Below are 88,220 nucleotides of genomic sequence, written 5' to 3'. Positions count from 1 at the left end.
ATGGTGGAGACTAGGAGAGTCGAACTCCTGACCTCCTGCGTGCAAAGCAGGCGCTCTACCAACTAAGCTAAGTCCCCAGCTTATCATTTAAGTCAATGTTCTGATTTCTATTCGCTCTGCAATTGCTTGCTTGTCGTTAGTGGTGGGTCTGACAAGACTTGAACTTGTGACCCCACGCTTATCAAGCGTGTGCTCTAACCAACTGAGCTACAGACCCTCAGATACATCGTCATGAAGAACAACTTGTTGTGGATTCTTACTAATCGTCAATCTTTCGTTAAGGAGGTGATCCAGCCGCAGGTTCCCCTACGGCTACCTTGTTACGACTTCACCCCAGTCATCGGCCACACCGTGGTAAGCGTCCTCCCTAAGGTTAGACTACCTACTTCTGGTGCAACAAACTCCCATGGTGTGACGGGCGGTGTGTACAAGGCCCGGGAACGTATTCACCGCGGCATTCTGATCCGCGATTACTAGCGATTCCGACTTCATGGAGTCGAGTTGCAGACTCCAATCCGGACTACGATCGGCTTTTTGAGATTAGCATCACATCGCTGTGTAGCAACCCTTTGTACCGACCATTGTAGCACGTGTGTAGCCCTGGCCGTAAGGGCCATGATGACTTGACGTCGTCCCCGCCTTCCTCCAGTTTGTCACTGGCAGTATCCTTAAAGTTCCCATCCGAAATGCTGGCAAGTAAGGAAAAGGGTTGCGCTCGTTGCGGGACTTAACCCAACATCTCACGACACGAGCTGACGACAGCCATGCAGCACCTGTATCAGAGTTCCCGAAGGCACCAATCCATCTCTGGAAAGTTCTCTGTATGTCAAGGCCAGGTAAGGTTCTTCGCGTTGCATCGAATTAAACCACATGCTCCACCGCTTGTGCGGGCCCCCGTCAATTCATTTGAGTTTTAGTCTTGCGACCGTACTCCCCAGGCGGTCTACTTATCGCGTTAGCTGCGCCACTAAAGCCTCAAAGGCCCCAACGGCTAGTAGACATCGTTTACGGCATGGACTACCAGGGTATCTAATCCTGTTTGCTCCCCATGCTTTCGCACCTCAGTGTCAGTATTAGGCCAGATGGCTGCCTTCGCCATCGGTATTCCTCCAGATCTCTACGCATTTCACCGCTACACCTGGAATTCTACCATCCTCTCCCATACTCTAGCTAACCAGTATCGAATGCAATTCCCAAGTTAAGCTCGGGGATTTCACATTTGACTTAATTAGCCACCTACGCGCGCTTTACGCCCAGTAAATCCGATTAACGCTCGCACCCTCTGTATTACCGCGGCTGCTGGCACAGAGTTAGCCGGTGCTTATTCTGCGAGTAACGTCCACGCATCTAGGGTATTAGCCTAGAGCGCCTCCTCCTCGCTTAAAGTGCTTTACAACCAAAAGGCCTTCTTCACACACGCGGCATGGCTGGATCAGGGTTCCCCCCATTGTCCAATATTCCCCACTGCTGCCTCCCGTAGGAGTCTGGGCCGTGTCTCAGTCCCAGTGTGGCGGATCATCCTCTCAGACCCGCTACAGATCGTCGCCTTGGTAGGCCTTTACCCCACCAACTAGCTAATCCGACTTAGGCTCATCTATTAGCGCAAGGTCCGAAGATCCCCTGCTTTCCCCCGTAGGGCGTATGCGGTATTAGCATCCCTTTCGGAATGTTGTCCCCCACTAATAGGCAGATTCCTAAGCATTACTCACCCGTCCGCCGCTAGGTCAGTTACCGAAGCAACCTTCCCCGCTCGACTTGCATGTGTTAAGCCTGCCGCCAGCGTTCAATCTGAGCCATGATCAAACTCTTCAGTTAAAATCATTTCGAGTTTTATAAGTAAAACTCTTAAACTTGGCTCATCAATTTTCTGACTTAAATTTCGCTCAAATAAACTTCGAGTAATTTAAACCAATCAATTAATGAAAATATATTCGATTAATCAACCAGTAAAAATCCACACAAGTTGTTCTTCATAATCTCTTAATGATCTTTCCAACACCTCGTCAGTGCCAGAAGCTGGACTTAATAAACTTAACAACTCAGCACTTCGTGCTTCGTTCGTTTCCGTCTATCTCGTCGGTATGGGGTGCATTCTAGAGAAATTTAAAAGCTTTGCAAGCACATTTTATAAAGTTTTAAGAAAAAAGTACCTGTCTGGTTATTTTTAAACCAGATTGCTGCATATTTCATCTGTATTACTAAGTTTAGCTAAGTAATTATAAAAATAAAGTAGTCCACTTAGACTTTAAATCTATAAATAAAAAACCAGCCGAAGCTGGTTTTATAATCTTTTCATTTTATTGCGGTTTTTAATTGGCCTGTTCTGCCAGCCACGACATAAATTTTTGTCGTTCTGTTTTAGACGCTTGTTGCCACAGCTGAATCAGTTGCTGATCTGCACCGGCAACATTGCTAACAGTTGCAACGGGTTTGGTTGTCACGACTGCTTGCGGACTATACACCGCTGCTGGTTGTGTCACCGATACAGGTGCGGCCTGCGCAGATTCTGTTGAAGAAGTACTAAATAAGTTTTGTAAAATGCCACGGTTTAAATCTTTGGCTCCAGCCTGCTGCACCAGCAGCTGATTTTTCGCATCAAATAAACCGAATACCGGCTGCTTGGCAAACTCCTTGGCATCATCATGCGTTTTTGGTGGATTCACCAGCCCTAAACGGTATGTGGCTTTATCTTGTAAAACCGGAGTTTTAATATGCACGATGCCCGAACGTACAATATCGTGTGAACCAATGCCCGGATGCTCTTCAAAAAACTGTACATAACGTACGCTCAGCACATTCTCGCCAGGCTGCACGCTATAGTTATGATTACTGCTAAACAGACGGCTTTTCACTTCCTGACCATTTAAACCTTCAACCTTAATTTCTTCCGGTGCCGTAATGGTCACTGCGGAAAAAGCTGTACTACTTAAACTTAAAGCCAGTGCTGCGAAGGATAAACGTAAAGCCATGCTGTTCACTCTAGTCGATTGTTCAATTTTAGTTACACTATGCAGCGCTGAAATGACAGTTTTATGACAAAAATGGGGAAAGCCCAATTTCTCTCTTTTTAGTGTCGTTTTGCCATAAAAAAGAGCGCTGAATGCGCCCTTTCTTTGGTTTAGCTATGCAACTTAGTGAAAAGTTTTAAAACGATCTGCATCATTCATAAACTCTTTATCACCCGCTGGTGCTTCAATTGAACCGAACACCAGTTGCGCTCTTAATTTCCAGTTGGCTGGTACATCAAAGGTCGCCGCAACTTCTTCATCAATAATCGGGTTGTAATGCTGTAGCGATGCACCAATGTTGTTTTCTGCCAGCGCAATCCAGGTTGCAAACTGGGCAATCCCTGTTGAATGCTCTGACCATACCGGGAAGTTATCTGCATATAGTGCAAATTGTTCTTGCAGTGCTTTCACGACATCTTGGTCTTCATAGAATAACGCAGTACCAAAACCTGCGGCAAAGCTGCTGATTTTGCTGTCAGTTGATGCAAAGTTTTCAGCCGGCACCATTTTACGCAAGGTTTCACGTACAATTTCCCAGAATTTGGCATGTGACTCACCAAACAGAATCACCACACGTGAAGTTTGCGAGTTAAACGAAGATGGGCTTAAACGAACGGCTTCTTTAATAATTTCTTCAATTTTCGCTTCGTCTAGCGCCACATTTTTACCAATTGAGTAAATGGTACGGCGTTTAAGTAAATGATCTTTAAATGACATATCTTTTTCCTTGGTATGGTCTTGTGTTTATAACAGATGGATTTATCTTAACGGCTGCCTGGGCTGGAAAATAGCCCCAGTTTTATAACAATGTGTTGCATTTATGGAACAATAACCGCGCTTATCGTAGATTTTATGAAAACAAGTTAAATTTTAAAGCACGTCAAAGCGGATGGAGCATCATCCCTGCTCTAGGTTTATATCAGCCTTTGGGCTTAATTTCAGTTTAAAGGATATATAAAAAACTCCGCAAATCGCGGAGTTTTTTGAGCTGCTTATTTGTCTGTTTCAAACAGCGCTGCCACAAAGGACTTGGCTGAGAATGGACGCAGGTCATCAATTTTTTCACCTACCCCAATAAAGCGGATAGGCACATGGGTACGACTGGCAATATTAAACAGCACACCACCTTTGGCGGTACCATCCAGTTTGGTAATAGTTAAGCCAGTTAATCCAACCGCTTCATCAAACATTTCAACCTGGTTAATCGCGTTCTGACCGGTACCGGCATCTACCACCAGCATTACTTCGTGCGGTGCAGTGGCATCAATTTTTTGCATCACGCGTTTGACTTTGGTCAGTTCCTGCATCAAATGACCTTTGTTATGCAAACGCCCTGCAGTATCGGCAATCAAGACATCCATACCTTTGGCACGCGCACTTTCAAAGGCATCAAAAATGACCGAGGCACTGTCTGCACCATGACCTTGCGCGACCACAGCAACATCATTACGCTCGCCCCAGATTTGCAACTGTTCAGTCGCTGCGGCACGGAAGGTATCACCAGCGGCCAGCATGACTTTCTTGCCTTCACCTTGTAAACGTTTGGCCAGCTTACCAATGGTGGTGGTTTTACCCACGCCATTCACGCCCACCACCAGAATGACATATGGATTTTTATTCGAATCAATATGCAACGGTTTAACACGCGGCGCCAGTAAAGCCACCAGCTCTTCCTGCAAGGCTTTATACAACGAGTGTGAATAAATCAGATCACCACGCGCAGTACGTTCAGTCAGGTTGGCAATAATGGTTTTGGTGGCATCAACACCAATATCGGCCACCAGCAATTGCTCTTCAACTTCTTCTAAAAGTTCATCATCAATTTCTTTGCCACCAATTAAGATGTTGACCATCCCATCGGCAAAGTTTTTACGGGTTTTGGTTAACCCTTCTTTCATACGGCTAAAGAAACCGCCTTTTGATTTCTCTTCAGCTGCTTCTGTGGCTACAGGCGCAGAAACAGGTGCTTGTTCTACTTTAGGTGTTTCAACGATAGGTACATTTACCGCAGGTAAACTTGGTAAAGTGACATCGTCATCCCCGATATCAGCATCAATCAAAAATTTATTTTGCCCATTAGATTGCTGTTGCATGCCGAATCCTTGAAAAGCAGTGCGTTAAAAAGTTGGATTCTAACATAAACTGCCCGCTTTGACTTGTCATTGCCAATCATGTGTCGCAGGCTGCAAAAAGTTACAGGATTCCCTTGCTTTCACTGCCCCGTTTCTGAAGAATGAAAGCAAATACAGATGCATTGCGGATCATCTTTGTGATACTGAACAATAAAATTTTGCCTGCTGTGGTTCATCATTTAAAACAACAACGTTTCGCCCTTACCCTACTTCTGATCGGTTTCTCATCGAGCGCTTTGGCGGCCAATACTCAAAGCGAGCTGGCACGCAGTACCGTTGAAACCACGTTAAAAAACGGTTTAAAAGTCATTATTCGTGAAGATCATCGTTCGCCGATGGTGATGACTCAAATCTGGTACAAAGTTGGTAGCAGTGATGAGTCGGGAAATCTACTCGGCATTTCCCATGCACTGGAACACATGATGTTCAAAGGCACACATAAAGTGCCGAATGATGAGTTTACCCGACTCAGCCGGATTTACGGCGGCCGGGTCAATGCCTCGACCTTTACCAATTACACCAATTATTATCAGCTGTATCCAAAAACCTATTTTCCGATGGCGCTGGAGCTTGAAGCCGACCGGATGCGTAATTTATTGCTGCGCCAGCAGGATTTTGCCACCGAAATCAAAGTGGTGATGGAAGAGCGGCGCCAGCGTACCGATGACAATCCGCGTGCTTTGGCTTTTGAACGGTTTAAATGGATTGCCTACCCGACCAGTCATTATCGCCAGCCAATTATTGGGCATATGAAAGATCTGCAAAATATCCAGCTGGAGGATTTACGTCAGTGGTACAAGCAGTGGTATAGCCCGAATAATGCCATTTTAATTATTGTCGGCGATGTTAATGCTGAAGCGGCCTTGCTGCAGGCGCAAAAATACTTTGCCGATATTCCAGCGCGCAGCCTGCCAGCCCGCAATGATGTCCGCGAATTTGAACGTCTGGGCTATCGGCACATGGAACTGAATTTTCCGGTTCAGGTGCCGAATTTGTATATGGCCTGGAATGTCCGTTCGCTAACGACTGCGACCAATCCGCAAGATGCCTATGCACTCACCATTATTCAGCATTTATTAGACAGCGGCATTTCTTCTCGTCTGCAGCAGCGTCTGATTCGTGAGCAAAAACTCTTAAGCGCCTTAAGCGTCAGCTATGATCCATATAATCGTGGCGACAGCCTGTTTACCATTTCAGCTTTACCGGTGGATGGCGTGGATCTGGCCCAAGCCGAACAGGCGATTCAGGCTGAAATTGAACGCCTGAAAACCGAGCTGGTGCATGAACCGGAAGTAAAACGCGTGACAGCCAAGTTTGTGTCGAATTTGCTTTATAGTCAGGATGATCTAGCGGGACAGGCCAAGATGATGGGTAATCTGGAGGTGAATGGATTGAGTTATCGCCTGATGGATGAGCTGCCCCAGCATTTTGAAACAGTACGCCCGCAAGACATTCAACGCGTCGCCAATGTCTATTTTGTGCGTGACAATTTGACCACCTTATATTTGCGTCCACACAGCAAGTCACCCTAAAGGATACCGACATGCCCTATTTCCGTTCCTGCGTTCTGGTGGCCAGCTTATTTGCGATCAGTTCTGCGCAGGCCAATGTCAATACCACCACCGAAGTGGATGAAAATCCAAATACCTTACAATCTCTGCCACTGCTGCAAAGTCTCAGAAATATTAATCAGCAGAAATTGGATTATCGCGCGCCTTATGTGCATGACCTGAACAACCGTTATCAGGTCAGAACCCTGTTTGTGGAAACACAGGACTTGCCAATTCTGGATATACAGCTGACCTTTAATGCCGGTGCCGCACGTGATCGGGAAATTGAAAGCGGCTTATACGGCGTGGCCAATATGGCCGCCCAGCTCTTAGATGAAGGCACGCCCAAATATAACGCACAACAAGTGGCTGCCGTGTTTGAACAGGTCGGTGCGCAGTTTAGTGCGCGAGCCTATCGAGATATGTTTATTGTCAAATTACGGGTGCTGTCTGACCCGGAAAAACTGGAACCGGCTTTAGCCATGATGATGGAACTGCTCAAACATGCCACCTTTGAAAAACAGAGTATTGGCATGGTGGTCAGCAATAACCAGCTGGGGCAAAAACAGCTGAAAGAAAATCCCAGCCGGATGATGGAGATTCAACTGTATCGCAGCTTATATGGGCAACATCCTTATGCCCAGCCAATTAACGGCACCAATGGCAGTATTCAGCGGATTCAGCCCAAACATCTGCAACAGTTCCGTGAGCAGTTTCTGGTGGCGCAGAATATGAATATTGCCATTACCGGAAAAATGCAGGCCAAAGCAGCTTTAAATCTGGCAGAACGTATTGCCGGCAACTTAGCGCAAGGTCAGGCGGCTGCACCACTCCCCACACCCATCACAGCAAATGGCTTTCAGATTGTACACATGCCCTATCAGTCCAGTCAGGCGCATATTGTGCTCGGTCATATTGGCACCACACGTCATGATCCAGACCGGCTGGCTCTAGAAGTGGCCAATCGTATGCTCGGCGGTAGCGGCTTTCATTCTGTTTTGATGAAAGAACTGCGGGTAAAACGCGGCTATACCTATGGCGCATCCAGCAGCATGAGTTTTAGTCAGGCACCGGGTGTATTTCACATCAGCTACTCAACCCGGCAAGATCAACTGATGGACAGTATTCGTGTCGCGCATAAGGCACTGGTCGATTTTGTCCGTGAACCGATTGATCCGAAACAGCTGGAAGAAACCAAAAACGGCTTGTTAAGAGCCTATCCCAACCATTACAGCAGCAATGCCAGTATTAATGCCCAGCTCGGCAGTTTGGGATTTTATGGACAATCGGCACAGAGCCTGAGTGAATATTCAGTGCAGCTCAGTAAAATTAGCGCCGAAGATGTGCAAGCTGCGGTACGCCGGCATCTGCATCCGGAACATCTGACCGTGATTGTAGTCAGTGAAAGTTTAGACAAAGCGGCTTTAGAACAAGTTTTACAACACAATTTACAGACCACCGGCAGTCAATCGCTTCCTCAGGTTGAAGATATTCCGGCGATTAATATGCCTCCACATCCAGAGGAGGAAGTTGTTTTGCCTGACCCAGTTCCATCTGATGGGCCTGCATCAATTTAAGATATTGCCCATAACGCACCTGTGGCTGCTGCATTAAGCGCACAGCCATCTCCTGAGTTTCAGGATACATCGACTGCTGTGACAGATACTCAATATTCTGAAATTGTACGGACCCGACCGGGCGATAAAGTGCAATGGAAGATAACAGGAGAATAATGACAATAATGCTGACCACTACCCCATTATAAATTTGCTCTAACGTGAGTCGTGATTTTAATTGAATGAATAATTGAGAAATTTTTTGTATTGCGTCATGCATAGCCTACCTCGAATAGCCGTAGTGTAGGATGCTAGCGGTATTTGCACAAGATAGATGACCCAATTTTACCCGAACTGGCGAGTAAAATTGAGCCACTGCTGCTTAAGTCATCAGCGCGCGGAATACGGTATACAGGATAATACCCGCGACAATGGCCAGCACAATGAAGATGGCAAAGATACTGACCCCTTTTTCGGCATCAGCCGGATGCAGTTCATCATCATCGGCAATGCTGATTAGCTCACCATTATAAATACGGTAGAATTCTTCACGCTGCTGTGGATCGAGTGTACTGGTAAAGTCATGCACACGTTTACGCTGCGCCAGACAATACTCACCTAAATGAATTTCCTGATGGAACACCGCCTCATCGAGTTTTTTACGGTGATGATGGGCCAGCTCGATAATCTGCTCCGCACGTAAAGGCAGATCAAAGTTAAAACCGTCTATTGTATTTGTCATGTGGCTCTCCTTTTTATGTTACCTTTCTTATATGCATATCATAATAAAATTATAGAGTGTTCAATGTTTAATCATGTAAACTTGAAATATCACGGATCTGCCCCATCTCTTAGTTGACATTTCCACGAATGTGTAATATTAGTTTAACACAACCTCGATAAACTATTATTTAGACTGGCTATACAGTCTTTATTGCGATCATAATTAAAATAAAGGAGTTTTATATGATTCAGAGTATCTCTCACCATGATCTTGAAATTGCATATGCAAATGCGGTTAACACCATTCAATCACAGATGAACTTCCAAGATGCTGTGGCTGAACTTGAACAGGTTGCCCGCGCGGGTCATGGCAAAGCCGCTATGTTCTTAGCTGAACTGTACTATCAAGGCTTCCGCGTAGAACGCGATTCACTCAAAGCACAGTACTGGCAGAATATGGCCACCATGCAAGCATAAACAGACGTCACCTAGGTGGCGTTTTTTAATGCCTGAAATTTGTTTTTTATATTTGTTTACGATTTAACGCAAAGCTTAAACGCTTTATTCATCTGAATTTCCTACAATACAGGCACCACATTAGTGTTTATATGACATGAACCAGATTAAGTCTTTAAAACCCGCTGCCCAAGATATTCACATGAAAATCGGTATTCTAAAATCAATGATGTATTGCGGGGTACTTTGGGGGCTATATCATCAGGGTTGGGCCATGACCTCCGATCAGGATGATTTTATTTTTCCCTTTTGGTTAAACGGTGTCCAAGCCTATAAATATGCCAAGAAACACTGGCCAAACTACACTCCGCGCCAGATTAGCCCGCAGGATTTTCAGAATTCCCTGCTACCGACCTTAACCCGTTTAAAAGTTACACCGGCGCTGTGTCATTGTTCCAGCCAGCAATTCAAGCTGACCACACAGCAAATGAAACACTTTTTCTTTAATGACGCCCAGTTAAAGACCGCTTAACGTAGAGATTCATGCACCATTAAACCTCAATGAAAACAATATGACTGCTGATTATGGCCTCTAATGATAAAACTATTGGCATTTTTCAAAATTGAGGTTAAGTTAGAACCCATACCAAGAACAAAAATGGCAAGGACCAGACAGAATGACCAATGTAACACACGTATTAAAAGATAAGCATAGCCAGGAAATATACACCGTTAGTCCAGAAGCAACTGTACTCGAAGCAATTTCAATTATGGCCGATAAAGGCATCGGGGCGCTTGTAGTGACCCATGAAGGCCAAGTGGTCGGGATTTTATCCGAGCGTGACTACACCCGTAAAATTGCGTTGATGGAACGCTCTTCTTATGACACCACCGTCAATGAGATTATGACCGCAAAGGTACTGACCGTGACCCAAAGCACCAGTGTAGAAGACTGTTTGAGCCTGATGACCGATCGTCATTTACGTCATTTACCGGTAGTAGAAGATGGCAAACTGGTTGGACTGGTGTCGATTGGCGACTTGGTAAAAGCAGTGATGGATGATCAACGTAAACTGATCGACCAGCTACAACAATATATTGCCAGCTAAACAGACAATATAAAAAACAAAAAAACTCTCCTTCAAGAGAGTTTTTTTATGGCTAGCCTTTTAAAAAACGATCTTTTTTAAAACTGCTCGTTTAAAAGAGACTAAACAGGATTAATTCAAGCCCAGCTTGTGTGCCACATAGTCCGCATCTTTGTCACCGCGACCAGACAGGTTCACCACAATATTGGTGTCTTTGGACATTTTTGGTGCTTCACGCATTGCCCATGCGACCGCATGCGAGCTTTCCAGTGCCGGCACAATCCCTTCAACCCGTGATAGCTGAATAAAGGCGTCCAGACACTCCTGATCAGTAGCAGTGGTATATTCGACACGACCAGCATCTTTCAGGAAGCTGTGCTGTGGCCCTACACCCGGATAATCCAGCCCAGATGCAATCGAGTGTACCGGGAGTGGCTCACCCTGCTCATCTTCCAGCACATAACAGGCCATACCGTGTAACTGACCCGGTTTACCTAAGGTGAGGGTTGCAGAGTGCATATCGGTATTCAGGCCATGACCGGCTGGCTCAACACCAACCAGTTTTACTTCCGGATCATTCAGAAACGCGGTAAAAGCGCCCACAGCATTAGAACCACCACCGACACAAGCCACAATATAATCCGGCTGTGCACCAAAACGTTCCTGCGCCTGAACTTTAATTTCATCACCAATAATGGCCTGGAAATCACGTACCATCATCGGGAATGGATGCGGTCCCACCACCGAACCAATCGCATAAATATAGTTTTTCGGATCTTTTAAGTATTCTTCGAAGGCGCTGTCTACCGCATCTTTTAAGGTTGCAGTGCCGCGGGTCACGGAAATCAGCTTGGCGCCCAGAATTTTCATTTTTACGACATTGGGATGTTCTTTCTCAATATCGACCTGACCCATGTGAATTTCGCATGGAATACCGACCAGGGCACAGGCGGTTGCCAATGCCACGCCATGCTGACCAGCGCCAGTTTCGGCAATGACTTTGGTTTTGCCCATATATTTGGCCAGCAAGGCTTCACCTAAACAATGGTTAATTTTATGTGCACCAGTGTGATTTAAATCTTCACGTTTTAAATAGATTTGTGCCCCGCCCAACTGCTCAGATAAACGCTTGGCATGAAATAGCGGACTTGGACGACCCACATAATGTGCGAATAGCTCAGCCAGTTCCTGCTGAAATTCCGGAGTCTGACGAATTTCTTCGTAGGCCACTTTAATATCATCCATCGCCGCTTTCAGATGCGGTGGAATAAACTGCCCGCCATATTCACCAAAAAAGCCATCTTCATTGGGTAAGGCAACGCCATTCATCTGAGAGTTCATGCAGTATTCCTTCTATTTTATGAAGCTTAACGCGCCAAATAACGGGTTAAATCTTCAATCCCCTTTAACGTCATGGGATACATATGATTTTCAAAAATTTGCTGAATTAAACCGATGGTCTGGGTGTAGTGCCAATATTGCTCTTGTTCCGGGTTCAGCCAGGCGGTTTTATCAAAATGCTGGCGTAAACGGCGCAACCACACCTGCCCGGCCTCATCATTCATATATTCCACTGAACCCCCAACGGCATTCAGCTCATAAGGTGCCATACTGGCATCCCCGACCACAATCACACGATAGTCGCGTCCGTAGGTGTTGAATAAATCCCAGGTATTCATACGGGTGTGTGAACGGCGTACATTGTCTTTCCAGACATAATCGTACAGGCAGTTATGAAAATAAAAATATTCCAACGTTTTAAATTCGGTTTTGGCCGCACTAAACAGCTTTTCACACTGGGCGATGTGCGCATCCATGGAGCCGCCGACATCAAACAGCATTAACACTTTAACCCGGTTACGCCGTTCGGGTACCAGTTGCACATCCAGAATACCCTGTTTGGCGGTTTCACGAATGGTGCCATCGACATCTAATTCTTCAGCCGCGCCCTGACGGGCAAACTTGCGCAGACGGCGCAGCGCCATTTGCATTTGCCGTGAACCGAGCAGCTGGTCATCATCCAGATTACGGTATTGACGCTGTTCCCAGACTTTAACCGCTGAACGTTTACGGCCCGGCCCGCCTATACGCACCCCTTCAGGATGATCACCATAGGCACCAAACGGCGAGGTTCCACCGGTCCCAATCATGCGGTTACCGCCCTGATGCTTTTTATGCTGTTCGCGTAAACGTTCTTCCAGCATTTTCATCAGTTCTTCCAGTGAACCGGCTTTTTTCAGTTCTTCGCGCTGCTCCGGGGTTAAATGCTTTTCCAGCAGCTCCAGATCAAACCAGTCTTTCGGCAGCTTATGGACCTGATTCAGCAATTCATCCAGATCAAAGGTCGAGATACCATCAAAGTAATCTTTCATGGCCCGGTCGAACTTGTCAAAAAAGCGCTCATCCTTGACCATAATGGTTTTGGCCAGATGATAAAACTCATCCTGATTGGCAAAGACCAGACCTTCTGCCACTGCACGGTTCAGGTCAATCAGTTCGCGGGTGGTGACCGGGATGCCGTATTTTCTTAAGGTATAAAACAATCGCACAAACATGTGGCGATTACTCCCTTAACGACGAGCCATAAAGGCTAAGCGTTCCAGTAACTGAACATCCTGCTCGTTTTTAATCAGCGCACCGTACAACGGTGGAATGGCTTTGGTTTTGTCAGCATTACGCAGAATATCGTCCGGCATGTCATCCGCCATTAACAGGCTTAGCCAGTCAATCAGCTCAGAGGTTGAAGGCGGTTTTTTCAGACCTGGAATCTGGCGTAATTTAAAGAACACCTGTAGAGCTTCTGACACCAAAGTCGTGGAGATATTCGGGAAATGTACATTGATGATGTCACGCATGGTGGCTTCATCAGGGAAATCAATATAATGGAAGAAACAGCGACGCAAGAAGGCATCGGGCAGTTCTTTTTCATTATTGGAAGTGATGATCACAATCGGACGCTGCGTTGCGCTAATGGTTTCGCCAGTTTCATAAACGAAAAAGGACATTTTATCCAGCTCATGCAGCAAGTCGTTTGGAAACTCGATATCGGCCTTGTCAATCTCGTCAATCAGCAGTACACAGCGCTCTTCACTGCTAAACGCTTCCCACAGTTTGCCCGGCTTAATATAGTTTTTAATATCATAAACCCGGTCATCCCCCAGCTGGCTATCACGTAAACGCGACACAGCATCATATTCATACAGGCCTTGCTGGGCTTTGGTGGTCGATTTGATATGCCAGGTAATCAGTTTCAGTCCCAGGCTTTGCGCGACCTGCTCGGCCAGTAAGGTTTTACCGGTACCCGGTTCACCTTTAATTAACAGGGGCTTTTGTAAACGACGTGCCGCCTGCACCGCCAGCTTTAAGCTGTCAGTGGCGATGTATTGATCAGTACCAGTGAAGTGTTGTGTATCTACAGACATGAGATAACCTTATTTCAATTTAAACTTATTTTTGTAATTAAAGTGCTGTGCTGTTGTTCTTGGCAGCAAGACCTGCCTTACGCTGGCTATATTTAGACCAGAAATAACCAACCACCAGTCCTAAACCAATCACCACCAGAATGGCAGATAAATTGGACCAGACCAGCGGCATTTCCTTGGTTAATACACCAAACAGCAAACCAAAGGTGGCCGGTGCAATACCTGCATTATGCCCTTCGGAAATGGTAGGCGTCAGCAAGATAGCAAAGACCACAATCCAGCTTACGCCGCCAAGTGGATGAGGCAGACGTTTGGCAATTTCATACCAGCACCATAAAATAATCAGGCTACCCAATAGATAGACCGTAACGGCAATGGTATTTTCAGGAATTGATTCTAAAAAAGTCATTAAATTTTCCATCACTCAACTCCTGAATTTAACTTAGGCACCGCGTAAGCCTTCTGGCTCAACCGCATTCGGATTGATTAAACCTTCTGGCGGCATTTGAATAAAGAAGCCTTTGGTTTGAATCGAATCCATGACATGCAGAATATTGGCCCGCGCGAGTTTACGGTTTTCATGCAATTCTAAATCCATAACAAACGTTGCACGACCAAATGCAGTACGCAGTACTTCCGGTACCACTTCAAGCGGATCTGCCGCTTCTGCTTGATCATCTTGGCTTTCAATACGAGCGACATAAAGATACATTTCATCTTTTTTGCTCGATTTATAAATTGAACAGAACATATTCAGCACAATACTCGTTTAACTCAGGCCAAAGCATACATCAAAAAAAAGACGGATACATTAGTGATTATTAACGCATCAGTCGTGATTGTGTACAAATCATAATTCTGGCAGCAGTTTGCTGTTTTTTTAATCCATCACTATCATATGATTGGATAAATACTGCTGATCTTGATGCAGCACTTCAATCAGCGGCTTGGTCAGCAGATCATAACGCCAGCCCAATAAATAGCTTGGTAAATCCTGCTCATCATTTTTAAATACCACATGTTGATACAGGGCATTCAGCCATTTTTTCCGCATCAGCACTTCTTTAGGGATGCCGGTTTCATTGACGCCGCGTTGAATCACCTGCTCAATGTGCTGCCCGACTTCTTTGGAAGAATGGCGAATTGGACGCGCCATGCGCAGCGGCCAGTGCTCTGGATCGGGCAGGAATTTCAACAGATCTAAAATGGTTTTGCCATGTTCACGTAAAATATTTGGACGGATTTCCTTCACGTGTGACAGCTGGAAATTGTTTTTCGGATTTTTCTCAACCAGATCCAGCAAGGTGGTATTTTTCAGAATAAAGCTACGTGGCTGGTTCAAAGCCTTAACCATCTGTTCACGCCAGACCACCAGTTGCTGTAACTGCATGAGCTGACGGCGTGAATGGCGGTAATTGCCGACATCCTGATACAAACGCTCTAGCGGTGTATCTTCCCCAATTTCCTGGGTTAAATGACGGCAGTCTTCTACCACCAGATTCAGTAACGATTTTTGCTGCAAGTCCTGCTGTACTTTTTCTGCCAGTTGCATTAAATACAGCACATCATTGGCCGCATATTGCAACTGTTCCGGTGATAATGGTCGCGCCAGCCAGTCCGAACGGGTCTGATCTTTGTCAATATCGACTTCCAGCACCTGCTTTAAAGCATTCTGATAGCTGACCTGCAAACCATAGCCCAAAAAGGACATGCCAACCTGGGTATCAAATACATTTTTTAGTGATTTTTGCTGGGCATAATGATAGATCAGGTCAATATCTTCGCCGCAAGCATGGAAAATATTCTGCTGCGCCTGGAAGATTTTTTCCCAGAACGCCGAAAGATTCAGCGTTGTTCCATCCAGCAAATAAACTTTTCCTGCGACATTAATCTGGAACACCCCCAATTTGGGCCATAAGGTATCAACCTTGATGAATTCGGTATCCAGTCCATAGGTAGAGTTTTGACTCATTAATGTTAAAACATTTTCAAAGTCTTGTTGCTGTTGAATAAATTGGAACATAGCAGAGAGAGTCGTTAAAGTTTCTCAAGGGGTATTTTAACCAATAAATATAATTTAGCTATAAAAAAATAAAACTTACGGTATATTTTGCTGATTTTTTTAAAGTTTAAGCTCAAGATAAACAAAAGTTTATATTTTTTATATCTTAGTTAAAGTTTCAATATTTGATTAAGACCCAATTTAAAAAGTTGAAATCTGATGAAATAAGCACCGGAGTACTTATTTCATGCGCATACGGTTATGGACAGCCTGACTTAAAGTGTGACTGTCGATATATTCCAGTTCACCACCTTGCGGCACGCCTTGAGCAATCCGGGTCATCTGCACCGGTAAATGCTTGGTCGCTTCGACCAGATAATGCGCCGTCGCCTGACCTTCTACCGTGGCATTGGTCGCCAGAATCACTTCTTTGACCTGACCCGAGCTTAAACGGTGAATTAAAGCTGGAATCCCGATTTCTTCCGGGCCAATCCCGTCAAGCGGCGATAAATGCCCGCCCAAGACATGATATTTACCGCGGAAGCTGCCACTTTGTTCAATTGCCATGACATCGGCTGGTGATTCCACCACGCAGAGTAATTCTTCATCACGCTCCGAAGATGCGCAGATATTGCACACTTCATCTTCGGTTAAAGAATGGCAGATGGAACATTCGTGAATATGCGTGGTCGCCTCATTTAAGGCATAAGCCAGACCCAGCGCGCCTTCACGGTTTTTCATGATCAGGTGCAAGGCCATGCGCTGGGCCGATTTTGGCCCAACACTTGGCAAAATACGCAAGGCTTGTACCAGTTGATCAAAACGATCGCTGAACACAGATGCGCTACCTTAGAACATGCCTGCCAAACCTGGTGGTAAGCCCATACCAGAATTCGCTGCTTTCATACGTTCTTCAGAAATGGTTTCTGCCTGACGCGCTGCATCATTCATGGCCGCAGCAATCAGGTCTTCAATCATGTCTGGATCGTCTTGTAACAGTTCAGGATTGATTTCAATACGCTTTACCACGTTACGGCAGGTCATGGTTACTTTGACCAGACCACCGCCCGCTTCGGCATTCACTTCAGTTTGTGCCAGTTCTTCTTTGGCTTTCTTGATATTGTTTTCTACTTCTTTCTGCATGCGCTGCGCTTGCTGCATTAACATATTAATGTTCATAAAAATCTCCGAACAAAACTGACATCTTTGGCTAAGCACTCTACACGAAAATTCAGCAAAAAGATGTCAGAATTTATAAATTAAATCAGGTCTAAACCACGGCTAAGGTCGCGAATAATATCATCAATATCTTCCAGACCCACAGAAACACGAATTAAACCTTCTGAAATACCGGCTTGCTGTTTGGCTTCGGCAGACATACGGCCATGTGAGGTGGTGGCAGGATGGGTAATCGTAGATTTTACATCGCCAAGGTTACTGGTAATCGATAAGAAACGCGTGTTATCAATGACGGTCCATGCACCTTCACGCTCACCTTTCACCACGAACGATACAACACCGCCAAAACCGCTTTGTTGCTTTTTCGCTAATTCATGCCCTGGATGCTGCGGCAAGCCAGCGTAATATACGGTTTCCACTTTTGGATGAGCATCCAGCCATTCTGCCAGCTTCTGCGCACTGGCGCAGTGGGCTTTCATCCGCAGGTTCAGAGTTTCCAGACCTTTAAGGAAGACCCAGGCATTAAACGGACTCATCGAGTTACCCAGGGTACGAATCACGCCATTAATTTCTTCCAGCAGCTGGTGATTACCCACCACAGCACCACCCAAGGCACGGCCCTGACCATCAATATATTTAGTTGATGAATAAATGATTAAATCCGCACCAAATTTAATCGGCTGCTGTAAAACCGGGGTACAGAAGGTATTGTCAACGGCAAACAAGGCATTGGCTGCATGGGCAATATCAGCAATCGCTTGCAAATCACCCACTTGCGCCAATGGATTAGATGGGGTTTCAATAAACAGTAAACGTGTATTTGGGCGAATCGCCTGCTGCCAGGCCGCTAAATCTTCCAGATCAACAAAGGTTACATCTACGCCAAATTTCATGACATATTTTTCAAATAATGAAATGATCGAACCGAATACCGCGCGTGAACACACCACATGATCGCCGGCTTTTAAATAGGCCAGGGTAATTGCATGTACTGCAGCCATACCTGAACTGGTGGCCACGGCACGTTCTGCGCCATCGAGCACTGCTAAGCGTTTTTCAAAAGTATGGACAGTCGGATTGGTATAACGGGAATAGGTATTCCCTTCAATTTGCCCAGAAAATTTGGCGGCTGCATCAGCTGCACTTTCGCAAACAAAAGACGATGTTAAAAAGATGGGTTCACTATGCTCACCCTCGAAGGTACGGTCATGACCAGTACGAATTGCCAAAGTATCTAACTGATATTCGATCTCGTCTTGTTCGCTCATCTCGATTTTCGCCCTTAGACTACCGTTATAAGAATTGCCAACATTTTGAGCGCCCAAGGTGTTTAAGGTCAAGGTAAAATATGGAAATATCGCTTAGACTTCATCCAACTCAGCGTCATGACAAGCAGATAGAGGCTATGAACCCAGTACAGAAAAAATTTGCAGATCAACGCAAGAAGTTAAAAAACTTATCGACCCGGCTTTTTAACAGCAAGACTTTGGTGATCTCCCAAACCACACCGTATGAGATCATTGGCGAATACCAACACGCACAAATCCGTTATTACGCTTCACCCAATAAAGCCTATCAGGAGCCGCTGGTCTTTGTTGCGCCGCTGGCGATTAATATGGCGATTTATGATTTGTATCCCTATCGCTCTTTAATCAAGCATTTCCAGCATAGCGGTTTTGATGTCTACCTGATTGACTGGGGACGTTTAAACTATACCCATCGTCATTTAAATTTTATGTACTTTATTAATGCTGCGATTCCGCATTGTATTGAGCAGATTCGACAGCACTCCCATAGCGAGCAGATTTCCCTACATGGCTGGAGTATGGCCGGCGTCTTTGTGATGCTGTATACCGCCTATCGTCAACCTCAGATTGTGAAAAACCTGATGGTGCTGGGCAGCCCGGTAGATAGTTATGCTTCCGGTCGCATCGGCCAGCTGTTTAAATGCAGCAACCAGCTGATTTCACGTAATCACAAATTAAAACAGGCCTTACATCAGGGCTCTATTCCCCCACATTTCATTCATACACCCGGCATCATCAACGCTTTAGGTTTTAAAATTCTAGATCCTAAAGGCTGGCTGGACAGTCAGCGCCAGCTGTTTCTCAACCTGCATGATCCGCAAATACTGCATGAACATGCCACGCTGGGGAATTTCCTGAACAATATGATTGATTATCCGGGCGGGATTAATCAGGACATGGTACTGAATGTCTGGCTGCAAAATCCGCTGAAAAACGGCATTATCCGCCTAAAGGATGAACATATTGAACTGAAAAACATTCGCTGTTCTTTATTTGTTGGGGCCGGGCAAAGCGACCAGATTGTGACGGCCGCCGCTGCACAGCCTTTAAGCCAGTTGACAAGTAGTACAGATGTCACGTTTACTCTTATTCCGGGTGGTCACTTAGGCCTGATGTCCAGCCAGAAAAGTGCCAATGAATTCTGGCCCAAGCTGACCCGTTGGCTCGAGCAAAGATCAACAAAAATACACAAGGAAACCGCATGATTCAGTCCGTTGCATTTATTGGTTTGGGCGCTATGGGATACCGCATGGCCGCACATTTACCCCAGCATTTTGATACAGTCTATGTCTGGAACCGTAATTTTGCCAAAGCCGAGCAACACGCAGCGGAATATGCTACACAGGCGGTTCAGCTTGAACAGGCCGTACAGGCCGATGTGATTTTTTCCTGCCTGCCGACCAGCCAGGATGTAGAACATCTGTTAGAGGGTTTGACGCTAAAAGCCGGCTCTATCTGGGTGGACTGTACCAGCGGTGTTCCAGATTCTGCCCAAAAAGTGGCTGCGCAGCTCAAAGCACAACAGGTAGATTTTCTGGATGCACCTGTGAGTGGGCAAACCATCGGTGCAGAAAAAGGCACCTTAACCGTGATGGTGGGCGGGGATGCGCAAGCTTTTGAAAAAGCCCTACCCGCAATGCAGGCTTTTGGGCAACTGATCAAGCATGTCGGTGAACCGGGCGCCGGTTTTGCCGTTAAAGCCATTAACAACATGCTGATGGCTGTCAATTTATGCGCCGTTGCCGAAGGATTTACCACCTTAAAAGCGCATGGGGTAAACTTAAACGAAGCGCTGGACTGTATTAATGCCTCAAGCGGCAAAAGCGCGGTAACGGAAATGGTGCTACCTCAACGTATTCTTAATCGCGCATTTCCACTAACCTTTGCCCTGCCACTACTGGCCAAAGATACCGGAATTGCTTTAGACTTGGTACGCGATGCAAAACTTTCAGCACCGGTACTCGGATTGGCCCAAAGTTTGATTCAGGCTGCCAATGCTACTGCTGAACCAGATAGCGACTTCTCCAGCGCCGTTAAAATGTATGAGGCCTGGAGCAAGATTACAATTGAGTAAGATCTGGCCATTGAATAATCAGAATAAAACCTAATATTGTGAGTAGATGCTTACCCACAATGTTATTACAGAGGAAACTCGTATGAATAAGCTCACTGTTGCATTATTGACCAGTCTTGCAACATTCATTGGGGCAAATACCACTGCTTTTGCTTCAGCACAGGAATGTCAAAAGCTGAAAAATGATCATGATGTGATTTATGCATCAAAAGGCTTCTGCTTTAAAGATCCTGAAGCCAAAGCCAAGTTTGGCAATGACAACTGCTATACCACCAAGCCAAAATTTTCTGAAAGAGAGCAACAACGACTTGACGAAATCAAGGCGCGTCAGAAAGAATTGAACTGTAAATAATTCAATGCATTGATTAAAGGAAATATCATGGCTTACGATGATCAAAATATTTTTGCAAGAATCCTGCGTGGAGAACTGCCTGCAATTAAAGTCTATGAAGATGAACAGGTTCTTGCGTTTATGGACATCATGCCTCAGGCAGATGGCCATACACTGGTCATCCCGAAATCACCTGCGGTCACCCTGCTCGACTTAGATCCACAAGTCGCAGCCTACACCATTCAGGTGGTGCAGAAAGTTGCCAAAGCCATGGAAAAAGCCTTAGGACTAGATGGAATTGTATTGATGCAGCTGTCTGGCGCTGCTGCGGGACAAACTGTACCGCATGTTCATTTCCACCTCATTCCTACCTCGGTACATCAACTCGGTAAACATGCTGCGCAGATGGGTGACCAGGAAAAAATCATGCAACTGGCTGAAAAGATTAAATCAGCGCTTTAAAATATTTTCCCCGGTGAAATGTAAAAATGAATGGAGCGGCTGCTCCATTTTTTTAAGCAGAACTTCTGCTAAACCTATTTTTATGACACTAAAGTGTCAATTCGCTTGCAATTAAGTGATTCATTTTAAAAATTTTTCCCGATTTGGAAATTTATCTTTTTATAACAATGCCATTAAAAGTAAGTTTTTGATCTGATTTGTACTTTTTAATATTTTTGAAATATTTCCTTAATATTACTGTCGCATTTGTAAGGAATACTTAGCACCAATAGAGAACGGGGGTAGATCAATCCTACTTCTGAACAATGTTTAGGACTAAAAACAATAGTCTGTATTGGAGCTACACATGAAAAAAACGCTTTGCGCATTAGCAGTTGGGGCAACCTTATTTACACCAGCATTAGCTATGGCTGCTGATGTAAAAGTATATGGTCGTGCACACGTATCTTTAGACTATCTTGATGATGGTGCAGACTACAACGAAGTTGGTCTTTCTTCTAACTCATCACGTTTAGGCTTCAAAGCTGAACAAAAATTAGAAAATGGCATGACTGTTTTTGGTCAAGTTGAGCAAGAAGTTAACTTCGCTAGCGGCGAAAAAGACGATAAAAGTATTAATTTTGCAACTCGTGATACCTTTGTAGGTTTAAAAGGTGATTTTGGTCAAGCGCGTGTAGGTCGTTTTGACAGCCCGTTTAAAGTTGCTCGCGGTCCAGTGAACTTCTTTGGTGACATGGTTGGTGATATCCGTAACGTAACCCGTGCTGATATGAAGTTTGACGAACGCAATGAAAACACCATTGAATATAAATCACCAAAATTTGGTGGTGGATTCAACGTTTTAGCTGCAGTTTCAATGCATAGCAATAAAAATATTGCTAAAGATGATAACGGCGAAGGTGTTGAGGATAATAAAGCATACGATCTAGCTTTAACTTATAAAGAAGGTCCAGTTGACTTTGCTGCCGCTTATGAGCGCTACGAAGAAAACGCAGCAATTGGTGCAGGTGAGCGAGATGGTTTCCGTATCGCAGCTGCATATAAAATCACACCTGAATTAAACTTCGGTGGTTTATATCAATATTTAACGCATGATAACGATGCTGAAAACCCAGATGCTCAAGTATTTGGCGTAGCAGCAGACTATAAAGTTGCACCTAAAACTTATGTACGTGGTCAAGTCTTCCACCGTGACGTTGACACCGACGATGCAAACTCTACACTTTTAGCAGTTGGTGTTGAACATCGTTTAGATAAGGCTGTACGTGTATACGCAAACCTTGCAACTATGCTAAATGATAAGAATTCGAACCTAGTACCATGGAAAGAAGCTCGTTCAAATAGCGTAAGTGGCGTAGCTGATGAAAATGCTACTGCTCTTTCTCTAGGTTTCCGTTACGACTTCTAAGTCTAACCTCTACCTAAAAAGCAAAAAAAACACGCTTCGGCGTGTTTTTTATATCCAGATTTATGGATTTAAAAAGCCAACCTCAGGTTGGCTTCATTATATAAACAGGCTTATCTTTTCAAGAAACCTGACACCATATTCAGCACATTCTGAATATCATTATTGGCTTCAGTTTTACTGGTCTGCTCACCCTGTGGAGTTAAAGAGTCAATAATCTGTGGCAACACCTGTGAAATTGCGCCATAAATATCCTGTTTAGGGGCATGGGTTTGCTGCGCTACCTGTTCCACTTCTTCATCATCAAACAGATTCTGGACTTCCTGCGGATTCACACTGGCATTCTCGCCCGGCCCGGTCGAAACCCAGTCATCCACCTGGCTGCTTAGGCCCTGACCTTTTAATTTGTCCAGTGCACCTTGCAAACCACCCTGCTTTTGAATCCAGGCCAGCACCAAAGGCAATACCGCAACCAGAAGAGAAGTTTTAGAACTACCACCTAGCCCCTGACTGGAACCACCGAATTGGCCCAGCACAGAGCCTAAAATCCCACCCAAACCGCCTTGCTGGCTTTGCCCACTCTGCTGGTGATTATTTCCCAGTTGACCTAGAACTGAACCGAGAATACCGCCTAGCCCAGCACTTTGTTGGGATTGCTGCTGATTAGAATTTGAACCTAAGGCCTGTTTCGCCAAAATTTCCACAATATTGCTTAAGTTTGTCATGATTTTTATTTCTTCCTTTAATGACATTCACTCAGCATACGATGCTTCATTCATCTGAAACATCCGAAATTGTTATGTTTTTGCAAAAACTGCAGAAAAGCTGAGCATTACCAGCGATATTTATCCCAGTTTTCCGGGTTAGCCCAGAATTTGGAATTAAACCAGTCCGGTACATGCTTATAGGTCAAAATATTAAATTGCCACAACATTAGGTCATGCTGCGGCTGACTTTTATCCATCAGTTGGGTAAAGCCCAAGGCACGCAATAAAGGTTCATCCTGGCGTTTAGTCACCACCACCATACGTTTGGCCAGCAAATCACGCAGTTTCACCAAAAGCTGCGATTTCTGCGCGCTGCTCAAATCTGCCATTTCTTCGGTATCCAGCAGTACAAAAGCCAAATCAAAACGCTGGGTAAAAGGCAGATTTAAAAGCGTAGTTACGTTAAAATATTGCCATTGAATTGTCTGATGATGATCGTATTGTTCAAGATGTTGACCAATACACAATGCAGTAGAAACTGGCTGCTCCTGGGTTAAATCGTCTAGCATAGAAGTGATGACATTCATCTCAGCCATGACTGCATTCCTTATGATGAAAGTGAGTATTTTTTATGGAACTACAAGGCATTTGCCATAAAATGCATGCAGGTCTAAAGGACCTTAGTGTAACTGATCAACAGACACACCGGGCAAATGTTGAATATAAATTTATTCTGGATCGCTCAGAAATCGAACTGCCTTTTCGCTTGGGTCAAGAAATAGAAATTGAATGGACCGGCAATATTTACTGTGTTTCTTGCGGCAGTAAAACACCAAAATCCTATTCACAAGGTCACTGCTTTAAATGCTTTAAAACCAAAGCGTCCTGTGACATGTGTATTATGAAACCGGAAACCTGTCATTATCATTTAGGCACTTGCCGTGAAGAAGAATTTGCACGATCTGTCTGCTTCCAGCCGCATGTGGTGTACCTAGCCAACTCCAGTGGCTTAAAGGTCGGAATTACCCGTATTGGCCAAATGCCAACACGCTGGCTGGATCAGGGCGCAACTCAGGCCTTACCGATTATGAAAGTCGGCTCTCGTCGTTTATCTGGCCAGCTGGAAATCATGTTTGGCTCACAAATTGCCGATAAAACTGACTGGCGCAAACTGCTCAAAGGTGAAGCTGAACCGGTCGATTTAATTGCGACGCGTGACCAGCTGATTGAAGAATTTGCACCTAAAATCAGCACAATTCGTGAAGAATTTAACCAGAATCTTGAGTTTAATGAAACATTGGAATTGATGGAGCAGGAACGTCCACGCGAGTTTATTTATCCGGTAGAACAGTATCCTGAAAAAATTAAATCGCATAATCTGGATAAGACCCCGGTGATTCGCGGCAAACTTTTCGGGATTAAAGGTCAGTATTTAATTTTAGATACTGGCGTAATTAATATCCGTAAATATACCGGCTATGAACTGATTATCCGTACTGAATAAACTTTTCACCAAAATATAAGCACAATAAAAAAACCGGCGTTTGCGCCGGTTTTTTTATTATGCAGTCAGACTTATTCAATATCTGCTTTAGCTTTCAGATACTGGGTATAGTCATCCAGTTCTTGCTGGGCGCGCAGCTGTTGATACAACTTGGCAAGCTCCTGTAACTGTTCAGGCGTTAAAGCATTTGAAGTGGTACGGTTCACATTCGATACTGCCACGACCACCAGTTCATTTGGCAAAGCTGCCGTGGTCACAGACCACATCCCTTGCTTCGGTGGCATCAAGCTAAATGCAGCACGCTCAATTTCACGCTTTAAACGACCTTCAGCACGGGTAAATACACCAGCATCTTCAAAACGGATTTGCTGCTGAGCCAAGACTTCTGCAGCCGGTTGCGTCTTGAACTCATCCAGTGATTTCTGGATTTTGGCTTTGGCTGCATTAAAGGCTTTTTCTTCAATCAGTTTGGCACGTACACGTGGTGTTGCTTCAGCCAGGGTTTGCACACCCGCAGCATGATACTCACGTACTTTCACCCAAACCACATTACCATTGGCCATTTGAATGTTACTTGAAGCGTTACGATCGCCGTTTTTCACATCATCATTAAACAGTTTCACCTTCACACTTGGATCAGATAATACTGGATGCTGAGAGGCCAGACTAAAGCCTTTTACCGATTCAACCTTGGTGCCTTTGACTTCCTGAGATACCACATCCAGCGCATCACTACCCACCACCATCTCATTCAGGCTATTTACCGTATCCGAGAAGGCATTTTGCTGTTTGGTCTTTTTCAGTTCTGCAGTTAAACGGGCTTTTTCCGCTTCAAAAGAAGGCACCTGAACTGCATCGGTTTCAACCTGAATTAGATGATAACCATATTGGGTTTTCACCGGCTGAGAAATCTGACCTGATTTCAGACTGGTGACTGCCTGATCAAAGGCATTGCCAAAGGCACCCACGTCATAAGCCTCAAATAAGCCACCCTTGTCTTTAGATTCCGGGTCTTCTGAATATTTCTGTGCAGCAGCGGCAAAACTGGTGCCCTGCTGGATTTCAGCATACACCTGATCCGCCAGTTTTTTGGCAGCTGCATCATCACGTGCATCGGTGGTAATTAAAATATGTTTAACCTCACGCGCTGCATTTTTTTGCTGGGCTTCAACAAACTTGTCATAGGCCTGTTGCAATTCTGCATCGGTGATTGCAGCTTCAGTCGCGGAAATATGTGCTGGCGTCAGAACAATAAAGTCGACATCAACATTGGCGACCTGCTTAAACAGGGTCGAATGTTTATTGTAATAATCACTGATTTCTTGCGCTGAAACCTGAATATTTTTCTTATATTCATCCAGTTTAATGCTGGATAAATGCAAGGTACGCTGTTCGGTTTGTAAATTGGCAATCTGCTGGATATCCAGCTCGCTCACCAAGGCATGATCCATAAAGCTCGCGCTAAGCATTTTCAAGGCATGATCCTGACGCAGATTCTGGATTAAAGCCTGACTGCTCATGCCCACTGAACGCAGGTAATTGGCATACAGTGCTTCAGAAAACTGGCCATTTTCCTGAAAGCTTGGTTGCTGGGCAATCATCTGCTCAATTTGCGCATCGCTTAAGGAAATACCCAAATGTTCCGTCTGTTGTAACAGCAAGGTACGTGCAATCAGAGTATCGAGTGCTTTATTTTCAATATACGCCTGATTCAACAAGGTCTCATCGCCTTGTGTATAGCTGAGATATTGTTGTTTTAATGAGTTGGTTAAGGCTTCTAATTCCTGTTTGGAAACCTGTTGCCCATTTACTGATTTTGCCGAGTCGGCAGAATTGCCGCCACTAAAATATCCTTCAATACCTACAAGTGCTAAAGGGATCAGAAACAGAACGAGCAAAACCTTGCCCAACCAGCCCTTAATAACATTACGAAAAGATTCCATAAGTATTCCAATATTTTACTTGTGCAGGATTTTAACCGAAAACCCTCAGCGAATGAATGTATTAAAACCCGAAACTCTGATTATTAATAAAAAACGCGCCAGGAGGCGCGTTTAATACTGCTTAAAAGATCAAGCTACAGAATCTTTTAAACCTTTACCCGCTTTGAAGCTAGGTACTTTGCTTGCTTTAATCTCAAGTGTTTCACCAGTTTGTGGGTTACGGCCTGTACGAGCAGCACGTTCTTTCACATTGAAAGTACCGAAGCCCACTAAAGTCACTGTGTCGCCTGCTTTCAGCGCTTCAGTGATTGAAGCAATTGTAGCGTCTAAAGCCTTACCAGCGTCAGTCTTAGACAATCCCCCTTTCTCTGCAATTGCATCAATTAATTCTGATTTATTCATGAAGATTACGTCCTCTTAATATCGTTTATTTAAGGTCCAAAGATTTCGTTTAAGTTACCGTAATGCCTTTATAGCAATGCTTTGAGGGTAAAAGCAATACTCTCCAGACGCATTTATACAAAATAAGTTGCAAAAATCTGCCAAAAAATGCCAAAGCTGTCGAGATTTTCACTTTTTCAGGAGTTGTTCTTTTAATTGCTTATTTTCTTCAATTAAAGCATCGACTTTGCTGTGCAGTTGCAGCACCAGCTGCTCTAAATGCTGGATATCTTTCACGGTTACCAGCCCTATACGGTTCAAGGAATGATGAACACTATGGTCAATCATCCGTTCGACCTTATCTTTGGTATCGACCACCGATTCTTTGGCCTTTTCAGAAACTTTTTCTACGGTTTGATCGGCAATTTCGGTGGTTTTGGATTCCAGTTCTTCCCCCACCTTGACCAGTGAGTCAAATAATTTATTGCCTTCTTCTTCAGCACGGGAAAATGCGCCTAAGCCGGCCAGCCAGATCTGTTTGGTATATTTGCGAAAATCTAGCGCCGATTTACGCCCTGAACGTACTCTTGCTTTGTTTTTAGACGCTTTTTCATTTTCGTTTTGTGGTTCTGGCGATTCTACTGCTGCTTCATCCATTCGCATTTCTCCTGCTTATTTTGTATACCATTCAATATCATAAACCAACAAAATGCTCTTATAATAGCAAATTAAGCACTTGAACGTTTTGTTAAACTGTTCTACAAAGCAAGAATATTATGTATTACTTCCTGGTAATGCACTGCTTGGATATGCACGACTCGATCTGGTTAGGGACTAAATTGTATGAATGAATCGCAACAAAGACAAAATGAATCACATTTGTTGCTGACGATGGTGATGATTGTTCTGGAAACAATCTTTAGCTTTATCTTGAAATATGATCGTGTTGTTGCACTTCAGGCCAAAAAATTTGTAGACCAGAAAATTGCGGTCAAAATTAACAGCTATATCCCCTATTTCGACTTTTATGTGCAGTTTAGTGAACACGGTATTCTGTTTGACCAGAAAGCACCTGAAAAAGCTGTCGAGTTAGATGTACGCACCACCCTGCTGGATTTGATTAAGATTTTTGTCTTGGGGAATCGTCGCAGTATTCGAGCCATGCGCATTGAAGGCGACCCGACTTTAAAAGATGAATTCCGTGATCTGCTGACCTTATTCAGTATTCCTAAAGTGCTGTCGGACTGGCGTCAATGGCTGGCCGATCCTGAACACGAGCAGGAACTGGAAACCTCTAAACGCCGGATTGCCCCATTATTAGAGAAAATTGACCTGCAACGCTCGACCATTAATACCCTGCAGGTAGAAGTTAAACAGTATAAAAACCGCATTCGTCGCATGCAGCGCAACCAAAAGCGAATTAATCTGGCTTTTAGTCTAATTACTCTGCTATTAATTGCGTTATTAGTGTATAATTTATGGATCGTTTAAATCCTTAATTTCCCTGCGATTGAATCGAATATCCGAATAATAAAAAAACTTGACTATTTTAGTCAGGATTCATAGAATCTACACATCTAGTCCAACCATGTGTATCGAATCATGCGCTTAACCACTCGCGGTCGCTACGCAGTGACTGCTCTACTTGATCTAGCTTTGCAGCCAACTGAACAAACGATCACTCTTGCAGAAATTGCAGCTCGACAATCTATTTCTGTCGCTTACCTTGAGCAGTTATTTGCGAAATTAAAGCGTCACGGCCTGGTTTCCAGTATTCGTGGAGCCAATGGTGGTTATCACCTGGCGCGCAGTGCCGATACAATCACCGTATTAGAAATCATTGAAGCTGTAAATGAAACGGTTGATGCCACCCGTTGTGACCATAAAGGCAACTGCCAGAATGGTGCAATGTGCTTAACCCATGATTTATGGCAAGAACTCTCCCACCATATTGCCGATTATCTTGCAAAAATCACCCTTGCTGACCTTGTAGCTCGTGACAACGTTCAAGCCGTTGCAATTCGCCAAAATTCAGCATCTTTTGATTCAGCCCTTTTATCGGTTACAGGTATTTGACATGAAACGTCCGATCTATCTTGACTATGCAGCAACAACTCCTGTAGACCCTCAAGTTGCAGAACGTATGATGGAATGCTTAACTTTCGAAGGCACCTTCGGTAATGCAGCATCTCGTTCACATGCCTATGGCTGGCAAGCAGAAGAAAAAGTGGAATATGCACGTGAACAAGTTGCGAACTTGATCAAAGCTGACCCACGTGAAATTGTCTGGACTTCAGGCGCAACTGAATCTGACAACCTTGCCCTAAAAGGTGTGGCTCAATTCTATGCATCTAAAGGCAAGCACATCATTACCTCTAAAATTGAACACAAAGCAATTTTAGATACCTGCCGCGAGCTTGAGTCTGAAGGCTTCGAAATTACCTATCTTGAGCCACAACCACAAACCGGTTTAATTACCCCGGAAATGGTTCAGGCTGCAATTCGTCCAGATACCATTCTTGTTTCCCTGATGATGGTGAACAACGAAATTGGTACCGTGACTGACGTTGCTGCAATTGGTGAAATTACCCGTGCCAACAAAATCTTCTTCCACGTTGATGCTGCACAGGCTGCGGGTAAAGTCGAGATTGATCTTTCAACCTTAAAAGTTGATTTAATGAGCTTCTCTGCACACAAAATCTATGGCCCTAAAGGCATTGGTGCCTTATTTGTACGCCGTAGCCCGCGTGTGCGTCTGAAAGCGCAAATGCACGGTGGCGGTCATGAGCGCGGTATGCGTTCTGGTACGCTGGCGACCCATCAAATCGTGGGTATGGGCGAAGCATTTGAGCTGGCAGGTAAAAACCTGGAAGCTGAACAAACCCGTTTACGCGTGTTACGTGACAAACTCTGGAATGGTCTGCAAGACCTTGAACAAGTGTTCCTGAACGGTCACCCGACTCAAAACGTAGCCAACTACTTAAACGTCAGCTTCAACTTTGTTGAAGGTGAATCGTTAATGATGGCGCTTAAAGATGCAGCAGTATCTTCAGGTTCTGCATGTACGTCTGCAACGCTTGAGCCATCTTATGTACTGCGTGCGCTAGGTCTGTCTGACGAGCTTGCGCACAGTTCAATTCGCTTCAGTTTTGGCAAATACACCACTGAAGAAGATATTGATCATGTGTTATCAATTACCAAAGCTGCTGTTGAGAAATTACGTGAACTTTCTCCGCTTTGGGATATGTATAAGGAAGGTATCGACCTTTCTACAGTTGAGTGGGCGGAACACTAATTCGACACTGAGATGAAGCTTTATTCAGCTTCATCTCATTGATAAAACGAATATTGACCCCATATTAATATTAACGCTGACCCCGAGGTTTGGAGAAGCAAAATGGCATATAGCGAAAAAGTAATTGATCATTACGAAAACCCACGCAACGTTGGTGTTTTAGACAAAAATGCAGACAACGTAGGTACAGGCATGGTCGGTGCACCAGCATGTGGCGACGTAATGCGTTTACAGATTCAAGTGAATAATGACGGTGTAATTGAAGAAGCACGCTTTAAAACCTATGGCTGTGGTTCGGCAATTGCATCAAGCTCACTGGTGACTGAGTGGTTAAAAGGTAAAACCTTGGACGAAGCTCAAGCCATCAAAAACATTGATATTGCAAACGAACTGGCTTTACCACCAGTTAAAGTACACTGCTCTGTACTTGCAGAAGACGCGATTAAAGCGGCTGTTGAAGACTATCGTACCAAACAGCAAAAAGCTTAATTGTTTCTCGTTTTAAAGACAGATTAACGGAGTTTTCATGATCCATTTAACTGAAAATGCTGCAACTCATATCAGCAATTACTTAAAGAATCGCGGTAAGGGTGAAGGTATTCGCGTTGGCGTGAAAACTTCCGGCTGTTCAGGTCTGGCCTATGTGCTTGAGTTTGTTGATGACATCAATGCATACGATCAGGTATTTGAACAGCACGGTGTAAAAGTATTCGTTGACCCGAAAAGTTTAGTCTATCTTGAAGGTTTAGAGATGGACTATGTCAAAAACGGCTTGAATGAAGGCTTCGAATTCAATAACCCGAATAAAAAAGGTGAATGTGGTTGTGGTGAATCCTTCACGGTTTAATTCCCGACCCTCCCTTCTTTTGCAGATTAAAACAGTGTCTTGTACACTGTTTTAATCGCATTTATGCAGTCCTTTTTTGCAATCAATCGCGGATTATCTCTTCCATGAATCATTTTGAGCTGTTTAACCTGCCTGTAGCACTCGATATTGATTTGGCTACTTTAAAAGCAGAATTTTTAAAGTTACAGCAACAATATCACCCCGATAAAGCCGAAGATAAAGACCAGGCGCTGATTCAGTCCAGCGAAATCAACCAGGCGTATAAAGTTTTATCTCAGGTTGACAGCCGCGCAGGTTATTTACTGAGCTTAAAAAAACAGGATTATCATCTGGATCAGTCGATCAGTGATTTCGAGTTTTTACAGTCTGCCTTGGAAATTCGTGAGCAGCTGGATGATGCCCGCTCTGCCGATGAACTGGCTTCCCTGAAAACCGAAGTCCAGCAATGGATTGATGGTCTGGTTCGCGAATTTAAAATTGATTATGCAGATGAAGACTGGGGCGAAGCACGCGATACAGTACGTAAATTGCGTTTCTTCCAGAAAGTTATGACCGATATTGACAAGGCTGAAGATCGTTTCCTCGACGATGACAGCTTTGACTTAGATGACGATTTTTAATTTTATTTTTTCAAATTAACGTGCAAAGGATGTAACACAATGGCGCTCTTGCAAATTGCAGAACCAGGACAATCAAGCGCACCGCATGAACATCGCATTGCGATTGGAATTGATTTAGGCACCACACATTCACTGGTGGCCACTGTTCTTTCGGCGCAAGCCAAAGTCCTTCATGATGAACAAGGTCGTGTGTTACTTCCCTCAATTGTTCATTATGCCGAAAATGCCACGCAATATGGCAACGATGCCAAACCGTTTATCACCAGCGATCCGAAAAATACCATTGTTTCAGTAAAACGTTTTATGGGTCGCTCCAAGGCAGACATCAAATTTCAGCATCCTTACGATTTAGTGGGTGAAGCCAATGAAATGCCGGCTTTTGAAACTGCACAAGGTCGTAAAACACCGGTAGAAATCTCGGCTGAAATTTTAAAACAGCTGAAAGACCGTGCTGAAGACAGCCTGAAAAATCCGGTCAATGGCGCAGTAATTACTGTTCCGGCCTATTTTGATGAAGCTCAGCGTCAAGCCACACGTGATGCAGCTCAACTGGCTGGCCTGAATGTGCTGCGCTTACTTAATGAACCGACTGCTGCTGCAGTGGCCTATGGTCTGGATCAGGACAGCAATTTAAGCACCGATCGCAACTATGTGATTTATGACTTAGGCGGCGGTACCTTTGACGTATCAATTTTACGCTTCTCGCAAGGCGTATTTGAAGTACTGGCGACCGGTGGTCACACTGCATTAGGTGGTGATGATCTAGATCGTTTAATTGTCAAATGGGCGAAAAAACAGCTGAATATTGACACATTAAATGATACTGAATATGCCCACTTTGTAGTCGCAGCGCGTCAGGCCAAAGAAGCGCTGTCGGATGCTGAATCGGTAGAACTGCAACTGTTAGACCAAACACTAACACTGGATCGTGCGACTTTTGAAAGCATTATTCAGGTGGCGTTAGACAAGACCATTAGCGTCTGCAAACGCGTACTGCGCGATGCCAAACTGGAACTGACCGATATTCAAAACGTGGTACTGGTTGGCGGCTCTACCCGCTCCTATGCGGTGCAAAAAGCTGTCCGTGAGGTATTTAACCAGGAACCGCTATGTACTATTAACCCGGATGAAGTGGTTGCGATTGGCGCCTCTATTACGGCCAATCAGCTGATTGGTAATACCAAAGATGGTTCATTGCTTTTAGATGTTACCCCACTGTCTTTAGGTCTGGAAACCATGGGCGGTCTGGTCGAGCGTTTAATTTCACGTAATACTGCAATTCCAGTCGCGCGTCGTCAGGAATTCACCACTTATCAGGATGGACAAACCGCCATGCTGATTCATGTGGTGCAAGGTGAACGTGATCTGGTTGAGCATTGCCGTAGTTTAGGCCGTTTTGTCCTGCATGGTATTCCACCAATGACTGCCGGTCAGGCGCGTATTGAAGTGACCTTTCAGGTCGATGCCGATGGCCTGCTTAGTGTTTCTGCCAAAGAAACGACTTCTGGCGTCTCTGCGCACATCGACATTAAACCGTCTTATGGTTTATCGAGCGAAGATACCGAACGTTTACTGCTTGACGGTTTCAAATACGCAGAAGAAGACAAACACCTGCGTCATTTACAGGAAACCAAGGTCGAAGCACAGCGTGAACTGGAAGCCCTGGAACAGGCGTTAAAAGTTGATGCACAGCTATTGAGCACAGAACAACTGGACGCATTGAATGGTGCGAAAACCCATTTGTACAGCCAGCTTGAAACAACCGATATTCAGGCTATTGAACAGGCTATTGAACAGCTTAAAATACACAGTGATGCTTTTGCTGCGCTTCGCATGAACCAGCATATTGATGCTGCTCTTAAAGGCACCAAGCTCGACGACTGGTCAAACTCAAACTAATTTAAGGTAAAGACTATGCCACGTATTAAAGTACTTCCACATGCGCAATTCTGCCCAGAAGGTGCTGAGTTTGAAGTTGAACAAAATGCCAACCTGTGCGAAAGCCTGTTAAAAAACGGCATTAAAATTGAACATGCCTGCGATATGTCATGTGCCTGCACCACCTGTCACGTGGTGGTACGCCGCGGTTTTGACAGCCTGGAAGAAATGAATGATGTCGAAGCTGATCTGTTAGATCGTGCTTGGGGTCTAGAACCTGACTCACGTTTATCATGTCAGGTACAGGTGGTTGATGAAGATCTGGAAGTTGAAATTCCAAAATACACCATTAACCATGCTTCTGAAAATCACTAAGACTTAAAACAGAAAAACCACGCTCCGGCGTGGTTTTTTTGACTTGATAGAACACTCAACAATCTTCGATCAAGCAGATCATCTATCTTTATAATTTAATGAAATTCCCGATCTGGTCGATTAACCTCGACTTCTTCAATCACTTCATCTTCCAGTTTTAATTTCACAATACCCTGCGAGTTGGTCAGTTTTTGCTGGGTCTGAATCCGTTTAATCATTTTTTCCAGCACACCAATCAGTTCCGGATATTCAAAGTTTTGCACTTCATCCAGATTCAGCAACAGATGAAAACCTTTGTATTCATAGTCAAACCAGCGCTGATAATCGGATTTTCTGGCCGCATATTTTTCCATGACCTGCCAGGTTTTCACCGGACCCTGAATACCTTTCAGGAAAATTGGCGCTTTCGGCGCACACAGATAATCATTTTTCACCAGTTGATAGGTATCATCTGACAGCAGGATTTCATCAACTTCGGCTGCGCTTTGCAAACGCGCCGCCAGATTGGCATCTCGGCCGACAATGGTATAGGCCATCCGATGCGCCGCACCATAGTTACCAACGTGGCAATAACCGGTACTGATGCCCATGCGGATATGTAACGGCGGATAGCCCATTTTAATCCAGCGTTCACGCAGCAGTTTCATTTGCTGGCGCATGGCAATAGCCATTTCAACGCAGGTCTTGGCATCATTTTCCACACCCTGACTGCTTGGATCACCAAAGAAAATCAGGATAGCATCGCCCATAAACTTATCGACCGTGGCTTCATACTGCTTGGCAATTTCAGTCATATGACTCAAATAATCATTCAGCAGGTAGGCTAAATCGTCTGGAATCAGGGTTTCAGACAGTTCGGTAAAGCCCTGAATATCGGAAAAGAAGATGGTGAGTTTTTTACGTTTATATTCAATTTTGGCTTCTGACTCGCCTTTCATGATCGAGTGCCAGAGCTGAAGCGGCGCATAACGGCTCAACTGGTTGGCAAACTCCATATAGCGGTTCATTTGCTGATAATAATGTTCACGCTTATGGTTAGAGGCACGAATCCGGCGGGTCTGATAAACACTGCCCATCCCGAAATACACGATCATGCACAGGAAGGCCAGAATGGTCAGCTCATTGGTGGTGTATTCAAAATATTCACCAAAGCCAAATACGAAAATATTACACAGATAGAATACCGACGCTGCAAATAAAGCCGCCAGCGACACCAAAAAGAACGACACTTTGACGTTAATGGCGGTATACAGCAAGGCAAAAATAGCCGCAAAGGTCAGGACCAGATTTAAATGCACGGCCGACAGACAGATGGCCACAATCATAATATCTATAATAAATAAGATATTTCTTTTAATCTGATAGTTATATTTAGATTGTAGCCAGCGCGACAGTTTCGGGGTAATAAACAGCAAAAATGCCAATAAAACCGGAATATAAATTTGGTACTGGGTGTCTGGATAGGTGTAATGATAGACAATCAGGATCAGCGATAAACTGGCATAGCCCATAACCCGATGCAGGTAATCAAATTGTGTAGGATCTCGATCCATCCAATAACCTAGTGACACCGTACTCTACTCTCCTTAGCGGATCTGGTCACACCATACATCCCTGCATGATGCAAACACGAATATCAGTCCATTCGCCAGTCAAATGGCATATCGCCCTGACCGCGTAGTGCCAACATTAGCGTTTGGCGCATATGGTTCAGCACTTCATTGTTATACGGTACTGCTGGTGTTCCCCAGACCGGTTTTGGCCATGCCACATCATTTTGATAACGCACCACATGATGGAAATGCAATTGTGGCACCATGTTGCCCAGTGCAGCAACATTCATTTTATCGGCACGGAATACACGTGACAGTTGGCTAGATAACCAGCTCGATTCACGCAGGAACTGTTCCTGATCGGCCTGGCTTAATTCATAGAGTTCAGTAATGCCCGGCACACGTGGAATAAGAATGAGCCAAGGAAATTGCATATCATTCATTAAACGACATGTTGACAGGGGAAAGTCGCCTACAAAAAAAGTATCTTGAGCAAGTTGTGGATGCAAACTAAACATATCTTTATAAATGACGCAAATTAGAATGATGGCTAATACTACCACATCCCAAAGGACGTGAATATTCTATAACGGCCGTTTCACCACAAATAACACACTATTTGCAGCCAGCCAGAGCAATCCCCTATCTTCAATAAATTTCCTTAAATAATCAAGACTTCTTTGCGCAGTCAGCGATTAAATAAGCAGCAGGAATTGCATTGGGACTGAGCGTTGACTCAGGCTGGCAGTTCGCGCAGCAATTGCTCCAGCAAATCGGAAATAAACTGAATCCGTTTTTGATGTTCATCCAACAGCACCATGACTTTTAAACGCTGCCCGCCATCCATCCGGAAATAGGTCGGATGTTTCTGCATCATCTGGATAATACTGATCGCCTGCACCGGGGTATCTGGCGAAAACTCGATATTGCCACCATTGGCACCCACATCAATTTTGGTAATACCGAGCTGCTCGGCTTTCAGACGCAGCTGATGCACGGCAAATAGCTGTTTTACCGGTTGTGGTGGAATACCAAAACGGTCAATCAGTTCCATACGGATGTTGTCGAGTTTTTCCTGTGTATCGGTATTGCTGATACGTTTATAGAATAATAAACGCTGATGCACATCGCCCAGATATTCATCCGGAATCAAGGCTGGCATGTGCAGGTTGATTTCCGCTGTTAACGACAACGGCGCATCGAAATTTGGGGTTTTGCCTTTTTGAATGGCTTTAGTGGCTTTTTCCAGCATTTCCATATACAGGCTATAACCAATGGCCTGCATCGAACCGCTTTGCTGTTCCCCGAGGAGTTCACCGGCACCACGAATTTCCAGGTCTTCGGTGGCCAGCATAAAACCAGCTCCCAAGGTCGATGCACGCTGAATCGCATCCAGACGTTTTTCAGCATCACCTTTTAAGCCTTTAATCGACGGCACCAGCAAATAGGCATAGGCCTGATGGTGCGAACGTCCAACCCGGCCACGTAACTGGTGCAATTGCGCCAGGCCGAGCTTGTCGGCGCGTTCAATTAAAATGGTATTGGCATTCGGGACATCAATCCCGGTTTCAATAATGGTGGAACAGACCAGCACATTATATTCTTTATGATAGAACTGCTGCATCACCTGCTCCAGTTCACGCTCACGCATCTGGCCATGTGCGACTGCTACCCGTGCTTCCGGCACCAGCTGGCGGATATTTTCTGCTGCACGTTCAATGGTATCGACTTCATTATGCAGGAAATACACCTGACCGCCACGCAGCAATTCACGCAAAATCGCTTCTTTGACTGAATCACCAGTCTGTTCCTGCACAAAGGTTTTTACGGCTAAACGACGCGCTGGTGGTGTGGCAATGATGGATAAATCGCGCATGCCACTAAAGGCCATATTCAGGGTACGTGGAATAGGGGTTGCCGTTAAGGTCAGCATATCGACATCGGCGCGCAAGGCTTTAATCCGCTCTTTATCGCGCACACCGAAACGGTGTTCTTCATCGACAATCATCAGACCCAGCTGTTTGAACTGGACATTTTCCTGCAAAATTTTATGGGTACCAATCACAATATCGACTTTGCCTTCGGCCAAATCTTCAATGATTTTAGTATGGGTTTTGGATGAACCAAAACGCGACAGGACTTCAATACGCACCGGCCAGTCGGCAAAACGGTCTTTAAAGGATTCATAATGCTGCTGTGCCAGCAAGGTGGTCGGTACCAAGACCGCTACCTGTTTATTATTTTGCACGGCGACAAAGGCGGCACGCATGGCCACTTCGGTTTTACCAAAGCCAACATCCCCACAGACCAGACGGTCCATTGGTTTGGCCTGCTGCATATCATATAAGGTCGCTTCAATGGCATTGGCCTGATCCAGCGTTTCTTCATAGGCAAACCCGGATGCAAACTGCATATACAGTTTTTCATCCAGCTCAAAGGCATAGCCCGGCTTGGACTGACGGCGTGCCTGTATATGCAGCAATTCGGCTGCGACATCGTGAATCTGCTCCAAGGCTTTACGCTTGGCCTTGTGCCAGGCATCAGTGCCAAGTTTATGCAGCGGTGCCAAATCCGGATCGCCACCACTATAGCGGCTAATTAAATGCAAATTGGTCACTGGCACATAGACTTTGGCGCCATCGGCATAATCGAGCTGCAAGAATTCATGATCCTGCTGATCAATTTCCAGCGTCACCAGTCCGGCATAACGCCCCACACCGTGATCAATATGTACCACCGGTGCACCAATACTCAGCTCGGTCAGACTGCGAATTAAAAACTCTTCCGAGACTTCCTGCTGACGTTTACGCCGACGCTGAACCACACGATGTTCATAGAGCTGGTTTTCCGAAATGACCGAAAGCTGGCCCTGAATTACCAGACCACGATCTAAAGGAGCGTTGGTAATGGCAACGGCGTATAAAGATTTCTGGAATTCAGCAAAGTTCTCAACCGTTGGGATTTCTCCCAGACTGGAACGCAGCGCATCTTTTAAGGTTTCACGGCGACCGGCACTTTCTGCGACCAGCAACACCGGATGATTGGCCGCGTTAATATACTCTTTGACCAGACTGAACGGTTTTTCCCGTTTCGGATCGACCGGCAATTTAGGCGGTGCTTCAGTGGCCAGATTTACCACACCGGCTTTTTCAGCAAAATGATCTGCCGAGGCGATGATGCGGCCAAACTGGTTTAACTGTCCCAGCACCTGCTGAGGTGATAAAAACAGTTGCTCGGGCGGTAAAATAGGCTGGTCAATATTATGCCGGCGATCTTCATAACGGCGGTTTACTTCCTGCCAGAAGCTGTTTAAACTTTCTTCCAGCCCTTTATCTGTAATGACAATGCCATTCTCAGGTAAGTACGCCATTAAGGTACTTTCGGCAGCCATTGCCTGAGCGCTGAAGAATAACGGAAAATAGAACTCTATCCCTGGCGAGGCAATGCCATCGAGCACATCCTGATACACCGGGCTTTTCTTTGGATTTGCACTTGGGAATAATTCTGCATAACGATCGCGGAACAGCGAACGGCCTTCTTTTAGAGGAAACTCTTTGGCGGGTAGTACTGAAAATTGCTGAATGGTTTGGGTAGTCCGCTGGGTTTCCGGATCAAAAAACTTCAGGCTTTCAATTTCATCATCAAACAGGTCAATCCGGATTGGTGCTTCTTGCCCTGAAGCAAAAATATCCATAATACTGCCGCGCACCGCAAATTCACCATGGTCATAGACTGTATCGACCAGATGATAACCAGCCTGAATCAGGCGTTTCTTTTGCTGTTCCAGTTCAAACTTCTGGCCAACCTGAATATCAAAATGCTCACCTAAGACCCAAGAGGTTGGCGCCACACGCTGCGCCAGGGTTGCAGCCGACACCAGCAGTACGCCCTGCTGTGGCATATTCGATAAAATCGCCAGACGCTCAGAGACAATATCCTGATGCGGCGATAAACGGTCATAAGGTAAAATTTCCCAATCCGGGAAAATGGTCGGTTGAATACCATAAAACTCAAATTCGCTTTCCAACTGCCCCAAATGCTGGCTGTTACGCGCCACCACAATCAATAACTGTTTATGCAGGGTGCTCAGCTGCTTGATCAGCAAGGCCGCGGATGAGCCCTGCAAATTGCCCACCCAGCGTTTTTCGCCCGTTTTTAATTGTTTCAGATTGAGTTGGGAGCTTTCGTGTTGGAACATGTATATAGCTTTTAGGTCTAATCAACATGCGGCTTATACTAACACGAGCATTTCCATCCATTACGTTAATTTTTCTTAATCTTTATCTGAAAAATGAGACTGCATCTGGCTGAAAAATGGATTGAAGCTTACTTTTTCTCACGCAAGAACTGACGATAATAATCATTCAGGCGTTTCACGATACTTTTAAACTGCAACAGGTTTTCTTCTGTGTTGCCCAAACGCGTCACAAAGCTTTGCGTGGCAATTTCCAGATCAATTTTTTCATTGATCAGCATGGCGGTAAAATACAGTTCTTTCAGGTCATCAAAACGGTTCATACGCCGATTAGACAAATACTCCAGCCGCTCCGATAAAGCATCATTCAGCACAATACCATCGACGATATAGCCGTGTTGCGGATCAAACTGAATCTGATGTTCAGCCAGAAATTCTGCTTCTGGAGAGGGCTTGCTTTTAAACAGTTGCGCCACTTTATTGAACATATGGTTATATCCTGAAATTCGCTGTGCCTAGTGTATCGGCTTTAGCATGGAGATCCAGCGTTTGAACGCGGATATCTTCATAAAAACAAAAAAGCATCCGAAGATGCTTTTAACTTGAGAGTTTTAACCATACTGGCGCTGCAAATAATGCACAATATCATCCGATTCAAACATATGAGCGCCGGTATTCGGATCAACCAGATAAGGCACCTGAATATTCTCTCCCATCAGTGCCAAGACTTTCTCACGTTTACCGCCCTTTAAAGGTACATATTTACCTGGCTTTAAACGTAATTTGGCCAGCCCCTGATCCTGCCAGCGCTCTTTGGCCACATTATGGAAAATAAAAGGCAATTCCAGCTCGGTTAAGGTACTGCGCACAATGCGCGTATACGGACTGGCTTCAAAACCCCACAGCTCCAGCAGTTGCTCTGGTGCCGCACGGTTTTTAATCTTTTTCTTGACCCAGACCCCGCGTGCACCATTAAGCAGCGTACCCGCAAAGGCCACAAAGGGAATTTTTGGATAATGTGCATAGCGCCGCGGGGTTTTCCCGCTTTTGCCATAGTGTTTAAACAGATGATGAATAATCTGCTGCGATTCGTAGAGATGATCTCCAGTATTTTCATCTACCAGAAATGGAAATTGCAGTTTACCGCCCAATTCCTTGACCTGCGGACGGTATTTTTTACCACCTTTAGGACAGGGATAGACTTCATAATCCAGATTCAGCAAGGTCATGACTTCGCGGACACGTCGACAAAATGGTGAACCTTCAAACTCATACAACTTGAGCGGCTGCTCAGGTTGCTTGGGAAATGCTGTGCCATTGCTTCCGCGCCCGCCTTCGGTCAAAGCAGAAGCCAATGCCTGTACCACTTTAATTTGATGATGCAACATCATGACCTTCCTGTTCTTGTTATGTTCTAGAAGATGAATGCCGAATCGGGTTGATTACAGCTCCACCAATGCTTCTTTGGCCACCACAATACCATTATTATCGGCATAAATATAATCACCCGACTGAATATTCACACCACCAAAGCTGAGCGGAATATCGACCTCACCCACGCCTTTACGGTTACTTTTTTGTGGAATTGCTGCCAGCGCATGTACGCCTAAATCCAGTTCAGCAATGGCATCGACATCACGTACACAACCGTAAATAATCACACCATTCCAGTTGTTTTTTACTGCAGATTCGGCAATCAGGTCGCCCATAAGTGCACAGCGCATTGACGCACCACCATCCACCACCAGCACTTTGCCCCGGCCTTCAGTCGCCAGTAATTCTTTTACACGCGAATTATCTTCAAAGCATTTTACCGTCACCACCTGACCGCCAAAACTTTTACGCGCGCCATAGCTTTTGAAAAATTTGCCATCCATTGATGGGGTGACCACTTGCAGCTGTTTATCCGGGTTATCATCCAGCAAATCACAAGTAACGAAAGCGACTGTAGACACGTGTGTTTCCCTCATTTTGTATGTTGTATGCGTAAATTATCATAAATTTCAAACTTTTCAGTTTGAGTTAAGGCAGCCTCGACCATAGTATGAGCCACCTGCCCGGCTGTCACTGGCCGATGTTTAAAATTTTTAGGCAAAAAAGATGAACAGCGCTGAAACAGCTGCTGTGACAGATCTTCCAGAAAACGTGCATCCTGACGCTCGCCTAGCAATAACGATGGGCGCAGCAGTGAAACTTTGCTTAAAGATAAGTTCTGAATGTACTGTTCCAGTTCACCTTTGACCCGATTATAAAAAAATGGCGATCTGGCATTGGCCCCCAAGGCACTGACCAGCAGATAATGGGCAGAGGTTTGCTGCAACAGCTCGGCAAAATGGGCATTGATAGTAAAGTCGGTCGCATAAAAGTTATCTTTTGAGCCGGCTTTTTTCAGGGTGGTACCCAAACAGCTAAAGCCATGACTATGCTCGCTGACATCCTGATCATTCAGCATCAGTAAATCTTCCAGCACCAATGGCTGTACTTTGGCCATCTGTTCAAAGGCTGTATCCGGGCGACGCACCACCGCCGTAACCTGCTGACAGGCAGGATGATCATTTAAGGCAGAAACCAGCGCCCGGCCGACCAAACCGGTCGATCCAATGACAATGGCTTTTTTTATGATTTGAGTCATTTTTTATCCAATATTCAGGCACTCACACTAATCTAACGTTTTCTTTCATTTTTTTCTGCATCTTAAATGTTGTCAAAGCTTGTCAAGACTTGACTTCGACGCATTGTTTAATCAAAATATGGCACTTGTTTACGGGCTGGTGAAATTCTGCTGATGTGGTTTTCAGTTGAATTGCGGCCCGCCCAGACCAATCTATTTCAAGGAGTGCACGAGTGGCAAACTCTGCTCAAGCTAAAAAACGTGCTCGTCAAAACGTTAAAGCACGTAAACATAACGCAAGCTTGCGTTCTATGGTTCGTACCTATCTTAAACGTACAGTAGCTGCTATCGCTGCTGGTGACTATGCTGTTGCTTCAGAAGCTTACAAAAAAGCTGTACCTGTAATCGACCGCATGGCTGATAAAGGCATCATCCATAAAAATAAAGCTGCTCGTCATAAGAGCCGCTTGAACGCGCAAGTTAAAGCATTAGCTTCTAACTAATCGCAAAGCAGAAAGAGCCCTGATTCAGGGCTTTTTTTGTATCTGTAGATTTTATTTTGGTCCGATCTTATCCTCAATACGTTTACGTCCCGATCGATTCCATCTCAATTCCACACTAAACCGTCTAAAAAACATCTAACCATCACACGACCTACCATCACTAGAAAATAAATCTGTCCCCCTATATTTTTGATTGCCACAACATCCCCCATAAAAAAACACCTCCTAAACTACTTAGAAGGTGTTTATGTAATTCAGACTAGAATGTTGAATATGAATTGTTATTTCAGCATCAGTCTTAAGTTTTCTGGGGTTAAATAAGCCAGTTGCAGACTATTATTAGCGCTTAACTGGGTCCATTGCTGGTTAGCCCCACCGGTACAGCCATAGCGGATTAAACGGGCACGATTGTCTTTTAAATAGCCATGTTCCAGATCAAAACATTGAGCACCCTGGCGGATGGTTCCGGTTTCTGTATGCATTGTCCACACCTGACTGTCCTGTGTGGTGCTACAGCTGGCCAGTGTTACCACATTGCTGTTATTGCTTAAACACAAATCTATCTCGGCTTTACTATCAATCCGGCCCAAACCATCATAAATCCATTGCTCGGTGTCATCTCCGGTACAGGCGCTTGCACCACTGATATAGACATTTTTCTGACCTGTCGCCAGAGTTTCCACTTTCAAACAGTTATTTCTGTTTTTAAGTAGCGTTGCTTCAGCCAGAAGATCTTCATTGGCCAGTCCCAACTGCGTCACGAAGCCTTCCAGCGCTGTTTGCGCTTCAGGTTTTGCATGCTCCAGATCGGCACGGTAGACATTCATCCAGCGATTCAAACGGTAGATGTTCTGTTGCTGCTGTTCATAACGCTGCAACTGCTGCTGAGCTAGTGCACTCAATTTATGACGATTTTCTGCATAAGAATCATATAGTAATTGTGCAGCTGGCTTTAAAGCGATCACCGCCTGATTGGCCTGTGCTTCCAATTGCTGCTGGAATTCCGGCAATTCCACTTTTCTAAGCGCCGTATAACCATCCTCACGTCCAATTTTTACAGCAGCTGAAATGGCAGTGCCGTATTGAGGAATCGTAAGTGTCGATAATAATTTCTCGGCTTCATTGGCTTTTTTGCAGTACAAATTAACCTGTTGCGGCTGATCTGTAATGGCCAGGTTCACATGCAGCTTATTGGCATTACCACGCATACGATGAGGTGCCAAAGCCACGTTCTGGCTGCGATTGGTATATTGAACATCTAACCAGCAAGCCGCCTGCTCTGCGCCACGCTGTGCAGCCGGCAAATCATAGACATTGCCCCAGTTGCTGCGTGCTGCCGGATACAACACCCCTTGCTGGGTTTCCGGATCATAGCCGCCAATAATGGTAATCACCGGCACCCCAAATAAACGCGGTTTTAAATAATAGCCATCGGCGCTGTTATACCAGACCTCGCTTGAATTCGGCACTTTCGGATAGACCACTTCCATCTGGCGGCTGTCCGGATTCCAGCGTTTATAGCCGGATGGCGAGCTTTCATCCCACACATGACGATTGGTAAAATGCGGCTGGATACGCAAAAAGGTACTATAACCGGTGTAATGGGTATAACGTGAAATACTGCTATTGGTGGCACCGCCTGACATGGCATCCCAACCATACGGATACAGTTTCAGGAAATTTGGCACCCCGTTTTTGCCATCGCCCAGATTGGAGGATTGCCAGGCCAAATTACCGCGCATTTTGTTGCGATAGCCTATATAGCCCCAGCCACTATCGGCATGATGTGCCGACCAGAAATAATTGGTGGTGGTATCATCTACTTTAAAAGAGCCCGGATAATGGCCTAAACCATAATGATGGCCAATTTCATGGCTAAATTCGTTACCCACCGAGTTATACAGGGTCAACATGCCGTTACCGCCACTCAAGCCATGGGTCTGTTCACCATTGCTATATTTACCCCGCGCATGGTGAGTTACCACAGTTTGAGTCAGTTGAGGCTGTTGCTGACTGAGCATCGAAGCACTGGTCACCCCCCAGTTAGCCAAGTTAATTCCCACACTAAAGGTCGATTTCGCCGTGTTTTCACGCATATCCCCCGAATAAACACCGCCTTCGCCTGCACTTTGACTATCGTAGATGGTGCCGTTGGCCACCATCACCCGATCCAGCTGAATATCATCATATTTAGCCACCGTCATGTGCGCTGCCGGAATGGTCTGGAAATAGTCTGAGCCTGACTTTTCCGGTTCAAGCAGCATGGCATGTCCTGTTGAATGTGGCGGCGCAGTGAGCAGTCCAATCCGAATATTATTTAGTACCAGTTCACCAGGCGCAGCAAAATCAATCTGCTCTGCCAGTAAATCACCACTGCGGTTTTTGCTGTCAATGATCCGTAATTTTAAGCCCGGACGTACTTCATCCCAGTTTAAGCGCGCTGACCAGGCCCGTTTACTGTAGCGCACTTCTGCACGGCCATCACGATTGCTCTGGTCCGAGGCCGGAATTTGAGTCGGATCAGCCAGGTTGATACGGCGTAACAGCCGTTCATTCTGATACACCTCAACCTGCAGTGCATTAATCTGATCCATCTCCTGCATCGGTGTGATTAATAACAATGCCTCCCGTTCTGCGGTTAAACGTGGCATTTTTTTCTCTTCGTTACCATTCGGGTCAACCACATGGCCTTGGGCAAACTGCACCATCGCCTGTAAAGAACCTGTTAAATCATTACGCACTTCACGTGATTCAGACTGGGCATTAAAATCATAAAAACCCAAAACAGATGGACTTACCACATCTTGCGTTGGCTCAGGATAATGACTTCCATGCAGCGGAGCATCTGGTGCTGTCCCATTGTTCGGCTGTTGACTTTCTCCATCACTACCACCACCGCCACATGCCGTCAGCATAAACGACAATATACTTACACTTAACAAACTAAGCGGAAACTTGATCACACTTTTCACTATTTACTTTACCCCAATGTCAATTTATGACTAAAAATAAAAAAATAAACACATATTTTTCAATAACTTAATTAAATATATTAAAGTAGTTTAGAGTCCAAAGCAATGTGTTGTACTTTATTGAGCAGATACAGAGAAAGCTAATTTTTATTTTTTAAATGATGAACAAAAATGCAGCAGAAAATAAAATTTTGATTTAGGCGTTTTTTAGACAGACAAGACTCTTACACCCCAATAGAAATAGGCGTAACACATAGTCATTTTAGGTGAATTTTTTTGAGTGTGAGCAAGATATATTAAAGCCAGCCATAGCTCACCTTCACAAACCATCCCCAGCGCAAATTTATATTAAACTTTTTGATGAAACTGCGAGATATCCAAGGTATGTACTTTGCCGCGCCAGATCCATTTCAACTGTGATTCCAGAAAATTTTCACCTTCAAACCAGACAAACAGCCCTTCCATCATTTGTGGCCAGTCTTCCTGTGACACCTCATTACGCCCTGAAATTACCGCAATAATCGCAGCCAGAATGGTGTCATGACTGACCGCCAGACTTAGGCCGCCCGGACTGTTAGGATGAGTGTTATAAATCAGTTCCAGCACATCCACCACGCCATGAATCGGATGTTTCATGCCCGGCAAGGCATTATTGACAAAGCTGTTAATAAAGCCCAACGCACCCTGCTGACGAAAATATGGCCCGGCCTGCTTGATGTCCAGCACAAAACTGCCCGGCTCAACCAGCAAACCCTGCTCGACAATTTCAATATGATGGGTATTTGGCGCAATATGTACCGAGTCGGCGCCTTCAATCATTAAGGCGGCAGTATCGACACAGCGCTGGATCGGACTAGAGATACAATGCTGAATGGCGCGTCCGCTATGGTCAATAAGATAAGCCCCCCATTTTTGCGCCAGTTCACGCCCCGGACCGGTTAACTGCAAATCATAGCCCGCCAGCCCCTGTCCAGCCACATTTTCACGAATGGAATGCCGGGTAAACAAGGTCACGGGAGTATGTACATCGGGCAACAAATCAATTGCCTTTAACATACTCGGTGGAAGCAGCTCTAACGCCATGGATCAAGCCAAATACAAAGGTGTTAAGCCCACTATAGCATGTTGGCAAATTAGCTCAATGTTCATTCGCCATAAGTGCTAGAGCACGCAAGGCAATCTCTTTCATTTCGGCATTTTTATAGGCAATAAAATTGCCATTTAACAGCGTATCACGATGGTTATATAAAAATGGCCGTCCCTGAAAATCAATCAGGCCACCGCCAATCCGTTCAATCAGGCATTGGCCAGCACTGGTGTCCCATTCACTGGTTGGGTGAAAACGCGGATATAAATCCACTTTATCTTCCAGCATCATGCAGAACTTATAAGCACTGCCAGCACGAAAAACCGTATAGTCCTGCTCAATGGCTGCTAATGCCTGTAGATACTGCTCATAGACCGGTTTATTTTGGCTACTTTGACTTAAACCGACTTGAATCTGCGGACCACTGTCTACATATAGATAGGCGTACCATTGCTGTTGCTGGATATTAAACCGTAGCGGCAGGCCCTGTTTGGGGCAGATATACACCGTTTGCTCGCCCGGAATCGCCAGAATGGCAAAGGTGGTATGAATGCCTTCGACCAGACTCAGGTTAATGGTAAATTCCGGACGTTGATGTAAAAACTCTTTGGTGCCATCGAGTGGATCAAGCAGCCAGAACGTGTCCCACCGCGCCCGATCATAAACTGCGCCTTCTTCTGACAGTAGCGGCACATCTGGAAACTGCTGGGCCAGCTGTTCTGTAATGAAGGCATTCACCCGAAAATCGGCCTGGGTTACGGGCGATTCATCGCTTTTGTGTTCAATATCAAAATCGGCACCGGAACAATAACGCTGATATTCTTCTCGCAAGATTTCACATGCCTGTGTCACAATGGGCATCAGCTGCAAAATCAGTGGATCTTGTGGTGCTGTGGTTTTTTTAAACATAGATAGCCTTATATGTCGAATTATTCTGATCAACCCACCATCATCTTTGACATGGATGGTACGCTGCTTGACCTTGCCTATGATGATTTCATCTGGAATGAGCTGTTACCGGTGCGCTATGCCGAGCTGCATCAATGCAGTCTGGCGGAAAGCCGGGATACCCTGTTCCAGTTTTATCAGGAACACAACCATACCCTCAACTGGTATTCATCGCGCTTCTGGACCAGTAAAGTCGGGGTCGATGTACTGGCCATGCAGATTGAGCACAAACATAAGGTGGCTTTAAGACCGGGCTGTATCGAGCTGCTCGATTACCTAAAAGCCAATGGCTATCCAATCTGGCTGGCCACCAATGCCGACTGCGCCGGCCTAGCCTTTAAACTTGAGCAGACTGGTCTGACCAACTATTTTGATGTCATGATCAGCAGTGAAAGCGTTGGACATGCCAAAGAATTTGTCGAGTTCTGGCAACACCTGGCACAGCAGCATCCTTTTGATCCTGCCCGCTGTTACTTTATTGATGATACCGAAAAAGTACTCAATGGTGCAGCAAAATTCGGTATTCAACAGCTGCTGACCATTCAGCAGCCTTCATCAGGCAAAGCAGCCCGTGTAGACAGCCGTTATCCGATGCTGCATGTGCTGACCGACCTGATTCCCCTATTGCAACACGCTGAGGAAAACAAAATATATGCCTAAATCTGCTCAACACGAAGCTGTAGAAAGCATGCGTATTGACAAGTGGCTCTGGGCGGCCCGCTTTTTTAAAACCCGTTCAATTGCCAAAGCGGCCATTGAAGGCGGCAAGGTGCATCATAATGGTGAGCGCGTCAAAGTTTCCAAGGAAATCCGGGTTGGTATGGAGCTGACCATACAACAGGGCTTTGACCGCAAAACGGTCAAAGTACTGTCTTTATCGGCAGTCCGTGGTCCGGCACCGGTGGCCCAGCAACTTTATGAAGAAACTGAGGTCAGTATTGCTCGTCGGGAATTGATTGCATCACAAAGAAAGTTGCATAATCTAGCACGGCCTGATCATCGTCCAAGTAAAAAAGACCGACGACAAATCAGTAAATTTAAACAAGAAAATGATCAGTCCTATGACCAGTCCTGGTCATATCATGATGATTAATTTTGGGCGTCAGAATGTGTCGCAAGGCCACTGATTTTCATAGAAGAGAAACATAAATTCTGTCACTATACTCGGGTGGAAAGAGTTTGAAGTACATACATCCACTTGAGTATATTGTTTGGTGACATCGTATTGAGGTTGTAAGATGGATGAGAATAAAAGCAAGGCGCTAAATGCTGCCCTAAGCCAGATTGAAAAACAGTTTGGTAAAAACACAGTAATGCGTCTTGGTGACAATACCGTACAAGCTGTAGAAGCAGTATCTACCGGTTCATTAACGCTGGATATCGCGCTCGGTATTGGTGGTTTACCAAAAGGCCGTATTATTGAAATTTATGGCCCTGAATCTTCAGGTAAAACCACAATGACCCTGCAAGCCATTGCGGAATGTCAAAAAGCCGGCGGCACCTGTGCCTTTATTGATGCCGAACATGCTCTTGATCCTCAATATGCGCGCAAACTGGGTGTAGATATTGACAACCTGCTGGTCTCGCAACCGGACAACGGTGAACAGGCGCTGGAAATTGCCGACATGCTGGTACGTTCAGGCGCAATTGACCTGATCGTTGTCGACTCTGTTGCAGCCCTGACCCCACGTGCCGAAATTGAAGGCGAAATGGGTGATTCACATATGGGCTTGCAGGCTCGTCTGATGAGCCAGGCGCTACGTAAAATTACTGGTAATGCCAAACGTTCTAACTGTATGGTGATCTTCATTAACCAGATCCGTATGAAGATTGGTGTGATGTTTGGTAGCCCGGAAACCACCACTGGTGGTAACGCACTGAAATTCTATGCCTCAGTACGTTTAGATATTCGCCGTGTTGGTCAGGTTAAAGAAGGTGACGAAATTGTCGGTTCTGAAACCAAAGTAAAAGTGGTGAAGAACAAGATGGCACCTCCGTTCCGTGAAGCGCTGTTCCAGATTCTGTACGGCAAAGGTGTGAACCATTTAGGTGAACTGGTCGACCTGGCTGTGCAGCAAGAGATTGTGCAAAAAGCTGGTGCTTGGTATTCATATCAAGGTGAAAAGATTGGCCAAGGTAAAAACAATACCATTCGCCATCTGGAAGAACATCCTGAACTGGCACAGACCATTGAAAAACTGATTCGTGAACAGCTATTAACCACAGGCAACGTGGTTGAAGAAAAAGACGAAGAGGAACCTGACTTTTCATTAGATCTGTAAGACTCAACTGTTGAGACTTTAGACATTACACAATACGCCCTACGGGGCGTTTTGTTATTATGCTGATGGCCCTTTTCTGCGAGATGCTTATGTCAGATGCGAAATTCACTAAACTGTTGGACTATGAAACCTTAAAGCAGCAATTTGGCGATGCAGAAGATCAGCCAGCACCATCTGTATCTGCAACTGCCCCGCCTGAATTTGATCCTGAAGAACGTTTATTCGATCATAATAACAGTCAGGAACACAAACCCGGTTTAAGCGGTTCACGTTTGCGCTCTTATGCCTTTGCAGTCCTGACCCGTAAAGAATATTCCAAAGCTGAACTGATTGAGAAACTGGCGCTGTATGCAGAAAACCGTGAAGAAGTGGTCGTTTTGGTCGATGAACTGTCACGCGAGAATTACCAGAGTGACCAGCGTGTGGCCGAAACCCTGCTGTCCAGCCAAAAGCGCAAAGGCAAAGGCCCCAATCAGATTAAAATGAAGCTGAAAAGCAAAAAAATTGATACCGCTTTAATTTCAGAAGAACTGAAAGAAACCGACTGGGTGCAGCAAGCCTACGAATTAAAAGTTAAAAAGTTTGGTCCTGATGTCACGAAAGACCCGAAACTGAAAGCCAGACAGATCCGCTTTTTAATGTATCGTGGTTTTGAAATGGATGCGATTATGAAGGCGATTAACCGTAAAGCAGAAGATTAAAAACTGAATCTAGAGATGTAGATAAGCATCTAACTAGGATGAAACATCGACAAATATAAGAAAATAATATAGGGATTAAATCGAAAGGAAATTAAAAAGAAAAAAGCGATATTCTAAGAATTATAAAAATGGTGGCAACCCTACCAGCAAAGCTTCGGCACATCCCACGTCTGCTACCGTTGCTACCTTCCGGTCCTGGCGGGGTTCACAGGGTGAAATTGCGAAGTAACCGGCAGGGCTACCATTGCAGAAACAGAGTATAGACAATTTTATTGAACTTGCAAGTCCTGATTGCGCTTTTATATAAATCAGCCATCTATTTGATTATTAAAAAAACAGTTTGTATTTAATTGGTTATTTTGCAACAGAATTCCGAGAATTTTGACAGACGCCTAATTCATGACAACTTTGTAAAAGCTTATTGCAATTCAGGTTCGGGCCGTTTTTAATGTGCACATGATGATGATTTGGAATGAGCCCTTTCCTGCCCGCTCATTCCCAGTAAAGATAAAAGATGGATATGAAAATGATGCTAAAAAAGCATACACTCTGTGCACTCACCCTGCTCTGCTCTGCGCCAGCACTGGCCAATATTCCCATTGAATCACGCGGCTTAAGTCAGAACAGCGGCAGCGCCAGCACCCCGGCGGCCATTGGCGCCTCCAATAGCGGCGCTCCGGTCACCACCAACCTGAACTGGCAATTGATGCAAAAAAACCAGCAGCTTGAAAATGATATTCGCACCCTGCGTGGCAAAATGGAAGAACAGGAAAACGAGATTGCCCAGCTCAAGCATGAACTGACCAACCGTTATACCGATTTAGACCAGCGTCTTGAACTGCTGAACCAGAAAATTGATCCGGAAGCAGCACCTGCTGTAGAGGAGGATAATCAACAGGATAGTTCTCCCAGTACAGCCAGCAGCAGCCAACCCACCAGTAACCCCGTAAATAATACCGCTGCCCCAGCACCAGCAGCGACCACCGTGGTTAGCACACAAAGCTCGACGGAAGAACTGGAAAAAGCCGCCTATACCATCGCTTTGGATGCCTATAAACAAGGCGGTGCAAAAAAAGCCATTGCCCCGATGCAGAACTTTATTAAAAACCATCCGAATAGCGTGTATATCAGCAATGCCTATTTCTGGCTGGCCGAGTTTAATCTGGCAATTGAACCAACCAATTACAGCGAAGCCAAAAAGAATTTTGAAATTGTTGCCAGCAAATATCCAAATTCGTCTAAAGCCTCCAATGCGGTGTATCGCCTGTATAGCATTGCCAAAAATGTCGACAAGAATGATGTACTGGCCGCGCAGTATCGTAGCACCCTGCTGACCAAATACCCATCTTCCCAGGAAGCAGGCTTTGTGAAAAGCTCATAACCAAAAAGCCTCAGATGAGGCTTTTTTTATAACAGCAGGATCGTGTTTAACGATGGGTATGTACTGACATAACAATGCCCATCCCGGCCAGCAGACTGACCACAGCCGTACCGCCATAGCTCATTAACGGTAATGGATCGCCGGTTACCGGTAAAATCCCGCTGACCATGCCAGAGTTTAAAAACACAAAGAAGAAGAAGGTCAGGCCAACTGCGCCGGCATATAGGCGACCGAAATTATGAAAACAACTCAGGCTGATAATCAGGCAGCGGATAATAATTGCAGCAAACAGTGCGAACAGTAAAAACACCCCAAAGAAGCCAAATTCTTCAGCATAGGTCGACATAATAAAGTCGGTATGATGCTCCGGCAAATAACCCAAATGCGACTGAGTGCCTTCCAGATAACCCTTACCAGTCAGGCCACCCGAACCAATGGCGATTTTGGATTGAATAATATTCCAGCCAGCGCCGAGTGCATCAGATTCTGGATCAAACAGGGTTAAAATCCGTTTCTTTTGATATTCCTGTAATAAAAACATCCAGGCCAGCGGTGCAACAATGGCCATCGCCGCAAATGCCCCGCCAATTAAACGCCAGGACATACCGCTCAGAAACAATACAAAAATGCCTGGAATAATCAGGCCAATGTTCAAGTCCGGCTGTAGTGCCACCAGCACAAAAGGAATCCCGAGCAGTACCAGCGCACCGACGATTTGCAGAAATTTGGGTGGAAACGGTTTACGGGCAAAATACCAGGCCATCATCAGTGGCATGGTAAATTTCATGAATTCACTGGGCTGCATACTGCCAATACCGGGCAGACTGATCCAGCGTTTGGCACCCATACGGGTTTCACCAATCAGCAGCACCAGTACCAGCATGAGCACGGCCAGGGCATAAAAATAGGGACTGGCGGCCTGATAGACCTTGGGCGGAATCTGCGCACAGATAAACATGGCAATAAAGCCGATACCAAAGCTGATGCCCTGACGCATCACCATTCCCATATCCTGTGCGGTGGCACTATACACCACCATCAGCCCTAAAATTGCATTCAGGATCAGGAAGCATAATAGCCAAGGATCGAGGTGTAGTTTGGTCCAGCGAGAGGTATCGCTTTTAATGCTTCTTCCATCACGTAAAGAGTGACGTAAAAAACGATACTGCTGAGAAGGTATCATTGCGCCCCATTCAATCCAGATAACAAATCATCGGCAATTATAGGATGAACTATGCGCAGAGTGAATCGGAAATACACACCCGACTCATGATTTCAGCAAAGATTTTTTATGCAGTACTTCCGGCGTGCTGGGCTTGCAGAATTAAACGTGCCAGCTCCAGATCATCGGGATAGGTAATTTTAATATTGTCCGAGCGACCTTGTACCACCTGTACCGGATAGCCACCATGCTCCAGCGCACTGGCTTCATCGGTAATATTTAGCTCTTGCGCCAATGCCTGTTCAATCGCACGTTTAAGCTCACCTAAGTGCGCCATTTGCGGGGTTTGTGCCTGCCACAGCTGGGCACGGTCTACCGTGGTCTGAATCTGCTGCTGCGTTTCTACACGCTTGAGGGTGTCACGGACCGGAATGGCCAAAATAGCACTCTGGTTGCTGTGTACTGCCTGATTCACCAATGCATATAAGTTTTCAACCGCCACACAGGGACGCGCGGCATCATGCACCAGCACCCAGTCTTCATCCGATGCAATAGCAGATAAATACTGCAAGGCATTCAGCACCGAGTTGACCCGCTCTGCGCCACCCAGACAAAAATGAGCTTTATCCTGATGTGCAAACGGCAAACGCTGGGCCACATCATCCTGCGCACCAATGGCCAGCACATAACCTGCCAGCGGCAACTGATTTAAACGCGCTACCGTATGCTCCAGCACCGTGTGGTCCTGGATCATCTGATATTGCTTGAGTTCGGATTTGGAAAAGCGACTGCCCGAGCCTGCTGCCGGAATAACGGCCCAAAGTTTATGGTGTAGGGGTTGTTGCAGCTGGCTGTGGTGCTTCATTGGTACGTAAATCTACCTGGGCATTCGGATTGATATAAATCGGCTTATATTGGGTACTGATGGTACTCATCTGTACAAAAGTTTCATGTGGTTTAATTAAGCCCAGATCAAGACGGGCATGTTCTTCGATGGCTTCTACACCATTTTTTAAATCATAAACTTCCGCGGCCAAAACCCGGTTACGTTCTTTTAATTCATTATTGAGTTCGGTTTGTTGTTGTATTTTCTGGGTCAGTTCCTGATGTTCACGATAACCACCTTCACCAAACCAGTATAAATATTGAAACCCTGCGATCAGAACGATCGCAAGGCCCAACAGTACTTTACTCGATTTCGAGTCGAATACACTTAACATTGACATCTGTCGCTTAGTTTAAACCTTTAAACTCAGCTTTACCGCGATATGCAGCATTCGTCAATTCTTCAATACGAAGTAATTGGTTATATTTCGCTACACGGTCAGAACGGCATAGAGAACCGGTCTTAATTTGACCTGCTGCTGTACCTACTGCAAGATCGGCAATGGTCGAATCTTCAGTTTCACCTGAACGGTGAGAAATAACCGTTGAGTAACCATTGGCTTTTGCAAGGTAGATGGCATCTAAAGTTTCAGTCAAGGTACCAATCTGGTTGTATTTAATCAGAATCGAGTTACCCACTTTTTCGTTGATACCGCGTTGCAGGATTTTAGGGTTAGTCACGAACAGGTCATCACCGACCAACTGGATCTTGTCGCCAAGAATTGACGTCAGGTAAGACCAGCCTTCCCAGTCAGATTCATCTAAACCATCTTCAATTGAGATAATTGGATATTGGTTTACCAAGCCAGCTAAATAGTCAGCAAACTGGTTGCTGGTGAATGCTTTGTTGCCTTCGCCTTCCAATACGTATTGACCATTCTTGTAGAATTCAGAAGATGCACAGTCAAGCGCAAGCATCATGTCAGAACCTGCCTTGTAGCCAGTCTGTTCAATTGCTTCAAGAATTACGGTAATTGCTTCTTCGTTTGAACGTAAGTTCGGCGCGAAACCACCTTCATCACCTACAGCTGTGTTCAAACCTTTTTTCTTTAATACTGATTTTAACGCATGGAATACTTCAGCGCCTGAACGTAATGCTTCAGCGAATGAAGTGAAGCCTACTGGCTCAATCATGAACTCTTGGATGTCAACAGTGTTGTCTGCGTGCGCACCACCGTTCAGGATGTTCATCATTGGCACAGGCATAGTCAAAATGGTTTGACCACGTAAATCTGCGATGTATTGGAAAAGAGGAATTTTCTTTTCATCAGCAGCAGCGCGTGCAGCAGCCAACGATACGGCTAGCGTTGCGTTTGCACCTAATTTTTCTTTGTTTTCAGTACCGTCTAAAGCAATCATCGTATTGTCGATGTCTTTTTGCTCAAATACTGATTTACCCACCAGCGCATCACGGATTAGCGTGTTAACGTTGTTTACGGCAGTTTTCACACCTTTACCTAAGTAACGTGTTTTATCGCCATCACGAAGTTCTAAAGCTTCACGAGAACCAGTTGAAGCACCAGATGGTGCACATGCACGGCCAACTACGCCAGATGCTAAGATTACGTCTGCTTCGATGGTTGGGTTACCACGAGAGTCCAAAATTTCACGTGCACGAATGTCAACGATTTGGCTCATGAATAATTCCTCAGTTGATTGAATAATAGATGCTGTTGCGGGCATCAATGAGTATCTAACTTTTTGAATCCTTTAACTAAAGTATCCAATTCTTTTAATTGCGCCAAGAATGGCTCTAATTGTGACAGGCGCAGCGCACACGGGCCATCACATTTGGCCACATCCGGATCTGGATGCGCTTCCAGGAATAAACCTGCAAGCCCGGTCGCCATACCGGCACGCGCCAGTGTGGTGATTTGCGCACGGCGACCACCTGCTGAATCAGCACGGCCACCCGGCGTTTGCAGCGCATGGGTCACATCGAAGAAGACCGGCACATTCATCTCTTTCATGATGTCAAAGCCCAGCATGTCAACAACCAGATTGTTGTAACCAAAGGCTGAGCCCCGTTCACAAAGAATCAGTTTGTCATTACCAGCTTCCAGACATTTATGCAGGATATGACGCATTTCATGCGGCGCAAGGAATTGGGCTTTTTTAATGTTGATGATGGCCTGTGTTTTGGCCATAGCTTCAACTAAATCGGTCTGACGGCTTAAAAAGGCAGGAAGCTGAATAATGTCAGCAACTTCAGCCACCGGCGCAGCCTGATACGGCTCATGCACGTCGGTGATAATCGGAACATTGAAGTGTTTTTTGATGTCTGCCAGCCACTCAATCCCTTTTTCCAGGCCTGGGCCCCGGAATGAGTTCAGGCTTGAACGGTTGGCTTTATCAAAGCTGGCCTTAAAAACGTAAGGAATATTCAAACGTGTGCAGATATCAATATAGGTTTCTGCAATTTCAAAGGCCAAATCTTTGGACTCAAGTACGTTCATGCCGCCGAATAGTACAAATGGCAAGTGGTTTGCCATTTGTATATCGCCTAAACGTACAACTTCTTGTGCTTTTAATTGTGACATTTAAACTTCCTGGTTTATTCCTTTTACCGCTTAGTGCTTGTTTTGGTACTGCTTTTTGGCAGCATCAATAAAGCTTGCAAACAGCGGATGTCCATCACGTGGCGAGCTGGTAAATTCTGGGTGGAATTGTACCGCAATAAACCAAGGATGTTGAGGGATTTCAACTGTTTCCACCAAGTGCTGTACTGGTGAATAACCTGAGATTTTCATGCCTTTTTCTTCAAGAACAGGAATATAACGGTTATTCATTTCATAGCGGTGGCGGTGACGTTCAATAATTTCTGCTGAACCGTACACTTCACAGGTTTTGGTGCCTTCAACCAGTTCTGATTTTTGTGCACCTAAACGCATGGTACCGCCGAGGTCAGAATCAACTGAACGCTGCTGTACTTCACCACGCTCATCTAACCATTCGGTAATCAGACCAATTAATGGAGATTTGGTTGAACGGTTAAATTCAGTTGAAGTCGCATCTGCAATACCGGCAACGTTACGTGCGTATTCGATCACGGCAAGCTGCATACCTAAACAGATGCCCAGGAATGGTACACCGTTTTCACGTGCATAACGGATGGCCGCCATTTTACCTTCAGTACCGCGCTCACCAAAGCCACCTGGTACCAGAATTGCGTCAGCATCTTTCAGTACGGCTGCAACGTCCTGGCTTTCCAGGTCTTCTGCATTGACATAGTCAATTTGTACTTTGACACGGTTTTGAATACCGGCATGCAATAATGCTTCGTTCACCGATTTATAGGCATCTGGCAGTTCAACGTATTTACCAACCATCGCTACACGTACGGTGTATTCCGGATTCAGTAAGGCTTCAACCACGTTATCCCAGTCAGACAGGTCTGCTTCTGGCACATCAAAACCAAAACGTTCACAGATCAAATCATCAACATCCTGCTCATAGAAGGTACGTGGAATTTGATAAATGGTTTTGGCATCTTTACATACCACCACTGCACGCGCTTCAACGTTGGTGAACAGTGCAATTTTGCGGGTAGTATCTGCGTCTACATCGTGCTCAGTACGGCAGATCAGGATATCTGGCTGAATACCGATTGACAGTAATTCTTTAACCGAGTGCTGGGTTGGCTTGGTTTTTAACTCTGCTGCAGACTTGATGTATGGCAACAGGGTTAAATGCATCAGCATGGTACGTTTATGACCGAGCTCAACCATGAGCTGACGGACCGATTCCATGAATGGGAGAGATTCAATGTCACCGACCGTGCCGCCAATCTCAACAATGGCAACGTCATAACCTTCACCTGCGCGAAGGACACGCTCTTTAATATTATCTGTGATGTGTGGAATCACCTGAACGGTACCGCCCAGATAATCACCACGACGCTCTTTATTTAAGACGTCTTGGTACACGCGACCTGATGTGAAGTTGTTTAACTTCGTCATCTTCGCACGACGCAAGAAACGTTCGTAATAACCCAAGTCTAAGTCAGTTTCAGCACCATCCTCTGTGACAAAAACTTCACCATGTTGGAAAGGACTCATCGTCCCTGGATCGACATTGATGTATGGATCCATTTTGACCATGGTTACTTTCAAACCACGGGCTTCTAAAAGTGCAGCAACTGAAGCAGCTGAAATACCTTTACCTAGTGATGAAACAACACCACCAGTCACGAAAATAAAATGGGTCATTGGGTTTCTCGTACAATCGAGCCTAAACTGGCCTGCAATGTTGCGCAATTTTACTTTACTCTGCACCTATAAAGCAAAGTCATTCCGCATCAATTCATAGAACAATAAACAATTGGCTATTCTATCAGCATTTCCGATAAAAAATTAGATTTTATTCATAGGATTTTCATCTGATTTTTTGCTGTTATAATACGCGCATCTCGTTGAACCCTCCTTTTTTAGATTATGAACAAAAAATTTTTGATTTGTGGTGCAATTGCAACCAGTTTATTCCTGAGTGCCTGTGTTAAAAAAGAAGCACCTCAGGAAGAAGAACAGGTTGAAGTTGAGGTTCAGCAAACTGAGCAGATCACTGAGCCAGCCCAGTTCGAGCCACTTGAAGCAGAAACGCCAGAAGTGTCTGAAACTGAAGCGCCAGTGGAATACGAAGTTGAACGTACTGAAACTGAAAACACCACAACCGAAATTCGTCGTGAAGTGACGCCACGTGAACCTGCGCCAGCCCCTCAGCCAGCTCAGGCCGCTCCTGCTGAAGACAAACCGGTAGAAGCCCGTCCAGCCAACCCGGACCCAGACAGCCAGTCACAAGATGACGCTGTTGCCGCAGCTATTGCCGCAGCAACCCCAGCGCTTGAAAACTGATTTCAGCCTTCAAGCACTGTTGCATAAAAAAACCCAGTCCATGTACTGGGTTTTTTATTGGCCTTTTTATGAAGCTGTTCCATTCAGGAATAAGAACGTTCACCCTGTTGATGCTGGTTCTTTAAATAATCAGCCATTAAACGTGTGGCCCAGGACTGTGGCGCACCTAAACCTTCATAAAAACCGCAATGACTGCCCTTTTTGGTGGTCACCACCATAATATTCGGCATTTTCTGAATACTTTCTTTATACGGTTCCAGATTTTTAATATGACAAACCGGATCATCTTCGGCGTTTAAAATCATCAGGGGAATTTTGACATTCTGGAACACATAAATCGGGTTAATGGCTTTGCTATAACTTTCATAATCATGATAGCCAGCCATCTCAAAATAGGCCTGTTCAAATTCGGCCAGGTTTTGCGCGGTAATGACTTTGGCCAGCGATTTGGTTTTCTGCCAGCTACTCCGATAAGGATCAATAAAGGCCTGAATCACCTTTTTGGTCATGACCTTACTATAAAACGGATGAACATGGTTAAAGCCGATTTCGGTGTCATACCCCGGGCACAGTGCAAAAGCAGCTTTTAGCGGCGTTTTGTCGCCTTCTTCACCTAAATAACGCACCAGCAAACCGGTACCGGCCGATGAACCTACCCCATATAGGGCAGAAACCGGGAATTTTTTCTGAATAAACTGGATCTGTTCCCGTAAATCTTCGGTGGAACCAAACAGGCAGATTTTCGGAACCGGCATAGGCAAGTTGGCATGACCACGGCGTAAACATAAGGCAATACGCCAGCCGGTCTGCTGATGTAAATCCCGCACCAGCTCGCTCATGCTCTCGGCAGTTCCGACAATGGTGTGCATTACAATAATGGTTGGGGTGCGTGGTGGCAGATGCAGACCGTACCAGGCAATAGCCGTTACGCCACCATCGGACATGTTCAGCTGCTCAATGGCATCGTAATGCAGGCGGATGGTTTTTTTCTTGATTAAGTCAAAATAAAGCAGATGCGCATGGGTATTGGACAGCCACGGGGTTGGCCGGTATTTCTGTTTCAGTTGCGGTAAAACATCTATACAGCGCCGGATTTGACCTTCGGGATTAAAATATAAGGTCGGTTCTGCGGCGCCGGTCCATTCATCAATCAAGCGCTGGGTGAGCTGGGCCATTTTCTGGATCACAAATTTCATGTTTTGTTCCCCCCTTTTATGGTTTGGCTTATATCATGCTAGTTCTCTCATGTTATGAAGTCAGTTGAGTTCAGGGCTTAGATCAGGTGGGCATAAATTGTGCCATCCGTTGTCCCATCTCGGCAGCCAAAGCTTCGAGGCCGCTTTTAGGACGAATCATCACTTCAAAATCAATGATCTGACCTTGATCATTGAAGCGGATCATATCAATACCCTTGAGTTTTTTATCTCCCACCTGGGCAGAAAACTCAAGCACAACATTGTTACCGTCTGCAGCATAAAATTCACGGTGATAGCTAAAGTTCTCAAAGACCTGAATTACATTGGTCAGAATAAAAAACACCACCTGCTTGCCGGCATAAGGCTGATAGGCCACCGGAGAACGAAACACCACCTCATCGGCCAGCAGTTCATTCAGGATGGCCATATCACGCTGTTCAAGCATCTGGTGCCAACGGGCAATCGCGGTTTTGGTGATGTGTAAGGTCATTTTGGGGTCCTTTTTTATTTTGATATTTCATTGCTATATAAACTCCCCCTGAGCAAGTTTTAAAGCATTGCTTTAAAACGAAGTGCAAGAAAGGGGGATTTAGAAGGGTTTTTCTACAAGAATCCCTCCCAACCTCCCTTTTTCAAAGGAAGGAGTAGATTCTATTCAGTGAATTCCCTCAGCTTCCAGAAGATGAGCAACCCTGCTGCACAGGGCAGAGGCGGTTATTCACCCTGTCCCCAGCGCTCTTCCATAGGGAGAGGGTGAAGGAATTGCATTAAATTTTCGCCGCCAACTCTGCGCCCTGACGGATTGCGCGTTTGGCATCTAACTCACCGGCTTCCTTGGCACCGCCAATCAGATGCACATTTTTACCCGCAGCTTGCAGCTGATCGTACATAGCAGTATAAGATTCTTGTCCGGCACAGATCACCACATTTTCAACTTCCAACAGCATCGGCTGGTCATTGACCGTAATATGCAGCCCCTGATCATCAATTTTCTGGTAGCTTACGCCGGCCATCATTTTAACGTCACGGTTTTTTAAGCCGGTACGGTGAATCCAGCCGGTGGTTTTGCCCAGGCCCGCTCCCACCGAAGACGCTTTACGCTGTAACAGGTAGATTTCATGATTGGAGGCTTCTACCTGTGCCGGTTTCAGGCCACCGACATGCTCATATTCGGTATCAATCCCCCATTCATCATAGAATTTTTCCGGATTCAGACTGCCACTTTCACCGGCATGACTTAAGTATTCTGCGGTATCAAAACCAATTCCACCAGCACCAATAATCGCAACCCGTTTCGCCACCGGTCGACGCTCTTTCAGCACATCCAGATAGCTCAGAACTTTAGGATGATCAATTCCTTCAATCTCCAGCTGACGTGGAGTCACCCCGGTTGCCACCACAATTTCGTCAAAACTGCTTTTGCTCAGCTCATCAAAGCTGGCCGTATGGTTCAGTTTTAGCTGAATGCGTGGCTGCAACTCAATTTGACGTTTGAAATAACGCAAGGTTTCATAAAACTCTTCTTTGCCCGGAATGGTCTTGGCAATATTAAACTGCCCGCCAATCTGGTTAGAGGCTTCAAAAATCGTCACTTCATGACCACGGTCTGCCGCATAAATTGCAAAGCTTAAACCGGCTGGACCAGCCCCAATCACCGCAATGTTTTTCGGCTGGCTCGCTTCTTTAAAGATCAGCTCGGTTTCATGACAGGCACGAGGATTGACCAGACAGGAGGCAATTTTCATGGAGAAAATATGGTCCAGACAGGCCTGGTTACAGGCAATACAGGTATTAATTTCATCGCTACGGCCCTGCTCGGCTTTCACCACAAAATCAGCATCTGCCAAAAATGGACGCGCCATCGACACCATATCGGCCTGACCGGTCGCCAGTACATGCTCTGCCATTTCTGGGGTATTAATCCGGTTAGAAGTGATTAAAGGAATTTTGACTTCACTTTTGAGCTTTTCTGTGACCCAGCTAAAAGCCGCACGCGGCACTTTGGTGGCAATGGTCGGAATACGTGCTTCATGCCAGCCAATACCGGTATTAATAATGGTCGCACCCGCTTTTTCAATTTCTTTGGCCAGCTGCACCACTTCTTCAAAACTTGATCCGCCTTCGACCAGATCCAGCATCGACAGACGATAGATAATAATGAAGTTTTCGCCGACTTCAGCACGGGTACGTTTCACGATTTCAATTGGAAAGCGAATCCGGTTTTCATAGCTGCCGCCCCATTCATCATCACGATGATTGGTGCGCTTGGCAATAAACTCGTTAATCAAGTAGCCTTCCGAACCCATAATTTCAACACCGTCATAACCGGCATATTTGGCCAGCTTGGCACAGTTGGCAAAATCGGCAATAGTCTGCTGCACTTCGGCCGAGGTGAGTGCATGCGGTTTAGACGGGTTAATAGGCGCCTGAATCGCGGATGGCGCCACAATATCCGGCTGATAGGAATAACGTCCAGTATGCAAAATCTGCAAGGCGATTTTACCGCCCGCTTCATGCACGGCTTGGGTGACCACTTTATGTTTTTCAGCTTCGGCCAAGGTGTCAAGTTTATTGCCACCTGCAAAGGTTAAGCCGGCATCATTTGGAGAAATCCCGCCGGTCACAATCAGGCCCACGCCGCCTTTGGCACGCTCTGCATAGAATGCTGCCATCCGTGCATAACCATTTGGTGCTTCTTCAAGACCCACGTGCATAGAACCCATAAGTACGCGGTTTTTTAAGGTGGTAAAGCCTAAATCAAGCGGGGCTAACAGATGCGGATAATTCGACATATTCTCTCCTTGGCTGGCCAAAAGCGGGCTATTTTTATGTTAATGCAACTTGTTGCATAAATTTATATGCGAATTTTGACTTTTATGCAACATGTTGCATAATATTTTAGATTCATACTTGCATGATCTCGTCTATGTCTTTAGCCCATGTATTACTCACCAGCCTGATTGAAAAACCCAGTACGGGCATTGAACTGGCCCGGCGCTTTGATCGCTCGATGGGCTTTTTCTGGAATGCTACCCATCAGCAGATTTATCGTGAATTAAACAGCATGCTCAGCAAAGGCTGGATTTCCACTTTGGCTGAAGAAGATGCCCAAGGCCGTAAAAAAACCTATCAGGTTGAGGCCGCAGGCCGGGTCGAACTGGCCGACTGGATGGTCAAGCAAGGTCCTCCGGCGCAGCTCCGTGAAGAACTGATGGTGCGTTTACGGGCCGAAGCACAACTCGGCGGTAATGAGGTTTTGCCCGAGCTAGAGCGGCATTTACAGTTGCATCAGGAAAAATTGCAGCTGTATCAGGCCATTTATGCCAAAGACTTTGCCCAGCAGACCGACGAAAATCGTACCTTATATATTCATAAAATGATTTTACAGCTGGGTATCGAGCAGGAAATCGGCTGGATTCGCTGGCTGGAAGCGGTGATTCCGGCGCTAAAAGCTTTTGATCAACAACAATAAAATTTCAAGGAATAAAATCTCATGCCGTATTATGTCATGCCCGATGGCGAAGGTTTATTTGTGCGTGAATTTGGTCAGGGCCAGCCGGTGCTGGTGCTGTCCGGTTTGGGCATGCACAGCTGGCAATGGCTGCCGTTTTTGTGGCCGCTACGTAAACAGTTCCGTTTTATTATTCCCGACTGGCGCGGCTTTGGCGGTTCGAAGCAGTGCCGGATTCCGGAGCTGGATGCCATTTCCAGCCACTGGCAGGATGTGCAATCCTTAATTCAGCAACTACAGCTGCAACAGTTTATAATCGTTGCCTATTCGATGGGTGCGACCACCGCCATGCATGGCATGCAATATGGACAGCTGGTAACGCAGTTAAAAGCCTATCTGCATATTGATCAGACCCCAAAAATCCTGGTAGATGAACACTGGGCCTATGGCCTGTTTGGCCAGCAGCACAGCCGCTTCAAACAGATCTTATCCGAACTGTCCGCGCTATTTACGGAACACGCACATCTCCAGTGGATTCACGATTTAAATGATACGGCCAAAGATCAACTGTTTGCTTTATGGATGCAGTTTATTGAGCTGCAAAATAACAACCCTCGCCAGCGAGCCATCTTTCGTAAAATCCTGCAACAGCCACGTTTGCAACATCTGCTGTTACCCTCATCTCGACTGGACTATATGGCCTGGTATATCCGTAACTATTTGGAGCATACCGAAGATTATCGCGAGGCCTTAAGCCAGCTAAACTGCCCTACGGTGTTTTTTAGCGGGGTGCAATCGGTACTCTATCCGGTACAGGGGCAAACCCTGATTGCCCAGAGTGTGGCACAGGCACAGCAGGTGTTATTTGAAAAATCAGGGCATACTCCGCTACTGACTGAGCCGCTGAAATTTGCCCGTGAAATTAAACGCTTTTTGTTGCAGCATCAGTAAGTATCTGCATCAATATTTATAGCGCACTCAATAAAAAAGCCGAACAGTGTGAGGTTCGGCAAAAAGCAAGTGAAAATCAGCAATCAAGGCAAAGCGCTAGGCAATTTCCCCATCAATAATGCCCTGCTGTTTTAAAGCTTGCAGTTCTTCGGTAGATTTAAAGCGGGACAAAATATAGGCCGTATGTTCACCCAGTTGCGGTGGTGCCTGCCGGTATTCGACCGGTGTATCTGACAGCTTGATCGGTGATGCAATCATTTTAAATTGCGCATTTAAACTGTGCGGCAAATTGACCAGCATCTGCCGATGCTGAATTTGCGGCTCAGCCAAGGCATCTTCAATCGAGTTAATTACACCGACCGGTACTTTGACCGCATGAATCCGGCGTACCCATTCCTCTGCATCCTGACTCAGAAAAAATTCAGCCAGAGCTGGAATCAGCTCATCGCGGTATTTGACCCGGTCCTGATTACGTAAGAATTTCGGATTGTTCAATAATTCCGGATAACCAATGGCCAGACATAGGTCCTTGAACTGTTTGTCATTACCACAGGCAATAATAAATTCCTTATCTTTAGCCTTAAAGGTTTGATACGGCACAATATTCGGGTGTTTATTGCCCATGCGCTGCGGTGACTGGCCACTGCTCAGATAATTCATGCCCTGATTGGCCAGCGTTGCCACCTGAACATCCAATAAAGACAGATCAATATATTGTCCACGTCCGGTATGATGCCGCGCCAATAATGCTGCCTGAATCGCCACCCAAGGCCATGCCGGCCAGTGATGCACTGCCGAGCATTCCGGCCTGAAAGGTGGTTAAACCAAATTCTGCTTTTAAACTGGTTAAGCTGAAAGACAGCAGCATGATGTCTACGCCATCAATCACCAAAGATACAAAGGCAAAAATAAAGGCCAGTTTCCAGGTGTTTTTATTAGGGTCTGTTGACATTTCATAATGGTAGCCAAATAAAGATACAAGCTAAGGCAACAGAATTTTCATAGCTTTGCTTTAGCTTGTCATAGCGTGTGGCAATTCCTCTAAATTGCTTTAATCTAGCAAAGGCATTCTCAATTAAATGCCTGATTTTAAAAATACCAATCCACATGATCATTATTTGAAAGTGTATTGGATTTCTTGGGAATATTAGCTTGAGTTCCCGTTTTTTCTATCTGTTCTCTCAAGGATTCAGAGTCATAACCCTTATCGGCACAGAGAATTTCTGTCTCGTGCAGGTCTATATTGTTAACTAATTTCGGTGCCACTTTTACATCATGGGTCGTACCATCCTCTATCAAAAACTGAACAGGGTTCCCATGAGAATCAACTGCCAAATGAATTTTAGAACTATTTCCACCGATACTTTTTGAGATAGCCTGATCCTTGATTCCTGTAGCATGCTGATGAGCCCTCACATGGCTAGCATCAATAAATACCCACTCTAGATCAGCATCAGATGAAATTAACTTAAATATTTTTAATAACTTATTATCTTTCGACCACCGGGAAAATTTCTTGAATATGGAGTTTGGCTTTCCGAAGGCAGCAGGTAAATCCCGCCACGGGCAGCCTGTACGGATTCTATAAAGAATAGCTTCAATAAAATTTCGAAGATTTTGTTTGAGATAAATACGAAAATTACGGAAAATGTTTTCTAACTTAGACCAGTGTTGATCAGTCAACATTGTACGAGGCATAGCGAGGAGTAGATTTGGTTTGGCGATTAAATTCTACTTTTTCGCTATTTTTTTTGCACAGTAAATGTCAACAGACCCTAATTCGATGGGCGGTACCCACATTCGATGGCAGTTTTAAGCCCAGTGTTCCGGCTTCAGCGTGTATATCATTTTTCATCTTGTCGTTACCTCATTTTCCCAAATGAGTCACCGGTATTTTTTGCTGTGGGTTCTGCCTTTCCGCTTTTTATTCTTTTTTATTCAGCAGATGACAGCCAAAACCCACCCAAAGCAAGACCCGAGAGTCTGCCGATGAATCCTTTATTTACATTATGAATCAGATTTTTTAGACACAACTATCCTGAGGATGTTCATCCTGAACATCCTGGCTATTTTTCTATGACATTAATTACAGAATGCGGCGATTCCGGTCTGTGCACGGCCCAGAATTAAGGCATGTACGTCATGCGTCCCTTCATAGGTATTCACCACTTCCAGATTCACCAGATGACGCGCCACACCAAATTCATCCGAAATACCGTTACCACCCATCATGTCACGGGCCAAACGGGCAATATCCAGCGCCTTGCCACAGTTATTGCGCTTGATTAAAGATGTTCCTTCAATCGAGGCAATACCTTCATCTTTCATGCGGCCAAAACGTAATGCGGCCTGTAAACCTAAAGCGATTTCAGTTTGCATATCAGCCAGTTTTTTCTGGATTAACTGATTGGCAGCCAAAGGACGACCAAACTGTTTACGGTCCATGGTGTACTGATGTGCGGTATGCCAGCAGAACTCTGCCGCACCCATCGCACCCCAGGCAATGCCGTAACGGGCACTGTTCAGGCAGGTAAATGGACCTTTTAAGCCACGAACTTCTGGGAAAGCATTTTCTTCTGGGACAAATACGTTATCCATTACAATTTCACCGGTGATGGAAGCACGTAAACCGACCTTGCCGTGAATCGCAGGCGCAGACAGCCCTTCCCAGCCTTTTTCCAGAATAAAGCCGCGAATGTCACCGACATTGCCTTCAGGTGAAACTTCTTTGGCCCAGACCACAAATACATCGGCAATTGGGCTGTTGGTAATCCACATTTTTGCGCCTGTTAAACGATAACCGCCATCGACTTTTTTGGCACGGGTAATCATGCTGCCCGGGTCAGAACCATGATCCGGTTCGGTCAGACCAAAGCAGCCAATATATTCACCCGTAGCTAATTTTGGTAAATACTTCTGTTTTTGTTCTTCCGAGCCAAATTCATTAATTGGCACCATCACCAGCGAGCTTTGTACACTGGCCATAGAACGGTAGCCTGAATCGACACGTTCAACTTCACGGGCAATCAGACCATAGCTGACATAATTTAAACCAGCACCGCCGTATTGTTCCGGAATGGTTGGGCCTAGTAGGCCTAGCTCGCCCATTTCACGGAAAATGGTCGGATCGGTTTTTTCATGACGGAACTGTTCTAATACACGTGGCATCAGCTTGTCCTGACAATAGGCTGCAGCAGTATCACGGATCATGCGTTCTTCTGCAGTCAGCTGCTGCTCCAGCAGGAATGGGTCTTGCCAGTCAAAATGTACTTTACGGCCTGAATGTGAATTTACCATTTGATTCATAGCTTCCTCTGCCTGAATGATGTTCTCGTTGTTTGTGTTGATACTATGTGTGAAAAATAATATTTTCAAACGAGATTTTTTAATGCAGATATGCATTCTCCGTATATCTTAAATAAGCATATTCATACTGGAGCTGCGCATCGCTCTAAAACCTGTGAAGAAACAATAAAAAATAAACAAATTGGCGATCATAGTGCCTTCATCTATGCTATTTTCAAATACCTGTGCAGATAAAGGATGATCTGAAATGCGGCGTAATATTCCCTCTTTACAGGCCTTGCTCTGCTTTGAGTCGGCAGCCAAGCATTGCAGTTATACCCATGCCTCGCAAGAACTGTTTATTACCCAGAGTGCGGTTTCCCGGCAAATCCAGCAGCTGGAAGAATTTCTTGGCTTAAGCCTGTTTATCCGGACCCGGCATGGAGTCGAACTGACGCCTGCAGGACAGCATTATTATAAAAGTATCAAACCCTATTTACTGGGGCTGGAGCAAAGCACGCTCGATGTGATGTCGCATAAAGGATTAGGTGGCACCTTAAAACTGGGTGTGGTACCGACCTTTGCCACGCGCTGGCTGGTGCCGAAGCTGCATCGTTTTAACCAGCGCTATCCGGAAATTACCATCCATTTGGAAACCAGCACCAAGCCGTTTTTATTTAATGAAAATATTTTTGATGCGGCCATTTATGCGGGCACGCAGCAGCAGATTGATCATTGGCCCGGAATCCACACCCATTTTTTAATGAAGGAAGATGTGGTGCCGGTGTGCTCACCGCAGCTGATTGCCCGGCATTTTCCTGCGGCACAAAAAAGCCATCGCTATGGTTATAACCTGGCTGCTGAACAATTACAGCAACTGCCCTTATTACAGCAAACCACACGACCGACCATCTGGCAGGAATGGTTCCAGACCCAGCAGATTGAGCATGCCCATCCGTATGATGGACAGCGTCATGAACTGTTTTCGATGCTGGCTGTGGCCGCCAGTCATGGCATGGGCATGGCACTCATCCCGCAAATGCTGATTCAGCAGGAATTAACCAGCGGTGAACTGGTACTGGCCTCAGATCAGCAGCTCAGCGGCCGGCGCTCCTATTATCTGGTACATTCTAGTCAGGAAAATTCAGTTTTAATTCAGAAATTTGTAGAATGGATGCAACAGGAAGTCACGCACAGTATCGCCACACAGGAATCTGCCTATGCCTAAACTGATTGTTTTCTCCGGTGCCGGAATGAGCGCCGAAAGCGGGATTAATACCTTCCGTGATAGTGATGGATTGTGGGAACAGCATCGGGTGGAAGATGTGGCCACGCCGGAAGCCTGGGCCAAAAATCCGGCGCTGGTGCAGCGTTTTTATAATGAACGACGCAAAAATATTCTGAATGCCCAGCCCAACGCGGCACATCAACTGATTGCCGAACTGGAACAGTATTTTGATGTGGCTGTTATTACCCAGAATATTGATGATCTGCATGAACGTGCCGGTAGCCAGCAGGTATTACATTTGCATGGCAATATCCGGCTGGCCAAAACCTCCGGTCCCGATGCACAAACCACTACCCGCTTTTACCCGATTGAAGGCGCCGAGCTGGATTTGGAACGCGATGTCTGTGATGCGGGTTATCCGCTACGGCCACACGTGGTCTGGTTTGGTGAAGCGGTACCGGCCTATGTACAGGCGATTGAATGGGTGCAGGATGCCGATATTTTTATTGTGATTGGCAGCAGTCTGGCAGTCTACCCGGTGGCTGGTCTGGTTCATGAAATTCCGGCCAGCTGTCAGGCCTATTATATTGACCCGAAAGCCAATCAGCAGCGTTTACCGGCGCAATATGAATGTATTGCCGCCACTGCAACCCAAGGTTTGGCACAGTTAAAACCACGTCTGCTGGCTGGCCTGTAAGTTGAATCAAAACCATCGGCCAAACACAAAAGGCTCAAAACCAATATATGATCTTGAGCCTTTGCTGTTTTACTGAAGCAGTCAGTGTCTTAGCTGACTTGGGCAAAAACTGCTTCCGGTGGTGTTACCTCACTGACCAGATTATGCAGGGCAAAAATTTCATCCAGCTGTTCCTGAGTCAGTAATTCCTGCTCCAGTACCACCTGCTGAATGGTTTTGTTTTCAGCAATACACAGTTTCCCGATTTCATCACATTTGGCATGACCTAGAATCGGATCAAGCAAAGTGACAATACCGACGCTACGCATCACCGCATCATGGCAAGCCTGTTCATTGGCCTGAATGCCCTGAATACATTTTTCATCCAGACTTTTCATGGCTTGAGTCAATAACTGGATGGATTCATGAATCGACACGGCAATCACCGGTTCCATCACGTTTAACTGCAACTGCCCGGCTTCGGCCGCCATGGTCACGGTCAGGTCATTGCCAATCACTTTAAAAGCAATCTGGTTCACCACTTCCGGAATGACCGGATTGACCTTGGCCGGCATAATCGAAGAACCGGCCTGCAACTCCGGTAACCGGATTTCCCCCAGACCGGTACGCGGGCCAGAACTTAATAAACGCAGGTCATTACAGATTTTCGATAACTTCACCGCCAGACGTTTCAGTGTGCTGGATAAAATGATGAAAACCCCACAGTCGCTGGTGGCTTCGACATAATCTTCTGCGCCAATTAATGGCAAGCCGCTAATCTCTTTTAAAGCCTGCACCGCTTCCTGGGCATAACCTTTGGGGGTATTCACGCCCGTACCAATCGCGGTAGCACCGAGGTTAATTTCCAGCAACAGCTGACGGGTCCGGTCAATCAGTTTTAAATCTTCTTTTAACAGGGTAGCAAAAGCCCGGAACTCCTGCCCCAAGGTCATCGGCACGGCATCTTGCAGCTGGGTCCGGCCCATTTTCAGTACATACTGAAATTCAGCTACCTTCTTGTAGAAACTGTCAATCAGGTTACGCATCTGCACGAACAGATCATCCAGACTGTAATAAGTCGCTAAACGCAAGGCTGTTGGATAGACATCATTGGTCGATTGCGACTTATTAACATGATCATTTGGATGAATAGAAAAATAACTGCCTTTTTCCAGACCCAGATGTTCTAAGGCAATATTGGCAATCACCTCATTGCTGTTCATGTTAATCGACGTTCCGGCACCGCCCTGATAAACATCTAAAGGGAAATGCGCACGCCATGCGGCGGGCTGTTCAATCAACTGGTCACAGGCATACTGAATCGCCTCAGCCACCTGCGGGGAGATTTTTTCAAACTGTAAATTGGTTTGTGCAGATGCCTTTTTCACTTGCGCCAAAGCACGAATGAAATGCAGGTTTTCACCGACCTGCTGATTAGAGATCTGGAAGTTCTCCAAGGCACGCAAGGTATGAATACCATAATAACTGTCTGCCGGCACTTCTTTAGCACCTAGCAAATCATGCTCTATTCTTGTTTTCTCTGTCTGAACCGTAATCACACTGTTTACTCACTATTTCGCACCAATATTGTGCATAAGAAAATCTTAAACCTGTGCCAGCCTGAAACTACACAAGATTGATACGCTTTTTGAAATATTTAATTACACATTCTTTCTGAATGTACGGGATGTAACATAATGTAAATTTACTCCATTTTTAAGCCAGATTTAACAAATTCTCTCCATATTTGCAAAAATAAAAATATTCACCGCTTTATTCAAAATTTTGACTTAATAATTTTCCGCTCATTGCTCCCATTTTTTCAATTGTATCTAAAGCTACAAACTGCAACATAAGACCGCTATAAATCCCGTCGAAATGTTACAGAACGTAATTTTAATTCCATGCTTGAATCAGCTCCTTGAAAAAATGCGCAAAAAATCATCTCGGATGGATGAACGCTTACAGACAAAGGATGGGCATATGAGTCAACTGAATCCCACATTAATTACCTTTATATTTTATATCGTGGCCATGATCGGTATCGGGCTGTATGCCTACAAGGCCACCACAGATTTCTCGGATTATATTCTTGGGGGCCGCAGTCTGGGCAGCGTGGTGACTGCGCTTTCTGCCGGCGCATCGGATATGAGCGGCTGGCTGCTGATGGGTTTACCCGGTGCAATCTATCTGGCCGGATTATCTGAAGCCTGGATCGCCATCGGCCTGATTATTGGTGCATGGTTAAACTGGCTTCTGGTCGCCGGGCGTTTGCGGGTTCATACCGAAGTACAAAACAATGCCCTGACCCTGCCGGATTATTTCACCAGCCGTTTTGGCGACCGCAAGAAAATCCTGCGCGTCAGTTCAGCACTGGTGATTCTGGTATTTTTCGCGATTTACTGTGCATCCGGCATGGTGGCCGGTGCGCGTTTATTTGAAAGCCTGTTTGGCTGGTCCTATACCACGGCGCTGTGGATTGGCGCGATAGCCACCATCAGCTATGTCTGTATTGGCGGCTTCCTGGCGATTAGCTGGACCGATACCTTCCAGGCCGGGCTGATGATTTTTGCCCTGCTGATTACCCCCATCATGACCTATCTGGCACTGGGTGATCATAGCCAGCAGATTGGTCTGTTACTGGAAACTGCGCGCCCACATGCCACGCAGATGCTGTCCGGTTTAAGTTTTATTGCTATTTTATCTTCTTTGGCATGGGGCTTAGGCTATTTTGGACAACCGCATATTCTGGTTCGCTTTATGGCAGCCGATTCGGTCAAAACCATTCCGGCGGCGCGTAAAATTGGTATGAGCTGGATGATCCTCTGCTTGGGCGGCGCAGTTGGTGCCGGTTTCATTGCCATTGCCTATTTCCAGCAATTTCCAGAACTGGCGACTGTGGTGAATCAGAACCCGGAAACCGTGTTTATGGAGCTGACCAAAATCCTGTTTAATCCGTGGATTGCCGGGATTATTCTGGCCGCCATTTTAGCCGCGGTGATGAGTACGCTCAGCTGTCAGTTACTGGTCTGCTCCAGTACCTTAACTGAAGATTTGTACAAAGCCTTTTTACGCAAAAATGCCTCACAAAAAGAGCTGGTCTGGGTCGGCCGTTTTATGGTGCTGTTGATTGCAATGCTGGCAATCTGGCTGGCCAGCAATCCATCGAGTAAAGTCCTGGGTCTGGTGGCCTATGCCTGGGCCGGTTTTGGGGCGGCTTTTGGTCCTCTCATTATTCTGTCGCTGTTCTGGAAACGCATGACCCTGAAAGGCTCGATTGCCGGAATGCTGGTTGGCGCGATCACCGTAATTGTCTGGAAAAATGTCATGGCCGATACCGGACTCTATGAGATTATTCCCGGCTTTATTCTGGCCAGTCTGAGTATTGTAATAGTCAGTCTGCTCGACCGGGCACCAAGTACAGAGGTGATTGAACGCTTTGAACAGTCAGATGCCGAGTACAAAAAAGCCATGCAGGAAATGAACAGCTAGCACAGCAATCTACCGAATTGATTGATCATCCATAAAAAAAGGAGCTTCGGCTCCTTTTGGGTTTTAACGGAAAATACAGACAAAGATGACGGTTTATTTGGCCTTGTGCTGATATTTCAGTTTCAATTGCGAGCTTTCCTTAATCACTTCCATCACCGGATAACTGCGGGTTTCTTTCACCCCCGGCAACTGCCATAAAATTTGCCCGGAAATCTTACGGAATTCTTCCATATTGGCGCAGCGGATTTTGACTACAAAATCGAAACCACCACTAATCATGTGACATTCCACAATTTCCGGATGCTGCAAAATCGCATCTGAAAATTCCTCCAGTACATTCGGCGTGGTTTTATCCAGCAAAATTTCCACAAATACCACAAAACTGCTATTCAGCAACTCCGGATTCAGCTTGGCTTCATAGCCCAAAATAAAGCCATCTTTACTCAGTTTCTGTACCCGCGCCAGCGCAGCAGTTGGCGATAAATTGACGGCTTCTGCCAGTTTAATATTTGAAATCCGGCCATCTTTTTGCAGAATATCCAGAATTTTAATGTCAGTGCGATCCAGGCTCATCATTCCATTCATAATCCGTATTTATCTCTAAAAATAACAAAAATTATAGTGAGTTATTCGGCATATTTTCTGTGATCATAAATTATATAAGGTACACCGTTCAACTAAAATATATCGTCACAGGATGTTGGCATGAACATGATGGATAGCGAAACCCATTTCGACGACGCAAAACCGCATTTGGATTACATCACTGAATTCAAAGAAAAAAATGAGGCAGAAATTGCCATCAATACCGCATGGCGTCGCCCTGAAAGTGAATGTGTCAGCCATTTACTCGAGCACAGTGAAATTCCTGATGCACTGAACAGCCAGATTTATGAGCTGGCTTTTCAGCTGGCCCACTCCCTGCGTGAACGTAAAAATTCCAGCGGTAAAGCCGGTCTGGTGCAAGGCCTGTTGCAAGAGTTCTCCCTCTCTTCACAAGAAGGCATCGCCCTGATGTGTCTGGCCGAAGCGCTATTACGTATTCCTGATACCGCAACCCGTGATCTGCTGATCCGCGACAAGATCAACCAGGGCAACTGGAAAGAGCATTTAGGTCAAAGTAACCTGATGTTTGTGAATGCAGCGGCCTGGGGCTTAATGCTGACCGGCAAGCTGATGGAAACCCCGAAACAGAACAGCTTAAGCGGTATTCTGACTGGCCTGCTGGCGCGCAGTGGCCGTGGCATTATCCGTAAAGCGGTAGATGTGGCGATGCGGATGATGGGTGAGCAGTTCGTGACTGGTGAAACCATTAGCGAAGCCCTGCAACATGCCGAACCGTTAGAAGAAAAAGGTTTCCGTTATTCTTATGACATGCTCGGTGAAGCGGCCCTGACCGAACACGATGCAGAGCGTTATTTTGATGACTATCAAAATGCCATTCACGCCATTGGCCAGGCCTCTAAAGATAAAGATGTTTATACCGGCCCGGGGATTTCGATCAAGCTCTCTGCCCTGCATCCACGTTATCAGCGTGCTCAAATTGACCGCGTGCATACCGAACTGTATGACAAGGTGCTGCAACTGGCGGTGCTGGCCAAAGACTATAATATTGGCCTGAATATTGATGCCGAAGAATCTGAACGACTGGAAATGTCTTTAGAGTTGCTGGAGCGTCTGTGTTTTGAACCGGCACTGGATAACTGGAAAGGCATTGGCTTTGTGATTCAGGCCTACCAGAAACGCTGCTTCTATGTGGTGGATTATGTGGTTGATCTGGCCAAACGCAGCCAGAAACGCCTGATGATTCGCTTAGTGAAAGGCGCCTATTGGGACAGCGAAATCAAGAAAGCGCAAATTGATGGCATGTCAGATTATCCAGTGTTTACCCGTAAAGTGCATACCGATCTGTCCTATATTGCCTGTGCGAAAAAATTACTGGCGGCACCGGAACAGATTTATCCACAGTTTGCGACTCACAATGCCCAGACGCTGGCCACGATTTATCATCTGGCCGATCCAGCGCGTTACTACGCTGGCCAATACGAATTCCAGTGTCTGCATGGTATGGGCGAGCCATTGTATGAAAATGTGGTCGGCTCGAAACAGCAGCAGAAACTCGGTGTGCCGTGTCGTATTTATGCACCAGTCGGTAACCATGAAACCCTGCTGGCCTATCTGGTACGTCGTTTGCTGGAAAATGGTGCCAACACCTCTTTCGTCAACCGTATTGCCGATAAGACCCTAAACATTGAAGATCTGATCGAAAATCCGCATCAGACCATTTTAGCCACAGCTCAACAGGAACAGAAAGTCGGCCAGAAACATCCGGCAATTCCCTTACCGCATGAACTGTACGGCGCGCAGCGCGACAACTCTGCTGGACTGGACTTAGCCAATGATCAGGACTTGGCGGCATTAAATGCAACCGCGCAGAATCTGCATCAGCATCAATGGACTGCCCTGCCCATGGGTGAAGGCTTAACCACCCAAGACAGTGCCGATGTACACGCGATTTTAAACCCGGCTCAGCATCAGGATATTGTTGGTCATGTACAGGAAGCCACAGCAGCACAGGTCAATCAGGCCCTAGAAAATGCGGTACAGGCACAAGCCGTCTGGGCCAATATTTCCAAACATGAACGCGCACAATGTCTGGAACGTGCTGCCGATTTAATGCAGGCACGCCTGCAACCGCTCATGCTGCTCCTCTGCCGCGAAAGTGGCAAGACCTATGGCAATGCCATTGCCGAAGTGCGTGAAGCAATTGATTTCCTGCGCTACTATGCCGCGCAAATGCGTGATCTGGACATCAATACCCAGATCATTCCGCTAGGGCCGGTGCTGTGTATCAGCCCATGGAATTTCCCGCTGGCGATTTTTAGCGGCCAGATTGCCGCAGCGCTGGTGGCTGGCAATACCGTTCTGGCCAAACCGGCCGAGCAGACCCCACTGATTGCAGCACAAGCGGTGCAGATTTTATGGGATGCTGGCATTCCGCAAAATGTACTGCAACTGCTGCCGGGACGCGGTGAAACAGTCGGTGCGCAGCTGAGTCAGGATGAACGGATTCAGGGCATTATGTTTACCGGCTCGACTGAAGTCGCCAAAATCCTGAATCAGACCGTGGCCAAACGTTTAAGCCAGACTGGTGGTGCCATTCCGCTCATTGCGGAAACTGGCGGGCAAAACGCCATGATTGTTGATTCTTCAGCCCTGACTGAACAGGTGATTCTGGATGCGGTCAGCTCTGCTTACGACAGTGCCGGTCAGCGCTGCTCGGCCCTGCGAATTTTATGTGTGCAGGAAGATAATGCCGACACGGTGCTGACTATGCTCAAAGGTGCCATGCAGCAGTTACGCGTGGGTAATCCTTATGTGCTAAAAACCGACATTGGTCCGGTGATTGACCTGGAAGCGCAGAACAATATTGAGCGTCATATTGAAAAAATGCGCATTAAGGGCTATCCGGTGCATCAGTTGATGTGGAATAAGCAAAGCGATGCAAGCTTGCAACACGGCACTTTTGTACCACCAACGCTGATTGAACTGCCGCATCTGGATGATCTGGAGCGCGAAGTGTTTGGCCCGGTACTGCATGTGATTCGCTACCGTTATGGACAGCTTGATCAACTGCTGGCGCAAATCAATGCCAAAGGTTATGGCCTGACCATGGGCTTGCATACCCGTATTGATGAAACCATTCATAGCGTGATTGCCCAAGCCGAGGTCGGCAACCTGTATATCAACCGTAATATTGTCGGTGCTGTGGTCGGGGTGCAACCTTTTGGCGGCGAAGGCCTGTCGGGGACCGGACCTAAGGCCGGTGGACCACTGTATCTCTACCGCTTAATGCAATACTGCTCGCAGAAAAAACTGGCTCAACCATTTGCGGCGCAGACTCTACATGCAGCAGCAATGCCTGCCCTGTATAACCAATTGGTGGACTGGGTACAGGCCGAGTTCCCGCAGCAGCTGATTCAACTACCGGAGAAAATTGCCACGGGTCAGAGTTTTAACCTGACTGGTCCAACCGGTGAAAGTAACCAGTATACGATTTTGCCACGCCATGCCGTGCTATCCCTGGCTGAACAGGAGCTGGATCAGATTCATCAGTTACTGGCGATTTTTGCAGTCGGCAGTCAGCCGGTGGTTCTGGCAGAAAACCGCTTCATGCTGAAATATCTGCCGAAAATGCCGCCAGAGATTGCCCAGCGGATTCGCGTGATCCCAGACTTGCTGCATGGCGATTATGATGCAGTGCTGCATCATGGCAGCTCGGTGCAATTGCTGGAGTTACAGCAAACGGTAGCGCAGCGTGCCGGAGCGATTGTCGGCATCAGCCATCTCAAACTGAATGATCCGAAAATTCCGCTGGAACGTCTGGTGATTGAACGGGCCATCAGCATTAATACTGCTGCAGCTGGAGGGAACGCCAGCCTGATGACGCTGGATTAAAGCCACCCCTTTTCATGGTGTTATCCCTCTTTGCCAAACCAACTCTCCCTGGTCTCTGTTGGTTTGGCTTTTTTTATCTTTGCTCTCGCAAGTGATCTATTTCCCGGCTTTAATCTACCGATCTGTTGAGCCGAAGCTCGATTTCTCCCGTCACGCTACCGCAATTTAAGGTTTGCACAGAATATCTTTAGGCATCTGCCTGAAACTTTGTTACCATCCCCTGTTTCAATGGGTTTGTGATTTTTACTGCATATGACTTCATCTTATCAGCAACAACTTGATGCCAAAGTTGCACGTATTTCTGCACAGTTTGCCGAATTTAATCCTCCAGCGCTGGAGGTGTTTGCCTCGCCTGAACAGCATTTCCGTATGCGTGCAGAATTCCGGATTTGGCATACCGAAGATGACCTGTTTTATGCCATGTTTGAACGCGATGAGCAGCAGAACAAAAAAGTCATTCGAATTGATGAATTTCCAATTGCTGATGCTAGCATCAACCAGTTAATGCCGGTACTGCTGAATGCCTTAAAAGCAGAACCGCTGTTATCCAATCGCCTGTTTGAAGTGCATTTTCTGGCAACCTTAAAAGGTGAAATGCTAGTTTCACTGATTTATCGCTGTCCATTAACTGCAGAGTGGGAAGCGCTGGCCAAACAGCTGGCCGAGCAACTGCAGATTAAAATTATTGGCCGGAGCCGTGGCCAGAAACTGGTACTGAGCGATGAGTTTGTGGTGGAAGAACTGCAAGTCTTTGAACGCCAGTATCAATACAAACAGATTGAAAGCAGCTTTACCCAGCCGAATGCGCGCGTTTGCCAGCACATGCTGGAATGGGCCTGTACAGCCGCCGGACACGCCAATCAGGACCTGTTAGAGCTGTACTGTGGCAATGGTAACTTTACCCTGCCGCTGTCGACCCGTTTTAATCGCGTCTTAGCCACAGAACTGGCCAAATCTTCAGTCTATGCGGCGCAGTGGAATATTGAGCAGAACCAGATTGACAATATTCAGGTGGCGCGTTTATCTGCCGAAGAATTTACCCAGGCCTACAACGGCGAGCGTGAATTCCGCCGTTTGCAGGAAGCCGGCATTGAGATGTCCAGCTATCAGTTTGATACCGTGTTTGTAGACCCACCACGTGCCGGTATTGATGCCGAAACCTTAAAACTGTTGCAGCGTTTTGAGCGGATTATTTATATCTCCTGTAATCCGGATACGCTGCATGACAATTTGCAGACTTTGGCCAGCACCCACAAGATCACCCAATTTGCCCTGTTTGACCAATTCCCTTATACCCATCATGTGGAATCTGGTGTCTTACTGGAAAAGATCTAAAACAATTTGTTTCAAATTATATTATTCAGTCCGAAAAGGAAGATTTTTTAATCTTCCTTTTTTCTTATAAAAATAAGCAACTTAGTTATAATCAAGGCTTATAGCCATCATAATTACGTTTAAACTGTTACAAGCTATCGAAATTTCTAGAGTCTGTTTGCTGCTTTTATCACTTTAGTCGACTTGCATTAATTTTTAAATTGGCTATATTTCGAGCTATGTTAGGTTGCAAATGAAGGCTCTATGAGTTTTTGGCAAAAGCTGTTCGCTCAGGAACAGCAAAACGAGCATAAGAATCAGATTGCTTGTGTTGAAAATGATTGCTCTTGTAAGACAAATGAACAGCTTCTTGAAGCTTTAGCAAAAGCGACAGATGAAGATGTGATTATCGGTATTAAAAAGGTTCTCGCTTCGCGCGGCTATAGCCGTAAAGAGTTGAATGAACTTCAACATTTACCCCTGCAATAGCAGAGTCTGACCACAGAAAAAGGCATTTAGAATTTCTAGGTGCCTTTTTTATTGGTCTGATTTTAATCAGATTTCTTAGTTTTGAAATTTTTTTCATGTATGCTCAAGGGCTTAGATCAGTCTTGATCGTATTTTTAATTCAATACATAACAATAAGGATACCGCTATGAATAACAAAATGATCGGCGCTCTTACCCTTCCACTGCTCTGCCTGGCCCTCACAGGCTGCGACCGTATGCCGGCAGAATGTGAAGAAGCCTGGGACAAGATGGACAGCTTGAGCACAAAAAGGGGGCTTTCGGAAGAACAACGTCAATTCCAGAAAAAACAGTTTGAGGCCGGAATCAAAGAAATGTCGACTGAAGATGCCAAACGCCTCTGCAGCCAGCAAACCCAGACCCTGGGCATTATTGGCCAGTAGATTTTTCTGGCTCAGTCGCGCAGGCTGAATCATCAATATACGCCAGCATCGGGCCAACTGCGCGGTACTGGCGATGGCGTTTTAAGGCCGCAATATACACAGAAGATACTGAACCATCCAAGTACAGCGCATTCGGTGTCTTAAGCTGCTGCTGAAACAGCCGGGCAAAGTCATAAAAATTTATTGGCTGCTGGCTGATCACAAAATACAGGGTGGCGTCTTTCAGCCCAACGCCATTGCGGATTTTTCTGGAATCGGAATCCGGAATAAAGTTTGGGTTAATTTTTCCGTCAATCACCAGCATCGGGCCAGATTGGGTGGCATATTTCGGTTGCACATTGGCCTGCTGATACTGCTGGGTGGTCATCAACAGTGGCTGCTTGTCCCAGGCCAGTACCCCATTCGGCTGAATCAGAAAATTGCCCCAGCCTTGGGTCTGGGTATTTAACTGGCTTACCCTCTTGCCCTCTTCAATATACAGCCCGACGGGTGCATAATCGGCATGGAACATCCCGGCATTCATGGCAAATTCCAGCTGCTGGCACGGTTGCAGATCATCCTGGAGCGTAGTGAAATAACGATAGGGCTGCTGTGCTGTATTCTTTAATACCAGCTTCAGCTGCGCCATTGATCGGATTTCCGTGACATCAAAATCACCCAGCCTATGTTTCAGCTGCCAGCTGTAGATTTGCGGCTGTGCCTGTGCCCAGTTTGCACTGCAAGCACCCAGCAGAATCAGCAGTTTTAACAGCGGTTTGGCAGTAACTCGTGCAAAGTACTGTCCTAACTTTTTCATTGCATCTGTTCCCTGTTCATCGTTGTATAATTCAGCCATTCTTGTCGCCACCCTGTCGATTCTTGTGCCAAGAAGCAGTACACTAGAGCTTTAAAATACACCTGTCACTTTACTAATGTCACAATGCTCAAGCAGAACACACGGTTCCCTTTAGGGGCGCATCTGATTGTCAAACATTTCGGCTATACCCACCACGGGATTTATGCTGGACGTGGTCGTGTCATTCATTATTCCGGTTTTGCGCATTTATTTAAAAAACATCCGATTGAAATCACCAGCCTAGACAAGTTCAGTCATGGCAAACCGGTGCATGTGCAGCATTATGATCAACCCAAATATAAAGGCCGTAAAGTGGTGCGCCGGATGCGTTCACGGATGCATGAAAATAATTATCACCTGATTATCAACAACTGCGAACATTTATGCACCTGGGCCATTACCGGCGTGGAAAGCAGTCCGCAAGTCTTCCGGATGATGAACCGCTTAACCACCATTGGTTATGTCAGCTCCTTAATGAGCTATATGAACAGCATGATGCTGACCCTGACCACCACCTGTTTTGCCCTGGTGCTGTATATTAAAAAGAAATTGCGCGACAAAGCCAAAATGCAGATGCCGACCCATCTGTTTTATAAACGCGATGAAAAGAAATAACACACCGGATCATCTGTAAATCAAATTTTTTTTAATTTAACGTGCTACTTCCTTTCAACGTTTACTTTCCATTTTCAACACCGCATAAAAAAGCCCGCTGAGTCCAGCAGGCTTTTTCAATCATCTAGCAAAATGCGCTTTTATTTGCCCGGTTTGAAGCTGTCTTTTAAGTCCAGAATACGGTTAAACACTGGCGTTTCGCTGGAATGATCATACTGATCCGCCACGAAATAACCTTCACGTTCAAACTGGAAACGATCTTCTGCTTGCGCTTGCGCTAAAGCCGGCTCAATAACCGCTTGTACCACTTTCAATGAGTCCGGATTCAGATTCGCCAGGAAGTCATCGCCGACTTCTGGGTCAGATTCGGTGAACAGACGGTCGTAAATACGCACTTCAGCTTTCACGCCTTTAGTGGCAGATACCCAGTGAATCACGCCTTTTACTTTACGGCCTTCCGGATTCTTACCTAAAGTTTCAGGGTCGATTGAACATTTCAGCTCAATAATTTCACCCTTGTCATCTTTAATGATTTCGTCGCACTTGATCACATAAGCATGACGTAAACGCACTTCACCGCCCGGAATCAGACGTTTAAAGCCTTTCGGTGGCTCTTCTTCGAAATCTTTACGGTCAATATAGATTTCAGAGGTGAGCGGAATGACACGCTCGCCCATATCTACGTTTGGATGGCGCGAATGAGTCAGATCCATTTCTGCTGGCAGATTGGTTAACGTCACTTTTAATGGATTCAGCACGGCCATACCACGCGCTGCGGTATTTTCTAGCGACTGACGGATGCAGTATTCCAGCATTGCCACATCGACAATCCCGTCAGACTTCGACACACCAACGCGCTTACAGAAATCACGCAAGCCTTCCGGAGTAAAGCCACGACGACGCATACCCACTACAGTTGGCATACGCGGGTCGTCCCAACCCTTAACAAAACCACCTTCCACCAGACGGCGCAGCTTACGCTTTGAGGTAATGGTGTAATCGACGTTTAAACGGCTGGATTCATACTGACGTGGTACTGCCGCTGATTTTACCTTTTCCACCACCCAGTCATAGAACGGACGGTGATCCTGGAATTCAAGCGTACACAGTGAATGAGTAATGCCTTCAATCGCATCGGATAATGGATGCGCATAGTCGTACATCGGGTACATTTTCCATTTGTCACCGGTCTGGTGATGCTCGGAATGTAGCACACGGTACAAAATTGGGTCACGCATATGTACGTTTGGCGATGCCATATCAATTTTGGCACGCAATACCGCCTGACCTTCGCCCAGCGCACCATTACGCATCTGTTCAAAACGCGCCAGGTTGTCTTCTACAGACGCATCACGGTATGGTGAGTTTTTACCCGGCTCGACAAATGAACCACGATTCAGCTTGATTTCTTCAGGAGTTTGCAAATCGACATAGGCATCACCCTGTTCAATTAACTGCACCGCCCAGCTATACAGCTGGTCAAAATAGCTTGATGCATAGCGTGGCTCGCCATTCCAGTTAAAGCCCAACCATTTCACGTCGTTGGCAATACCATCTACATATTCTTGTTCTTCGGCATCCGGGTTGGTATCGTCAAAACGTAAGTTACATAAACCGTTAAATTCTTCGGCAATCCCGAAATTCAGGCAAATTGCTTTCACGTGACCAATATGTAAGTAACCGTTCGGTTCTGGTGGAAAACGTGTGATCACTTTTTCAGTACGGCCTGCTGCCAGATCATCGGTAATGACCTGACGCACAAAATCTAAGCCCGGCTGTTGTTCTTGCTGCGCAGCATCGACAGAGGCATGGTTACTTGGTGTCGGGGTGTTAGGCAGAGATGAAACAGCATCATTCGGCTTCATAGTTAATAAATCACTTCTAGATAAAAATTTAGGATAATTAAAACGCTATTCCCACTTTTTAACAAAGAAAATAACGTTTTTACTTGCCTTGTAGTTTACAGTTTGCTTATGCTTCTCTCAACCAAAAAACCCATGGCTTTTTTGTCCATGATTAGGAGATAACACAATGAGTTTTCCTCAAGTCGAATTAAACACCAACAAAGGTCGTATTGTTCTTGAGCTTAACACTGAAAAAGCACCTAAAACTGCTGAGAACTTCCTTCAATACGTTCGTGACGGTTTCTATGATGGCGTAATTTTCCACCGTGTCATCGATGGTTTCATGATTCAAGGCGGCGGCTTTGATGAAAACTTCAAAGAAAAAGCAACCCGTGATTCAATCGAAAACGAAGCAGACAACGGTCTGAGCAATGACGAAGGGACCATTGCAATGGCGCGTACCCAGGCTCCGCACTCTGCATCTGCTCAATTCTTCATTAACGTGAAAAACAACTCCTTCCTGAACCACACGGGCAAAACTGCACAAGGTTGGGGTTATGCCGTATTTGGTAAAGTAGTTGAAGGTATGGATGTAGTTGCTGAAATCAAAGGCGTACGTACAGGCAACCGTGGTTACCACGCTGATGTTCCACTAGAAAATGTGGTCATCGAATCTGCCAAGATCATTTCTGAATAAGAATCCCTCTCAACCTCCCGTTATTTAAGGGCGTTGGGAGATTCCAAGGAAAAGATTGTGACCTATCTGTTTATTTCAGATTTACATTTGTCACCTGATCACCCTCGACTCGTTCGGGGGTTTTTAGATTTATTACGTGCTTATCAGGATCAAAACACCCAGCTGTATATTTTAGGCGACTGGTTCAATGCCTGGATTGGCGATGACTACACCGCCCCTTGGCTGGATGAAATTGTCAGCGCTTTAAAACAGTTTAATGCCGCAGGCAATCAGCTGTATTTTCAGGTCGGCAACCGCGATTTCGCACTGCATGAGGTTTTTTTACAGCAGTTTAACGGGCAATTATTACCTGAAATTGACACCCTCACTATTGGCCAGACCCGCTATCGTCTGGAACATGGCGATGCCTTGTGCACCGATGATGTATCCTATCAGCGCTTTAAAAAAGTTATCCGTCATCCGCTCGTGCTGCGTCTGTTAAGAAAAACTCCGCTGTCCTTTCGCAGCAAACTGGCCAACGGTTTTCGCAAACAAAGCCGCGCTTCTAAAGAAGTTAAATCGTATGAAGTGATGGATGTGAATCCGGCTGCGGTAACGCAGGCTTTGGCCGAGGTGGATGTACTGATTCATGGTCATACCCATCGACCAGCCATCCATGAGCTGAATGGCAAAAAGCGGATTGTGCTGGGGGACTGGCGTGCGCATGAGGCACTGATTCTGGAAATTGATCCTGAACAGCCTACCACTCACCTGCAACTGAAACGCTGGACCTATTAAGCAGCAGGTGGATGACTATAAATCCCCACCTCCTGCATCATCTGTCAGGTTAATAATGACCGCTTAATACCCCCCTTCAGGTTTTACCCAGCTCGCTCCGGTTTTATATTTGGCCAGCAGCTCACGCAAGGAATTCATTAATACGCTGGTATCGACACCGACAGCGACAAATTCGGTACCCAGTTCAATATATTTTTGCGTCACGTCATGTTGAGTCGATAAAATCCCGGCCGCTTTACCCGATGCGCGAATTCGTTGAATTGCATCAACCACTGCGTTTTGCACGTCAGGATGGTTCGGATTGCCTTCATAACCCATAGTGGCAGATAAATCTACTGCGCCAATAAATACCCCATCAATGCCCTCGACTTTTAAGATGTTATCCAGATTTTCCAGCCCTGTAACTGACTCAATCTGAATCAGCAAACAGATATTTTCATGTGCAGTGGCATAATAATCCGGAATACTGTTCCAGCGTGTGGCACGTGCCAAAGCCGCACCTACACCGCGAATCCCTTCCGGTGGATAACGCACTGCTTTAACCATCAGTTCGGCCTGCTCCACGGTTTCCACCATCGGAATCAATAAGGTTTGTGCGCCAATATCCAGCAACTGTTTAATAAGCTGCACACTGCCAATTGGCGGACGGACCACCGCCTGTGACGGATAGGCCGCAATACTTTGCAGCTGGGCCAGTGTGGTTCTTAAATCACTGGGCGCATGTTCCCCATCAATCAGCAACCAGTCATAACCGGCATTGGCCGCAATTTCAGTGCCATAGGCATCGGCCAGACCGACCCATAAACCAATCTGCTGCTGGGTTTTTAATTTATGTTTAAAGTGATTACGATAGTCCATCGACAGGCTCGCTATAGTCCACACCTACTTCCATTAAATGCCGATTTTTAAAAATTGCCAATATTCAAAACCGCTGTTGTGATTTGATTTAACACTTAATCGGGCAATAACTGAAAATACGATGAGCACATTTTAAGGTTAATTTTGACAATAAAATTGCAGCGAATATGCCATCAAAGCCATCAAAATGGCGTATGATGCTGAAGGTTCAGCCTTTCTCAATTTATCCTTATTGCTGGAGTATCTTTATGGATTTGCTCGACGTCGTACGCAGCCGCTATACCACCAAAGCCTATGATCCTGCAAAAAAAATTCCTCAAGAGCAGTTTGAACGCTTTCTCGAAATTCTCCGTTTTACCCCCTCTTCTATTAATATCCAGCCCTGGCATTTTTTTATTGCCGAGCATGATGCAGCCAAGCAGCGCATTGCCAAAGCCCTGGTCGGGAAATATGCCTACAATGCGCCTAAAGTCTTAGATTCTTCTCACACCATTTTGTTCTGTACCAAAGCCGATATTAGCGATGAACATCTGGACAATTTGTTGCAGCAAGATGATGTCAGCGGCCGTTTTAAAGATGCCAGCGCCAAGCAGGGCCAGAAAGACAGCCGTAGCGGATATGTGGATTATTACCGCAATGAAAAAGGTGATATTCAGCGCTGGGCCGAAAACCAGACCTTTATTGCCTTGGGTCAGATGTTGCTGGCTGCCGGTATTGAAGGTGTAGATGCCACCCCGATTGGCGGCTTTAATGAACAGATTCTGACAGAAGAACTAGAATTACAGGACAAGGGTTTAATTCCATCGGTGCTGCTGACCTTGGGCTATCGCAGTGAGCAGGACTTTAATGCTAAACTACCCAAGTCACGCCTGAATAAAGATGAAATTTTCACCAAATTGTAAGAACTACATTACATAATACAGGGACGAAAGTCCCTGATTTCGGCTTGATTTTTGCTTTCCCTTTCACAACACAATAATAATAGACCGGAGAAGAAAGATGTCTATCCTTGCCCAGCTCCCAATGAAGTTTGAATGTCGTCAATGCAATAAACTGTATTTGCATCAATATCAGCAGGAAAAACGCCATTATCCTCATTGTCCGAGCTGCCAGAAAGCCGGTCTGTTACTGGGCATTGCCGAACTTCAGGACCTGATCAAACATCCGCTGATTTTTGCTGCCAGCTTCATCAAATTCAAGCCGTCATCGCATAAGCTAAACACATCACACTAATGATGCCCAGCCCCAGCCCAATGGCGGTGCTGGGTTTTAATTTTTCTTTAAAGAACAGCAAACCGCTGATTACCCCTAAAATTACCACCAGAATATTCATGCCGGCAAATACAACCGCCGGTGAATCTTTTAAAGCCATATGTGCTTTGACATAAAACGCGATATTGGCAAAATTCAGCATCCCCAAAATTAAGCCTGCCACTATATTTTTGCCACTGCCCCAGCTTTTGTGCTGAATCAGAATATACCCCAACGATAAAATAAAAGCGCAGATGAACATCAGGTTCAATACCAGCGCAAACTGCAGGCCTAAACCGGTGGTGTATTTCAGCAACACATCAATCAGCGCATAACCGACCCAGACCAAAGCCAAATACAGCATACCCGCCTGGGCGGACGATGCACCGCCACGATGCGAATATAAAATACACAGTACCGCTGCAATCCCCAACGCAATCCCGACAATTTTCAGGCTATTAAACTGTTCCTGGAAAATAAAATAGGCCGCAGTTAAAGACAGCACCACCGACAGCCGCTGGGCAATTTCGGTTTTTAAAATTCCGGCAGTTTGTAATGCTTTGGCTAAAAACAGGAATACGCTTGGCAATAATACCCCTAAGGCCAGAATCAGCAGCCACGGCGTTTCGGTGAGGGACAGCTGTTGTACATTAGGCTGAAACCACCAGAAACAGAGTACACTGGCCGAGGCATAATTCCAGCTGATCATCTGCAAAGGTGAATAGCCGCGGTTCTTTGCGACTTTCAAGAGAATCGACACCACCACACTACAAATGGCCGCTGCTAAAATCAGTTCCATGATCTACTCTTATTTATATGCATTATGTGATCTGCTCTGCTGCACTATAGCGGTTCAGATACAGAAAAGCCCACGCAATGTGTAATGCCAGTCAGTTAAGAGATTGACTGGCTTTTTCTTGGGTATTTTTGAGGTTTTCCTTTTACAACCCTTGGGTAACTCCTCATCCGTCTCTCAGGTATAACATACCGATTAGATTTCTCCATTA

Annotated in this window: 85 protein-coding genes, 2 tRNA genes, 1 rRNA gene, 1 other RNA gene and 2 pseudogenes; 40 read left to right on the top strand and 51 right to left on the bottom strand. The window is 45.7% G+C overall.

The features are described from left to right. Position 1 precedes the first annotated feature (1 nt). From FTU86_RS03240 to ftsY, 6 genes are all read right to left on the bottom strand, one after another. Positions 2–77: transfer RNA gene (locus FTU86_RS03240), tRNA-Ala, on the bottom strand. A 63-nt stretch (positions 78–140) separates the two neighbouring features. After that, positions 141–217, bottom strand: a tRNA-Ile gene (locus FTU86_RS03235). 61 nt (positions 218–278) lie between these two features. Further along, positions 279–1,815: ribosomal RNA gene (locus tag FTU86_RS03230) — 16S ribosomal RNA — on the bottom strand. 494 nt (positions 1,816–2,309) lie between these two features. Then, positions 2,310–2,969 (bottom strand): DUF2057 domain-containing protein, encoded by a 660-nt coding sequence (locus tag FTU86_RS03225; RefSeq protein WP_005178385.1) that lies wholly within the window; start codon positions 2,967–2,969, stop codon positions 2,310–2,312. Between the two features lie 162 nt (positions 2,970–3,131). Beyond that, positions 3,132–3,725 carry a nitroreductase family protein gene (locus FTU86_RS03220; RefSeq protein WP_016658994.1) on the bottom strand — a complete coding sequence of 198 codons (594 nt, stop codon included), beginning with the start codon at positions 3,723–3,725 and terminating at the stop codon, positions 3,132–3,134. A 275-nt stretch (positions 3,726–4,000) separates the two neighbouring features. Then, positions 4,001–5,101, bottom strand: coding sequence for a signal recognition particle-docking protein FtsY (ftsY, locus tag FTU86_RS03215; RefSeq protein WP_016658995.1), 1,101 nt, complete (start codon positions 5,099–5,101; stop codon positions 4,001–4,003). Positions 5,102–5,352: 251 nt separating this feature from the next. Here ftsY and FTU86_RS03210 point away from each other — a divergent pair, with 251 nt between their 5' ends. Beyond that, positions 5,353–6,672, top strand: a complete 1,320-nt coding sequence (locus tag FTU86_RS03210; RefSeq protein ID WP_373684788.1) for a M16 family metallopeptidase — start codon at positions 5,353–5,355, stop codon at positions 6,670–6,672. An 11-nt stretch (positions 6,673–6,683) separates the two neighbouring features. Beyond that, positions 6,684–8,267: a pitrilysin family protein gene (locus FTU86_RS03205; RefSeq protein WP_180006329.1), complete on the top strand. Its 1,584-nt coding sequence runs from the start codon at positions 6,684–6,686 to the stop codon at positions 8,265–8,267. 361 nt (positions 8,268–8,628) lie between these two features. Here the strand turns inward: FTU86_RS03205 and FTU86_RS03200 are convergent, their stop codons facing one another. After that, positions 8,629–8,988 (bottom strand): hypothetical protein, encoded by a 360-nt coding sequence (locus FTU86_RS03200; protein WP_005178401.1) that lies wholly within the window; start codon positions 8,986–8,988, stop codon positions 8,629–8,631. A 224-nt stretch (positions 8,989–9,212) separates the two neighbouring features. Here FTU86_RS03200 and FTU86_RS03195 point away from each other — a divergent pair, with 224 nt between their 5' ends. From FTU86_RS03195 to FTU86_RS03185, 3 genes are all read left to right on the top strand, one after another. Further along, positions 9,213–9,446: a hypothetical protein gene (locus FTU86_RS03195; protein ID WP_005178404.1), complete on the top strand. Its 234-nt coding sequence runs from the start codon at positions 9,213–9,215 to the stop codon at positions 9,444–9,446. Between the two features lie 136 nt (positions 9,447–9,582). After that, positions 9,583–9,957 (top strand): DUF2750 domain-containing protein, encoded by a 375-nt coding sequence (locus FTU86_RS03190; RefSeq protein ID WP_180006330.1) that lies wholly within the window; start codon positions 9,583–9,585, stop codon positions 9,955–9,957. A gap of 145 nt (positions 9,958–10,102) precedes the next feature. Further along, the gene (locus tag FTU86_RS03185; RefSeq protein WP_005178410.1) at positions 10,103–10,534 is read left to right on the top strand and encodes a CBS domain-containing protein; all 432 of its coding nucleotides are present in this window, start codon (positions 10,103–10,105) and stop codon (positions 10,532–10,534) included. Between the two features lie 111 nt (positions 10,535–10,645). Here the strand turns inward: FTU86_RS03185 and trpB are convergent, their stop codons facing one another. From trpB to FTU86_RS03140, 9 genes are all read right to left on the bottom strand, one after another. Then, positions 10,646–11,854 (bottom strand): tryptophan synthase subunit beta, encoded by a 1,209-nt coding sequence (gene trpB, locus FTU86_RS03180; protein ID WP_016658999.1) that lies wholly within the window; start codon positions 11,852–11,854, stop codon positions 10,646–10,648. A gap of 26 nt (positions 11,855–11,880) precedes the next feature. Beyond that, entirely contained in the window at positions 11,881–13,068 is a 1,188-nt protein-coding gene (locus tag FTU86_RS03175; protein WP_104505803.1) for a VWA domain-containing protein, read from the bottom strand. A 15-nt stretch (positions 13,069–13,083) separates the two neighbouring features. Then, on the bottom strand, positions 13,084–13,935 hold the full coding sequence (locus FTU86_RS03170; protein WP_045795395.1) for a MoxR family ATPase: 852 nt from the start codon (positions 13,933–13,935) through the stop codon (positions 13,084–13,086). Positions 13,936–13,972: 37 nt separating this feature from the next. After that, positions 13,973–14,356, bottom strand: a complete 384-nt coding sequence (locus FTU86_RS03165; protein ID WP_045795396.1) for a hypothetical protein — start codon at positions 14,354–14,356, stop codon at positions 13,973–13,975. A 21-nt stretch (positions 14,357–14,377) separates the two neighbouring features. Beyond that, the gene (locus tag FTU86_RS03160; protein WP_005178417.1) at positions 14,378–14,686 is read right to left on the bottom strand and encodes a YcgL domain-containing protein; all 309 of its coding nucleotides are present in this window, start codon (positions 14,684–14,686) and stop codon (positions 14,378–14,380) included. Between the two features lie 129 nt (positions 14,687–14,815). Beyond that, positions 14,816–15,958: an HRDC domain-containing protein gene (locus tag FTU86_RS03155; protein WP_168395830.1), complete on the bottom strand. Its 1,143-nt coding sequence runs from the start codon at positions 15,956–15,958 to the stop codon at positions 14,816–14,818. A 219-nt stretch (positions 15,959–16,177) separates the two neighbouring features. Then, positions 16,178–16,774, bottom strand: a complete 597-nt coding sequence (gene recR, locus FTU86_RS03150; RefSeq protein ID WP_005178420.1) for a recombination mediator RecR — start codon at positions 16,772–16,774, stop codon at positions 16,178–16,180. A gap of 12 nt (positions 16,775–16,786) precedes the next feature. Further along, the gene (locus tag FTU86_RS03145) at positions 16,787–17,116 is read right to left on the bottom strand and encodes a YbaB/EbfC family nucleoid-associated protein (RefSeq protein ID WP_180036796.1); all 330 of its coding nucleotides are present in this window, start codon (positions 17,114–17,116) and stop codon (positions 16,787–16,789) included. 80 nt (positions 17,117–17,196) lie between these two features. After that, positions 17,197–18,384, bottom strand: a complete 1,188-nt coding sequence (locus FTU86_RS03140) for an O-succinylhomoserine sulfhydrylase (RefSeq protein ID WP_005178426.1) — start codon at positions 18,382–18,384, stop codon at positions 17,197–17,199. Between the two features lie 137 nt (positions 18,385–18,521). On the opposite strand from FTU86_RS03140, the gene FTU86_RS03135 reads away from it, so the two are divergent. The 5 genes from FTU86_RS03135 (at position 18,522) to FTU86_RS03115 (ending at position 22,698) form a co-directional block, all read left to right on the top strand. Next, complete coding sequence (locus tag FTU86_RS03135) at positions 18,522–19,628, top strand: alpha/beta fold hydrolase (protein ID WP_180036795.1); 1,107 nt, start codon at positions 18,522–18,524, stop codon at positions 19,626–19,628. Then, positions 19,625–20,497, top strand: coding sequence for an NAD(P)-dependent oxidoreductase (locus FTU86_RS03130; RefSeq protein ID WP_168405787.1), 873 nt, complete (start codon positions 19,625–19,627; stop codon positions 20,495–20,497). The genes FTU86_RS03135 and FTU86_RS03130 overlap by 4 nt, the downstream gene beginning before the upstream one ends. Before the next feature lie 82 nt (positions 20,498–20,579). Then, the gene (locus FTU86_RS03125) at positions 20,580–20,849 is read left to right on the top strand and encodes a YARHG domain-containing protein (RefSeq protein WP_045795400.1); all 270 of its coding nucleotides are present in this window, start codon (positions 20,580–20,582) and stop codon (positions 20,847–20,849) included. Positions 20,850–20,876: 27 nt separating this feature from the next. After that, complete coding sequence (locus FTU86_RS03120; RefSeq protein ID WP_180036794.1) at positions 20,877–21,290, top strand: HIT family protein; 414 nt, start codon at positions 20,877–20,879, stop codon at positions 21,288–21,290. 346 nt (positions 21,291–21,636) lie between these two features. After that, entirely contained in the window at positions 21,637–22,698 is a 1,062-nt protein-coding gene (locus FTU86_RS03115; protein WP_180036793.1) for a porin, read from the top strand. 110 nt (positions 22,699–22,808) lie between these two features. On the opposite strand, the gene FTU86_RS03110 is transcribed toward FTU86_RS03115, so the two are convergent. Beyond that, positions 22,809–23,420: a YidB family protein gene (locus FTU86_RS03110; protein ID WP_005178435.1), complete on the bottom strand. Its 612-nt coding sequence runs from the start codon at positions 23,418–23,420 to the stop codon at positions 22,809–22,811. 107 nt (positions 23,421–23,527) lie between these two features. Beyond that, positions 23,528–23,998, bottom strand: a complete 471-nt coding sequence (locus tag FTU86_RS03105; RefSeq protein WP_005178437.1) for a DUF6231 family protein — start codon at positions 23,996–23,998, stop codon at positions 23,528–23,530. A 35-nt stretch (positions 23,999–24,033) separates the two neighbouring features. Between FTU86_RS03105 and FTU86_RS03100 the strand changes: the two genes are divergently transcribed. Continuing rightward, positions 24,034–24,906, top strand: a complete 873-nt coding sequence (locus FTU86_RS03100) for a DUF2797 domain-containing protein (RefSeq protein ID WP_075174536.1) — start codon at positions 24,034–24,036, stop codon at positions 24,904–24,906. Between the two features lie 71 nt (positions 24,907–24,977). On the opposite strand, the gene FTU86_RS03095 is transcribed toward FTU86_RS03100, so the two are convergent. From FTU86_RS03095 to FTU86_RS03085, 3 genes are all read right to left on the bottom strand, one after another. After that, positions 24,978–26,849: a SurA N-terminal domain-containing protein gene (locus FTU86_RS03095; protein WP_104491556.1), complete on the bottom strand. Its 1,872-nt coding sequence runs from the start codon at positions 26,847–26,849 to the stop codon at positions 24,978–24,980. Positions 26,850–26,978: 129 nt separating this feature from the next. After that, on the bottom strand, positions 26,979–27,251 hold the full coding sequence (locus FTU86_RS03090; protein WP_005178445.1) for an HU family DNA-binding protein: 273 nt from the start codon (positions 27,249–27,251) through the stop codon (positions 26,979–26,981). 168 nt (positions 27,252–27,419) lie between these two features. Then, entirely contained in the window at positions 27,420–27,887 is a 468-nt protein-coding gene (locus FTU86_RS03085) for a phasin family protein (protein WP_005178447.1), read from the bottom strand. Between the two features lie 186 nt (positions 27,888–28,073). Between FTU86_RS03085 and FTU86_RS03080 the strand changes: the two genes are divergently transcribed. The 8 genes from FTU86_RS03080 to fdx all read left to right on the top strand — a co-directional run bounded on the left by FTU86_RS03080 (position 28,074) and on the right by fdx (position 34,245). Beyond that, positions 28,074–28,721 carry a hypothetical protein gene (locus FTU86_RS03080; protein ID WP_104471107.1) on the top strand — a complete coding sequence of 216 codons (648 nt, stop codon included), beginning with the start codon at positions 28,074–28,076 and terminating at the stop codon, positions 28,719–28,721. Between the two features lie 111 nt (positions 28,722–28,832). Next, complete coding sequence (locus FTU86_RS03075; protein ID WP_005178455.1) at positions 28,833–29,306, top strand: Rrf2 family transcriptional regulator; 474 nt, start codon at positions 28,833–28,835, stop codon at positions 29,304–29,306. 1 nt (position 29,307) lies between these two features. Next, on the top strand, positions 29,308–30,525 hold the full coding sequence (locus tag FTU86_RS03070; protein WP_104473046.1) for an IscS subfamily cysteine desulfurase: 1,218 nt from the start codon (positions 29,308–29,310) through the stop codon (positions 30,523–30,525). Between the two features lie 102 nt (positions 30,526–30,627). Beyond that, positions 30,628–31,014 (top strand): Fe-S cluster assembly scaffold IscU, encoded by a 387-nt coding sequence (gene iscU / locus FTU86_RS03065; RefSeq protein WP_005178460.1) that lies wholly within the window; start codon positions 30,628–30,630, stop codon positions 31,012–31,014. 37 nt (positions 31,015–31,051) lie between these two features. Continuing rightward, on the top strand, positions 31,052–31,372 hold the full coding sequence (gene iscA, locus FTU86_RS03060) for an iron-sulfur cluster assembly protein IscA (RefSeq protein ID WP_045795408.1): 321 nt from the start codon (positions 31,052–31,054) through the stop codon (positions 31,370–31,372). 104 nt (positions 31,373–31,476) lie between these two features. Next, positions 31,477–31,992, top strand: a complete 516-nt coding sequence (hscB, locus tag FTU86_RS03055; RefSeq protein WP_016659013.1) for a Fe-S protein assembly co-chaperone HscB — start codon at positions 31,477–31,479, stop codon at positions 31,990–31,992. 39 nt (positions 31,993–32,031) lie between these two features. Next, a complete protein-coding gene (gene hscA / locus FTU86_RS03050) occupies positions 32,032–33,891 on the top strand; it encodes a Fe-S protein assembly chaperone HscA (protein WP_016659014.1) in 1,860 nt (619 codons plus the stop codon). 15 nt (positions 33,892–33,906) lie between these two features. Continuing rightward, complete coding sequence (fdx, locus tag FTU86_RS03045; protein WP_005178469.1) at positions 33,907–34,245, top strand: ISC system 2Fe-2S type ferredoxin; 339 nt, start codon at positions 33,907–33,909, stop codon at positions 34,243–34,245. A gap of 95 nt (positions 34,246–34,340) precedes the next feature. Here the strand turns inward: fdx and FTU86_RS03040 are convergent, their stop codons facing one another. From FTU86_RS03040 to FTU86_RS03010, 7 genes are all read right to left on the bottom strand, one after another. Then, entirely contained in the window at positions 34,341–35,798 is a 1,458-nt protein-coding gene (locus tag FTU86_RS03040; RefSeq protein ID WP_171525163.1) for an adenylate/guanylate cyclase domain-containing protein, read from the bottom strand. Between the two features lie 83 nt (positions 35,799–35,881). Further along, positions 35,882–36,316 (bottom strand): HIT domain-containing protein, encoded by a 435-nt coding sequence (locus FTU86_RS03035; RefSeq protein WP_005178471.1) that lies wholly within the window; start codon positions 36,314–36,316, stop codon positions 35,882–35,884. 218 nt (positions 36,317–36,534) lie between these two features. Continuing rightward, the gene (gene mfd / locus FTU86_RS03030) at positions 36,535–39,996 is read right to left on the bottom strand and encodes a transcription-repair coupling factor (protein ID WP_180036792.1); all 3,462 of its coding nucleotides are present in this window, start codon (positions 39,994–39,996) and stop codon (positions 36,535–36,537) included. A gap of 128 nt (positions 39,997–40,124) precedes the next feature. Beyond that, entirely contained in the window at positions 40,125–40,481 is a 357-nt protein-coding gene (locus FTU86_RS03025; protein ID WP_005178476.1) for a hypothetical protein, read from the bottom strand. A gap of 123 nt (positions 40,482–40,604) precedes the next feature. After that, on the bottom strand, positions 40,605–41,381 hold the full coding sequence (locus FTU86_RS03020; protein WP_034597779.1) for a glutathione S-transferase N-terminal domain-containing protein: 777 nt from the start codon (positions 41,379–41,381) through the stop codon (positions 40,605–40,607). Positions 41,382–41,435: 54 nt separating this feature from the next. Next, positions 41,436–41,948 carry a ribonuclease E activity regulator RraA gene (gene rraA / locus FTU86_RS03015; RefSeq protein WP_005178481.1) on the bottom strand — a complete coding sequence of 171 codons (513 nt, stop codon included), beginning with the start codon at positions 41,946–41,948 and terminating at the stop codon, positions 41,436–41,438. An 11-nt stretch (positions 41,949–41,959) separates the two neighbouring features. After that, positions 41,960–42,625: an NAD(P)H-binding protein gene (locus FTU86_RS03010; protein WP_005178483.1), complete on the bottom strand. Its 666-nt coding sequence runs from the start codon at positions 42,623–42,625 to the stop codon at positions 41,960–41,962. A 212-nt stretch (positions 42,626–42,837) separates the two neighbouring features. Between FTU86_RS03010 and rpsT the strand changes: the two genes are divergently transcribed. Beyond that, positions 42,838–43,107, top strand: coding sequence for a 30S ribosomal protein S20 (gene rpsT / locus FTU86_RS03005; RefSeq protein ID WP_005178484.1), 270 nt, complete (start codon positions 42,838–42,840; stop codon positions 43,105–43,107). A gap of 281 nt (positions 43,108–43,388) precedes the next feature. Here the strand turns inward: rpsT and FTU86_RS03000 are convergent, their stop codons facing one another. The 3 genes from FTU86_RS03000 to FTU86_RS02990 all read right to left on the bottom strand — a co-directional run bounded on the left by FTU86_RS03000 (position 43,389) and on the right by FTU86_RS02990 (position 48,075). Then, entirely contained in the window at positions 43,389–46,067 is a 2,679-nt protein-coding gene (locus FTU86_RS03000; protein WP_373684787.1) for a M66 family metalloprotease, read from the bottom strand. Positions 46,068–46,427: 360 nt separating this feature from the next. After that, the gene (locus FTU86_RS02995) at positions 46,428–47,162 is read right to left on the bottom strand and encodes a histidine phosphatase family protein (RefSeq protein ID WP_005178488.1); all 735 of its coding nucleotides are present in this window, start codon (positions 47,160–47,162) and stop codon (positions 46,428–46,430) included. A gap of 55 nt (positions 47,163–47,217) precedes the next feature. Next, positions 47,218–48,075 (bottom strand): 3'(2'),5'-bisphosphate nucleotidase CysQ, encoded by an 858-nt coding sequence (locus FTU86_RS02990; RefSeq protein WP_168407078.1) that lies wholly within the window; start codon positions 48,073–48,075, stop codon positions 47,218–47,220. 12 nt (positions 48,076–48,087) lie between these two features. Between FTU86_RS02990 and FTU86_RS02985 the strand changes: the two genes are divergently transcribed. The 4 genes from FTU86_RS02985 to FTU86_RS02970 all read left to right on the top strand — a co-directional run bounded on the left by FTU86_RS02985 (position 48,088) and on the right by FTU86_RS02970 (position 51,097). Continuing rightward, complete coding sequence (locus tag FTU86_RS02985) at positions 48,088–48,774, top strand: HAD-IA family hydrolase (protein WP_180036790.1); 687 nt, start codon at positions 48,088–48,090, stop codon at positions 48,772–48,774. Then, on the top strand, positions 48,767–49,207 hold the full coding sequence (locus FTU86_RS02980; RefSeq protein ID WP_016659022.1) for an RNA-binding S4 domain-containing protein: 441 nt from the start codon (positions 48,767–48,769) through the stop codon (positions 49,205–49,207). Before FTU86_RS02985 ends, FTU86_RS02980 begins: the two co-directional genes overlap by 8 nt. A 145-nt stretch (positions 49,208–49,352) precedes the next feature. Continuing rightward, positions 49,353–50,396, top strand: a complete 1,044-nt coding sequence (gene recA / locus FTU86_RS02975; RefSeq protein WP_005178495.1) for a recombinase RecA — start codon at positions 49,353–49,355, stop codon at positions 50,394–50,396. 89 nt (positions 50,397–50,485) lie between these two features. Beyond that, positions 50,486–51,097 carry a regulatory protein RecX gene (locus FTU86_RS02970; RefSeq protein WP_005178497.1) on the top strand — a complete coding sequence of 204 codons (612 nt, stop codon included), beginning with the start codon at positions 50,486–50,488 and terminating at the stop codon, positions 51,095–51,097. 138 nt (positions 51,098–51,235) lie between these two features. Here the strand turns inward: FTU86_RS02970 and ffs are convergent. Then, positions 51,236–51,332, bottom strand: an RNA gene (gene ffs, locus FTU86_RS02965) — signal recognition particle sRNA small type. Between the two features lie 291 nt (positions 51,333–51,623). Here ffs and FTU86_RS02960 point away from each other — a divergent pair. After that, positions 51,624–52,478, top strand: coding sequence for a YbgF trimerization domain-containing protein (locus FTU86_RS02960; protein ID WP_180036789.1), 855 nt, complete (start codon positions 51,624–51,626; stop codon positions 52,476–52,478). Positions 52,479–52,524: 46 nt separating this feature from the next. On the opposite strand, the gene rodA is transcribed toward FTU86_RS02960, so the two are convergent. The 6 genes from rodA to FTU86_RS02930 all read right to left on the bottom strand — a co-directional run bounded on the left by rodA (position 52,525) and on the right by FTU86_RS02930 (position 58,733). Continuing rightward, positions 52,525–53,661 (bottom strand): rod shape-determining protein RodA, encoded by a 1,137-nt coding sequence (gene rodA / locus FTU86_RS02955; RefSeq protein WP_005178500.1) that lies wholly within the window; start codon positions 53,659–53,661, stop codon positions 52,525–52,527. Between the two features lie 106 nt (positions 53,662–53,767). Further along, positions 53,768–54,505, bottom strand: coding sequence for a 2-C-methyl-D-erythritol 4-phosphate cytidylyltransferase (ispD, locus tag FTU86_RS02950; protein ID WP_180036788.1), 738 nt, complete (start codon positions 54,503–54,505; stop codon positions 53,768–53,770). Then, entirely contained in the window at positions 54,465–54,866 is a 402-nt protein-coding gene (locus FTU86_RS02945; protein WP_075167982.1) for a septum formation initiator family protein, read from the bottom strand. Before FTU86_RS02945 ends, ispD begins: the two co-directional genes overlap by 41 nt. 7 nt (positions 54,867–54,873) lie before the next feature. Next, a complete protein-coding gene (gene eno, locus FTU86_RS02940; RefSeq protein WP_005178507.1) occupies positions 54,874–56,163 on the bottom strand; it encodes a phosphopyruvate hydratase in 1,290 nt (429 codons plus the stop codon). Between the two features lie 44 nt (positions 56,164–56,207). Beyond that, entirely contained in the window at positions 56,208–57,065 is an 858-nt protein-coding gene (kdsA, locus tag FTU86_RS02935; protein ID WP_005178509.1) for a 3-deoxy-8-phosphooctulonate synthase, read from the bottom strand. A gap of 30 nt (positions 57,066–57,095) precedes the next feature. Further along, positions 57,096–58,733, bottom strand: a complete 1,638-nt coding sequence (locus tag FTU86_RS02930; protein ID WP_005178510.1) for a CTP synthase — start codon at positions 58,731–58,733, stop codon at positions 57,096–57,098. Positions 58,734–58,958: 225 nt separating this feature from the next. Between FTU86_RS02930 and FTU86_RS02925 the strand changes: the two genes are divergently transcribed. Beyond that, a complete protein-coding gene (locus tag FTU86_RS02925; RefSeq protein WP_005178512.1) occupies positions 58,959–59,375 on the top strand; it encodes a hypothetical protein in 417 nt (138 codons plus the stop codon). An 83-nt stretch (positions 59,376–59,458) separates the two neighbouring features. On the opposite strand, the gene FTU86_RS02920 is transcribed toward FTU86_RS02925, so the two are convergent. The 3 genes from FTU86_RS02920 to FTU86_RS02910 form a co-directional block, all read right to left on the bottom strand. Next, positions 59,459–60,571 (bottom strand): YheT family hydrolase, encoded by a 1,113-nt coding sequence (locus tag FTU86_RS02920; RefSeq protein WP_016659027.1) that lies wholly within the window; start codon positions 60,569–60,571, stop codon positions 59,459–59,461. Positions 60,572–60,653: 82 nt separating this feature from the next. Next, the gene (locus FTU86_RS02915) at positions 60,654–61,061 is read right to left on the bottom strand and encodes a nuclear transport factor 2 family protein (protein ID WP_075166817.1); all 408 of its coding nucleotides are present in this window, start codon (positions 61,059–61,061) and stop codon (positions 60,654–60,656) included. A 277-nt stretch (positions 61,062–61,338) separates the two neighbouring features. Continuing rightward, complete coding sequence (locus FTU86_RS02910) at positions 61,339–63,363, bottom strand: NADPH-dependent 2,4-dienoyl-CoA reductase (protein ID WP_005178520.1); 2,025 nt, start codon at positions 63,361–63,363, stop codon at positions 61,339–61,341. A gap of 134 nt (positions 63,364–63,497) precedes the next feature. Between FTU86_RS02910 and FTU86_RS02905 the strand changes: the two genes are divergently transcribed. Further along, entirely contained in the window at positions 63,498–64,043 is a 546-nt protein-coding gene (locus tag FTU86_RS02905; protein WP_160243061.1) for a PadR family transcriptional regulator, read from the top strand. A gap of 21 nt (positions 64,044–64,064) precedes the next feature. Beyond that, the gene (locus FTU86_RS02900; protein ID WP_180036787.1) at positions 64,065–64,973 is read left to right on the top strand and encodes an alpha/beta fold hydrolase; all 909 of its coding nucleotides are present in this window, start codon (positions 64,065–64,067) and stop codon (positions 64,971–64,973) included. 96 nt (positions 64,974–65,069) lie between these two features. On the opposite strand, the pseudogene FTU86_RS02895 reads toward FTU86_RS02900, so the two are convergent. The 4 genes and pseudogenes from FTU86_RS02895 to FTU86_RS02880 all read right to left on the bottom strand — a co-directional run. Next, positions 65,070–65,738 (bottom strand): annotated as a pseudogene (locus FTU86_RS02895) (CaiB/BaiF CoA transferase family protein); the annotation flags it as partial. Further along, positions 65,725–65,925: pseudogene (locus FTU86_RS02890) on the bottom strand (MFS transporter); the annotation flags it as partial. The pseudogenes FTU86_RS02890 and FTU86_RS02895, both read right to left, overlap by 14 nt. 1 nt (position 65,926) lies before the next feature. Further along, a protein-coding gene (locus FTU86_RS02885; protein WP_180036785.1) for an IS5 family transposase occupies positions 65,927–66,671 on the bottom strand; the annotation gives its coding sequence in 2 pieces (ribosomal slippage) (positions 65,927–66,068 and positions 66,067–66,671; 747 coding nt in all). 384 nt (positions 66,672–67,055) lie between these two features. Next, the gene (locus FTU86_RS02880) at positions 67,056–68,279 is read right to left on the bottom strand and encodes an acyl-CoA dehydrogenase (protein ID WP_016659032.1); all 1,224 of its coding nucleotides are present in this window, start codon (positions 68,277–68,279) and stop codon (positions 67,056–67,058) included. 247 nt (positions 68,280–68,526) lie between these two features. Between FTU86_RS02880 and FTU86_RS02875 the strand changes: the two genes are divergently transcribed. Together FTU86_RS02875 and FTU86_RS02870 are read left to right on the top strand one after the other, a co-directional pair. After that, positions 68,527–69,486 carry a LysR substrate-binding domain-containing protein gene (locus FTU86_RS02875; protein ID WP_005178537.1) on the top strand — a complete coding sequence of 320 codons (960 nt, stop codon included), beginning with the start codon at positions 68,527–68,529 and terminating at the stop codon, positions 69,484–69,486. Next, complete coding sequence (locus tag FTU86_RS02870) at positions 69,479–70,183, top strand: NAD-dependent deacylase (RefSeq protein WP_180036784.1); 705 nt, start codon at positions 69,479–69,481, stop codon at positions 70,181–70,183. The genes FTU86_RS02875 and FTU86_RS02870 overlap by 8 nt, the downstream gene beginning before the upstream one ends. Before the next feature lie 89 nt (positions 70,184–70,272). Here the strand turns inward: FTU86_RS02870 and aspA are convergent, their stop codons facing one another. Then, positions 70,273–71,721 (bottom strand): aspartate ammonia-lyase, encoded by a 1,449-nt coding sequence (gene aspA, locus FTU86_RS02865; RefSeq protein ID WP_016659035.1) that lies wholly within the window; start codon positions 71,719–71,721, stop codon positions 70,273–70,275. A 424-nt stretch (positions 71,722–72,145) separates the two neighbouring features. On the opposite strand from aspA, the gene putP reads away from it, so the two are divergent. Next, the gene (putP, locus tag FTU86_RS02860) at positions 72,146–73,654 is read left to right on the top strand and encodes a sodium/proline symporter PutP (RefSeq protein ID WP_180036783.1); all 1,509 of its coding nucleotides are present in this window, start codon (positions 72,146–72,148) and stop codon (positions 73,652–73,654) included. Between the two features lie 93 nt (positions 73,655–73,747). On the opposite strand, the gene FTU86_RS02855 is transcribed toward putP, so the two are convergent. Further along, on the bottom strand, positions 73,748–74,230 hold the full coding sequence (locus tag FTU86_RS02855; protein ID WP_005178547.1) for an Lrp/AsnC ligand binding domain-containing protein: 483 nt from the start codon (positions 74,228–74,230) through the stop codon (positions 73,748–73,750). Positions 74,231–74,359: 129 nt separating this feature from the next. Here FTU86_RS02855 and putA point away from each other — a divergent pair, with 129 nt between their 5' ends. The 4 genes from putA (at position 74,360) to FTU86_RS02835 (ending at position 80,336) form a co-directional block, all read left to right on the top strand. Next, positions 74,360–78,112 (top strand): trifunctional transcriptional regulator/proline dehydrogenase/L-glutamate gamma-semialdehyde dehydrogenase, encoded by a 3,753-nt coding sequence (putA, locus tag FTU86_RS02850; protein WP_180036782.1) that lies wholly within the window; start codon positions 74,360–74,362, stop codon positions 78,110–78,112. 252 nt (positions 78,113–78,364) lie between these two features. Beyond that, on the top strand, positions 78,365–79,447 hold the full coding sequence (gene trmA, locus FTU86_RS02845; protein WP_087662276.1) for a tRNA (uridine(54)-C5)-methyltransferase TrmA: 1,083 nt from the start codon (positions 78,365–78,367) through the stop codon (positions 79,445–79,447). A 243-nt stretch (positions 79,448–79,690) separates the two neighbouring features. Next, positions 79,691–79,915, top strand: coding sequence for a hypothetical protein (locus FTU86_RS02840; protein ID WP_005178553.1), 225 nt, complete (start codon positions 79,691–79,693; stop codon positions 79,913–79,915). 166 nt (positions 79,916–80,081) lie between these two features. Further along, positions 80,082–80,336, top strand: a complete 255-nt coding sequence (locus FTU86_RS02835; protein WP_180036781.1) for a hypothetical protein — start codon at positions 80,082–80,084, stop codon at positions 80,334–80,336. Here FTU86_RS02835 and FTU86_RS02830 read toward each other — a convergent pair. Further along, positions 80,323–81,171, bottom strand: coding sequence for a phosphodiester glycosidase family protein (locus FTU86_RS02830; protein WP_180048557.1), 849 nt, complete (start codon positions 81,169–81,171; stop codon positions 80,323–80,325). The two genes, FTU86_RS02835 and FTU86_RS02830, sit on opposite strands and share 14 nt — an antisense overlap. A gap of 84 nt (positions 81,172–81,255) precedes the next feature. On the opposite strand from FTU86_RS02830, the gene FTU86_RS02825 reads away from it, so the two are divergent. Continuing rightward, complete coding sequence (locus tag FTU86_RS02825) at positions 81,256–81,786, top strand: lecithin retinol acyltransferase family protein (RefSeq protein ID WP_005178558.1); 531 nt, start codon at positions 81,256–81,258, stop codon at positions 81,784–81,786. 140 nt (positions 81,787–81,926) lie between these two features. Here FTU86_RS02825 and FTU86_RS02820 read toward each other — a convergent pair whose 3' ends face one another. Further along, a complete protein-coding gene (locus FTU86_RS02820; RefSeq protein WP_016659047.1) occupies positions 81,927–83,651 on the bottom strand; it encodes a glutamine--tRNA ligase/YqeY domain fusion protein in 1,725 nt (574 codons plus the stop codon). Positions 83,652–83,817: 166 nt separating this feature from the next. On the opposite strand from FTU86_RS02820, the gene FTU86_RS02815 reads away from it, so the two are divergent. Then, positions 83,818–84,327: a peptidylprolyl isomerase gene (locus tag FTU86_RS02815; protein WP_005178561.1), complete on the top strand. Its 510-nt coding sequence runs from the start codon at positions 83,818–83,820 to the stop codon at positions 84,325–84,327. A gap of 57 nt (positions 84,328–84,384) precedes the next feature. Continuing rightward, positions 84,385–85,104 carry a UDP-2,3-diacylglucosamine diphosphatase gene (locus FTU86_RS02810; protein ID WP_016659048.1) on the top strand — a complete coding sequence of 240 codons (720 nt, stop codon included), beginning with the start codon at positions 84,385–84,387 and terminating at the stop codon, positions 85,102–85,104. A 63-nt stretch (positions 85,105–85,167) separates the two neighbouring features. Here FTU86_RS02810 and hpaI read toward each other — a convergent pair whose 3' ends face one another. Next, positions 85,168–85,962, bottom strand: a complete 795-nt coding sequence (hpaI, locus tag FTU86_RS02805) for a 4-hydroxy-2-oxoheptanedioate aldolase (protein WP_075166833.1) — start codon at positions 85,960–85,962, stop codon at positions 85,168–85,170. A gap of 248 nt (positions 85,963–86,210) precedes the next feature. Between hpaI and nfsB the strand changes: the two genes are divergently transcribed. Both nfsB and FTU86_RS02795 read left to right on the top strand, forming a co-directional pair. Further along, positions 86,211–86,864 carry an oxygen-insensitive NAD(P)H nitroreductase gene (gene nfsB, locus FTU86_RS02800; RefSeq protein ID WP_005178567.1) on the top strand — a complete coding sequence of 218 codons (654 nt, stop codon included), beginning with the start codon at positions 86,211–86,213 and terminating at the stop codon, positions 86,862–86,864. 97 nt (positions 86,865–86,961) lie between these two features. Next, positions 86,962–87,195: a hypothetical protein gene (locus FTU86_RS02795; protein ID WP_005178570.1), complete on the top strand. Its 234-nt coding sequence runs from the start codon at positions 86,962–86,964 to the stop codon at positions 87,193–87,195. On the opposite strand, the gene FTU86_RS02790 is transcribed toward FTU86_RS02795, so the two are convergent. Beyond that, positions 87,158–88,012, bottom strand: coding sequence for a DMT family transporter (locus FTU86_RS02790; RefSeq protein ID WP_163141807.1), 855 nt, complete (start codon positions 88,010–88,012; stop codon positions 87,158–87,160). The two genes, FTU86_RS02795 and FTU86_RS02790, sit on opposite strands and share 38 nt — an antisense overlap. Positions 88,013–88,220 lie beyond the last annotated feature (208 nt).

Source organism: Acinetobacter sp. YH12155 (genome assembly GCF_013418255.1).
Lineage (GTDB): Bacteria > Pseudomonadota > Gammaproteobacteria > Pseudomonadales > Moraxellaceae > Acinetobacter > Acinetobacter indicus.
This window is presented reverse-complemented; position numbering and strand designations above follow the sequence as displayed.

Excerpts from the sequence above, each read along its gene's own strand:
- FTU86_RS03225 (WP_005178385.1), bottom strand. The coding sequence starts at position 2,969 with ATGGCTTTACGTTTATCCTTCGCAGCACTGGCTTTAAGTTTAAGTAGT.
- FTU86_RS03220 (WP_016658994.1), bottom strand. The coding sequence starts at position 3,725 with ATGTCATTTAAAGATCATTTACTTAAACGCCGTACCATTTACTCAATT.
- ftsY (WP_016658995.1), bottom strand. The coding sequence starts at position 5,101 with ATGCAACAGCAATCTAATGGGCAAAATAAATTTTTGATTGATGCTGAT.
- FTU86_RS03205 (WP_180006329.1), top strand. The coding sequence starts at position 6,684 with ATGCCCTATTTCCGTTCCTGCGTTCTGGTGGCCAGCTTATTTGCGATC.
- FTU86_RS03200 (WP_005178401.1), bottom strand. The coding sequence starts at position 8,988 with ATGACAAATACAATAGACGGTTTTAACTTTGATCTGCCTTTACGTGCG.
- FTU86_RS03195 (WP_005178404.1), top strand. The coding sequence starts at position 9,213 with ATGATTCAGAGTATCTCTCACCATGATCTTGAAATTGCATATGCAAAT.
- FTU86_RS03190 (WP_180006330.1), top strand. The coding sequence starts at position 9,583 with ATGAACCAGATTAAGTCTTTAAAACCCGCTGCCCAAGATATTCACATG.
- FTU86_RS03185 (WP_005178410.1), top strand. The coding sequence starts at position 10,103 with ATGACCAATGTAACACACGTATTAAAAGATAAGCATAGCCAGGAAATA.
- trpB (WP_016658999.1), bottom strand. The coding sequence starts at position 11,854 with ATGAACTCTCAGATGAATGGCGTTGCCTTACCCAATGAAGATGGCTTT.
- FTU86_RS03175 (WP_104505803.1), bottom strand. The coding sequence starts at position 13,068 with ATGTTTGTGCGATTGTTTTATACCTTAAGAAAATACGGCATCCCGGTC.
- FTU86_RS03170 (WP_045795395.1), bottom strand. The coding sequence starts at position 13,935 with ATGTCTGTAGATACACAACACTTCACTGGTACTGATCAATACATCGCC.
- FTU86_RS03165 (WP_045795396.1), bottom strand. The coding sequence starts at position 14,356 with ATGGAAAATTTAATGACTTTTTTAGAATCAATTCCTGAAAATACCATT.
- FTU86_RS03160 (WP_005178417.1), bottom strand. The coding sequence starts at position 14,686 with ATGTTCTGTTCAATTTATAAATCGAGCAAAAAAGATGAAATGTATCTT.
- FTU86_RS03155 (WP_168395830.1), bottom strand. The coding sequence starts at position 15,958 with ATGTTCCAATTTATTCAACAGCAACAAGACTTTGAAAATGTTTTAACA.
- FTU86_RS03145 (WP_180036796.1), bottom strand. The coding sequence starts at position 17,116 with ATGAACATTAATATGTTAATGCAGCAAGCGCAGCGCATGCAGAAAGAA.
- FTU86_RS03140 (WP_005178426.1), bottom strand. The coding sequence starts at position 18,384 with ATGAGCGAACAAGACGAGATCGAATATCAGTTAGATACTTTGGCAATT.
- FTU86_RS03135 (WP_180036795.1), top strand. The coding sequence starts at position 18,522 with ATGAACCCAGTACAGAAAAAATTTGCAGATCAACGCAAGAAGTTAAAA.
- FTU86_RS03130 (WP_168405787.1), top strand. The coding sequence starts at position 19,625 with ATGATTCAGTCCGTTGCATTTATTGGTTTGGGCGCTATGGGATACCGC.
- FTU86_RS03125 (WP_045795400.1), top strand. The coding sequence starts at position 20,580 with ATGAATAAGCTCACTGTTGCATTATTGACCAGTCTTGCAACATTCATT.
- FTU86_RS03120 (WP_180036794.1), top strand. The coding sequence starts at position 20,877 with ATGGCTTACGATGATCAAAATATTTTTGCAAGAATCCTGCGTGGAGAA.
- FTU86_RS03115 (WP_180036793.1), top strand. The coding sequence starts at position 21,637 with ATGAAAAAAACGCTTTGCGCATTAGCAGTTGGGGCAACCTTATTTACA.
- FTU86_RS03110 (WP_005178435.1), bottom strand. The coding sequence starts at position 23,420 with ATGACAAACTTAAGCAATATTGTGGAAATTTTGGCGAAACAGGCCTTA.
- FTU86_RS03105 (WP_005178437.1), bottom strand. The coding sequence starts at position 23,998 with ATGGCTGAGATGAATGTCATCACTTCTATGCTAGACGATTTAACCCAG.
- FTU86_RS03100 (WP_075174536.1), top strand. The coding sequence starts at position 24,034 with ATGGAACTACAAGGCATTTGCCATAAAATGCATGCAGGTCTAAAGGAC.
- FTU86_RS03095 (WP_104491556.1), bottom strand. The coding sequence starts at position 26,849 with ATGGAATCTTTTCGTAATGTTATTAAGGGCTGGTTGGGCAAGGTTTTG.
- FTU86_RS03090 (WP_005178445.1), bottom strand. The coding sequence starts at position 27,251 with ATGAATAAATCAGAATTAATTGATGCAATTGCAGAGAAAGGGGGATTG.
- FTU86_RS03085 (WP_005178447.1), bottom strand. The coding sequence starts at position 27,887 with ATGGATGAAGCAGCAGTAGAATCGCCAGAACCACAAAACGAAAATGAA.
- FTU86_RS03080 (WP_104471107.1), top strand. The coding sequence starts at position 28,074 with ATGAATGAATCGCAACAAAGACAAAATGAATCACATTTGTTGCTGACG.
- FTU86_RS03075 (WP_005178455.1), top strand. The coding sequence starts at position 28,833 with ATGCGCTTAACCACTCGCGGTCGCTACGCAGTGACTGCTCTACTTGAT.
- FTU86_RS03070 (WP_104473046.1), top strand. The coding sequence starts at position 29,308 with ATGAAACGTCCGATCTATCTTGACTATGCAGCAACAACTCCTGTAGAC.
- iscU (WP_005178460.1), top strand. The coding sequence starts at position 30,628 with ATGGCATATAGCGAAAAAGTAATTGATCATTACGAAAACCCACGCAAC.
- iscA (WP_045795408.1), top strand. The coding sequence starts at position 31,052 with ATGATCCATTTAACTGAAAATGCTGCAACTCATATCAGCAATTACTTA.
- hscB (WP_016659013.1), top strand. The coding sequence starts at position 31,477 with ATGAATCATTTTGAGCTGTTTAACCTGCCTGTAGCACTCGATATTGAT.
- hscA (WP_016659014.1), top strand. The coding sequence starts at position 32,032 with ATGGCGCTCTTGCAAATTGCAGAACCAGGACAATCAAGCGCACCGCAT.
- fdx (WP_005178469.1), top strand. The coding sequence starts at position 33,907 with ATGCCACGTATTAAAGTACTTCCACATGCGCAATTCTGCCCAGAAGGT.
- FTU86_RS03040 (WP_171525163.1), bottom strand. The coding sequence starts at position 35,798 with ATGGATCGAGATCCTACACAATTTGATTACCTGCATCGGGTTATGGGC.
- FTU86_RS03035 (WP_005178471.1), bottom strand. The coding sequence starts at position 36,316 with ATGTTTAGTTTGCATCCACAACTTGCTCAAGATACTTTTTTTGTAGGC.
- mfd (WP_180036792.1), bottom strand. The coding sequence starts at position 39,996 with ATGTTCCAACACGAAAGCTCCCAACTCAATCTGAAACAATTAAAAACG.
- FTU86_RS03025 (WP_005178476.1), bottom strand. The coding sequence starts at position 40,481 with ATGTTCAATAAAGTGGCGCAACTGTTTAAAAGCAAGCCCTCTCCAGAA.
- FTU86_RS03020 (WP_034597779.1), bottom strand. The coding sequence starts at position 41,381 with ATGTTGCATCATCAAATTAAAGTGGTACAGGCATTGGCTTCTGCTTTG.
- FTU86_RS03010 (WP_005178483.1), bottom strand. The coding sequence starts at position 42,625 with ATGACTCAAATCATAAAAAAAGCCATTGTCATTGGATCGACCGGTTTG.
- FTU86_RS02995 (WP_005178488.1), bottom strand. The coding sequence starts at position 47,162 with ATGGCGTTAGAGCTGCTTCCACCGAGTATGTTAAAGGCAATTGATTTG.
- FTU86_RS02990 (WP_168407078.1), bottom strand. The coding sequence starts at position 48,075 with ATGTTTAAAAAAACCACAGCACCACAAGATCCACTGATTTTGCAGCTG.
- FTU86_RS02985 (WP_180036790.1), top strand. The coding sequence starts at position 48,088 with ATGTCGAATTATTCTGATCAACCCACCATCATCTTTGACATGGATGGT.
- FTU86_RS02980 (WP_016659022.1), top strand. The coding sequence starts at position 48,767 with ATGCCTAAATCTGCTCAACACGAAGCTGTAGAAAGCATGCGTATTGAC.
- recA (WP_005178495.1), top strand. The coding sequence starts at position 49,353 with ATGGATGAGAATAAAAGCAAGGCGCTAAATGCTGCCCTAAGCCAGATT.
- FTU86_RS02970 (WP_005178497.1), top strand. The coding sequence starts at position 50,486 with ATGTCAGATGCGAAATTCACTAAACTGTTGGACTATGAAACCTTAAAG.
- FTU86_RS02960 (WP_180036789.1), top strand. The coding sequence starts at position 51,624 with ATGATGCTAAAAAAGCATACACTCTGTGCACTCACCCTGCTCTGCTCT.
- rodA (WP_005178500.1), bottom strand. The coding sequence starts at position 53,661 with ATGATACCTTCTCAGCAGTATCGTTTTTTACGTCACTCTTTACGTGAT.
- ispD (WP_180036788.1), bottom strand. The coding sequence starts at position 54,505 with ATGAAGCACCACAGCCAGCTGCAACAACCCCTACACCATAAACTTTGG.
- FTU86_RS02945 (WP_075167982.1), bottom strand. The coding sequence starts at position 54,866 with ATGTCAATGTTAAGTGTATTCGACTCGAAATCGAGTAAAGTACTGTTG.
- eno (WP_005178507.1), bottom strand. The coding sequence starts at position 56,163 with ATGAGCCAAATCGTTGACATTCGTGCACGTGAAATTTTGGACTCTCGT.
- kdsA (WP_005178509.1), bottom strand. The coding sequence starts at position 57,065 with ATGTCACAATTAAAAGCACAAGAAGTTGTACGTTTAGGCGATATACAA.
- FTU86_RS02930 (WP_005178510.1), bottom strand. The coding sequence starts at position 58,733 with ATGACCCATTTTATTTTCGTGACTGGTGGTGTTGTTTCATCACTAGGT.
- FTU86_RS02925 (WP_005178512.1), top strand. The coding sequence starts at position 58,959 with ATGAACAAAAAATTTTTGATTTGTGGTGCAATTGCAACCAGTTTATTC.
- FTU86_RS02920 (WP_016659027.1), bottom strand. The coding sequence starts at position 60,571 with ATGAAATTTGTGATCCAGAAAATGGCCCAGCTCACCCAGCGCTTGATT.
- FTU86_RS02915 (WP_075166817.1), bottom strand. The coding sequence starts at position 61,061 with ATGACCTTACACATCACCAAAACCGCGATTGCCCGTTGGCACCAGATG.
- FTU86_RS02910 (WP_005178520.1), bottom strand. The coding sequence starts at position 63,363 with ATGTCGAATTATCCGCATCTGTTAGCCCCGCTTGATTTAGGCTTTACC.
- FTU86_RS02905 (WP_160243061.1), top strand. The coding sequence starts at position 63,498 with ATGTCTTTAGCCCATGTATTACTCACCAGCCTGATTGAAAAACCCAGT.
- FTU86_RS02900 (WP_180036787.1), top strand. The coding sequence starts at position 64,065 with ATGCCGTATTATGTCATGCCCGATGGCGAAGGTTTATTTGTGCGTGAA.
- FTU86_RS02880 (WP_016659032.1), bottom strand. The coding sequence starts at position 68,279 with ATGAATCAAATGGTAAATTCACATTCAGGCCGTAAAGTACATTTTGAC.
- FTU86_RS02875 (WP_005178537.1), top strand. The coding sequence starts at position 68,527 with ATGCGGCGTAATATTCCCTCTTTACAGGCCTTGCTCTGCTTTGAGTCG.
- FTU86_RS02870 (WP_180036784.1), top strand. The coding sequence starts at position 69,479 with ATGCCTAAACTGATTGTTTTCTCCGGTGCCGGAATGAGCGCCGAAAGC.
- putP (WP_180036783.1), top strand. The coding sequence starts at position 72,146 with ATGAGTCAACTGAATCCCACATTAATTACCTTTATATTTTATATCGTG.
- FTU86_RS02855 (WP_005178547.1), bottom strand. The coding sequence starts at position 74,230 with ATGATGAGCCTGGATCGCACTGACATTAAAATTCTGGATATTCTGCAA.
- putA (WP_180036782.1), top strand. The coding sequence starts at position 74,360 with ATGAACATGATGGATAGCGAAACCCATTTCGACGACGCAAAACCGCAT.
- trmA (WP_087662276.1), top strand. The coding sequence starts at position 78,365 with ATGACTTCATCTTATCAGCAACAACTTGATGCCAAAGTTGCACGTATT.
- FTU86_RS02840 (WP_005178553.1), top strand. The coding sequence starts at position 79,691 with ATGAGTTTTTGGCAAAAGCTGTTCGCTCAGGAACAGCAAAACGAGCAT.
- FTU86_RS02835 (WP_180036781.1), top strand. The coding sequence starts at position 80,082 with ATGAATAACAAAATGATCGGCGCTCTTACCCTTCCACTGCTCTGCCTG.
- FTU86_RS02830 (WP_180048557.1), bottom strand. The coding sequence starts at position 81,171 with ATGGCTGAATTATACAACGATGAACAGGGAACAGATGCAATGAAAAAG.
- FTU86_RS02825 (WP_005178558.1), top strand. The coding sequence starts at position 81,256 with ATGCTCAAGCAGAACACACGGTTCCCTTTAGGGGCGCATCTGATTGTC.
- FTU86_RS02820 (WP_016659047.1), bottom strand. The coding sequence starts at position 83,651 with ATGAAGCCGAATGATGCTGTTTCATCTCTGCCTAACACCCCGACACCA.
- FTU86_RS02815 (WP_005178561.1), top strand. The coding sequence starts at position 83,818 with ATGAGTTTTCCTCAAGTCGAATTAAACACCAACAAAGGTCGTATTGTT.
- hpaI (WP_075166833.1), bottom strand. The coding sequence starts at position 85,962 with ATGGACTATCGTAATCACTTTAAACATAAATTAAAAACCCAGCAGCAG.
- nfsB (WP_005178567.1), top strand. The coding sequence starts at position 86,211 with ATGGATTTGCTCGACGTCGTACGCAGCCGCTATACCACCAAAGCCTAT.
- FTU86_RS02795 (WP_005178570.1), top strand. The coding sequence starts at position 86,962 with ATGTCTATCCTTGCCCAGCTCCCAATGAAGTTTGAATGTCGTCAATGC.
- FTU86_RS02790 (WP_163141807.1), bottom strand. The coding sequence starts at position 88,012 with ATGGAACTGATTTTAGCAGCGGCCATTTGTAGTGTGGTGGTGTCGATT.